Raw genomic sequence first — 115,343 nt, forward strand, 5'->3', positions numbered from 1 at the left:
TGATGAAATCGGAATACGCATCCAGCCCGTGTTCCTGATTTGGTCCAGAAATCTCTACCTCCCGACCGGGGGAAAATTGGGGAGCACATCACTTAGGCAGGATCCTATCATAAACTGGGGGAGATTATGGGGGGCAGGTCAGTAGCAATAATTTTCTGATCAGGAGAACGCCATAGCTCTCGTGCGAAAAGCTCCTTATGTTGCTCTACTTGACCATCGCTTACCTCAGAATATTCTTCTGAGGAGTAAAGCCATTGAATATTTACAAATACTGTTTTGGGAATTTCACGTTCAGTAACAATCTGCCACGGAATGTTTTTTCCTCCCAGTAGCATTTTTCGATCATCAACCTCTCGATTGTCTGAGGCTTTTTTAGATCACTGGTGTATTTGGCCTGCAGAACGACTTCCGGCAAATGCCAGTCATCGAAGCTAACGAAGAAATCGCTTATGAGCACCTGAGGCGTATCTCGAAACCTACCATGGACAACACCCAGCTCGGCAGCGATGCGAACAGTATCTTCCGTTCGCATGGGAAATTGCTCTCGAATATCGGTAGTGTTGGAAGACCAGTCCAGAATAAGAAAAACCGCCAGCTCAAGGTCCGAGAGAAGGTGGTGCATACGGCCACACGTTGAGCTTGGCAAACGATGAGATCGTCCCAAAGAAGAGACATCGCGTGTATAGATAAAGGGTTTATAGTCCGGACCGATACCCTGACCACGCCCTTCTCATATCCGCTTATCGATTTGTGCCTGGGTTAATCCCTTAAACGTTCCAGCCATCAGGCCGACTCCACAAAATTCCTTTGTGAAGCGATCATATATCAGAAACTAACAGGATGATACTTTATTACTCTCCTACACCACCCCACGGTTATCCTATCAAAGCTTATTCAACTGTCACAGATTTTGCCAGATTGCGCGGCTGGTCGACATCTGTGCCCATAAAGACAGCTGTATGGTAAGCAAGTAACTGCAACGGTATTGCATAAATCAGTGGCGCAATGATTTCCGGTAGTTGTGGCAGTTCCAATACATCTTCAGCCTGAAGGCCGGAGGCCTCGATGCCTTTACTATCGCTGAGCAATAGAATACGCCCGCCACGCGCAGCCACCTCTTGCATGTTGGAGACGGTTTTTTCGTAGATACTATCAAATGGAGCGACCACGATGACCGGCATATTTTCGTCGATCAAGGCAATTGGCCCGTGTTTTAGCTCGCCTGCCGCATAGCCCTCGGCGTGAATATAAGAGATTTCCTTAAGTTTCAGCGCGCCCTCAAGAGCCATCGGGAAACTGGTACCACGCCCCAAGAACAGGGCGTTATGCTTTTTCGCCATCCACTGGGCAAGTTTTTCGATTTTCGGCTCCAGTTTCAGCGCCTCGATGGTGAAGCCCGGCAATTGTGACAAAGCAGTGACCAATTGCTTTTCTTCACCGCTGGAGATAACACCACGTTGATGACCGGCGTAAATAGCAAGGCTGGCTAACACTGCCAACTGGCAGGTAAAGGCTTTGGAAGAAGCAACACCGATTTCAGGGCCCGCCATAGTTGGAAACACCACATCGGCTTCGCGTGCTATGGTGGATTCGGGCACATTGACCACTGCACCCACTTGCATACCCTGCTCCTTACAATAACGCAGGGAAGCCAACGTGTCGGCGGTTTCGCCCGATTGCGACACAAACAGCGCCAAGTCTCCGGCTTTGAGCGGCATTTCGCGATAGCGGAACTCGGAGGCGACATCGAGATCTACCGGTAATCTGGCATATTTTTCAAACCAGTACTTGGCCACATGTGCCGCATAACTGGCTGTACCACATGCACATAAAACCAAGCGCTCGACTTTTGTAAAGTCAAAGCTGGTTCCCTCAGGTAGTCGTGCCTGATTGGAGGTTAAATCCAGATAGTTTGTCAGCGTATGGCCGATAACCTCGGGCTGCTCGTGAATTTCTTTGGCCATGAAATGGCGGTAATTGCCCTTTTCCATCATGGTGGTGCTGACATTAGAAGTTTGGATCGGGCGGGTGACCTTTTCGCCATCCTCACGGTAAACTTGGGCGTTTTCGCGCGTGAGAACAACATAGTCACCATCTTCCAGATAACTGATTGAATCAGTAAATGGCGATAAAGCAATAGCATCGGACCCTAAGAACATCTCGCCCTTGCCATAACCGATAGCCAATGGTGAGCCGCGACGGGCACCAATCATTAAGTTATCGTGTCCCTCAAACAAAATGGCGAGAGAAAACGCGCCTTTGAGCTGCCCCAAAATGCTTTCAACAGCCCGCTGTGGCTGTTTACCATCTTTGAGAGCTAGAGAGATGAGATGAGCAACAACTTCGGTATCGGTCTCGGTTTCCAGCACACAACCGTTATTTGTGACTTGTTCGCGCAATTCTAAAAAGTTTTCAATAATACCGTTATGGACAAGAGCAACGCCTTGAGCGACATGCGGGTGTGCGTTGGCTACATTGGGTGCACCATGTGTCGCCCAACGGGTGTGGCCAATACCGCTATTGGCAAACAGAGGTTGCTTTTCCAGCAGCGCTTCCAAATTGCGTAGTTTACCCTTGGCACGTTTGCGGGTTAGGCCGTCTTTTTCCAGCGTAGCAACACCGGCTGAGTCATAACCACGGTATTCCAAACGTTTAAGTGCATCCACCAGCAAAGGTGCTACGGGGGTTTGGCCAAGAATGCCAACAATACCACACATGAAGTTCTCCTAGAAATTTCCCTATAAGTCACGCGTCGATAATAACGACTCGTACCTGCCAGCTCGCGTTTCGGGCTTATGCTTAAGCCAGTTTTTTCGTTTTAGGAAATCAAACCATATTACTTAATCTTACATAAAATAGTTTGTAAGAGCTTCTACAAACCTCTTACAAACTATTATGAAATAAAGGCTAATTCGTTTGCCTTAATTTTTGTTCTTTAGCCGTTGTAGCTGGGCTTTTAGTTTTTGACGCATTTTGGCGGCAAGACCAATTTTATTGGTCTGCATGGCGCGGGCCACCGCGAGGCTATCTTGCGGTACATTTTTGGTAATAACTGAACCGGCTGCAGTGAACGCACCGTCTTCCAGCTGCACAGGAGCCACCAACACGCTGTTGGAACCAATAAAGCAGTTGGCGCCAATATCCGTATGGTGTTTCATATAGCCGTCATAGTTGCAGGTAATGGTCCCTGCCCCAATGTTGCTTTTTTCGCCAACACGGGCATCACCAATATAAGTGAGGTGGTTGACCTTGGCACCACGTTCAACAACAGCCTTTTTGATTTCGACAAAGTTGCCAATATGCGCTCCTTCGCCAATTTGCGCACCAGGCCGCAAGCGGGCGTATGGCCCCACTGTGGCTCCACTGGCCACATGGGCCTGCTCTAGATGTGAAAACGCGCGAATAGTAGCACCGCTGGCCACGCTGACACCTGCGGCGAAAACCACATTAGGTTCGATAGTGATATCACCTTCCAGCTTGGTATCATGAGAGAAATAAACGCTGTTAGGAGCTTGGAGTGTGACACCTTCCAGCATGAAGTGCTGGCGTTGACGGTTTTGAAATACCTCTTCACAGGCAGCAAGCTGGGCGCGATTGTTAATACCCATCACCTCTTGCTCGCTGGCGGTGACAGTCGAAACCTTAAGGCCAAAGCGGTTGGCCAGCTCGACGGTATCGGTGAGATAGTATTCTTGCTGATTATTGTTGTTTTCTACCGCATCGAGCAATTTTGCCATGTGTTTTGAAGAAAACGCCAAAATGCCAGAATTACACAGTTTTACCTGCTGCTCGGCCTCTGTGGCATCTTTATGCTCGCGAATTGCGGTCAGCTGGCCATTTTCAACCAGTAGGCGGCCATAGCCCGTTGAGTCATCAGCATGAAAGCCAAGCACCACCACATCAGCGCCATTGGCGAGCTCTTGGCGCAATTTCGCCAAGCTTTGCGCGGTGATGAGCGGGGTATCGGCGGTAAGAACAAGGATATCACCCGTATGTTGCTCATAGGCTTGCCTTGCGGCCATTACGGCGTGGGCGGTACCCAAGCGCTCTGTTTGCTCATAGCACACAGCATCTGGAGTGAGTTTTTGAACCGTCTCGATAAGCTGGGGCATTTGCGGACCAACAATAACTGCCGCCTTTGCCGTACCTGCCTGTTTTACGGCTGATAAGACATGGCCCACAAGTGGTAGGCCGCCAATTTCGTGCATAACCTTTGGCTTGTCAGAGCGCATACGTGTGCCCATTCCAGCAGCCAAAACAATGGCCAAGCAGTCAGTTTGTGTCATATCTTTTTCCTTATCCGCAACAATCAAGACCACGGCAATTGGCGTAATTCAACGCAACAATGCTTGGGAGGCAAATTTGTTTGCTACCAATTTTGCACCATTTGTAGTGTTTTTTAGCTTTTAAAGCGGTAACTTAAAGCAGTTTTTGCGATAATCCCACGTTTTCTATGGGGCTGAATGCAGCAAACCCCGAGCTTCCTGTTTACCATAGGGCGGTTTTATCCTATTAATTTATTGTTAACCATAGGTTTTGGCGGATACCACCTTCCCGCTGTAATGAGGAAATCTATTTGCGCTTTGTGCCTCACCCACTCGATAAAAAAACAATAATAGCATTATTGGGTGACAACCCAATTTTAGCTTTGTGGGGTTGTGTGGCCTTCGGTTTTTTATTCATTACCATTTCTAGTTTTTTTATAGGAGAGCACGCGCAATCACCGGCACAACGCGATGAGCCTTTACGTATTGTCTCTCTGCCAGAAAGTGGTCCCATTAACGTTACAAACAGTACTCTCACGCAAAAGAATCGGCTTTCACATAATGGCACTGCCAATACACTTAATCGCGAAGTAGAAGCGCTACGTTATGCGTTGGTTCGTTTACGCTTGGATATTGAAGCTTTACAGCAACAAAACAAAGCGCTTCTCCAGAAAGTCGGGCAGTTAACAACCGGCAACCTGAAAAGCCTCGAGAATACGCAGGCTTCGTCCAGCACCTCCCAATACGAAGATGGCACTTATTCCACTGGCAACGGTGGGGAGCAAAACACGGTTTCTTTTAACGAGGCCCAACTGCAACAAAACAAAGCAGATTATACCAATCCATATTTTCCTGTAAAAGCAGCGGGAGATTTACAGCTTAGTAGCGTTAAATTAAAGCGCACACGATTTGCACTCAACCTCGGGCACTTTCGCTATCAAAGTGATTTAGAAAACTATTGGTACGAACTAAAAAAACAATACCCGGCTCTTTTTTCCCAACTGCACTTTTATCCTAAACAAATTCTACAGGGAAAGGCTGAGAGCGAGTTAATGCTTGTTGCCGGCCCTTTAGATAATGCAGCAGATGCAGCCATTTTATGTGCCCATATGGCACAAAGGCAAAAATACTGCACAGCCACCTCCTATTAATGACAGGCCCTTGAACCCTACAGAAAAACTCAATACTCGTTTTCTGAGGCAATGCTAAAGTTGCCGCGGTTCACACCACTCTCTTTTACCCCCACAAAGTAGGTATGGTATGTATTTCACGTATCTTGTTTTACTCATCATGCCAGTGTTTATGAGCTCCAATATTATTATTGGGCGCTTGGCCATTAATAGTGTGGAGCCCTTCACACTTGCTTTTTTACGGTGGCTGCTGGCTTTTTTAATTATTCTTCCCCTTGCCTTACCAAGCCTGCGCAAAGATTGGGCTGCGATCAAAGCAGCCTTTCGTCAATTGTTGGCCCTTTCATTTCTCGGAATGTGGATTTGTGGTGCAATTGTTTACTTTGGACTTAAAAACACCAGTGCAACCAATGCCACACTGATTTACTCAGGGGCTCCGGTTATCATTTTGCTTTTAGAGTGGCTTTTTCGAGGGCGCAAAATAGCACTACGTGAAATAAGTGGCATTGTGCTGGCGCTGATTGGTATCGGCCTGATTGTGGGCCGCGGTTCGTTTACTGCGCTGTTATCCCTTAAAATACAATGGGGAGATGCTGTATTGCTGGGCTGCACCATAAGCTGGGCTGCTTATTCCGTTATGGTACGGTCTAAGGTGCTACAGCCTCTAAGCAACATTAGCTTGTTTGCCATCACTGCACTGCTGGGCAGCCTTTGGCTTTTACCATTTAGCCTTGGTGAACTCGTAATCGTCGGCCACTTTCCAGCCACCCAAGACATTTGGCTGGCTATAGCCGCCATGGCGTTAATACCCTCCGTTTTGGCATTTTCCTGTTACCAGTACGGTATCTCCAAAGTTGGCGCATCAGTTGCCGGAATGTTCATGTATTTATTACCGCCCTATGGTGTGGGCATGGCGATTGTCTTGCTCGGTGAGCATCTTCAGCCCTACCATATCTATGGCTTCATACCCATTATGGCAGGGCTGTTGCTCGCAACTGTTCCGCTTTCCCTCTTCAAGAGAACGCGTGGTATAACACGTTAAGCTAGCCGAAAGTTGCCAGCTGTGGGAACTGCTCGATCAGCCAATACGAAACCTCCTGCATATAACCGGTGAGGAATGCAACACCGGTTATAATAAGGAAAATTCCCATGATCCATTCGACAACTTGCATATGACGCTTGAACTTACCCATAAACTGCATAAATGGCTTGGCAAAAAGTGCTGCAAGCATAAAGGGCACCCCAATACCCAATGAGTAACTTGCGAGCAACAAAGCTCCCTTGCCGACAGTTTCTTCAGCGCCGGCGATAAGCAAAATGGACGAAAGAATCGGGCCAATACAAGGGGTCCAGCCAAAGCCAAAAGCAAGCCCCATGATATAAGCGCCTGTCATGGTTGCCGTTTGGCCACCAAACTGGAAACGCGCTTCTTTATACAAAAATGAGAAGCGGAAGACGCCTAAAAAATGTAGCCCCATAAGGATGATAAAAGCGCCGCCAATTTGTGCAAGCACGGTTGAATAGGCGAGCAGAAAGCTACCGATGAATGAAGCGGTCGCACCGAGCGCGATAAAAACAGTCGAGAAGCCCAATACGAAAAAGACTGAGGCAATAAACACCTTGGTGTTGTTTTTGCGCTGCTTTTGATCGCGGTTCAGCTCTTCAAGCGAAACGCCAGCCATGTAGCCTAAATACGGTGGCACTAATGGCAAAACGCAAGGAGATATAAAAGATAAAATACCGCCGAAAAAAGCGCCGAATATATTCACATGTTCTAGCATCGGACCACTTCGCTGGTTGGTTGTTAGTTGAGCCTTGCCCGAGATTTAATTGCAGTTCAATTGGTTATCCGGCAGCAGGTTATTGAGAGATAAGACAATCCTCTCTTATTTTCAACATACCATTTTACGCAAGGACCTCAGCACTCATAGTGCTATATAAATAACAGATCATTATTGTGCTACCACAAAAAAGGGCCCGACAAGCGAGCCCTGAGTTGTTTAGTTTTTAAAACGGGATTTCGTCATCCATGCCGCCATCAAGGCCTCCGGATTGACCGCCACCAAAGCCTCCGCCTTGATTGCCACTTTGACTTCCTCCGCCCTGGTTACCGCCACCAAAGCCACCGCCCTGGTTACCACCACCATAACCGCCGCCGGACTGACCTCCACTAAAGTCGTTACCGCCGCCATATCCACCACCTTGGCCGCCGCCTTCACCGCGACCATCCAGCATTGTCAGTGTGGAGTTGAACCCTTGCAGAACAATTTCAGTAGAGTAACGGTCTTGGCCAGACTGGTCTTGCCATTTACGGGTTTGGATTTGGCCTTCAATATAAACTTTTGAACCTTTGCGCAGGTACTGCTCGGCCACTTTGGCCAATCCCTCATTGAAAACCACCACACGGTGCCATTCGGTACGCTCGCGGCGTTCGCCAGTTGCTCGATCGCGCCAGCTTTCCGAGGTCGCAATACGCAAGTTAACAATAGGGCGGCCGTCTTGCGTGCGACGTACTTCAGGGTCTGCGCCCAGATTACCAACTAAAATCACTTTATTAACGCTACCGGCCATATTTAACTCCATGGATTAAGCTGCGAGGCAGGTGCAATGGTAAGCTCACTCGCCCGCGCTTTGATTTTTGTGAACCCTATGGGCAGTGCTCATTAGATGCAATCCCTAAGACACTTTGGTTTTTATTGATCGTCTCTTGTCCACACACACGTAACCATTAAGCCTCAGCCACCTTGGCCGCGCCACGCTTCCAGTGGAATTACAAGCGGTGGTTTACCGTTATCGTCCGGCCAATTATCGACAACATATTTTTTCCCTGTAGCTATTTCTTCAATAGCTGCAGATGCATGTGGATAGCGCAAGTCAAGAAAGAAGCCACGCGACACCGGTTCGACAACACGGTGGTGAACGAACCAGCCTTGCTGGGTGGCGTATAGCAGAACCGAGGTGGTATTCGCAGTCTCATCAATACAATCCATTTGTCCACGCACACCGCCATTTTGCATATCGAGCCCGCCGCGATCATTTGCCGAACCGACTTTTGTGGCAACCAGGACTTCATGCCAAGCGATGAGTTTTTTGATGGCTGCCCGTTCTTGTTCCGGTGTTTTATCGCTTTGTCGCAATAAGGCGATGGCCTTTTTGTGTGCCGTTGGCGATAGGAATGTCTTGGTACGATATTTGCAACCATAGCCATGACAAATATAGATTTTATTTTTTACCGGTATCAGCCCCCCCATACGCTGATACCAGCTTGAAATGTTTTTTTGCTCTAGCGAGGCTCCATTGGCGCTTAAAACAGTTAAACAAATACCTAAAAAAGAAAGTGTAAGTAACTGCAATATAGTGGTTTTTCTTGCTGTTTGCGGCTTGTGATATAATTGAATAATCATGATATCTCTGGTTCAATAAATAAAGCTACTGCGTGTTTTCATGGTTAAAGGGCAATAACAGAATTGCAAGTGAGTGCCACCCACGTTAATCAGGGAGCAAATATAAAGATAGGATCGAAACAATCCTTTAACGTAGCGCAGCCTAGCGCGTTAATTGAGTTTCGACATAACGCTGGGCGATAAGCTCACAACTGGATGTTTAATGAAAAAGCAACGAGTTCAAATCATTGGCGGCGGCCTAGCCGGTAGCGAAGCAGCATGGCAACTAGCGCAGCGTGGTATTGAAGTGGTGCTGCATGAAATGCGCCCACACCGTAAAACAGATGCCCATAAAAGCGACGGATTGGCCGAGCTGGTTTGCTCGAACTCTTTTCGTTCCGATGATGCAGAAAATAACGCGGTTGGCTTGCTGCATGCCGAGTTACGCCATGCAGGCTCTTTGATAATGCAGGCTGCCGATGCCAATCAGGTTCCTGCCGGCGGCGCTCTGGCCGTTGACCGTGACGGCTTTTCGGCTCATGTGCAAGCAGCCCTCGAAGCGCACGAACTCATTGAAATTCGCCGCGGCGAGATTACTGCGTTGCCAAGTAGTGAAGATGGCCCGGTGATTGTGGCTAGTGGCCCGCTAACATCACCTGCCCTTGGTGAAGCCATTCTTGAGGCAACCGGCGAAGACGCATTGGCATTTTTTGACGCAATTGCACCGATTATTCATCGCGAGTCGATTGATATGGACAAGGCGTGGTATCAATCACGCTATGACAAGGTTGGCCCCGGCGGCACTGGCAAAGACTACATCAACTGCCCGCTAGACAAAGAGCAGTACGAGGCGTTTATTACAGCCTTGATTGAAGGCGATAAAACCGACTTTAAAGAATGGGAGAAAAACACCCCCTACTTTGACGGTTGCTTACCAATTGAGGTGATGGCGGAACGGGGCCGCGAGACCTTGCGACATGGCCCGATGAAGCCGATGGGGCTGACCAATGCCCATAAACCGGATGAAAAAGCCTATGCGGTGGTGCAGCTGCGCCAAGATAACGCCTTGGGCACGCTTTATAATATGGTCGGTTTCCAGACCAAGCTGAAATACGGCGCTCAGACCGAGATTTTCAAAATGATCCCCGGTCTTGAGAATGCCCAGTTCGCACGGCTTGGCGGTTTGCACCGCAATACGTTTTTGAATTCGCCGCAGGTTTTGGATGGTCAGTTGCGCTTGAAGAAGCAGCCGCATTTGCGCTTTGCCGGTCAAATTACCGGTTGCGAGGGCTATGTGGAATCCACCGCGATTGGCGCAATGGTGGGTATTATGACCGCCTACGAGCTGAGCGGACGCAGCCTTGAAACACCACCTATGACGAGTGCTTGCGGCGCGCTCATCAACCACATTACCGGCGGGCACTTGGCCGATGAAAATAATGGCGGGCCAAAATCATTCCAGCCCATGAACATCAACTTCGGCTTGCTGCCACCACTGGAAGAGCTGCCAAAGAGCGAGGACGGCAAGCGCTTACGCGGCAAAGAGAAAACCCGCGCCAAGAAACGTGCCATGGCATTGCGCGGCCTGAACGACTTCAAAAGCTGGTTTGATGCTTTAAGCTAACTCGCTAACCGTTTTTGGGTGCCCAGGCAACCGCCTGAGCACCCTTTCATCTACGCAACTACTCGTATTTTGATTGTCTTCTAAATATCTTGGTTTTAATCGAAGTTTTTTGTTCTTCTTATCATCCGGCAAACCGCATCTGAGTGTTCTACTTGAACCGCTTACTCTGCTCTGGAAGCATAGGCATGGCAGGTACATCTCGTTATCTGCCAAGTTAGCTAGGGAAAGAGTAGTCATGACCCCAAAAATACACAGAAGTTCCGCTGTTCTCTTAATGGCATTATTCTCTTTGGTTGTGCTGATTGCACCAACTGTATCCAGTAAGGCAAATGAATCTTTACCGCTTTCTGTGTTGAGCACAGAAGGTGAAAACACCGCTAACTATAGCGTGTTTGATGGTACCTTGGTTGATGGCAACCTAGTGATTGCAGGACTTGATATTTGCCGCGGCATTAACCCGAAAATCAAAGGCGCGTGCACATTCCCGACTGGTGATGTCGCCAATGATGTGACGTGCTGGACATGCTGCGCACAACATAACGGCTATAAGTGGAATGCCTACGACGCTGGCACTTATTGCAATAAATAAACATGGTGCCGACATTTCAATAATTTATTGGAATGTCGGCTCTATTTTAATGAAGCCCCGCGATACAGCAGGAGAAGCCGCCGGAGTTTACTAGGTTCGGCCTTCGGTAAAATCCTGTTTTCCCCAATAGAAAAAGGGGATCCTTTTTTCCAGTTTTTAAGCTGATGCTTAACCAGCCCTAACCCTGCAAAAACAGGATAAATTTGTTTTGGCGCAAGCCTTGCTGCCTCTCTGGCAAGAGCATCATGCTTTGTTATAATCCCGATCATTACTTGCAAAAGTGCATCCACTTGCGGAGAAAACCTATTGGCAAACAATTCCGATTGGTTAACTTGATGCTGTTGCAGCAGGCTTTGCGGGATAAAAAGCTGCGATCGACTATTGGTATATGGCAGTGCTTTAAGCAATCCGCATCCAGCATATGCCACACCGGCATGACCACAAAGATCGGCAAGCGCCGGTGCGTCCTCAAGTGATAACCTTGATGATTTTAGAGCAATCATGGCAGCGAGCTGGAAAAGATGCGAACAGGTTTCGCCACAATACCCTTCAAAGCTAGCCAGATCGGGCATGGGATCGTTGTATAAGTCAAATCGCCGGGCCTCGATGAGGTTTAACAGGGGCTCCAGCGGCAAGCGATAGTCGGCAATGGTTGTTAAAAGGGCCGCTGCGACGGGGTTTGCAGTAACGTCGCCATGGCCACTTCCTTGCAAGGCATCCACCCACCATTGCAAACGGATCTCTCCGGGCATCGGTTCTTGTACGAATGAGCGAATGCGCGCAATTTCACAGTTAAAAGCATAAAGGGCAAATAATGGCGGCTGCATGGCTTGCGGTGCCATAAGAGTAGCTGCATAGCGATCCCAATCGTGTTGTTTTAACAGATCGGCGCAGTAACGGGTTGCCTCTTCCATGGGAGAGCCTGCCTTTAGTTGTCTTTGAAAATTGGCTTTATTCAACTGCTATAAACGCGGCAGCAATAGCGCGTTTTTCAGCGAGCAGCACATTATAGGTACGTACGGCCGCCCCGGTAGACATGCTATCGACCATAATGCCATGCTGGCGAAATTTTGCTTTTCGCTCTTCTGGAAATGGCAGCAAATGGGGCCCTGACCCGATAAGTAAGACTTCTATTTGCGGGGCATCTATGAACACCCTATCGAAGTCTTTGGCTGTTATGTCGCTAAAGCGCTTCGGATCCCAGCCATGCAATCCACTAGGAAGACATAGAAGCGAGCCGCGATGAGACATACCGGCAAAACGAAAGCCATTGTCGCCATAGGCGTCTATTTGCACCTGCTCGGGCAAATGGGCATCAAAACGTATTTCCGGTTTACCGCGACCCGCCATATTATTTATTCCTAAGCCTTTTTAGGTTCATCATCACGATTACTGTTGAATACGCTGGTTCGCAAACCCAACAGTATCAACAGGGGTGCAGCCAAGAAAATGGAGGAATAAGTCCCCACCACAACACCAACAATCATGGCCAAAACGAAAGACTGAATAACCTCGCCACCAAAGAAGTACAAGGCAAGCAACGCTAGAAGGGTTGTTGCTGATGTCATGGTCGTACGAGACAGGGTTTCGTTTATGGATAAATCCAAAAGCTCTTCCAGCTGCATTTTCTTATATCGACGCAGGTTTTCGCGTATACGATCATAAACCACAACGGTATCGTTGAGCGAGTACCCGATAATCGTCAAAACCGCTGCAATGCTCGACAATGAAAAGTCCAGTTGAAACAGCGAGAAAAATCCGATGGTAAACACGATATCGTTAAATGTGGTAATGATCGCACCGGCAGCAAACTGCCACTCGAAACGAAACCAGATATAAAACAATATCATCACCAGCGATATGGCAACGGCAAGAAAGCCTTTTGTTGCCAGCTCACCGGAGACGCGCGGGCCAACAACTTCTGTGCGGCGGAACTCGTAGTTTTGGCCAAGTGCTTCACGCACTTTACTTACAACCACTTGCGAGGATTGTTCGTGTCCTTCTTGGCTTTCAATTCGGATCAGAACTTCTTCCGGTTCGCCGAATTCCTGCACCTGCACATCGCCCAGCTTCAACCCGCTTAAGGTTGTCCGCACTTGCGCAAGGTTAGCTGGCCCTTGCATAGAACGCAATTCAAGCAGCGTGCCGCCTTTAAAGTCGATACCAAAATTGAGACCAACCATAAAGAACAGGGCAAGCGAAGCAATCGCAACAGCGCCTGAGAGTGGAAAAGAAATTTTCCGCCAGCGCATAAACTGGATTTTGGTGACTTCTGGTACCAATCTTAACAGTTTCATATGTATTTACTCCACTTAGATTGGCAGTTTGGATGGACGACGTCTGCGAACCCAGATGGAAATCAACAGGCGTGAAACCGTAAACGCAGAGAACACTGTGGTAAACAAACCCACCATAAGTGTGACCGCAAATCCTTTTACCGGGCCTGAGCCAATGGCAAACAGAACAACTGCGGCAATCAAGGTGGTGATGTTAGCATCCAAAATGGTGCCAAGCGCACGTTGATAACCGGCGTCTATTGCGCCAATTGCCGAGCGGCCCGAGCGGGCTTCTTCACGAATACGTTCAAAAATCAGCACGTTGGCATCTACCGCCATACCAACTGTCAACACAATACCGGCAATACCAGGTAGTGTAAGCGTAGCTTGCAATGTGGTCAGGACACCGAACAATAGCAGGATGTTAACGGCCAGCGCCGTGTTGGCAATGGCACCAAAGCTACCGTAGGCAAGGACCATGAAGAGGATAACCAGCAGTCCGCCCAAGAGCGAAGCAATCTTACCCGATTCAATAGAGTCTTGGCCAAGACCCGGCCCTACGGAACGCTCTTCCATCACATTCAACTTGGCAGGCAGTGCACCGGCACGCAGCAGAACAGCAAGGTTATTGGCAGATTCTAGCGTAAAGTTACCGGAAATTTGCCCAGAACCACCAGTAATCAGCTCACTGATCACCGGCGCAGAAATTACCGTGTTATCAAGCACGATGGCAAATGGCCGTCCGGTATTCTTGCGGGTGACATTGGCAAAGGTACGTGCACCCGATGTGTTGAAGCGGAAGTTCACCACCGGTTCATTGGTGCGCTGATCAAAAGAAGCCTGTGCATCTTGCAGCTCTTCACCGCCGAGTAAGGCCGTTTCTTCCACCACATAAACTGTTTGACCATCGACATCAGGTACAAGCATGGTGCCAGCAGGTGCGCGTGCAGTTTTGGCCTGTGCCGAACTCATTTGATCGTCTACCAAGTGGAATGTCATCTGAGCGGTTTGACCGATAACATTTTTCAGCCGCTGTGGATCACTTTCCCCGGGTGCTTCCACAAGAATACGGTCGGCCCCTTGCTGCTGAATGCTGGGTTCAGTCGTGCCCAGTTCATCCACGCGTCGGCGGATCACTTCGATTGATTGCGCAACAACGCCTTTCAAACGTTGCTCAAGCCCTTCATCAGTAAACGTCAGGCGTAACAAGCCTTCTTTTTCTGTTAAGGCAAACTCGTTAACAGGGGTGCCGCCAAAGCCGCCAGATAGCGGATTAACCAGCCCTTGCAGTCGTTTTTGTGCTTCCTCAATACGCGCCGCATCGCGGATGCGAACTTGAACACCGTCGCCATGAACTCCAAGGCCGGTATAGCCAATGCGCGGTTTTTCACGCAGCGCACTACGTACCGATCCCACCAACTGGCGGTATTGCTGTGTCTTATAATCTTCACGATCCACTTCATAGAGCAAGTATGCCCCGCCTTGTAGATCAAGACCAAGTACGACCTGGTTTTGTGGAAGAAAATCCGGCCAGCTTTTCAGCGTCGCAGAGGAAAAGAAATTGGGAAGTGTTGCCAATAGGCCGCCAACAACGACCATTGCAATGGTGACAATCTTCCAACGCGAAAAATATAGCATAACGGAAAATCCGGAACTGGCCAGACCGCCCTGCCCGAAATCGGTTAGCGATCTGGTGATATGACATCAGGAAACGGTTTATTCACCGTCTTTTGCAGGCTCACCTTTGGCGCGTACTTCCTGAATCATCGGCCGGGCGATACGTGCACGCACGCCATCTGCAATTTCGACCTGGACTTCATGATCGTCAACGACCTTGGTAACTTTTGCAATCAAGCCACCATTCGTGACGATTGTATCACCACGACGCACATTGGTGATCATTTCCTGATGCGCTTTTTGACGCTGGCGTTGCGGACGGATGATCAGGAAGTACATGATGACGAAAATCAGTACAAATGGTACCAAAGACATGAACATGTCTGGTGTACCACCAGCAGCGGCCTGAGCATAGGCAGGTGTTACAAACATACGTTTCTCCTTGAGTGCCAAGCACCTTGACACTTTTTTAGTATAGAGATGAGGATATGGTCCTTATCTCAACGAAATAAAAGGTTTGTAAGGACATTACAAGTCAAGAACCGCTTTTCAAGCTGCTATGGGCATTCGTTTGTTATCATTTGCGGCTTTAGCTGGCACTTGGAAAAGCCCCTATAAGTCTTGGTTGTTGTTTTATAAGCCAATAAAAAGCGATAAAACTGTTTTTAAAGATAAACAATAAATAGAAATTGAACTTCCAGGATTGAGTGGAGCATGAACGTGCATAACAACGACACTCTGGCGGCATTAAATGCAATTGAAGCCAGAATTGGACAGTTAACCGATATTGTGGCGCGCTTAACGCCTCAATTGCCCCTAGAAACCAACTGGGCGGCGAGTGACGCCTTCACCTTTGATGCTGATCTTAAGCAGGCGCTACCAATCCGAAAGGTCAACCGTGTTGATTTAAATGTGTTATGCGCCATAGACTATAATAAACAACAACTATTGGATAACACATTGCGCTTTGCCAATGGTTATGCGGCCAACAATGCCCTTTTATGGGGGGCAAAAGGCATGGGGAAATCCTCGCTTGTGAAAGCTGTACATGCGCATGTTAATAGAATCACAACAGAAGAAAACAACAAATACCCTTTAAAACTCGTTGAAATTCACCGAGAAGACATTAGTGCACTACCCTATTTGCTTTCCTTGATACGCCAGAGCGACCAACGTTTCATCGTTTATTGTGATGACTTATCATTTGATGATGGCGATAGCACCTACAAGAGCTTAAAAAGTGCCTTGGATGGCGGGCTAGAGGGGCGACCGGAAAACACACTATTTTACGCCAGCTCAAACCGCCGCCATTTGTTGCCGCGCCAAATGATGGAGAATGAGCGCTCAACGGCAATAAATCCGGCTGATTCTGTGAATGAAAAGCTGTCTCTTGCTGATAGGTTTGGCTTGTGGCTCGGTTTTCATAACTGCACGCAGGATGAATACCTTGATATTATCAAGTCCTATCTCGATTTTTATGGGTTTAAGATCCGCATTGAGGATGTGCGGCAAGAAGCTCTGGCATGGGCAACAACCCGCGGCGCCCGTTCAGGTCGTGTGGCCTACCAATTCCTTCAGGATTTGGCAGGACGACACAAACGATCACTGTAAACTACCAGGGCGTATATAAAGAACGCAATCGATTAGGAAGTCGGCAAATGTAAGAGCGGGTCAACCGGCAAGTTGTCTTTCCGCAATTCGAAATGCAATTGCGGCTGGCTTACTGAGCCGGTCGCACCGGAGGCGGCAATCACCTGCCCGCGGTTGACTTTATCGCCACGCTTCACACCCAGTGTTTTATTATGTGCATAGGCAGAAACCCAGCCACCTGCATGACGAATAAGAATTAAATTCCCAAAACCCTTCAGCTCATTACCGGCATAAACAACCGTTCCATCTTCGACCGATTTAATATCGGTCCCTTCTGGTACAGCCAAGTTAATTCCATCATTGCGCTTTCCACCCGGTTTTTGCCCGAAGTCAGAAATTATACGCCCACGCACCGGCCAACGGAAGAATTTCGTTGAGCCGCTTGCGGTATTATCCGTAGTTGTAGGCTGCGTCGGTGTTACAGCAGCCACTTGTTGCTCTTGCGGTTGCTTTTGCACAGCTGGTGCTGGTTGCTGCGCGACAACTTGTTGTTGCTGCGGAGCGACTTGCGCGGATGAACTTGAACCCGCACTTGTTGGAACTTGGCGCACAGGTTGATGCTGTCCACTTTGCGTAGATTGCATAACGGGCTGTGTTGTCACGGGCTGGTTATAAACAGATTGGTTTTGTGACACAGCCGCAACCTGCTGATTTTGGGGAGCAGGTTGCACATTTTGTGCATATTGAGCGCTCGCTTGCGGCAAACTCGTAGTATGAGAAGATTGCTGTAGCTGCGCCGCTGTTGCTGTAGCATAACCTGTAGAGGCTGTTGCCCCCAGCGCATTTACTTTTGCTTGCGGCAACACCTTAGGAGTTGCCGAGACAAAGGCACTCCCCGAACCTTGTGTCATAGATGCACTGGCATACTGCCTAAAACGTGGTTTTGCTTTGGGATAACCCTTTGCATAATAAGGCGCGGGTACCTGCCCCGTTGTTGGTGTGTGGTCATAAGTATTTGCCTGAGCCGGGTAAACTTGTTGCTCATACGGCGCACTTGGTTGCACATTGGGACCACTGTTCACAACAGGCTGTTGTAAACCGGAGGGATAACGCGTCACCGGTTCCGGGATATTTTGCTGGTATACCGGCTGCACCTGTGCCGCAGGTTGATAAGCGGGATTGCTTGGTTGCAGACCACCACCAACATTTGCCGGTGGTAAATGTGGCGGCTTGAACTGGTAGGCCGAGGCATATTGCGAGGCTTGCGGCGCACCGGAACCGGCAACTTGATTAACGGGTTGAATAGAACTGGTGGTTGCAGCCTGAGCCGTTTGGGCTGGTTGCGGCGGCAAATATTGTGGCCGCATTGGTTGTTGGCCAACTTGAACAGGTGCTGGAGTGTTTTCATACTCTGACGCATCAAAACGGGAATACTGCGAACTACAGCCAGCAAGACCAGTTGCCAGCACCAACGCAGAAATTAATTTTTTTTGGCTATTACGCGCACTGACATGAACCATAAACATGATTGCCCTATTTTTTATAGAAAGGCCCATGACTAATTTAGTCGCGCGAGGGTTGATAAAGCCTTAATACCGGCTCATAAAACAAACTCAAAAAAGATATTTTACGTATACATCTAACGTAGAGAGACGCGATTATTTCTCGTGTATTTTTTATAAATCAAGGCTCTCATTCAACAAAAAAATGCGCTCAATCATTAGATCTAACGTGCTTTTGGCCTGAGCTATAACAATGTGTAGTGATAGCATTTATAAGTACAATTATAACTTCACTGCAACACCCGGCGTTAATGGAAAAAAGCGAAACTGGCCATAACAGACCTCTCTTTTTTCTCTACCGGCCCAATCGTATACCATTAAATTACAAGGATCACCTTTACTTGAAGAAATAGGTGCAACCAATTTCCCGCCCGGAGAAAGACAATTAAATAGGAATGAAGGAACTTTGGTCACCGATCCAGTTAGAACGATTCGGTCGTAAGATGCTTCGGCCCCGAACTCGTCAAACTCACTATCGTTCAACACCAGTCCATCCCCGTGCACAAGCTCGATATTATCAATCTTCAAAGCCTCAAAGCGATCTTGTGCAAGTGCAACCAGCGTTTTATAGCGCTCAACAGACACCACGGATTGGCACAGATGTGCCAGTATCGCACTCATGTAACCGGTGCCGGTTCCAATTTCCATAACACGGTGTTTCTCATTCAAATCAAGTAGAGTTATTAAACGTCCTATCATCGTTGGAGATGTGCTCATTTGCCCACACTCGATAGGAAACAAACGATCTTCATATCCATGGGTTTGATAGAGAGCACCTAAAAATACCCGCCTTGGAACGCTTTCTATAGCTTTGAGAACGCGATGATCCATTATGCCACAATTACGCAGCATCATAATAAATCCCGCCCGTTTGGCGATATCGGCATCATTCGCAATTGCGAGTGATGCCATTTCATCCTTTGTTCCCATATAACACCCGAGAGCGAGACTGCATGCGTCAATCCATAGGCTTTCAACCTATGGCAATACCTTAACCATCATTACTTGTATTCATTGCGATAAGAACAAGCAACTCACATATGACGACTACTCATTGCGCTGCTTGACGCTCAAGAGCCTTCGCGAATATGATTTTCAAGGGAGATCATCAACTCATTGGCGGTCAAATTAAGGTGTAACGGTGTGAGTGTGATATAGCCGGCCTCGATACTATCAATATCTGTCCCCTGCACTCTTGGAACTTCACCGTTGCTAAATGCCAGCCAGTAATAAGGATTACCGCGGCCATCATGGCGGCTATCTATATACATGGAATCTGTCATACGCTTGCCTTGACGCACCACATCAACGCCCTTTACCTGAGCTGGATCACAGCTTGGGAAATTAACATTGAGCAGCATATCCTCGGGCAGTTGATAGGAAATCAACTTCTTCAGTAGCTCTGGAGCATGTTTTTCCGCCACGCGATAATCCGGGCCGGTCTGACTATTAAAATTATAGTGCTGTGACAATGCGATAGACGGAACTCCCAACATTGTCCCTTCCATTGCAGCAGCTATGGTGCCTGAATAAGTAACATCATCGGCAATATTACAGCCGCGGTTTATCCCTGAGAGAATAAGATCGGGCGCTTTATCGAGCACATGACGTATGGCCATGATAACACAATCTGTCGGGGTGCCGTTGACTGCAAAGTGGCGATTATCAATTTCACGCAGCCTGAGCGGATTATTTAAGGAAAGTGAGTGTGCCACACCGCTTTGATCCGTTTCTGGAGCAACAACCCAAACATCATCACTCAAAGTGCGAGCGATCTTTTCCAAGCTACGAATACCTTCAGCATGAATGCCGTCGTCATTAGATATTAAAATACGCATTTATAAACCTAACTATTTATCTTCCTGTTATTTTTAAAGGCATCTACTCATCAGGCGCAGGCTATCACACCTCAAATAATTAGCGAAAGTGTTATACAAATACAAAAGGCGCGACTTTTATGTTCGCGCCTCTTTTATCGTTTCAGCAACTAAACGGAGATGAGCTCCTGCCCATTCATATAGGGTCTCAGTGCGGGGGGAACCGTTATCGAACCATCGCTATTTTGATAGTTTTCCAACACAGCGATAAGACAACGCCCCACAGCAACACCCGAACCATTGAGTGTATGCACAAATTTGAGTTGCTTTTCACCCGGCACCCGATAGCGGGCATTCATACGACGCCCCTGGAAGTCGCCACATACCGAACAAGATGAAATCTCGCGATAAGCGTTTTGCCCTGGTAACCAAACTTCAATATCGTAGGTTTTGCGAGCACCAAATCCCATATCACCAGCGCATAAGGTCATAACACGGTAATGCAAACCAAGCTTTTGCAAGACCTTTTCAGCGCATTCACGCATACGCTCCAATTCAGCAAGAGAGCTATTCTCGTCGGTAATGGAAACCAATTCACACTTTTCGAACTGGTGTTGTCGCAACATACCGCGCACATCTCGTCCTGCTGACCCTGCCTCCGAGCGGAAACAATACGTAAGACCGGTAACGCGAAGCGGTAAGCTTTCTGCATCCAGCGTTTCACCAGCAACCATATTAGTCAACGGCACTTCGGCTGTTGGGATCATCCACAGACCATCTGTGGTCTTGAATTGGTCCTCGGAAAACTTCGGCAGCTGACCAGTACCGTAAAGCGCTTCATCACGCACAAGTAGAGGTGGAGAGACCTCAAGATAACCATGTTCTTGTGTGTGTAGATCCACCATAAATTGACCCAAAGCCCGTTCTAAACGAGCAATTTGCCCTTTAAGAAGCACAAAGCGCGAACCGGAAAGCTTGGCAGCACCTTCAAAGTCCATACCTTGCAAAGCTTCGCCAAGTTCGAAGTGTTCTTTAGGTTCAAAATCGATTTCCGGCTTTTCTCCAAAGGTATGCAGAAGAACATTGCCTTCCTCATCCAGTCCTTCGGGTACATCATCAAGCGGGATGTTTGGTATTACACACAATGCTTCTTCAAGAGCAGCATTGAGACGACGGCTTTCATCCTCCCCCTCATGAATAAAGTTCTTTATGTCTGAAACTTCTTTCATCAGGGCTTGAGCAGCGTCTTCATTGCCGCTGGCCTTGGCCTTGCCAATTTCTTTTGAAGCTGCATTACGACGGGTCTGCGCTTCTTGCAATTTTGTTGTATGCGCTCGACGCGCATCATCAAGAGCGGCCAATTGGGCGGCGCGTGGCTCTGCCCCACGCTTCGCCAGCGCTTGGTCAAAACTTTCCTGATTCTCCCGAATCCATTTAATATCAAGCATCGTTGTATCCCTGGCCGTCAGCCTAAGATTATTATTCTCGTTTATAATTGCCACAAAGTAACGGTTACGTAGGCAAAAGCAACGTTCACTTTACGTCTCTTCTGCATCTTCGCTATCGTCTTCATCGCCTTTTTCGCGCTTTTTCTCAACAAGGCGCACACAATAGATGGAGACTTCGTAGAGAAGGAGCGTCGGAAGCGCAAGACCGATTTGTGAGATAGGATCAGGGGGTGTTAATACCGCGGCTGCAGCAAAAGCCAACACAATAGCGTATTTGCGCTTACCTTTCAGGCTTTCACTTGAAACAAGCCCGGCACGGCCCAGCAAAGTTAACACAACGGGTAATTGGAAAACCAATCCAAAAGCAAATATGAGTACCATTATCAAGCTTAGGTATTCACTCACACGTGGCAGCAACTGGATTGCAGCTTTTCCAGCTCCCCCTTCTTGCTCCATTGCCAAGAAAAAACTCATAGCCATTGGCATAATGAAAAAGTACACCAATGCAGCCCCAATCACAAACAAGATGGGCGTTGCAATCAAGTAAGGGATAAAGGCCTTGCGCTCATGTTTATAAAGCCCGGGCGCAATAAACATATAGATCTGGTTGGCGATGATAGGAAAAGCGAAAAACAAAGCACCAAACAAGGCCAATTTCATTTGCGTGAAAAAGTATTCTTGTGGCGCAGTGTAGATAAGCTCAATAGTTCGCGTTGCACCAGCCGCACGTTCATAAGGCCAGATGAGGATATTAAAAACATCACTGGCAAAGATAAAACAAATGACGAAAGCAATGGCCAAAGCAATGACGGATTTCATCAAACGCGAACGCAGCTCGATTAAATGCTCGATCAAAGGCGCACGTGAATCTTCAATTTCATCGTTACTCATAAACAAATCGCCTTTAAAAACATATCCTTACAACCACCTTTTATACAGCTATTGCTCAGAATTGGTATCTTGAACTTTTTTCGTCTCAACGCTTTGAGGTAAAACCTCATCCGACTTGGCTGGCGTGGCTGCGACAGTTTCTTTCGTTGTGGTACTTTCAGCTTCAGCTGACGGGCTATCCTTTGCCGAAGAAGATATATTCTTATCCACTGTTTTCATTGTGTCTTGAAGTGCCTTCTGCTCTTGAGCAAGGCTTTCCTTCAAATCACCAAGAGGGTTGAAGTTCTGCGCGGCATCAGCTTGCTTACGCATCTCATCTATCCCGGCTTGCTTTTCGGCCTCTTTAACAGCGTCATTCAGCGTTGATTGAAAATCACCTGCGAGACGGCGCATCGTGCCAATTGCCTTGCCCAAGGTACGCAGCATACCCGGCAGTTCTTTAGGGCCGACCACAAGAATAGCAATTACTGCCACAACTAAGAGCTCTGTCCAAGCTACATCAAACATTCAACCATTACCTGCTTCCAACCAACAGCAATAGGGCAAAACTGGCGCGCATCATGCAAGCCAGTTGCCAGTTCGCTCAAGTACAAACGCTAGTTTTTTGTTGTATCTTCAGTTTTTGTTTCGGTATTTGCGTTTTGACCTGGGGCATGATCGATAACTTTTGTGGACGCATCTTTAGCAGCAGCTTCCTCGTCATCTTTAAGGCCTTTTTTAAAGCTGTTGATGCCTTTAGCTACATCACCCATCAGCTCAGAAATTTTACCGCGTCCAAAAAGAAGCACGACAACTACGGCAACAATAACAATCTGCCAGATTCCAACAGAACCCATCCACCAAACTCCTTGGTTTGCGGATCTTTTTTTCTCAAGGTTTAAGCATCCGTGATCCGCCCAGATGCTTCACCATAACTCGATGGCTTAAGAGTTTTCTTCGTTAAATACCATCATCTTGTCTCTATCAAGACAAATGTCCACTTCATCGCCCGGAAAATAGCGCATAACTTGCGGGCTGCGTATTTTTATCGGATTTTCCAGCCCATTCACTTCAACTTCAAGCAAATCATGGTCGCCTGTAAAAATCCGGGATATTATTTTAGCGCGATTTCCCCCTAAAGGCTTTGAAACTTTTAGATGATGCGGCCTTATACAAGCAATGACTTGTGAGCCTTCACGAAACCCATGAGCTGCAAACCGCCCAAACGGCGTTACGAGCTCATTATTATTTACCTTCAAGTGCAGCTCATTGAGATCAGAAAAAAACCGCGCTGCAAACAAGCAATTCGGTGAAAAGTAGATTTCTTCCGGACTGGCTAATTGCACCACTTGCCCTTGGCGCATAAGCGCTATTCTATTGGCAACCTGAAGTGCCTCTTCCGGGTCATGGGTTACAACTATCGCCGTAGCATTTTCATGCTTCAACATGTCGAGCGTTTGCCGGCGTACATGATCACGCAATCGCGAATCCAAACCAGAAAACGGCTCATCCATTAGCAACGTATGCGGTTTGGGGGCCATGGCGCGGGCCAAAGCAACCCGTTGCTGCTCACCACCACTAAGAGCGTGCGGAAAATCTTGTGCATGATGGCTCATTTGCACCATTTCCAACGCTTGCCTTGCACGCGCTAAGCCTTTTTCTCTTGGCAGGGCGCTTAAGCCAAATAGAACATTATCCAGTATGCTAAGATGTGGGAAAAGCGCATAATCTTGAAACATCAACCCCACACCGCGCTGTTCCGGCGGTTTGAAATCGTGCGCGTCAGCAACGCAAGTGCCGCCGATCAGCACCTGTCCTTTTTGCTGGTGCACAACACCCGCAGCAATGCGAAGCAAAGTCGTTTTACCGCATCCAGAATGACCGAGAAGGCACAGAACCTCACCTTGGCTTAATGAAAGGCTCACATCCTGAACCGCTGCTAAACCACCATAATGATGATGGATATGACGAAACTCCAAGTGTGCCGCACTGCTTTCATTTGCAACAACTTGTGTTTCTGGTTTCATCGCACTTCTCTTTTGTTTATTATTTTGCTTCTACTAGCAATAATAGGGAGTCTATTGTTTTATATCAATAAACTACAAGATATCTAATAAAAGTAGTCGGTGCCCAATCATTCACTATGCTTCAATAGTGCGAGTTGTGGAAATCCCATCTTTGAAGTCATCCTCTTCGCCCGCTTCCAATGGTATTTCGTCTTCGCTCAATTCATCACTATCATCTGGTGCTGGTACAAAGAAACTGGCTGGTATGGCACTATCAAGCAGCCCCGCTCCTTTCAATTCTTCCAATCCAGGTAAGTCTTTAATCGTCTCCAAGCCAAAATGGTCTAGAAACTGGAGTGTTGTACCATATGTAACCGGCCGTCCCGGTGTACGCCGGCGTCCGCGCATGCGCACCCATTGGGTCTCTAGCAATACATCCAGCGTTCCTTTAGAAGTGGAAACACCGCGTATTTCCTCAATTTCCGCTCGTGTAACTGGCTGGTGAAAGGCAATTATTGCCAATGTTTCCAAGGCTGCACGAGATAAACGGCGCTGTTCTTCTTGCTCACGCTGCATAATTGCAGCTAAATCCGGCGCAGTTCGAAAAGCATAGCGATCAGCAACTTTTACCAAGCGCACTCCGCGATGCCTATAAAATTCTTCCAATTCCTTTACAGCACGCGGTATGTCAGCTTGGCGAGGCAAACGCGCAGTTAATTCGCTCATACTCAACGGCTCGGCTGATGCAAATAAAAGTGCCTCAACCATGCGCAGTGTCTCAAAGGCCTGTTTTTTATCAGCCAACTCATGGCCTTCAATTTGTTCCGATTGCACAGCTGACACCTTACCCTATCACTTCAAGCAGGCTCGTGGTCTTGGCCAACAAGAGCACCTTCTTGTAATTGTGTTGCCTCATTGGCTTTCCCCTTTTTAGCCCTAATGTAAATAGGTGCAAAGGCTTCGCCCTGCTGGATATCAATTAGGCCTTCGCGTACCATTTCCAAACTGGCCGAAAAAGTTGAAGCTATTGCGGTTCTTCGTTGCTCTGGCTCACTTAAATAACTCATCAAATAGGATTGAACCGCCGTCCAGCCGGCGCATGAGCCAACCAACCTCTCCAAAAGGGCGCGTGCTTCAGCCAACGACCAGACAGCACGTTTTTGCATTTGTACTGACGTTACCGAGCGCCGTTGGCGCTGCGTAGCATAGGCTGTGAGCATATCAAACAAGGAAGCCGACCAAGTACTGTTTCGCTCAATAGAAATAGTTTCTGGTGCGCCTCTGGCAAACACCTCAAGCCCCAGTTTGGGTCTGTTCATAAGCTTGGCAGCCGCTTCACGCATGGCCTCAAGGCGCTGCAAGCGAAATGCCAGTGCTGCGGCAAGCTCTTCACCGCTCGGCTCTTCTCCATCATCTTGTTTGGGAATAAGCAATCTTGACTTCAAGTAGGCAAGCCACGCGGCCATGACTAGATAATCAGCGGCCAACTCCAACCGTAGCCGCCGCGCTTCACCAACAAACTCGAGATATTGCTCGGTTAAAGCCAAAATGGATATTTTAGTAATATCAACTTTTTGCGAGCGGGCCATCGTTAGCAGCAAATCCAATGGCCCTTCAAAACCATCAACATCCACGCTAAGCGTTGGTTCATTTGGCTTGCTTGAGCTTTCATCACCAAGCGATTGCTCTGCACTATCATTCTCCCAATGATCTTCCTGCAAAAACAACTCCATTACAATTGATAGAAATTAGCTCAAGCCAAGCTCATGCATAAATTGATTATACTCGCTTACAACCTCTTTCGCCAACTCATGGTTATAATTTGAAGCACTTTCAGGCGAAAGCGCAGCCATGGCACGCTCGGCACGCTGTAAACTCTCACCCTGTAGGTAGTCACAACTTGACGCAACACCATGCATTTCAAGAATATCCCCGTTGCAATGCAGCACCATATCAACACCAGCTGCCAAAACACCACAAGCTCGCTCTTGAGCAGTACCTTGCAAAGCATTCATGCTTAGATCATCACTCATCAACAAGCCCTGAAAGCCGATTTCCTTGCGAATGATCTCTTGCACCACTTTTTTGCTAAATGTTGCCGGTAACTCCGCATCCACATGTGGCAGCACCACGTGCGCCGTCATGGCAAAAGGCGCATAAGACAAATCCATAAAGGGGATAAAGTCCCTTGCACGTAGCTGGGACATACTGGCATCAATAACTGGCAATTGATGGTGGCTATCAACAAGAGCCCGACCATGGCCAGGCAAATGCTTCATGACTGGGTAAACACCCATGTGCAAGCAACCGGCCATAACCTCAGCCCCAAGGGCAGCCGCCGCTTTTGGCTCCGCACTTAATGCACGCCGACCAATTATGGGGTCTGCATCTGTTATGGGTAAATCGAGACAAGGGATGCAATTGCCATTGATACCCATTGCCTTCAATTCAACCGCAATACGAGCCGCATGCAAAAAAGCGGCCCTTTTCGCTTTTTCCCTATCAAGCTGGTACAACTCGCCCCATGTGGCAGCCGCCGGAAAATTCGGCCATTTCGGCGGTCCAAAGCGCTGCACGCGCCCACCTTCTTGATCAATGAAAACGGGGGCATCTTCCCGCTCGACCAAATGGCGGAAATCTGTAGTAAGCTGCTGAACCTGCTCGCTGCTTTCAATATTGCGTGCAAACAATATAAGCGCAAAGGGCCTATGCTGTTTAAAGAACTCGCGCTCTTGCGTAGATAACTCTACCCCTGCACACCCACTAATAAATGACTTTGCTAGCATTGTTTTTCTTAACCAAAATGTAAAAGGCCGCTATTGCGACCTTTTACAATATATCCCAACACTCATTTACACGCGTTAACGGTTACGCCGCACAAAGCAATCGCCACCAGCATTTTTCAACTGACCACAAAAATCATTGGCTTGCGCAGCGCTATTGAAAGGAATGCGCACACGATAATATATGCCCTTATCCCCCAAATCAGCGCGTACGATTGCCGGCGAGACTTGGTCCATCAACTGCGGAAAACGGCGATTGAAAGAACGGATTTCCCCTTGCGCCAACTCAACAGATCGCACCGATGAAATTTGCACTACATGCGAACCCTGCAATGAATTTACAGCGCCTGTTTGAGTTGTTTGCTGTTGAGCAGCTGGTTGCACACTTGCCACACGTTGCTCGGGGAAGCCGCTTTGCGATGTTAAATCGAGAGGTCCCTGAGTATTTTGCGAGCTAGTACTCACCGCTGCTGCGTCAGCACCAACAGGCTTACGCTGAGGCCAGGTACTTGCTGGCAATGCTGTTGGTGATGTTTCCTGTGTTGTCCCCACAGAAGCCGTTGTTAAAGCTTGCGCACTGTTGTTTTCCGGTACAGGAAGCGGCTGCGTAGTTTGAGCTGCAATGGTTTGCTGAATCTCCTGCGCATTACTGGCCACCTGTTGCACAGGCGTTGGCGTTACACCTTGTTCCATTTGAGCGCGGCGTTGGGCTTCCAATAGCTTTTCAGCCATTGTTTTCGCTGCCCCACCACTATTACTACCCGTGACAATTGTACCATCAGGGCGCACAGTAACGGTACGCACCTTTTTAGGAGCATTAACAATCAAAGGCTCACTCACAGCATTGGGTGCTGGAGGTAGTGGATCCACCTCTGCATTTTCTCTTGGCAATAACTGCTCACCTTCAGGTGCTGCATCCGATTGCGAAGGAAGTAGCAGCTGCGCCTGATTTTTGTCCTCATCCGGTTGCTTTGCAGCCATTTCCTTCATTGGCGATGGATCGGGCTCTATTACAGGAGGAACAGCAACCACGTCGCTTTCTTCGCCGCCCAGATCAAGCAAGGCAAACCCTGTCGCGCCAACAATCAGTACGGCAATCATCGCCGCACTTGCCATCAGCCCTTTACGCATACCTTTTGGGCGCGCCGTTTTATTTGCCTGCACAGATGGCTTAGCAGGTTGTGGCACAACTCCGCCACGTAACGAGGGGTCGTTTTGCTCCATTTCTTGCGCAACAGCATCAAGATCATAACCGCCAACCGGAGGCTGGCTCTGATTCTCGACAAATAAATCGTCATCTTGCGTTTCAATATGGTTCACGGCTTGCGGCCATGCCATATCGTCAATTTGACCATCCTCATGGCTTTGTGAACCTTTTTGCTGCGGCACTTCCACAGCGTCTTCTGCCTTGACTTTAACCTGTGGCGGTACAGCCGGTTTGGTTAAATCAGCAAGCAACTCTTCCAAATCGTCGCTTTGTTGCTCTGCTTGAGCCGAGGCACGAAGCTGATCCTGCTGCGGTTGCAAAGGTTGCTTAACTGGCATTTCCATAGCACGGGCATCGTGTTCAGCAGCTTCTTCGATGTGAACGGGACGGCTCTGCGGCTGCTCTTGGTGCAAACCACTTAAATCATCCTCAAGCCCAGATAAATCCGGGGTGAAGTTTTGTTGCGCCGGTGCTTTTTCGTTGCTTAATGGTTGTGGCTGCGGCAGAGGCTCAACAGGCCGCTGCATTTTCGTCGCAGAAAAGCCGCTCACGGTTGCCTGCCCGGCTGTGGGCGTTGCCCGTGACATGTAATGACGAGATTGTGCGGTATTCTCGTTTTCTGCAGGAGCCTTCACTTCTTGAGCTAGCTCTTCAGGAACCGCAAGGTTTTGCCTTACACTTTCTTCCAAGTCTTTTGCCAGCTCATCCGCAAAGCCATCTATTGGCGTGCCCGCATCTTGGCTGGGTGTTTCAATAGCACGCTCGGGCTTGGGGACTGGTGGCAAATCACTGACAAAATCTGGCTTCCCGCCCACCACCATGGGCTTATCGGCCTGCGCAATCTCATAGTGATTGGTAACTTGCGGCGTTTGTGTTTCTTCATCCAATGCGCCGCGCAACTCTGGCACAGCATGTAAAGGCGAAGCGATATGAGCGCTTTTGATGTGTGCAGCTGGCCCACGTGATGGCCGATAGTCACTCACCGCTTGGCTCAAGTCGGCAAATTGTTGATTATTTTGCGCCTCTACCACTTTTTCTGTGGATAATGCAGTTTGCGAGGTAATAGGCCGCGCATCAGCCGCCTCAGAGAACGGGTCTGCAAAAGGATCGAAGTTGACATCGGCAAAAGGATCGGCCTCGTGGCTACCAGTGCCAACATACCCGGATTGGTTGTCATAGGCCGCTTGTGGAGCCGATGCGGGAGCTGCAGCAACAACTTCACCAATACCCGTTTGAGAATCATAAGCCGCTGCTTCTTGAGCATGCGCCGCATATGGTTGCCCAACATTTCCCTGCTGCGTGTTGTCTTGATCATGCGCCGCATACCCGCCTTGGTTAAAGGCAGCTTGATCTGCTGTTTGCGGCGCGGTTTCGCCCATTAAACGGGCCAGTTCAGCCAAGGGATCATCTTCCTGTTCCCAGGAGTTTTGCAGTTCGGCTGCTTTGGCGTCATGGGCGGCTTGGACTGGCCTTTGCGTATCAGAGCTGTTTGTCATGACGATGAAATAATCCCCTGTAACAATGGTTCGCAGCCCGCCGCGAACCACTCAAATTCTACGAGTTGACCGACCCGTTAGCGCATTTCTTCCGGTGCCGCCACGCCTAGAACTGTAAGCCCTGAAGCTATGACTTGTGACACCGCATACACCATTGCGAGTCGTGCTTTAGTCAAATCTGGCGTTTTATCATTAATAAAGCGTAATTGCGGCTTTTCCTTGCCACGTGACCAGTGGCCATGCAAAGCACTTGCAAGCTCATATAGATAGAACGCCAACCGGTGTGGTTCGTGCGCTTCAGCCGCACTATCAACAATTCTTGGCCATTGTGCCATTTTGGCAATCAGCGCCTGCTCGCCCTCATCCTCAAGTAAATCAAAGTTGGCAGATGCCAAAGAATCGGCAGACAAATCTAAAGTTGCAAGTTCTTCTTTTGCTTGTCTAAGTACACTATGACAGCGCGCATGCCCGTATTGAACATAAAACACCGGATTGTCTTTTGACTGCTCAGTAACTTTTTCAAAGTCAAAGTCAAGATGCGCATCGTTTTTACGGTACAACATCATATACCTTACGGGATCTGTCCCAACTTCTTCCACAACATCACGTAGTGTAATGAAGTTCCCCGAGCGTTTAGACATTTTCACCGGTTCACCGCCACGATACAGCTTGACAAGCTGACACATGCGCACAATGACTTCCGCCTCGCCGCCAGAAATTGCTTTACCCACAGCTTCCAAACGCTTCACATAACCGGCATGGTCAGCGCCCAAAATAAAAATAAGCTGTTTAAATCCTCGCTTAAGTTTATCAGCGGCATAAGCCACATCGGCGGCAAAGTACGTATAGCTGCCATCAGACTTCACAAGAGGACGGTCAATATCATCACCGGCAATTGTGGAGCGGAACAGTGTTTGTTCCCGGTCTTCCCACCCTTCTGGCACTTCGCCTTTCGGTGGTGGCAAAGTTCCTTCATAAACCAGATCACGTGAACGAAGCTCTTTCAAGCTGGTGGCTATAGAGCCATTTTCCCCATGCATCGTTTTTTCAGAAAAGAATACGTCATGATGCACATTGAGCAACTCCAAATCCTGACGGATCATTTTCATCATGGCATCCACAGAAACCTGCTTCAAAAGGGCAAGTCTTTCCGCTTCCGGCATATCTTTGAGGCTCGGACCGTATTCTTTGGCAAGTGTTTGCCCTACAGGGATCAAATAGTCACCAGGATATAGCCCTTCAGGAATGGCGCCGATATCCTCGCCAAGTGCTTCGCGATAACGCAAATATGTGGAATTGGCGAGGACATCAATTTGTGAACCGGCGTCATTAATAAGGTATTCACGGGTTACATCATAACCGGCAAAGGCAAGCAAATTGGCAAGGGCATCACCAACAACCGCACCGCGTGTATGGCCCACGTGCATTGGTCCTGTCGGGTTTGCCGAAACATACTCAACATTGACCTTCAACCCGCCGCCAAGCTTTGAACGGCCGAACTCCCTACCCTTTTCAATGACCTCTTTTGCAATGCGTGAATAAACTTTTTGTTCAAGACGGATATTAATAAACCCGGGGCCAGCAACAGCTACCGATGCCACATCACTGTCTTCGTTCAAAGCAGCAGCAACCCGCTCGGCAATATCGCGCGGCTTCATTTTTAACGGCTTGGCAAGCAGCATGGCCACATTGGTTGCCAGATCACCGTGTGCCGGATCGCGGGGCGGCTCAACAGTAACTCGGGACAGATCAAGCTCTTGTCCTTCTGGCGCGAACTCCAATTGTGAGACAATATTTTTCACCCGTTGGGCAAATTCAGCATAGATGTTCATTCTTTTAAGCCTGAGTAATGAGAAGCCCTTTAAAACCAGCGTGAAAGCGCCAGGCACCTTTAGCGGTCTATCGCTTCAAAGCGGTTCAAAACTGTTGTACAGCGCACTAAACCAATTCGGGCGTATCGTCAAATAACCGGCGGTGTTCTTCAAGTGCAAACCGGTCTGTCATGCCGGCAATATAGTCACAAACACGGCGTGCAACCAGTGCAGCCGGTAAACCCGTTAACCCGTCTGACCAAGGTTGCGGCATCGATCTAGGGTCATTCATAAAGCTGGCAAACAAATCCCGCACAACTTTGGCAACTTGCTTGCGTACAGCCAGCACGCTTTCATTGCGATACAGATTGGCAAAAAGATAATCTTTTAGCTGCTTTTCATCAGCTGTCATTGACTGGGAGAAACCAACAACGGCATGATCGGCCATCCGGATATCAGAGGCGCTGTCAGCAGCAAGCTGGTCCAGATTTTTGATTGAACAAGCAATCACATCTTCAACCATCACCGTAATGCAGCGACGCACCAGCTCGTGGATGCGGCGGCCATCTTCCAAACCAGGATAAAGCGTATCTATTTCATCAAGTAATCTGGCCAGAAACGGAACCTGGCGCATACTTTCAAAGGTTAGCAGGCCCGCACGCAGTCCATCATCAAGGTCATGGGAATCGTAGGCAATATCATCGGCAATAGCCGCCACCTGCGCCTCAGCGCTCGGCCATGACCACAACATGAGGTCATGCTTTTTCACATAATCATAAATAGCAAAGGGCAGCCCCTTTCCGGCAAACTTTCCAAGCGGTTTGCCCTCACGATCAATCAATGGTCCATTGTGCTTAACCAACCCTTCCAGTGTTTCCCATGACAGATTAAGGCCATCGAAACGTGCATAACGCTTTTCAAGGTCTGTCACCACGCGCAGTGATTGTGCATTATGGTCAAATCCGCCAAATTCCGCCATGGATTCGGCCATCACATCCTCCCCCTCATGGCCGAAAGGCGTGTGCCCCAAGTCATGCGCTAGGGCAAGGCACTCGGCCAAATCCTCATCAAGCCGTAGGGCACGCGCTAGCGAACGTGCTACTTGCGCAACCTCGATAGTATGGGTGAGGCGCGTGCGATAATGATCCCCCTCATGATAAACAAAAACCTGAGTTTTATGTTTAAGACGGCGAAATGCCGTTGAATGGATAATACGATCACGATCACGCTGGAAAGGTGTGCGCGTGGGACTTGCCTCTTCCTTGAACAGACGATCACGCGTGGCAAACGGGTCAGAAGCATAAGGCGCGCGTGCCTGAGCGCCGTATCCTAATGTAATGGCCATCTTTAATCCCCCATGAAATGGCAAGGAGCACATCCTTGTTGCCCGATTGAACATCTATGCCAAATAACTATGATAAAGGATAGTTTTGTTTAAACATCCTGTTATGACAGGCCCCCAGACTAGTGTGCTTTTATTATAAAAAACAAGTCAAAGCTTTTAAAATAGCTTCCAAGCGCTTATATTGGGGTATGCGTACTTCATCGTAGGGCAAAAGCAAGCCTTTCCCCTTTCAAGAGCTTTGCCCAACTCAACACTTTGAAGATACGAAAATAAAAGTTATGGCCAAAGGACCCTTAAATAGATGAGCAATACTGTTACCGTGACAGAATCTGCTGCCAAACGGATAGCAACAATACTCGCCAAGGAGCCTGAGGGAAGCTTATTGCGTATAAGTGTGGAAGGTGGTGGCTGTTCCGGCTTTCAATACAAGTATGATATTGTCACCACACGCGAAGATGATGACCTACAAATTGATTGCAAAGGGCAAACATTGGTCATTGACAGCCTTTCACTGGAATTTATGCAAGGTGCTGAAGTGGATTTTGTCATGGACGTAATGGGCCAGTCATTCCAAATTAATAACCCCAATGCGGTGGCTGGTTGTGGCTGTGGCACCAGTTTTGCCGTTTAAGCATAACACGATAATAAAATTCACTAATTACATGGGTTTTTCATGAAAATTGCTAGCTGGAACATTAACGGGGTTAAGGCAAGAATTGAGACTGTTTTAACGTGGCTCAATGAGGAAAAGCCAGATATCGCCTGCTTTCAGGAAATAAAAAGCGTTGATGAAACTTTCCCGCGTGAGCCTTTTGAAGCCTTAGGTTATCATTTAGAAACCCACGGGCAAAAGGGTTTTAATGGTGTTGCCATTCTCTCACGCCTCCCGTTTGAGGAAGTTAACCGGCGCCTGCCCGGTGATGAGAGCGACGAGCAAGCTCGCTACATTGAAGGTGTTTTTGCCACAAAAAGCGGCCCGTTGCGTATTGGCTGTTTGTACCTACCCAATGGCAATCCGGTTGATAGCGAAAAATACCCCTACAAACTGCGCTGGATGGAACGTCTTGAAGCACATGCCCGCAAGCAGCTGGAGCGTGAAGAGGCGTTCTTACTGGTGGGGGACTACAATGTAATCCCGGAAGCAAGAGATGCCAAAAAGCCCGAGAGCTGGGTGAATGACGCGCTGTTTTTGCCGCAAACCCGGGAAGCATGGCACCGTTTGTTGAACTTGGGCTTTACCGAGGCTATTCGTGCAACCAATGATGCAGATGAGACCTACACATTTTGGGACTATCAAGCGGGTGCTTGGCCCAAAAACAACGGTATTCGTATAGATCACTTACTGCTTTCGGCACAGGCCAGTGACAGGATGCTAGCAACTGGTATTGACCGGCATGTGCGCGGTTGGGACAAACCTTCCGACCATGTACCTGTGTGGGTACAGCTGCGCGATTAGCCACATTACCTCCGCGATTGTGCCGAGTATAATTGCGCTCTTCATTACTCGATTTTTATTGGTTTAAATAAAAACAACAAGGTGGGAGACGAACAATGAATTGGCATGCAAATCCGGAACGTTATGAGCAGATGATATACAATCGTTGCGGTCGTAGCGGATTGAAACTTCCAGCTATTTCGCTGGGCCTTTGGCATAATTTTGGAGACGACACACCCCACATCACCAAACGCGATATGTGCCGGACAGCTTTTGATCGGGGCATCACACACTTTGACTTGGCAAACAATTATGGACCACCAGCGGGTTCTGCCGAATTGGCTTTTGGCCGTATATTACGAGAAGAGTTTGCCAGCCATCGCGATGAAGTTATTATTTCATCCAAGGCGGGTTATGATATGTGGCCAGGCCCCTACGGCGAGTGGGGCAGCAAGAAGTACTTAATTGCCAGCCTCGATCAATCTCTCCAGCGGCTTGGTGTTGACTATGTGGATGTTTTCTACTCGCATCGCTTTGACCCGGAAACACCGCTTGAAGAAACCATGGGTGCGCTCGATCAAATCGTCCGCCAAGGCAAAGCACTCTATGTGGGGATTTCCTCATACAATGCAAAACGTACCCGCGAAGCCGCGGCAATCCTTAAAGAGTTAGGCACACCCTGCCTGATCCACCAGCCAAGCTATTCGATTTTGAACCGCTGGGTGGAGGAGGATAAACTGCTCGACACTTTGGATGCACTTGGTATCGGCTCAATTGTGTTCTCCCCTTTAGCGCAGGGTATGTTGAGCCACAAGTATTTGCAGGGTATTCCGCAAAACAGTCGCGCGTCCCAAGGTAAGTCACTGCCACAAAAATTCCTATCGGAAAAGACCCTTGCCAGTATTCAGGCACTAAATGAAATAGCATTGGGGCGTGGACAAACATTAGCTCAGATGGCGATTTCTTGGGTGCTGCGCGGTGGGCGGGTTACCTCTGCCTTGATCGGTGCCAGCTCAAGCCAGCAAATTCTCGATTGCGTTGGTGCACTGGAAAATCTTGAATTCAGCACTGAGGAACTGGAGCAAATTGATCTGTATGCAGCAGATATGAGCATTAACCTTTGGGCTGAATCTGCCGAACTTTAGGCCACACGCCACTTGGGCCTACGCCTCGCTTGAGGCCAAGTAATTCCGTAGGGTTAAAAAATTTAATCAAGCTACCATCCTTACCGGGATGGTGGCTTTTTTGAGTCAAAATGATTACTGTCCTAATATATCCAAGTATTTAATCTCACTCTTTTATGGGCATATGGTGAAGCCTATGAGCTATTTGATTTACTTAATTAGCATTGCAATTATCTACAATGCACTCACTCCTTTGTTTAATCTGCGAAAAAACAGTATTCATCTAATTGTGGTCAGCACGGTGAGCTTATCACTCGCAATGATATTTCTCGCCATACTACGTTGGGACATCATCGGCGTTTGGGTTGCCAAAATTTATTTAATCGTACTTGCCCTATGTTTTTTATTGGCAGCACTCTACAAGCGGCAAACGAGAGCAAAAGAACTTGCTTGTCTGCCACAGTGGGGCAAACTTACGCTAGTGTTTTTTGTGTTTAGTACTCCTTTGTTGACGCTTTATTTTCTGCCAGCAAAGCACACTAATAGCGCCCCGAAAAGCGATGTGATAGATTTTGAATTCCCTCTGAGATGTGGTCGTTACTATGTGGTTCAAGGCGGAGCACACGCAATTTACAATCATCATCATGGTGTAAACGCACAAAGATATGCGCTTGATATCACCAAGCTTGGCGCATTTGGAACTCGAGCCTCGGGCTTAACCAGCAATCACCTACCAGACTATTATATTTATGGAGAACCGGTATTTGCCGGCTGCAAGGGAATAATTCAACATACAACAACCGGGCTTAGAGACAGTAAAATTGGCGCGTCTCTAAAAACAGACCTCCCCCCAGAAGGGAACTCTGTTGCTCTTAAATGCGGTTATGCCACGATTATATATGCCCATTTAGCAAAAAATATAAACGTAAAACAGGGGCAAAGTGTTAGCCCTGAAACTATAATGGGATATGTGGCCAATAGCGGTCGCTCCACGGAGCCGCATTTACATATTCATGCCGTAAAAGGCCAGCACCTCTCACGTCAAATGTTTCTATTCGATGCTTCCCCACTTGTTATGCTGTTTTCAGGCAAAGAATTAGCGCGAAACTCCATTATCGAGAACCATAGGCAATCAGCTTTGTGTAAAAAATTAACTCAGCAACATACACAAAAAGGCCCGGTCGAAACCGGGCCTTTTCGATAGCTTGTCTTGATGACAAAATTTATTTTTTCACAACAGCGTGACCTGCGTAACGACCCATGGCACCCAGCTCTTCCTCAATACGGATCAACTGGTTGTATTTTGCCAAACGGTCGGAACGGGACATGGAACCGGTTTTGATCTGGCCACAGTTGAAGGCAACAGCCAAGTCGGCAATTGTGTTGTCTTCTGTTTCGCCAGAACGGTGTGACATCACAGAGGTGAAGCCAGCACGGTGGGCCATTTCAACAGCTTCCATTGTTTCGGTCAAGGAACCGATTTGGTTCACTTTTACGAGAATGGAGTTTGCAAGACCTTTTTCGATGCCCATCGCCAAACGTTCGGTGTTGGTTACGAACAGATCATCACCTACCAACTGACATTTGTTGCCAATTGCCTGGTTCAGAGCTGACCAACCTTCAAAGTCGTCTTCTGCCATGCCATCTTCAATGGAGAAGATTGGGTATGCAGAAACAAGCTCTTCATAGTAGCGCGCCATTTCCTGTGGACCAAGAATACGGCTCTCGCCTTTCAGGTTGTACTTGCCATCCTCGAAGAACTCGGTAGACGCAGGGTCCAGCGCGATCATGATGTCTTTACCAGCAGAGTAACCGGCTTTTTCTACAGCGTTAACAACAAAGTCGAGCGCTTCTTTTGTAGAACCGATACCAGGTGCAAAACCACCTTCATCACCAACGTTGGTGTTGTGGCCAGCAGCGGAAAGGCCTTTTTTCAAAGTATGGAATACTTCAGAACCCATACGAACGGCTTCACGGATGGAATTTGCACCAACTGGCGCAATCATGAATTCCTGGAAGTCGATTGGGTTGTCAGCGTGCTCACCACCATTGATGATGTTCATCATTGGCACTGGCAGAGTGCGGGCACCAAAACCACCTACATAACGGTAAAGTGGCAAGCCAGCAGCTTCGGCAGATGCTTTTGCTACTGCGAGGGAAACACCAAGGATTGCGTTAGCACCAAGGCGTGCTTTGTTTTTAGTGCCGTCAAGTTCGATCATTGCCTGATCGATTTTGATTTGATCTTCAGCGTCCATGCCGCCGATTGTGTCAAAGATTTCACCGTTGACGGATTCAACAGCATCTTCAACACCTTTACCCATGAAGCGCTCGCCGCCATCACGACGTTCAACAGCTTCGTACGCACCGGTAGAAGCACCGGATGGTACTGCGGCACGGCCAAAAGAACCGTCTTCCAAAAGCACATCAACTTCTACAGTCGGGTTACCACGACTGTCGAGAATTTCGCGGCCGATAATATCGATGATAGCTGTCATCTTATGCTCCAGTGTATCAGTAGCGTTTCAGAAATTGGCTCGAAGTGCTTCTATCCCACCCGCTAGTTTCTTTAAAGAGGACAAACTGTCTGGTTTTGTCCATATGAAGAAAAACGAGCGAGAATATTGTCGCACCCGGCTATTAATACGTAAGTTTTACGTATTTTTAACAGGGCAGTTAAATATCACAGCTCAAAGCTGCTAGATTTAGCTGTCTTGTCGAACTCCTGCAACCAGCTTAAAAGCTCTTTAAGCTTGTGCAGGGGAATCATATTTGGTCCATCACTTGGTGATTTATCAGGATCATTATGCGTTTCTATGAACAACCCTGCCACACCGACGGCCACCGCTGCACGTGCCAGCACGGCAACAAACTCACGCTGACCACCTGTAGAGCCGCCCTGCCCGCCGGGCTGCTGTACGGAGTGCGTGGCATCAAACACCACCGGTGCACCAGTTGCCGCTATGGCGGGCAATGAACGCATATCGGAAACCAGCGTGTTATAGCCAAAGCTTGTACCGCGTTCACATAGCATCACATTGGGATTGCCACTCTGAGTGATTTTATTAAGTACATTAACCATGTCCCAAGGCGCAAGAAACTGCCCCTTCTTCACGTTGATCACCGCGCCGGTTTTAGCTGCAGCCACCAATAAATCGGTTTGGCGACACAAAAAAGCAGGAATTTGTAGGATATCGCAAACCTCTGCCACCGGGGCGCACTGGTGCGACTCATGCACATCGGTAATCACTGGCAAGCCGTAGGTTTCTTTAATTTCAGCAAAAACCTCAAGGCCCTTGGCCATACCAATGCCACGACCACCGGAAATACTGGTGCGGTTTGCCTTATCGAAACTGGCTTTGAAAACATAGCCAATACCAAGCGAGTCGGTGATTTCTTTTACCGCCTGTGCCATTTCCAGCGCGTGCTGGCGGCTTTCCATTTGGCAAGGTCCGGCAATTAATGAAAAAGGTTTATTATTTGCAAATGTTGCATTGCCAACACGTATTTCAGAGCGTGGTTCACTCACGAGGCAACTCTCCTTAACAACCTATAGTCAGAAAGTAGATAAGCGTATACCTCGCAAAACACAAGAAGCTGCATCAAAAGATGCAGCTTCAAAACAAATTTAATTATTCTCATCCTACCAAATGAACTGATGTTCTCGCAAATAAGCGATTATTTGCGCAACATTTTCCTCAATACTCTGCTGTTCGGTATCAAGCGTCAACTCGGGGGTCTCTGGCACTTCATAGGGGCTCGATATCCCGGTAAAGTTTTCTATTTCCCCCGCTTTTGCCTTGGCATACAAGCCTTTGGGGTCACGCTTTGCGCAAATATCAAGGGAGGTATTTACGTAGATTTCAATAAACTCTCCCTCTTCAACACGCTCTCGTGCCAGTTTTCGCTCACTGGCGAAAGGCGAGATGAATGAAACCAGCGTTATTAAGCCGGTATCAACCATAAGCTTGGAAAGCTCCCCGACCCGGCGAATATTTTCAATCCGGTCCGCTTCGTTAAAGCCAAGATCCTTGTTCAGACCATGCCGCAGGTTATCGCCGTCAAGCAAGGTTGCATGCGCCCCTAATCGGAGCAGCTCTTTATCCAATGCATTGGCAATCGTGGATTTTCCGGAGCCCGAAAGACCGGTAAACCAAAGAACACATGGCTTTTGACCTTTTTGGCTCGCCCGCTCCTGTTTGCTAACTGTAAGCTGTTGCCGATGAATATTGTTGGCCCGTCGCAAACCAAACCATACCAAACCGGCCGCTACTGTTGCGTTAGAGAGCCTATCAATCAGGATAAAACTTCCCGTATGTCGGTTCACCTCGTAAGGGTCAAAAGCAATCTCCTGCGAAAGACTCAAATTACAAAAGGCAATTTCATTTAAGCCAACACTTTTTCCTGCCAAATGCTGCGCCGAATTGACATCAACCCGATGCTTTATCTCGGTAACCGTTGCGCTAACTGTTTGTGTACCACATTTTAAAAGATACGTGCGACCAGCATAAAGCGGCGTTTCACTCATCCAGATCAAATGCGCTGCCAGTTGATCGCTGACCTCGGGACGGCTTTTTACAGAAGCCAACAAATCACCACGCGAGATGTCAATCTCGTCTTCCAGCACGATGGTGATCGCATCACCCTTGCTTGCTTCTACTAGATCACCATCCATCGTTGTCAGGCGCTTTACACGGCTTGTCTGCCCTGATTTTGCCACAACGATTTCATCACCAGGCGCAATACGTCCCCCGCTCACCGTACCGCTAAACCCGCGGAAATCAAGGTCAGGGCGGTTCACCCATTGCACCGGAAAGCGAAAGTTTTCGTGGCTTTCATCGCTTAGCTTGATCTCAACCGTTTCCAAGTGTTGCAAAAGCGTTGGCCCATCATACCAATCCATATTATTGGAACGTTGGGTAACGTTATCACCAAAGCGTGCCGATACGGGCACAACTTGCGCACTCTCAAAGTCATGAGAGGCTGCAAGAGCTGCGAACTCCTGCTTTATTTCCTCAAATATCTTGCGGTCATAGTCAACCAGGTCGAATTTATTCAAAGCTAAAACGAGGTGACGCACACCTAGCAAGGATGCAATAAATGCATGACGTCTTGTTTGCGTTAAAATCCCTTTGCGTGCGTCTACCAGCAATACGGCAAGGTCAGCCGTTGAGGCTCCTGTTGCCATATTACGGGTATACTGCTCGTGCCCTGGAGTGTCTGCAACAATGAAACGACGCTTGTCACTGGCGAAAAAGCGATAGGCTACGTCAATAGTAATCCCCTGCTCGCGCTCAGCTTCCAACCCGTCAACAAGCAGAGCAAGATCGATATCCTCCCCCACAGTGCCAAAACGCTTACTATCACTTTCCAATGAAGCGAGTTGATCTTCGAAAATAAGCTTGCTGTCATAGAGCAAGCGACCAATGAGCGTTGACTTTCCATCGTCCACACTCCCACAGGTAATAAAACGCAGTAATTGCTTGTTTTCTTGAGCAGCAACGTAGTTTTCTATCAACTGTGTGGCTGAGGCTTCTAAAGGCTTATTCATTAGAAATAGCCCTCCCGCTTCTTTTTCTCCATGGAAGCGGCTGAATCATGATCGATTAACCGGCCCTGCCGCTCGGAAGAGCGTGCGACAAGCATCTCACCCACCACTTCCTCAAGTGTGGTTGCACTGCTTTCAACAGCCCCCGTGAGCGGATAGCACCCTAATGTGCGAAACCGTACCATTTTTTCTTGTGGCACTTCACCGGGCAGCAGCGGCAAGCGGTTATCATCAACCATCAAAAGTGTGCCCGAGCGCTCGACAACTTTACGACGTTGCGCAAGGTAGAGAGAAGGCACCTCGATTTTTTCGGCCAAAATGTACTGCCAGATATCCAGCTCGGTCCAGTTGGATAGCGGGAAAGCACGAATGCTCTCACCAGGCGCTACACGCGCATTATAAAGCTGCCAAAGTTCGGGGCGCTGGTTCTTCGGATCCCAGCCATGGGTTTTTGTGCGGAAAGAAAACACCCGTTCTTTCGCCCGCGACTTTTCTTCATCACGACGCGCTCCGCCGAATGCCGCGTCATACCCGCCCAAATCAAGCGCTTGTTTAAGGGCCTCGGTTTTCATGACATGCGTATAGGTTGAGCTACCATGCTCAAATGGATTAATATTTTGTGCTTTGCCTTCTTGATTGGTATGCACAATCAAATCAAGATTGTGCTTTTTCGCCATATAATCGCGAAAGGCAATCATTTCCTTGAATTTCCAAGTGGTATCTACATGCAACACCGGAAAAGGTAGCTTAGAAGGTGCAAATGCTTTTAGGGCCAAATGCAGCATAACTGCACTGTCTTTACCAATTGAGTAAAGCATAACCGGATTGGAAAACTCGGCAACAACTTCGCGAATAATATGAATGCTTTCACTCTCAAGATGTTTGAGGTGCGAGCTTTGAGCGATACCCATAATGTAACTCCGGATTTAAGTCCCTTAGTAATTAATCCGGAGTCTATGCGTTTAAAGTTCCCCTGACGAAGCTTAGAACTCTTTGGTTAGGCCATAACGGGAAATAATTTTTTCATCGCCCACAGCAAAGAAGTATGGGTTTTCATAGGCTTTATTCTTGGTTATTTTAGCCCCTTCATACAGGAAGGGCGAACCGTCCGTTTTTACCATTGCACCACCGGCTGCAAGCAAAACCGCATGCCCGGCTGCTGTATCCCACTGCATGGTGGGGCTGAAACGTGGATAAAAATCTGCCAAGCCTTCGGCCAAGCGGCAGAATTTAAGCGACGAGCCCGTCGACTGCTTTTCACATTCGGGCATCTTGTTTAAAAGCTGTTTTGTTTTTTCGCTTAAATGCGAGCGCGAAACAAGGGCAGCAATTTTATCTAAAGGAGCACGCCGCACACGTATAGGCTCTGCTGTTGCGCCTTTAATATCTACCAATTGACGAAAGGCACCTACATTCAGTTCACCATAGTAGAGTGTTGTTAGCGCCGGCGCATACACAACTCCTTTGGTCGGTATACCGTTTTCAACCAGCGCAATATTGACTGTGAATTCACCATTACGTTTGATAAATTCTCTTGTCCCATCAAGCGGGTCGACCAAAAAATAGCGATCTGCCACATTAGGCTGAATACCAGATGCCATTGCCTCTTCAGCAATGACCGGAATTGTCGGAAAGTGATCGGCAAGATGCTTTAAAATGATTTCTTCTGCTGCTTGATCTGCAATTGTCACAGGAGAACCATCTTGTTTAATATGCTCGCTAAACCCACTGTTATAAATGGCCATTATTTTTTCACCGGCTTGCAACGAAGCCTTTTTTAGCTGTTCTATCAAGGATGCCTCACAATAGTTTTAATGATTAATGCACTATTTCCGACGACTGATTTCGTAGGAAATTAGAGAAAGCCGAATTATATGCTATACGCTGTATTTTTCATTTGGATCTAGCAATAGTATCCCAATAGTAGCTAATTTAAGAAAAATGTATCCTGTATTAGTTTATTTTCATTTGCGTTTTGCAATAAAAATGTCTTTATGTTTTTGAAACAAAAAATTTGAATTATTGGATGATTTATGTCAGGTAAAATTAAAAAAGCAGTTCTGCCAGTCGCGGGCCTAGGTACACGCTTTCTACCCGCTACAAAAGCAGTTCCCAAAGAAATGCTCACCATTGTTGACGCCCCGGTGGTCCAATACGTGGTGGATGAGGCCCGTGCAGCAGGGATTGAACACATCGTATTTGTCACCGGCCGCAACAAGCATGTGATTGAAGACCACTTTGATATTGCCTACGAGCTGGAAGAGACGCTGCGGGTTCGCAAAAAGGACGCAGCTCTAAAGGATTTACAAGCAACGCGTCCCAAAGCTGGTACCACCAGCTTCACCCGTCAACAAGAGCCTTTGGGACTGGGTCATGCGGTTTGGTGTGCCCGCGATTTAATTGGCTCCGAGCCTTTTGCAGTTCTACTGCCAGATATGTTGATGAAAGCGCCTAAAGGTTGTTTAACCCAAATGGTTGAGGCTTATAAAACCCATGGTGGTAACATCATATCGGTTGAAGAAGTGCCCATGGATCAAACCCATAACTACGGTATCATTGAACGCGGGCCTGTTGAGCAGGATGATACCTTCACCATCCACGGTATGGTTGAAAAGCCTGCCCCTGGCACGGCTCCTTCAAACCTCTATATCAACGGTCGTTATATTTTACAGCCAGAAATATTTGATTTACTACAAAAACAAGGCACTGGGGCCGGCGGTGAGATCCAGCTCACAGATGCCATGCAGCAGCTAATGCAAGAGCAGCCTTTTCGTGGGGTCGAGTTTAAAGGCACCACATATGATTGTGGCTCAAAAGCCGGCTTTTTAGCCGCAAATATTGCCTACGCGCTTGATAACGAAGAACTCGCAAAAGAAATCAGTCCTCTACTTCAAAAGTTAATGGGCTAATAGTAATAGGTACTGTAATGGAAACTGTCCTCATAACGGGAACAGCAGGCTTTATTGGTTGTGCGGTAGCAAAACGTTTTTTGCAAGAAGGCTATCATGTGGTTGGCCTTGATTGTCTCACCGACTACTACGATGTGACATTAAAACATGCACGCTTAAAGCTGCTAAGTGCCTCAAACCATTTTACTCAAGCCTGTATTCGCCTTGAGGACAGTAAAAGTGTAATGGCGCTTTTCGCCGAGCATAAGCCAAGTAAGGTGATTCACTTGGCGGCTCAAGCCGGTGTACGCTACTCACTTGAATCCCCGCAATCCTACGTGGATAGTAATGTTACCGGCTTTTTATCTATTCTCGAGGCTGCGCGAGAGCACAAACCACAACATGTTATTTTTGCTTCAACCTCTTCGGTTTTCGGGTTGGATGGGCAGATGCCGCTATCACCGCATCACGGTGGCAATCACCCGGTCTCGTTTTATGCTGCAACCAAAAAAGCCAATGAAGCCATGGCGCATTCTTATGCGCACTTGTTTTCGATACCGCTAACAGGTCTACGCTTTTTCACCGTGTATGGGCCATGGGGGCGGCCTGATATGGCCCTGTTCAAATTCACCAAAGCAATTCTTGCGGGCGAGCCGGTCCCTCTCTTCAATAACGGTGATATGGTAAGGGACTTTACTTATATTGATGATATTGTTGAAAGTATTTGGCGTCTGACACCAATGGCTCCAGAAACAAATCCGCAATGGGACAACAAAACATCTGATCCGGCCAGCAGCTCTGCTCCTTACCGCATTTGTAATATTGGCAATTCTTCTCCAGTTCAGCTTATGGACTATTTGGAAGCCATTGAACAGGCTCTGGACATGAAGGCCATAAAACAATTCCTGCCCTTCCAGCCCGGTGATGTCGCCGCCACATTTGCCGATACCTCAGATCTTGAGCAGTTGACAGGCTTCAAGCCACAAACCACTGTTAAACAAGGGGTTGCAAACTTTGTTAAATGGTATCGTGATTACTACCGTTGTTAGGTCGTATCAGGAACATTTTAAATGGCACAGTGCCTGTCTGTTATCGGGCTTGGATATGTGGGGCTACCGCTTGCCTGCGCTTTTGCGCAGGCAGGTTTTGAGGTCATCGCCTATGACAAGTCAATATCTCGCATAAAGCAACTTCGACAAGGCATTGATAAAAACACCAGTATCCCGTTGGAGGATCTGAAAGAACAAGCAATCACCTTCACAAATGATCATCAAAATCTTATCAAGGCAAATTGCCATATAATTGCTGTTCCAACACCAATCACCCCAAGCCGGCGACCCGATTTGTCCATGTTATTGGCCGCCTGCAAAACATTAGGTCAGTCGCTATCCAAAGGAGATATGGTTGTCATTGAGTCTACTGTTTATCCAGGTGTTTGCGAAGATATTGCAGCGCCAGAAATCGAAAAAGTTTCAGGCTTAAAGCTGGATCGCGATTTTGAGTTGGCCTACTCTCCAGAGCGCATCAACCCGGGAGATGACGAGCACAACCTAGCCTCAACAATAAAAATTGTTTCAGCCCGAACGCCCCTTGCTCTTGAACGCGTTAAAAATCTTTATAAAACAATTATTAAAGCAGGTTTACACGTTGCACCTAGCATACAGGTCGCTGAGGCAGCCAAAACCATCGAGAACACGCAAAGAGATCTCAACATTGCTCTCATGAACGAGCTTGCCATGCTTTTTCACCAACTCGGCCTTGATAGTGGCGATGTGTTGGCAGCCGCCCGCAGCAAGTGGAACTTTCTACCCTTTACACCCGGCTTGGTTGGCGGCCATTGTATTGGCGTCGATCCCTATTATTTATCGGAAAAAGCGCATGAAGTCGGCTTTGAACCACAACTCACATTGGCAGGGCGGCAAACCAATGAGGCGATACCTGGCTTTATTGCCGAACAGCTTATGCAACACTTGAGCAAGCAAGGTGTGCACAATCCCATAAACGCTGTTATTTTGGGAGCCACGTATAAAGCCAATGTACCGGATATACGCAACTCCAAGGCCCTTGAGCTGGCTACCGCGCTAGAAAAATATGGCGCTATTGTGCAACTGGTTGACCCACTTATTGCCAATGGTACAGAGCAAAGCCATAGCCCGCTAAAACTCACCGACCTTGAAGAATGCTACAACAACCATGCCGATCTGGTTATTCTTGCCGTCCCGCACAAGGCGTTTTATGCGGCAAGCCCATCACCGCATTCCCTATGGCCACTCGTTCAAAAAATATGCCGTCCCCAAAACGCCATCATTGCAGATATTTACCATTGCCTTGAGAGGAATAGAGCCCCAAAAGGTCAAGTACTATGGCGTTTGTAGCGCGGATCCTATAAAAAGCCCCGCATTGCGGGGCGATAAAATAGATTAAATTGTTAGCTTGAATACGGCTCCAGATCACCTCGTGCCCAGTCTTCTTTCGTTTTTTGCCGAAAATCTTCAAACTGACCGGCATCAATGGCATCGCGAATACCCTGCATCAGGTATTGATAATAGGCAAGGTTATTCCAGGTGAGCAGCATGGCGGCCAACCCCTCATTCACACGTACCAAGTGGTGCAAATACGCCCGTGAATAATTATTGGTGGCCTCACAATTGGATTGCGCATCAAGCGGGCGCGGGTCATCCGCATGGCGAGCGTTTTTCAAGTTAACCTTGCCAAAACGTGTATAGGCCAAACCGTGACGACCTGCTCTTGTGGGCATTACACAGTCGAATTGGTCAATACCACGAGCCACGCTTTCCAAAAGATCTTCAGGTGTGCCAACACCCATTAAATAGCGAGGCTTATCTACTGGCATCACCGGCGTTGTGACTTCAAGTGTTTTCAGCATAACTGCTTGCGGTTCACCAACAGCCAAGCCGCCAACGGAGTAACCCTCAAATGGCATTTGCGCCAACTGTCTGGCAGATTCAATACGCAGTTCCGCATTATCTCCCCCTTGAACGATACCATAAAGCCCCTGCCCTTTTGCTGGCCCGCCCATGCGCTCAAATTGCTCACGCGAACGCACCGCCCACCGCAAAGACAATTGCATCGCCGCTTCGATTTCTTTTTTCTCAGCTGGCAAACCAATGCACTGGTCGAGTTGCATTTGAATATCCGAACCGAGCAGACCTTGAATTTCCACGGAGCGCTCCGGGCTCATCATATGTTTCGAGCCGTCGTGATGCGAGCGGAACGTCACCCCTTCTTCGGTCATTTTTCGCAAAGAAGAGAGCGACATGACCTGAAAACCACCAGAGTCAGTCAATATCGTGTGTGGCCAGTTCATAAACTTATGCAAACCACCCAGCTTGGCCACACGCTCAGCCGTGGGGCGCAGCATCAAATGGTATGTATTACCTAAAATCACATCAGCGCCCAGTTCCCGTACCTGTTGCGGGTACATAGCCTTAACGGTGGCCTGTGTGCCGACTGGCATGAAAGCTGGTGTACGCACCACCCCGTGGGGCGTCGTTATTTCACCGCGCCGCGCCATACCGTCGGTTTTCAGCAGTTTAAACGAGAAGGGCTGTTGTTTTTGTTCTGACATGGATTAATCCTTGGGGAAGAGCAGCGAGCTGTCACCGTAGCTATAAAAGCGATAGTTATTGTCTATTGCATGCTCATAGGCACGCCGCATTTCTGGCATACCGGCAAATGCACTTACCAACATAAACAAGGTGGAACGCGGCAAGTGGAAGTTTGTCATTAAAGCATCAATTGCTTTAAACTGATAACCGGGAACAATAAAAATACTGGTCGAACCGGAAAACTCGGATATTTGTCCACTGGCCTGAGCCGAGCTTTCAAGAATGCGCAGTGAAGTGGTGCCAACCGCCACAACCTTGTTGCCGCGTTTGCGCACGGCATTCAACTGTTCTGCTGTCGCCCGCGAAATTTCGCCCCATTCATCGTGCATTTGATGGTGATTGGTATCATCCACTTTAACAGGCAAAAAAGTTCCTGCCCCCACATGTAGGGTTACAAAGTGGCGCTCAACGCCTTTTTGCGCCAGCATTTCAAATAACCGATCCGTAAAGTGCAAGCCTGCTGTGGGCGCTGCCACAGCACCTTCATGACGCGCATAAACGGTTTGATAGTCTTGCCGGTCTTGCGCATCTTCGGCGCGTTTTTGGGCGATATATGGTGGTAGTGGAATGTGACCGACCTGCGCTATGGCAGCGTCTAATTCCGCAGCTGATTTATTGAATTTGAAACGAATATCGCCGCTTGGGCTTTTTTCCATCACCTGTGCGCTTAATGTGGCTTGTTCAGCCCCGCTTTCATCAAATGCAAAAGAAACACAATCACCGACCCGAAGCTTTTTAGCGGGGCGGACAAATGCCCGCCACTCATCCACTGACGCCCGCTGATGTAAAGTGACACCAACTTTAGCGCTCACACCATCTCGTTTACGAAACCCAAGCAATTGTGCGGGAATTACTTTCGTATCATTGAACACCAAAGCATCACCAGGTTCCAGAAAACTGGCAAGTTCAAGTACATGACTATCTTGCAAAAGGGGCGTCTGGTTTGGTTTTACAACCAAGAGCTTGGATGTATCTCTTGGCGAAGTTGGCCGCAATGCAATATTTTCTGAGGGCAACTCAAAATCAAACTCGTCTACGCGCATTAGGGTACCTTGATGTGGACTGTTCCGCCACTGTGAAAGAAAAGACGCTAACAAAGGCAATAGCGTATCAACCAGAGGCAAAGGCTCATAACGCCAAACAGGCGCTAAGGTCAAGTACCACTTCGATTTACCAATGAATTTTGAAAGACTTCACTTTATTAGACCATTCTCATTGAGAGAATGGTGAGCCCGCACGGGTTCGAACCGTGGACCTACTGATTAAAAGTCAGTTGCTCTACCAGCTGAGCTACGGGCTCTTAGGCTTGGCGTTGCGCCGTTGCCTGTGAGGGGTCTTCTAAGGATTTCATCGCTTTAGCGCAAGCCCTTTTTTTTATTTTCCACACTGCATATTTTTATTGCATCCAATTGCACGTTGTGTTGGCCGCGCCTATTTAATTTGTTGGTCGCGCCCATTTGAAATCATTTTTTACAAGCAACCTCTTGCCACTTCAGCTTCTTCAATTATTTTAAGTAGAAACTAGGCCGATAATGCAGGGTTTTTAAGTGCCGATTATTTCCAAGATTTTTCTTAGAGTTTATGATGATTTGGTTGAACTGAAATTATGGCTGCTTGCAGCATTATTGCTCAGCTATCTTGGTATTTCGTATATACTGTTTTATCTGGCTGGCGAGCAGCATCTGGTTCAAGATTTTATCAGCTTTAGCTATTTTGCCATTACAACAGCATCGACTGTCGGCTATGGGGACTTGTCACCGCAAACTGCTGCAGGGCGTTTGATTGCAACCATCTGGTTTATGCCTGGTGCTTTGATTATCTTTACCGCTTTTTTGGGAAAAGTGACTTCTGACATCATTAGGGGAGTGAGGCGTATGGCGGATGGTCTTGGGGACTTTGCACATCTTAACAATAGTGTGGTGCTGATCGGATACCAAGAAGAGCACAGTATCGCGATGATCAATGATCTCATCGCAAGCGGCGTTAATACGAGTGCGATTATTATGATGGCCCGGGAAGGTGATATCTCCCTACCCAAGGGTGTGCGGTATATCCGCTCTGAGCGACTGGATGCCCTACAAGAGTTAACAAGGGCAGGCGTACATCAGGCTTCGATGGTTATTGTCTATTGCAAAAGTGATGGCGAGAGTTTCAATAGCTGCCTCGCAGTGCGTGAATTAAACCAAAGCGTGCATGTTGCGGCATATTTTGGGGACCAAGACACTGCTCGTCGTGCACGTCAGCTCGCGCAAGTAGAAGCTGTGGTTTCGAATGCATCATCGACACTCATTCGTGCGGCGCAGGATCCTGGAGCCAGTCAAGTTTTGCACGCACTAAGTTCGTTTAGCTGTAATGCAACCATTTTTTCCCTCAAAATCACTCGGGCCAATACGCCGATAAATGAAATAGAGGCACACCTGAATGCGGTTGATGCCAGCCTATTAGCGATCGGGGATGCAAGTGATAAAGAGCAGCTTTGTTTTAGGCCCTTCCCTCAATCACTTAGCACCAACCATATTGTTTATTATGTTGCTCATTCTCGCGTGAAAACTGACCGTATTTAGACCCAATATGCTAAACACGGAATATTAAAGCGCAGCCGATAATCACAAGAAATGCACCAATCCAAGCCCCTATAGCCGGTGCTTGACCCGTTCGCCACCACAGTAACGGCAATAAAATCGCCGGGCTGGTGGCTGAGAGGGTGGATACGATACCCACTTCTCCTCCTTCTAAGGCGAATAGAAGGAATGACATGCCCACACCCATACCCAAAAAGCCAGAGACGATACAAAAACCCAGGATATTTATTGTCATCGGACGTGCGAATTTGAACATTGGGCTTGGTAACGAAACAAGAAAAGAAAGGCCGATGGCCGCGATTGTGCACCTTACCAAAGCAACAGCCAACGGGTCGGCCCCCAATGACATTATCGGCTTGATTGCAAGTGAACCTATGGACTGGGAAGTGGCTGCAACCAACCCCAAACCAACTCCTATGACGAGAGGCCCCTTCACCGCTTCCCATTGGTGGAGCTGATCTTTTCTCTTACCAAAAGCAATTGCGAGTACAACACCGACAATGACCAGAAGTATGCCGGAGACTTCTTGAATGCTGAGCTTTTCACCAAACAGCAATGCACCTAGAATTACAGATATTGGTGCATTCATAGCGAAAATGATTGAAGTTCGGCGCGGCCCAAGCCTGTTTAAAGTTAAAAATAGAGCTGTATCGCCTACAAAAATACCAATGAAGCCAGAGATAAAGAGCAGTGGTAAATAGTCATAGGATAACGTTTGCCAGCTACCCGAAATGAGGGTGTAAGCTGCTAACATAACAACAACAGACCACATGCGGGCAAAGTTAAACCCTATTGCCCCTAAATGCCCCGCTGGTTTTGATGATACCAATCCTGTTATTGCCCAACATGTAGCGGCCAATACTGCCGCCCCTTCATATATTAACATTTGCATCCAACCATTAAACAATTGCTGTAAACGTGTTTAAGGACGCTTGGGTAATTTGAAAAGAAAATTCTTTATTTAAGGGCGTATTTCACCGCTTGGCATGTTTCGATTATGAAACGCAAAGGGGACGTTAACGACATATGCGCTGCTTTATAAAACACGTAGTCTCATTGTTGTTCATAGGAGTTGACCTATTTAACTGTCATTGATGGCCTCATCACCCAATTGCCTGCTTATTGTAGGCTCCTATAAAAAACGTAGGTCACTCCTTGCCTAATAGGGAAAGGATAAACGATGCTAGCCGCTATAACTTTGTATAGTAAACCCAAATGTCCCCATTGCGAGGAAGCCAAAGAGCAACTTGATCGTGCCGGCCTTCCCTATGAAACGCATAATATTGCAGATAATTTACATGATCGGGACACCAGTGTTTATCGCAGTGGTGCGGTAACAGTTCCACAAATTTTTGTGGACCAGCACCATATAAACGGCGCGGATGAACTGCGGAAAGTAGCGGAAAACCATTTACTCTCACCACTATTAAATGATGCAGAAGTTACCGATGGTTTGGCACAATTTCCCAAGAGCCTTATTCATCAAGGCGCGGAAGACTATCTGCTACGCGATGTTATTCCAGAAAGTGATGGCACACATGACGAAGACCCAGAAACCTGGCCAATTTTACACTTCTATAAAGACTTTTTTGGATTTTGGCCAAACTGTTTTTATTACCAACATCATTGGCACGAGGCCTACAAACTGTTTGTTTATTGTCACAATACCGCGGCAATAATGGGTGGAAAAAACATTCTTGGCTCACCTGTTATGATGGCAGTGATTTACTCCACATCCAAAGCCCATGGCTGCGCGTATTGCACAGTACACAGCGCATCAGTGGGCGGGGAAAAAAGTGCGCTTATTCCCGACTTGGTGGAAAAATCCAAGAACTCAATATTTTTACCCAATTCACCAATTGGTCCTTTTGAAGCGTCCTTAGCTAATTTGGCTGCAAATGCCACCCTTAACAAGGTCAACCAAGAAGATATTGAACGTATTTATGCTACGGCCTTTGAAGCGCGTGTTTCCAAAGAAAGCCCGGAAGCTAATATCACTGCTGCGGCCCTCGCCTGCTCTGCACTTGGATTTTTGAATGTTTTTAACGACTTGACTGGAGTTAAAGTTGAGGCCGAGTGGGCAAATAGCGCAGAAAAGCATGGTATTAACCCAGGGCGGCATGGGGCAAGCTATGAGCGGGCCTCTGATAACTTGAATTACGACTTACCCCAACTCACTGTAACTATGCCTGAAATGATGGCGAAATACGAAGGTATCGTTGCCGATAAAGGCAGTAGTGAAGCTTATGCGCAAGAAGAGCTTGCAATTGTTCCTTGCTGGTTAAAGCGCTGGCCTGAGCAATACAAAGCAACGCACATTTATTTTTATAGCGAAATTATGCAGCCACGTGTTCACTCCGCAATTTCCAGCGAGTTGAAACACTTAATGCTGCGTGTAAGTGCTATTGCAAAAGGACATGATGAAATCGCCGCCGATGAAGCTTATATGGCCTGGTGCCAGTCTGACAAAACCGAGACATCAGTTGAGCGATTAAAAAGATGTTATGGTGTGGCATCTGGTGAATATGACAGCGGTACTTTATTTTCTGATGAGGAAGTTGCGGCGCTTATGTTGGCGCGTCAGTCTGCTATGATACCGTTAGTAACAGTACGTCGTTTCGTGGAACCGGCAACGAAGGCATTTGATAGTACCGAGCTTATTCACCTTATCACGGTGTGCGCAATGGGTAGTCTGGTACAGCGTTTTAGTGCGATCATGAAACCACGAATGAACCCTGAAAGTGAAGAATTCTGCCGCTCCCATGAGATTAGTTGCGATAGTCTTCTTATTCGCGTTGGCCTTGCCTGAGAACATATTGGCACAGCTTTGCGGATAAGCTGTGCCATTTAATTCATGTCTAAGTTTTAGTAAATTAAAATAATAGGTGATCGTGATGACCTTGAACATCCCTCTTTTAACCGCTTGTCTAGGCTTTGCCGCTGGTATCTTTACGGTCCTTTCTTTTTTAGAAAAGCCTGTTTGGCCAATGATGCTAAACGCAAACAGTCATGCTGTTGTAAATACAGAAGTAAAGGCGGTGCATGGAATTTTAAACCGTCTCATTCGAATGCTGCCACCAACGATGATGCTTACCATGCTTGTTGTTAGTTGTCTGCTCATTGAACGCTTAATAAGCTCAGATTTCGCCAAACCTGAGATTAGCATGGCAACGCTGTTCTTTGGACAAATGATAATTGTGGTTGCTCTGTTAAAAAGCCGCATAGATGGTGTTAAAAACGTGGCTGCAGATGAGGATATCATAAAACTGCGGAAAGGACTGGGCGCGTTAACACAGCTACATCACATGGGATTAGCGGCTGCAATTAGTACCCTATGTCTGCAACTCTATTATCTTTCATAGGTATTTTCATTTTAACTCGATACCTCACGCTTCGATTTGACAACAATTGACTCAGTATATTCTTTTAGGATGTCGAGGAATGCGCGTACCGCCGGAACCGTTGAGCGTTGCGGCGGATAACATGCATAAAATGAGATTTCTTCGCCAGAGTAATCCTCTAGTATTGGTTGTAGCATTCCATGCGAAATTTGCGGAGCCGTAAAGAAATCGGGTAAGAACACGACCCCATTGCCCGCTTGGACGATGCTGGTGGCCACAACTGGGTCTTCAACCAACGCAATTGGCTTTGAGTCTAAAGTGATTGATTTTCCCTCAGCGTTAGTTAAATGCCAAATTTGTGGTGAGCTTTGTACATTTATGACAATTCTTCCCAATGCATCAACCTGTTCACCATTCATGGGGGCTTGAAAATGTTTATTAACCGGAGACGTAAATAGTTTAAAGCGCGTTGTTGTGATTTTTTTGGCGACTAAATTAGGATCATTTGGCATGCCCAGGCGCAAAACAACATCCAAGTTTTCGCTTTGAGGATTTGGACCTAAAGAGGTCACCGAAATATGAGGCTGGATTTTTGGGTATAAATCTCGCAGCCTTGCAATGACGGGCCCCACAAAAAAACGGGCACTAGTGGCGCTGGCAGCAATGCGAATGGGGCCTGCGGGCTCCTTTTTTGCGGCTCGTAAATCTTGTTCAATTTCACTGCCGAGCTCACTAATTAGGCGCGCGTTATCTAAAAGTGTTTTTCCTGTGGGTGTTAACTCAAGGCCTGAATGGGTACGATTAAACAAGACAGTTCCGCATTGATCTTCTAGCCTGACAATTGCCCGAGAAAACCGCGCTTTTGAATAACCGTAGTTTTTACAGGCTGCGCTAATACCGCCAGATGTACTGACCATATAAAACAACCGTAAATCATCAAGACTTAAGTAAGATGAAATATGCATAATGTAAACTCCAGATGACAATGTGCGAAGAAACATTAAAAATCAAACAAGACAAAGATCATTTTAGTACTTTTAAAATATTATATCAATTTACATCTTCTTTTGATAACCCGCGCCGAAATCTATCAAAGAATAATGTCGATTGAAAACTATCGTAATCATAGTCTCGATAATGACCCATTTTGAAGTACTGTAGGTTTCCTGACTTAATCTTGTTGCCTATTGAACCGGTTATTCTGGCAATAAACTTATCATTTGCCCAAATTTCAATAAGACCTGTGTTGTTCAAGCCCCCTTTAATGCGATAACGCATATCTACCCACCCTTTTGTCGGGTCTGGTAGGTCAGGGTCTGCTGAAAGGTGGATTTTGATCTCAGCATCTTGCTTGTATTCTTGCGGGTCTGCGAGAAAGGGAAACTTGCTGATATCTTGTTTCTCGATTGCCTGTTTCAATTGCGTTAGAGATAGTTTTGCCGAAACCGCATCGTCCGCTTCGGTTATTGCATCGTGCTGTTGGCGCAATCCTTGCCGCTCCAAAAGCATTAATTGCTTCAATTCATTGACAAATAGAGAAAAATCACGCTCAAAGCTACCTGAGGCTTTTGCAACTAATTGTCGTGTATCATTGTGTTGAACCGTTATATGAAAAACACCATTGTCAAATCGTTGTGCCAAAAAAGGGCTTCCACCTGACTGCTCTTTCCATTGTCCGATGACCCAGCGTGTACTTCCGGCGGGTTTGCCTTTACCTTTAATTGTAAAGCTGAATGAATACCAAACTTCATGGCCGAATTCACACCAGTTACTTGGGGCTTCCCATAGCTCGTGCTTTAAATTACCCTCTTTGTCCAGCTCGTCATGACCGGATACTTGTATTGCCAGAGCTTTCGCTCCTTCGCGAACGATTGTTTGTTCTAGTTGATAATTAACTGAACTTCCTAGTCTTTTCACATCCCAATTTCTTGCGTTTGGGAAAGTGTTGAAATCGTCTTGCAATTGCGGACAACTATTATGGGCTTGCACAACAGCAGAACCCAGTAAATAGGTTGATATAAAAACAGCTAGTATTGCGTAAGTTGCAGAAAAGTTACCAGTCAATTTACAGATCTCTAGAAGTTATCAGGACACTGACTTTCATAGTATACTAAGATATGTAAATAGTTCTTATATGATCAGCTGTAGCCGGCCTCGTGAATAAAACTCTCTGGATCTATTTCATTATGATACAATTGCTCCAAAACTGCTTTGGGCGCTTTTAATATAAGTTGACTAATTTTATAGGGAAAACCGGCCCGTACCATTGCCTGTAATTGCTTCTCCACTTTGTTTGAATCCCCCCCTTCACGCCAATTGCCAAAACCCCTTCGTTTTGCATAATAATTTGCGGCTTTTAGTTCGTCATATTGGCTCGTATCAAAGCCCTTTTGCAAAATTGTTGGCTCTACACCTTTTTGCAAAAGACTGCTTTTAATGGCTCTTTGGGATTTCCCGCGTGCCAGCCCCACGCGTATTTTGGATTGCGTATAAACAAGATCATCTAGTAGACCGTGTTGCTCGCACTGTATTGCAACCTGATCGACCAAGTGCAGATAGTCTTGAGGGTCAATTTCTTTTTTTTGACAGATTCGCTTTAATTTTCGCTCAAGCACACGCTTTAAATTGTTTTTTGAGCTCGCGTATCGCCCCAGATATGCATAGGCTGCTTTGATGAGGTAGTCGTTCGCAAATGTAGAATTCATTTCACAGTTTACCAAGGGAAGAGATCTTCCCTTGGTATATAATAGTTAACCAACAAAAGCACGTTCAACAACAAACTCACTCGGATTGTTGTTAGCCCCTTCCCTCAAGCCGGCTGCTTCCAACAGGTCTTTTGTGTCATTAATCATTTGCATTGATCCGCAAATCATTCCGCGATCAACTTCCGGGTTTAAAGGCTCTACCCCTAATTGCTTAAAGAGTTCACCGGACTTTATAAGGTCTGTGATCCGTCCTTTGCGCGGGTAGTCTTCTCTTGTTACAGAGTTGAACAAGCGCAGTTTTCCTGCAGCGACTTCCCCGATGAGTGGATCATTAATGATACCGTTGACAAGCTCTTCACCATATTTCAACTCAGCAACTTCACGGCACGTATGGGTGAGGATGACATCCTCAAATTTCTCATAGGTTTCTGGGTCGCGAATGATTGAGGCAAACGGTGCAATACCCGTACCTGTTGAAAACATATATAAGCGTTTTCCCGGCAACAATGCATCGTTAACGAGCGTTCCTGTTGGCTTCTTTTTCATAAGAATGTAATCGCCAACTTCAATTTTTTGCAGGTGTTGGGTTAACGGCCCATCTGGCACTTTAATCGAAAAGAATTCAATTTCTTCATCCCATGACGGGCTGGCAATTGAGTAGGCGCGATAAAGCGGCTTGCCATCTATCATCAACCCGATCATAACAAATTCGCCAGAGCGGAAGCGAAAGCTCGCAGGACGCGTGATACGGAACTTAAAAAGCCTGTCCGTGTAGTGGGTTACTTCAGTTACTTTTTCTGCATATACATTGGCTGGAATGGCAGCTGCCAATTCTTCACCCTTCATTACGACATTCATTGATTTGCAACTCCAAAGCCGCTTGTGTTGTTTGCTGTAACCCCTTCTACAGTAGGTAACTCCAAAAGCTAAGCTTTCTTAATTCATAAAAGCAAGACGAGATAGAATATCTTGTCAGCAACTCGGCTACTACTAGAACGATACAGGTTTTTAGAACAAGTGTAGACTTATTAGCTTGTGCTTTCATATCAGAGCAGATGCCAAAATGTCGCAGCCATGTTTCACAAAGCAAAAAAAGCATAGCAGACGTTGGAGATACAACAATACGGAGCTTGATAGCACACCATATATGATGAAACTTATGCTCATTTATAGTTATGGAATATATACATATTATTTCACTAACTAACATGCGATAGTGATTTCACACCAAATGTCCGTCCGCTGGTTAAGAAATTTGATAGTTTAAAGATGCCGGTCAACGATTTTATGCAGGGCCTTCGAGAAACGAAAACGCCGCCTCCTCGCTTTGGCAAGCCTATTTATCAATAGAAAATCCCTGAAGGAAATAGCATCCAGCAGTGACCCTATGAAGGTTCGAAAATAGAGGGATTTGGTCACAGGGAAGAAGTTATCGTTATTTTTGTGCACCCTTTTCGACAGTTATAACCAAATCAATATTAATTATACGCTGCCCCACCCTACGCAGGCACGCAAAAGTGTAACCTACGACCTCGGAACCGCGTTTTCTCCATAGTCCAAGCTCTTAGATCAGCTGGCAAAAAGCATTATCGAATAAGCAAATCATGAACAGGGAGTGGTGGCCGGGGAAGTTTAAAGCATCTTTATTTGACAATCATTGCAAAGTCATGACCTCCACCAGAGGTGGAGGTTTGAAACGCTTCGCTTGGACCACTAGAAGTGGTTTTGTTAGTCGTCAATAACTAACCTTGAACAAGTCGTTGTAGTCACTCGCCTTATCCTTCTTCTCCTGATTTTGGATATAGCGTCTAACGACCTGTTCTTGATAGCCCGTCGTTGAAACGAAGTATCCCCGCGCCCAAAAATGATATCCCTTGTAGCGCCGTTTCCTCGCATACTTATTGGCAACATAAAGAGACGTTTTGCCTTTCAAAAAACCTATTATATGTGCCACAGAGTATTTCGGTGGGATTGAGATAAGCATATGCACGTGGTCAGGCATAAGCTCTCCTTCTTCAATACGACACCCTTTTTCTAACGCTAATCTGACAAACTGGTCTTTCAGCTCCCTTCGCAACTCACCATAAAGCCGTTTTGTGCGGTATTTACTGCTAAAAACAACATGATATTTACAGTCATAAGTACTGTGTTTAAGGTGGTCTACATCCATAAAAACCTCCCTGCTTGATTATCGGGCCTCAAAATACAGCGGCCCAAGCAGGGAGGTCTCTTAACTAAATTGTAGAACTCTTCCTGTCCTCCACCGGAGGTGGAGGTTTATTTTGCCTACAATAAAAACCCCGCGCAATGCACGGGGTTTTTACAAGCAAGTATTTTGTAGAATTAATGCTGCAAAATCTGGCTCAAGAACAACTGGGTCCGCTCATGCTGCGGGTTGGTAAAGAAAGGCTCTGGCTCGTTCTGCTCAACAATTTGCCCTTGGTCCATAAAGATCACCCGGTTGGCGACCTTACGTGCAAAACCCATTTCGTGGGTCACACAAAGCATGGTCATCCCCTCTTCAGCCAATCCCACCATCACATCAAGTACTTCCTTGATCATTTCAGGATCAAGCGCAGATGTCGGCTCATCAAACAGCATAATTTTCGGATTCATACAAAGCGAGCGGGCAATAGCCACACGCTGCTGCTGACCACCAGAAAGTTGCCCGGGATACTTATTGGCCTGCTCAGGTATTTTCACCCGCTCCAAATAGTGCATGGCGATTTCCTCTGCCTGCTTCTTTGGCATTTTCCGCACCCAAATCGGGGCCAGTGTACAGTTCTCTAAAATGGTCAAGTGCGGAAACAGGTTGAAATGCTGGAAGCACATGCCCACTTCCCGGCGGATTTCGTCAATCTTTTTCAAATCAGAAGTCAGCTCAATACCATCAACGATAATCTGCCCCTTCTGATGTTCTTCCAAGCGGTTGATACAGCGGATCATAGTTGACTTACCTGAGCCGGATGGCCCGCATATAACAATCCGCTCACCGGTCATAACCTTAAGGTTGATATCGCGCAGCACGTGGAAGTCACCATACCACTTATTCATCCCCTTAATCTCGATAGCAACATCGGTATCAGAGACATGCATTTTAGAACGATCTGCCTGAACTTCGGCCATGTTCATTTCACTCATTTTTTTTACTCCGAATTTCGTGAGGGACAGCGCTCTTAGCGATGATCACCGGTACTTAGTTTGCCTTCCAGATACATGGAGTAGCGAGACATTGCAAAGCAGAATATGAAGAAAAATGCTGCAACAAATACATAAAGCTCCACAACTAGTCCATTCCAGTTTGGATCCGCCAGTATGGGTTGGATAATCCCCAATGGATCAAAAAGACCAATGATGGACACCAGGGTGGTATCTTTAAACAGTCCTATGAAAGTATTCACAATACCGGGAATGGATATTTTCAAGGCCTGCGGCAATATGATCAAGCGCATGCTCTGAAAGTAATTCAGCCCAAGTGCATCTGCCGCCTCGTATTGTCCCCTTGGCAAGGCGGCCAATCCGCCACGAATAACCTCTGCCATATAAGCACTGGCAAAAAGCGTTACCATAATAAGAACCCGTAGGATCAAATCAAAGTCCCAGCCCTTCGGAAGGAAGTAATTCAACAAGGTTGAGGCCACAAACAGCAATGTTATCAACGGCACGCCACGAATAAACTCGATAAACCCAACGCATATGGTCTTAATAAAAATCATATTCGAGTTACGCCCTAAGGCCAACATCACACCAATCGGCAGAGAGAAAGATATTCCCGTACAACCAATAATCATGGTGAGAAGAAACCCACCCATTTTATCCGAGGGTACGAATTCAAAGCCAAATAAACCACCCCAAATGAGGAGATAGGCAATGAGAGGATATATTGCCGTGAACGCCAGTAATGCACTGCGATATGGTAGTTTATATAGCACAGGAGCGATAGCCACCAGCAGCAGCAGAAAAGCCAGATTAGGGCGCCAGCGTAAGTGCTCAGGGTAAAAGCCATAGGTAAACTGCCCCGCGCGTTCACTTACCACAGCCCAACAAGCCCCGTCAGGCGAAAGGCTGCGGCACTCATCATATGAACTTGCGCTCCATACAGCTTTGGCTATTGCCCATTGATAAAGATCTGGCAGGCTGTAAACCAGCATAAAACCGGCAATTAGTGTCAGCAGCACATTCAAAGGCGATGAAAACAGATTGGCCATCACCCATCCCATCGGCCCTGTTGTTGTTACCGGTGCAGGTAGCGCCGGCTTTTCATTTTGTGCCACAAAAGCAACGTTTGTTTTATCTCCCTGCATGCTAACGCCCCCTGATCCGAACCATATGATTATATTTATTCATGGCAGCTGAAATACTCAGTGAGGTGACGAGGTAAAACGCCATCAGCAATAAGACACATTCCATAGCGCGCCCTGTTTGATTAAGCGTAATGCCACCTAAGGTGCCCGTGACGTCCATATAACCAACAGCAATGGCCAGCGATGAGTTTTTCGTCAAATTCAGGAAGTTGGAAATCATAGGTGGAATAATGATGCGTAGCGCTTGCGGTAAAACAATCAATCGCATTGTGCGCGCAGAGCGCAGCCCCAATGCATGCGCTGCTTCGCTTTGTCCTTTACTAATCGCCTGGATACCAGCGCGCACGTTTTCAGCTATAAAGGCACCCGTGTAAATAGAAAGGGCGAGCCATAGTGCGACCAAGGAAATGCGCATATGTATGCCACCCTTGTAGTTGAACCCCTTCAATTCAGGATATTCAAGCCCCAATGGCATGCCTGCTGCAAAAAAAGCAAGCAGAGCAGGAACAATCAGAATACCAAGGGAAAGCATTCCTACGGGTAGCCTTTTTCCTGTTTGCTCCTGCTGTCGTTTGGCATAGCGGCGCAACACAAAAACACCAACAACCGAAATACAAAACACAAGAAAAACCAACCAGCTTCCAGCTTCTGTTGTCACACTTGGAATATAAAAGCCACGGTTGGTGGCAACCAGAGCGCCGCCAAGCATGGGATCGCTCAATTTCGGTTTTGGCAATAAACCAATAAATACGCTATTTACGAGAAGAATTTGTAATAGTACTGGGACATTGCGGGCAACCTCCACATAAGCACTCATTATTTTGCTAATAAGCCAGTTTTTTGAAAGGCGCAGAACGCCCGCAAAAACGCCAATGACCGTAGCAGTAACACAGCCTAGAACCGCAACGAGTAAAGTATTTAAAATACCAACTAAAGCTGCTTTCCAATGTGGAGCGCGCGAAGTGTATTCAATCAGCTTTTGATTGATATCATAGGAAGCCGGTTCCCATAAAAATGAAAAATTAAAGTCTTTGCCCGCATCCCTAAGATTACTGACAATGTTTGTAACCAGAAAGCTACCAATCAGCATTACAGCAATTAAGGCTATTATTTGGAATGTATAGGAGCGATAACGGGTATCGCGCCAAAGCATACCAACTCGGAACTCTTCTGGCCCCTCGGATGTAACTACGCTCATTTCATTGCCCAATTCTTACTTATTATACAATTAGGGCGCGGTCATCCCAGTACCGCGCCCTAGTTAAAATTAGCGATATGGTTGTGCGTAGAGAAGACCGCCATCAGTCCACTGCGCGTTCAGACCACGTGCCAGACCGATTTTTGTATCCTCACCCAAGTTACGGGCAAAAATTTCACCATAGTTACCTGTGGCTTTAATCACTTGAACAACGTAGTCATTCGGCAGGCCGATTTTACTGCCAAGTTCGCCCTCAGCGCCTAGCAAACGGCGTATTTCCGGACTTGTTGCAGTCTTAGCCATTTCTTCCACATTGGCTTGTGTAATGCCTTTTTCTTCAGCCTCAACCAGTACATTCAAAGTCCAACGGGCAATATCGGCCCACTGCTCATCACCTTGGTTGACGAGTGGTCCCAAAGGCTCTTTTGAAATTATTTCAGGCAGAATGATGTGCTCATCTGGCTTATCAAACGTGGCACGGCTCGCAGCTAGGCCGGAAGCATCTGTCGTGTAAACATCACAAGCTTCAGCCAAGTAATTTTGACGTGCTTCACTATTCTTCTCAACCGGTACCGGCTCGTAGCTCATGTTATTGGCGCGAAAATAATCTGCAAGGTTAGCTTCGGTAGTAGTTCCTGTTTGAATACAAACCGTTGCTCCATCAAGCTCAAGGGCAGATTCAACACCAAGTGACTTGGGCACCATAAAACCTTGCCCATCATAATAGGAAACACCGGCAAACGAAAACTTCAAATCAACATCACGGCTGAATGTCCATGTGGTGTTACGTGAAAGTAAATCCACTTCACCAGAGGATAATGCTGTAAATCGTGTTTTACCCGTTGTTGGCGTGAACTTTACCTTCGTAGGATCGCCCAAAACAGCGGCGGCAACTGCACGGCAATAATCAACGTCAAAACCGCGATATTCGCCCTTGTCATCGATAAATGAGAAACCGGCAAGTCCCGTCGAGACTGCACAGTGTAACATACCTCTTGCCTTCACATCTTCGAGTGTCGAAGCTTGTGTCGTTGTTGCTGCGACCATCCCCAAAATGCCGACTAATGCCGCTGGAAGTATCTTTTGAGCCATTATATTAGCCTTTTCTACTAAATATCAGTCCTGACATAATTACCTAAAACAAATATCTCCTTTATCTGCCCTAGGTTAGAACCCCCCGATGGTTCTTATCAGTACAGTTATTGCATAATATAATTCGAAAAAGGTCAACAGCAAACTAGTAATTAAATAGTTTTCATATGATAAAAACTATAAAAATGCGTAGTTTTTTAGCATATGTTACATTTCTAAACATAGAAAGATTATATATTAACCAGACACCACCTAGACCATTTGGAAATAAAATTCCTTCTACATAAATATACATCATGATATATAAAAAAGTAATTTACGTTCATTAAGTAAGGATAAATATGTACCGCCCACTTTCATAAGAGAAATAGATATAATAACTTCAAAGATATTGATGAGTAATCGTGTGTGTAAGTAATTTACTTTACTGATAGGTTTTTCTTCTGATTGCACAGCATAAATACAAAAAAGGGGCAATGAATTGCCCCTAATCGGTGAAATTATTCCTAGTTGTGGAGAATTATGTCAATTATCGTCTAATAGTCTTCATTTCGACGTTTTTCACGATAGATGAGCCAGAGGTTGCGAAAATAAATCACCATGCCCAGGCCCTGACCTGCAATAAATACCGGATCTTGTCGCTTAATCGAATAGATAAGAAGTAACAAGCTTCCACCAATAGAAAAGAACCAGAAAGCAACAGGCACTATGGACTTGCCAACCCGCTCGGATGCAATCCACTGCACAACAAAGCGCATCATAAACAAAGCCTGAGCAATAAAGCCAAGAATAACCCAGTAGTCGAGCCGAACAACAAAAACTGTATGCAACCACTCAAGCAGACCGTTTAGCATTAATCGGCACCCTCACCTTTACCGGCAGTCGGACTTTGCCCACCACTTACAACAACGCTGACCTCGGGTATTTTATTTCGACGTCGGCGCAACCACCAAACGCCGTAGAGATCGAGAATGCCAATGAGAGCCCGGTCAAAAACCCCGTACTTGGAAGAACCATGCATTCGTTCTCTATCAATAACATCAACAAATATAACGCCAAACCCCTCCCTGATGACCAATGCTGGTAAAAAACGATGCCAGCTGTCAAAGTAAGGCAGGCTTAAAAAAACATCTCGCCGAACTGCTTTCAAACCACACCCACTGTCTCGGGTGTTATCCTTTAAAAGCCAACCACGTAATTTATTAGCCGCTTTTGAAGCATATCGTTTAAACAAACTGGCTTTTCGACCAAGTCTTTGCCCGGCAGCCAGCGCAACAGCGGGCCCGGCCCGCTCAAGACCATCCACTAAATTCGGGATATATGCTGGATCATTTTGGCCATCACCATCAATTGTTACAATGATGTCGCCGCGTGCCTTTAACATGCCCGTACGAACTGCACAGCTTTGACCACTTGATGTTCCATGTCGATAAACACGTAAAAACGGATTGCTACTTGCGTATTCAAGCAACACATCACCGGTACCGTCACTGGAGCCATCGTCTACAACAACGACTTCAAAAGAGCGCCCATCCAAAGCATCTTTAATTTCATCAATCAGACCCGGTAGGTTTTCCCGCTCATCTTTTGCCGGTACAACAACGCTAACTGCAAGGGCCTGCTGGACGCTTGTGTTTGCCATTTTCAAATCCTTCTCCAGTCAGCAACTCTACTTGCAAACCATTAAAAGTACTTTTATTCAACGGGCTATCTACTATTTTAGTCGATAGCCATACATCGTCCTAAGGCTTTAAAACCATCATTTATTTTGCAAAGTGCTGCGTATCACACCCTTACCAGTTAAACGGAAAAGGAAATGCCGTTTTCCCATCCACCTGGCGAGGTAAATTGAAAAAGCAGCTCCCAGCATCAGCCCGGCAATAACATCGCTCGGGTAATGGGCACCAACGATAACACGACTAAAACCAATCCAAAAACCCAATCCAGCCCACACCCAACGCAGCCGCGGCCAAAGCAACATTAAAGCAACAAACAAAGCACCCGTTGTTGTGGCATGACCACTCGGAAAACTGGTATAACTGCTCACCCATGCAAAACTATCGAAAGCAACAGGACCCAGTTCATCGAAATGGCGTGGTCTTGCGCGACCAAAATTCCACTTCAAAACAATAACCGTAAGCCCACTGAGCGCAACACTCATGAACAGATAGGCCGAAACCATAAAACTGCGAGCAACGATATATCGCCTTCTTAACCCCACTCCTTTGAAGGAGCAAGCAAGTAAAAACAAGCATAACAAACCCGATGGAACCAAGATCCAACCAGATGTTCCAAAGTCCGTTAAAAAATCAAACAGCTGATAAATTACCGGTGGCAACTGTCTGGAAAAGGGAACTGAGACCGGGTCCAAAAACACCAGTGCAAACGGTATTAACCAAACAAAATAGACCAAAAAATCTTTAGGTCGTTGCCAACTTGCAATTGGTACAACTGTGGTTTGGGCATGGTGCGCGCGTCCGTTAATACACTTAATCATATGTCCAAAATTAGCAGTAAAGCGCTCCCAATGCACCCCAAGCCATTTTACATATGACTTTTTGCCTGCATCTTGCTCACCTTGCTCTTGTTGCGCAACGCATTCGCTGGCCGTAACATGTTCTTGAGGCTCAGCTTGTTCATTCAAAACGGCGTCGCTCTCCAGATCTGGTTGCCCAGTCTTATTCTTATGATTATCATCAGATTCTTTGTTTTTCTCAGCCATCAACTTTTGCTGCGCCTTCCTGATAGAGCATCAAATCAACATCATCGCCGCCATTTATATTGAGCCCCTTTACCTGCCCAACACTATGGTATTGCAAGCCAATTTTTTGTGCCTCATCCTTAAATGACTGCCAATAAGGCCGGTCAATAACCGCAATTCGGCAAGAGCTTGGCGCTTCTTTTAAAAACTCGGCTCCGCCATGATTGGCAAGCACAGTATCTGTTCCGTTTAAAAACACTAAGCTTGGCTCATATAAACCGGATATCAGTAGTTTTGGGTGCGCACAGTTTGCGCCTTTTTCTATAGCACTGACGAGACGCGAAGAAATCCAGATTTTATCGAGAGCAGGACCGCTAAAGCCCCAGAAACCAGCCATCAACAGCAAGCTGGCAAGCATTGTCCCACCCACTGCTTTCAAAGCCTGATCTTTCACTAAATGACCTGCAGCATATAGGGCTGCGATTGCAGCCAGAACACAAAGAACAACACCTGGAGGCGAAGGCCAGTCCCCTAGATACACTGGGCCAACAATAGTTGCACTCGCTACCAGCAAAGCTGGTAGTGCCAACAGTACACCACTTGCCCAGCGCACAATTCGGTTGCTAATTTCAAATCGTTTCTCGACCAGCACATAGGCACTTAGCATTGCAAGTGCCGGCATTAGCGGCATGGTGTAATGCGGTAACTTTGTAGGCACCAACTCAAACACAAGCCACGAAGGCAGTAACCAGCACAAAGCAAAAACAACAACCTTTTGCCTACGTTCGCGCCATATTTGCGGTAGGCTCATGATCAGAAAAGGAAATAACGGCCAGAACACACCAAAACTAATTAGTAGATAAGTCAGTGGCGGTGCGCCGTGGCTTTCTTGACCCGATGCTATTTTTGCTAGGAAGTCTTTGCCCAAAGCTTCTTGAAAAAACCCCCCGTCGGTGGCGATATAAATGGCCACAAGCCAAGGCACCACGATGAATAGAGCATAAATAATACCACTAAGAGGCGCTAAAACACGCATAAAATCAATTTTGCGACGTACCGCAAATAGTCCTAACACCGTAAGCCCAACAACCATGGGGCCAACAGGGCCTTTTATCAAGGTTGCAAACCCAACCCCACTCCAGAATAAAAACGCCAACCACCAGGAACGTTTAGTATTGTCTTTTAGAAAAGCACGGGCAAGAGCACCTTGCGAGAGCATAATACAAGCGAGCATCGCCGCATCCGTTTTGGCAAGCCGCGCTTCTACGTTTAAAATAATTGTCATGGCAACCAATAAACCGCACACAAATGCGGCAGGGGCTGACATAAAACCACGAGCAACCCAATAAGCCAACAAAACCGATGCGATTGCAGCCAAGTAGGAAGGCAAGCGATATACCCATATGGGAGCATTTTGATCGTAGCCCGTTGCTTTGGCTGCGGCAACTTGTAGCCAATAAATGCCAACGGGCTTTTTGTTACGCGCCTCATCTTGAAAGCGAATGTTAACGTAGTCACCAGTTTCCAGCATTTGTTTGGAGGCTTGCGCAAAACGCGGCTCGTCCCTGTCTAGCGGCGGCACCTTCATTTGCCCACTGGCAAACAGCAGTGCACTAAAAATCAACAGTACGAGTATTGCGATATATCGATAGCCTAAAAAAGAAACCAGTCTAGGCAAAGGAGCCTTCTCGCTTGCTGGTTCGTCATCGGGCAAAACGGCATCATTAACTTGTGCAGTCACAATCTATGACCTCTCGCTAAAAGTAATTTATAGGCGTGCATTGCGTTTGAGACATGCGCCATTACTCGTTTTGATTTCGCCCCACAAAATCATATTTTACATTCGGCTATTCATAGGTGATATGTTTTTTTTTTCAACAAATCTCTCTGATTTTACCCTCATTTAGATCTGATATTGATAAAACAACTTAAATGAAAACTCTTATTGACCCCACTAGCTTACCGCATCTTTCATGACATGCAATCATGATCTTAGCGACAATAAACTTGGAACCTCGCATGCTCGCAAAACTGACACGCCAATTAACCTGGATTTCCTGTATTATGATATTTGCGACTCTCGCCGGTTGCGCCTTCTTTGTAAAAGAACAAACACTCCCACCTAAAAACTTACGCTCAGTTAAAGTAGATAGCAATCATGCATTGCAGTTAGTAAACAACTGGCGTTCAAAGCATAAATTACCACCTGTTAAGTTGGATACTCATCTCACCATTGTCTCACAGGAAATGGCAACTCATATAGCCAAGCGCGATAGCCTTGCCACGCCATTACACTCATCAAGCAGCCTACAAAAACGCACCCAAACTCCAACCTACCGTTCAAAAGCCGGTGCAGAGAATTTAGGTGCCGGTTATAAAACCCTAGAGGATGCTTTTATAGGTTGGAAAAACTCGAAGGATCACAATAAAAATCTTCTCAACCCTTATGTTACACATATGGGAATCGCCTTAACTGTGCGCGACAATGGTCGTTATCGTTATTTTTGGGTGATGACTTTGGCTGCTCCCTATCAAAGCCCTACACGAGAAATACGCATTCGCCGCCCAGGCCCTTGAGCAAACGAACAAGTCATCACAGCAGACTTTACTATAGCTAGGAAAAATAATGCATTACCCACTTCTTGAAAAATGGGATACCCCTTTTGGCATTCCCCCGTTTGCACAATTTAAAGACAACGAATATGAGCCAGCACTTATTGATGCTATGGCACTAGCCAGCGAAAATACCCTTGCGATTGCGCAGAATAAAGAGCCACCATCTTTTACAAATACAATTGAAGCACTTGAAAAGTCAGATACTATTTTGGCACAAGCCATTTCTGTCTTTTTCAATCTGACTTCGTCAAACACCAATCCGGTTCTTCAAGAAACCGAAATAGCCATTTCCCCGAAACTGGCAGAGTACACATCAAATATCCTTCTAAATGACGCTTTGTTTGAACGCATTGATATGCTGGAAAACAATAGGGAAAATCTGGGTCTTAATGAAGAACAACTCCGTGTTCTTGAGCGCTACCACACCAGCTTCAAACGAGCCGGGGCCGGTCTCCCCAAAGCCGAAAAGGCTGAAATTGCTGCAATTAACCAAGAGCTGGCCACGCTTGGTACCGAATTTGCACAAAATGTCCTTAAAGATGAGGCCGACTATGTTTTGCTGTTGGAAAATGAAAGCGATCTTGCCGGTTTACCCCCCTACCAAGTTGAGGCAGCGAGGCAAGCAGCCTTAGAGCGGGACTACAGCTCTGGCTATGCAATCACTCTTAGCCGCTCTTCCTATGAGCCTTTTTTACAAAGCTCAAGCCGACGTGATCTGCGTGAGAAGCTTTTCAAAGCTTTCGCCAGCCGCGGTGAAGGCAAGAACGAGGCAATCATTCAACGCACTCTTGAACTGCGCCAGCGTAAGGCCCAGTTACTCGGTTTCGACAATTTTGCCGCCTTTAAGCTTGACGATATGATGGCCGGCAGTGTTGAGGCGGTTATGCAACTACTTATGCAAGTGTGGCTACCCGCAAGGCAAAAGGCTCTGGAAGAAACAAACAGCCTGTTACAAGTTGCTAGCAAAGATACAGGTCAAAATGAGCTCCAACCTTGGGATTGGCGATATTATGCGGAAAAAGTACGCAAGCAGAATTACGATCTCAATGAGGATGAAATCAAGCCTTACTTACAACTTGATAATATTATTGAAGCAGCTTTCTACACGGCACATAAGTTGTTCCAGGTCAGCTTCAAACCACTTAGCGACCTAAAACTTTACCACGAAGATTGCCGGGCATTCGAAATGCTGGGTCCCGATGGTAAGCACCTAGGCGTTTTTATAGGTGATTATTTTGCTAGAACCAGCAAACGTTCCGGCGCTTGGATGAGCGACTTTCGCTCCCAACAAAAACTGGTGGGAGATATCACTCCAATCATTGTAAATGTAATGAATTTTTCAAAACCGGTTGGCGATGCACCATGCCTACTAACACTTGAAGATGCCAGAACGCTGTTTCACGAATTTGGTCACGCTCTTCACGGTCTCCTCTCACAGGTCACTTACCCGCGTATTTCCGGTACCAATGTGGCACGAGACTTCGTAGAACTTCCTTCTCAGCTCTTCGAGCACTGGTTGGAGCAACCAGAAATACTGCAAAAATTTGCCATCCATTATCAAGAGAATTCACCAATCCCAAATGAGCTGATCGATAAGATTAAAGCCGCCGAAAACTTTAACCAAGGCTTTCAAACAGTAGAATACTTGGCAACAGCCATTATTGATATGCGCTATCATCAACAAACGGACGCAGGCATTGATACGCATATTGAAGAGCAGAAAATACTAACCGAAATAGAAATGCCGGAAGCGATAATTATGCGCCACCGCCCCACTCACCTGCTGCATGCTTTTGCTGGTGACGGGTATTCCGCGGGGTATTATAGCTATCTCTGGTCGGAAGTTATGGATGCCGATGCCTTCACAGCCTTTGAAGAATCAGAAGATATTTTCCAACCCGAGCTGGCCCAAAAGCTGAAAAAATATATTTATAGCTCCGGCGGAAAATTACAACCTGAAGATGCGTATTTGCTTTTTAGGGGTAAAACACCAACACCCCACGCCTTATTAAAGGGACGCGGATTATTATAATGAGAGTAAATTCAACATGTTATTATCAAAAGATTCATTAATGGATCTCTCGATATGAGGGCATCAATCAAAAATTATTTTTTTGAAGCGCCACAATAATAACACTTAAGGTTGCAAATAATTAATAAGCTTCACGCAAGAGTTGTGCTATACGACTAAAGCGGGTGATTTATCGCCCTATTGATGCACCAAACTATAAAGGCGAGTTGACAGGTTCAACTCGCCTCTTTTTTTTTATTATATTCTGTTTTCACAGCTCATTGGGCTTTAAATATATTTGCAGGCCCCAAATACCAAGAAACAGCCACCCCACCATCATTGAACCACCACCAAATGGTGCTGCGAAATGAAATAAGCGCTCACCAGTTGAGAGCCGCGAGTATAAATCACCACAAAATAAAGCCTGCCCAACCACCAGAAATCCGGCACTCGCTTTTGCCAAAAAGCTTTGTTTACCTTTTACCATAGCTGCCATCCCCACATATAGTAGGCCATGCACAAGCATAAATTGCGAAATAAGAGCCATATACGGATCACTGTCCACATGTGCCGCCATTGCTGCACTGGCAACACCCATGAACCCACTTAATCCTGCAACTATTAATAGTAATCCTGAGAATTTCATATTTGCTCCCGATTAGTTCTCAAATATTCTTGAACTGGCTTTTCTGTGGCTCAGCCGCATCAATAATGCGCATCTGTACTTTCGCCTGGCCTTGCCATGTATCAATTGAAAGACTACCGGCCACATGCAATGGTCGCCCACGATTTGCTAGCAGCATCTTGCCAAGGTTCTGGTCTTCAGCTTTGAAAGCAATTGCCTTTAAGCTACTGCCATCATTACCGCCTAACGTCACCCGCACGTGCCCTTTACCGACGATATCGGCATACTTCACAAAAACCGACGGCATGGCGAAAACAGGTTCAGGATGATCGGCACCATATGGTCCTGCATGCTCTAAAAGTTCAATGAGCTCAACTTTTGCAGCTCCCGGTGTTAAGACCCCGTCAATTACCAATGCACGCTGAGCTAAAGCCCGCGCTACTTCCTCAGCAAGATTTTCATTAAAGTACTCAATTACTTGTGCCAGTTTATTATGGCTAAGGCTCATACCCGCAGCCATGGCATGGCCGCCTCCCTTGAGTAAAAGCCCACGATCAACCGCAGCCCGCACACAAGCACCAAGATCAACACCATTGACCGAACGCCCTGAAGCCGTGCCGACACCTTCCTTGTTAAACGCTACAGCAAAAGCCGGACGGCGATAGCGCTCTTTTAAACGCGAGGCAATCAAACCCACCACGCCCGGATGCCAACTATCTGATCCCACCACAAGCACCGCCGGCTCTCCCGCTTGAAGTTGTTGAAAGGCCTGTGCCTCCCCCTCTTCAAGCATTATAGCTTCCATGGCTTGCCGTTCTTGATTCAAGCGCTCGAGAGTAGCTGCAATATGCTCGCTCTCATTACGATCATCTCCCGCGAGGAGTCGCGCCCCCAAACCTGAATCGCCGATGCGTCCACCGGCATTGATACGTGGCCCAAGCATATATCCTAAATGATAGGGCGTTGGCTTGCCATTCACCCGCGCGATATCGGCAAGCGTTGCGAGGCCCACATTGCCTCGCTTTGCCATAACTTGCAATCCTTTCACCACATATGCGCGGTTCAGACCTTTTAATGGCACCACATCACACACAGTACCAAGCGCGACCAGATCAAGCAGTTGCATCAAATCCGGTAGAGCGCTTTGTGCAAACTCTGGCAGCTGACGAAGGGCGCGGTTTAAGGCAACCAAAAACAAAAAACTCACACCCACGGCAGCCAAGTGACCTTGACCCGATAAATCATCCTGCCGGTTCGGGTTCACCAGCGCGGCCACCTGCGGTAAGTTTTCCCCCACCTGGTGATGATCTAAAACCACCACTTCCAAGCCAAGCGTGCGTGCGTGTTCAAAAGCTTCGAATGAGGTGCTGCCACAATCTACGCTGATGAGCAACTGTGCCCCTTGCGCGTGCAACTGTGCCAATGCTGTTGGATTGGGCCCGTATCCGTCAATAATCCGGTCGGGAATATAAACGTCCACATCGACGCCAAGCATGCGAAAATAACGCTGCAGCATTGAAGAGGATGTTGCCCCATCCACATCATAATCGCCAAAAATGGCCAGCTTTTTCCCTGCTTGTAACGCGGCAACAACCACTTCGCAAGCACGGTCCATATCCACCAATAGTGATGGATCCACCATTAGGTTTTTTATGGAGGGAGCCAAAAACGCCTCGGCCTCATCCAAAGCAATCCCGCGCCCAGCTAAAACCCGGCCCACCACATCGGGCAGGCCACAACGCTGCGCAATTGCGAGTGCTTGCGCAGCCTCGTTCGTGCCTAAGCGCTCGCGCCACATGCGATCATTGGCCGAACGGTGGACCCCTAAAACAGGTCGACAGGTTTGCTCACCCTCAACACCTTGCTGGCTGGCTATATTATTATGCAACACCGCTCTGCCCTCACTATTAATGTTTCATGCAAACGAACTTGCCGTAAACACACTTGACTGGAATAGAAAATCACGAGCTTCGTGCTTAATCAATCCATTTTAAAAAGCAAGATACCTACAAAAAAACCAATAAAAAACGGGCCGATACAAAAGTAAAGGCCCGCGTTTAAGGTATCACTTAACTGATAGGTTGATATCTTATCAGCAATTAATCCAGATGAAACTTTTCAAGCTGATGGTGCTGCGCCTCGATAAAGCGCACCGTACCTGTGGTTGAACGCATCACAACCGTATGAGTGGTAATGTGATTACGGCCCAACTTTACTCCGCGCAAAAAGTTGCCATCAGTCACACCGGTTGCAGCAAAGTAAACATCGCCGCCAGCCATTTCCTCAAGTGTATACTTGCGATGAATATCATCAATACCCATGCGGCCCGCACGCTCTACCTGCTCTTCACGGGTGATAACAAGGCGGCCTTGCATTTGCCCGCCAATACAGCGCAGTGCAGCTGCGGCCAGCACACCTTCCGGAGCACCACCTGTACCAACATAAAGATCAATACCAGTCTCGTCCGGGTTGGTTGTATGAATAATACCGGCAACGTCACCATCACCAATCAAATAAATAGACGCCCCTGTAGCACGAATATCATCAATCAGTTTGGCATGACGTGGTCGGTCCAGCACACAAACAGTTACATCACTAACAGCAACGCCTTTTGCCTTGGCCACGCGCTCCAGATTCACCTCAATTGGATCATCAAGATCAATAGTACCCTGAGGATATCCCGGCCCCACAGCAATCTTAGACATATAACTGTCGGGTGCGTTAAGTAGCCCCCCCTCAGGTGCAAGCGCAATTACTGCAATAGAGTTGGGCATATTCTTGGCACAAATAGTGGTACCTTCCAGTGGATCCAGAGCAATATCCACCTTAGGTCCGGCTTTGGTGCCAACTTTCTCACCGATATAAAGCATTGGGGCTTCATCACGTTCCCCTTCACCAATAACCACCGTACCATCAATTGGTAACTGGTTCAGCTCGCGCCGCATAGCGTCAACGGCTGCTTGGTCCGCAGCTTTCTCATCTCCACGCCCGCGCAGCCTTGCAGCTGAAACAGCTGCCCTTTCGGTGACACGCGCGAGCTCCAGTGTCAGAATACGATCCAACACATCACTTGCATCCGTTTGACTAACAGCCATTATACTTCCTCGAAAACATCCATTTCGATTGGCCTGCCAAACTGGCAGCCCTATTTAAGATTTTCAATCCGCAACATTTGCGGTTGACCTGCAGTAACATTGCGAGCGGCAATTGCTTCCAAAGCTTCACGCACTGCCATCTCGGTCGTTTCGTGGGTAATCATGATAACCGGTTGCGGGCGAGCCGGATCCCCATCTAGGCTCGCTTCCTCGTTTATCCCACCCCGTCGCTGAACAATGGATTCTAACGAAATCCCTTTGTCAGCCATACATTGAGCTATGGTTGCAAATGCGCCTGGCACATCTTCAACCGCTAGCCGAATGTAATAGCCCCCTTCATGTTGACGCATTTTTGCGCGTTGATAAGGGGCAAGACCGCTCGCTTGCTCACCAAATACTGGTAGACAAACGCCACGGGCAATATCGACAATATCGCCAATAACCGAACTTGCTGTAGCATCACCTCCAGCACCTGGGCCCACAAGAACCACCTCACCGACAGCGTCAGCATCAACGGCCACACCGTTTAGCACGCCATCAACGCGTGCAATTGCCGAGGTCTTCGGTACCATGGTTGGATGCACCCGCTGCTCAATACCGCTATCGGTGCGCTGCGCAACACCAAGCAGTTTAATACGGTAGCCAAGGTTGTCTGCAGCACGAATATCGGCGGAGGTTATTGAAGTAATTCCTTCAACAAAAATATCATCGGCCGAAACTTCGCAACCAAATGCCAGCGAAGTGAGTATGGCAAGTTTATGCGCACTATCGAACCCTTCAATATCAAAGGTTGGATCGGCTTCGGCATAACCAAGGCGCTGTGCATCTGCCAAGCACTCGGCAAAAGAAAGTCCTTCACGCTCCATACGTGATAAAATATAGTTACATGTGCCGTTTAAAATACCATAGACGCGTGAAACCTCGTTGCCCGCAAGGGTTTCGCGCATGGTTTTTACGATCGGAATACCACCGGCAACCGCAGCTTCAAAATTCAGAGAAACGCCTTTTTCTTCGGCAAGCTTGGCCAATGCAACGCCGTGTTTAGCCAACAACGCTTTATTGGCAGTGACCACATGTTTGCCTGCCTCTAGCGCAGCACGAACACTTTCTTCTGCAGCACCGCTATCCCCGCCTATCAGCTCGACAAAAACATCAATGCCCTCGTCTTTGGCGAGGGCAACAGGATCATCAAACCATTGAGCATGAGAAACATCAACACCACGATCTTTACCTTTAGAACGGGCGCTTACTCCGGCAAGTACAATCGACTTGCCGGAGCGACGTTTCAATACCTCGGCTTTGCCAAGGATTATTTTTGCCAGGGAGACACCAACAGTGCCAAGGCCAGCAACGCCAATATTCAAGCTTTTACTCATCACATTCATACCAGTTGTTGCCAGCACTTGCGCCATTATTTGTCAGCAAGCGCGGCACCCTCATACTCTTCAAAAAAACGACGCACACCGCGTGCCGCCTGTCTAATACGCTGCTCGTTTTCAACCAGCCCGAACCGGACGAAACCCTCGCCATGCTCACCAAAGCCTGCACCTGGAGATAAAGCAAGTTCTGCTTTCTCAATCAACAGCTTACAAAACTCAAGAGAACCAAGGTGAGCAAATTGCTTTGGTATTGGAGCCCATGCAAACATTGAGGCCTCTGGAACCGGTATGTCCCAGCCAACACGCGCAAAAGATTCGACCAGCACATCGCGCCGCTTACGGTAAATTTCCCTTGTTTCTTCTATACAGGTATCGGGACCATTCAAGGCTGCAGTGGCCGCTACCTGTATAGGCGTAAATGCTCCGTAATCCAAGTAGGATTTAACCCGTGCTAATGCTGCAATCAACCGCTCATTACCGACAGCAAATCCCATTCGCCAGCCTGGCATGGAATATGTTTTGGAAAGCGATGTAAATTCCACAGCAACATCTTTTGCGCCTTCAACCTGTAAAACGGATGGCGGCGGTGTGTCGCCAAAGTATATTTCAGAGTAGGCCAGATCAGACAATACAAAGATTTCATGCTTGCGTGCAAACGCCACCACATCTTTATAAAAGTCCAGATCCGCACAGCATCCTGTCGGGTTTGCCGGATAGCATAGGATCACCGCGATTGGTTTTGGAACCGAATGGATCACTGCCCGCTCAAGCGCCTCAAAAAATTCAGGCCCAGTCGTTGCTGGTATTGAGCGTAATGAAGCCCCAGCCATTAAAAAACCGAAAGCATGAATAGGATAGCTTGGGTTGGGCACAAGAACCACATCACCCGGGGCAGAGATTGCCTGTGCCATGTTGGCAAAGCCCTCTTTAGAACCAAGCGTTGCAATTACTTCCGTATTCGGATCAAGCTTAACGCCAAAGCGACGCTCATAGTAACCGGCTTGTGCACGGCGCAGACCCATTATTCCCTTTGAAGCGGAATAGCGGTGTGTACGTGGGTTTTGTACCGTTTCAACCAACTTATCAACGATATGCTGTGGAGTTGGTAAATCAGGATTCCCCATCCCCATATCAATGATATCGACACCGGCCGCTCGCGCTTTGGCTTTCAAACGATCGACAGGTTCAAATACGTAAGGGGGAAGCCGTCTGATCTTGTGAAAGTCGTTCATTTCACGAGCCTCGCTTTCTGAAATCACATAATGCCTATTAATGTTATAGCGACTTGAATCGCCAAGTGCCTTGCAGGTTTAGCAGGAGAATTTCATTTTTGCATCGCCATATAGGTTAATTAGATGCTTTTTTTTCTTCATTTCTAATTCCCTGTGAAAGAACAGCATCCCTGACCTATTTTTTTACACATAAAACTAATTATATCCTCTGATAAAAGCTTAAACACCTAAGAAGCTTCTTGAAATGAGCCTTGGAAAAAGCTGAGCTGCCAAGAGATAAATGAACTTCCCTCTCTGACCATCAACCTTGACACAAAGCCAATTCAATCCTCGTCCAGTTTTGGGCTTATGACGGGTTCATTTAATAGTTAAATTGGCATATTGAAAGTCAGAATAATTATAATGTGAACGACAAGTCTTCCCGCCTAAATATCACATACATTCAACTATTCACAATAAATAAAAACTTAGTTTCATTGCGACGCCACCTAAAAATCTAAGAGATACCAATAACATATCCACAATAACGCATGCGGTAACTGCAATATTGCTCACTAACAAATAGTCTTCATTAGCGCCTATGTTAATTGATTTATTCAAATTATTTTGCAACATAGATTGAATATAAAATAATTATTTCATGTATTGAGGCAACTATGAAACATATAAATAAATATTTACATATACTAATTACCGGTCCTATTCTATTTTCCTTTTCAATAGTGCTAATTACTTTATTTACTATACTCGTATCACCAATTCTCTTATATCGTGCAATACATAGTTCTTTGCCTTCTTTAACGGATCAAACTCTTGGCCAAGAAGCAACATCAGCTACAAACATTTCGCAAACTTAATAATCACTGCTAAAATTATCAGTCATCAAACGATGCCTAAAACATGAAGTGCCAATGCACTAGTGCAAATTTGAAGGCTCTCTACAGGGGCAACTAAATACTTTGAAGTGCTACGTTCACAATTCAATGCAATCACACGACAGTAATTCACCTTCCTCTAACGAATAGAAGGCTAGCGGACATTCAGTGCGCTTTATGGCGGTTAATTTCTACATTGAGATCATCAGCTAGTTTTTTTTGTGCATCTGCAATTGCTTTCAACTCATCAACGCGGCTTTGAGAATCGTATTTGATGAGTGATCCCTTTTGCCTTGCCTTTTCATGCAGGGCTAAAAGCTGCTCTTGCTCTTGTTTTTGCTCATGATAGTTTTTAAGCGTCTTCGGATCTTGCAGTGCTAAATTTTGATTTTTTACAGCCACCTGTTGCTTTTGCTTTGAAACAAAAGCATCGCTGACATGCAAAGATGCACAACCACTAGCTAACAAACTTACACAAAGGGCTATCGTTATTCTTATTGCTTTGACCACTTAACAACTCCAATTGAATGCAACTTTTAAGTATGCTGCAAACGCAAATATCACTCCGCAAATTTGCTCTACTCTGATTATCATAGCTTAAAAGCCTGACATAATTGTTAAGGCTAATAACCCAATTAATTGATTTGCCAATTAATAATTCAACAAAGCATCTAATCTCACATTGCAATGTGTAGCGCTCTGTCAAGTGCAAATCCCACTAGCACATGGGGGTATTCAAAATCTATCTAAAACTAATTATGCTGCACAGCAACATTAATTAGTAACCACCAGCTTGTCATACTCTATAGTCACACCCTTAAAAATTCAGGATACGACATAGTGGTGACCTCTGGCACAACACCAATGTAATTCACGGGCAAAGACTTGAGGGATAACTATCCAGATGGCTCAAGATACAAATGACAATCCAACACTGCAATACCTTCTGCAAAACCCTGAGGAATTTGCAAGTAATTTAGCCAAAATTGCTGAAAGTAGCGGTAAGGCCTTAGCCGCATATTTGGAACCGCGTGAAAAGCATGAAGTTGAGACAGAAGCATCTGCCGAACTCAACGCCATGATCAAGACTCTTTCAACCGTTGCCGAATATTGGTTAAAAGACCCAAGCCGCGCCATTGAAGCTCAAGCACGTCTATGGTCTGGTTACATGTCGATCTGGAACAACACGCTTCGTGCTATGGCAGGCGAGAAAATTGACCCAGTTATTGAGGCGGACGCAAAAGACAAACGCTTCAAGGATAGTGAATGGGATGACAACAATTTTTTCAATTTCCTCAAGCAGATGTATTTGCAAACAACGCAATGGGCCCAAACTCTGGTGAGTGATGCGGAAGAAATTGATCCCCAAGTAAAAAAGCGCGCGACTTTTTACATCAACCTGATAACCAATGCCATGTCGCCCTCGAACTTCATATTCACCAACCCTGAGTTACTTCGCGAGACCATGAGTCAAAACGGCGAAAACCTTGTAAAAGGGATGGATATGCTCGCCGAGGATATAAAAAAGGGCAAGGGTGATTTAAAAATCCGCCAGACCGATATTTCCAAATTCGAAACAGGAAAGAACCTCGCGGTGACACCTGGTAAAGTTATCATGGAAAATGATATCTGCCAGCTCATACAATACGAAGCTTCGACGAAAACCGTTTACAAGCGCCCGCTCCTGATCATACCCCCATGGATCAATAAATATTATATTCTCGATCTTACTGCAGAAAAATCACTCATAAAGTGGGCTGTGGATCGCGGACATAGTGTCTTTATTGTTTCCTGGGTTAACCCGACCGAGGCCCACGCCCAAAAAACCTTCGAAGATTACATGCAACAGGGGATTTTTGCATCAATTGAAAAAGTTAAACAGGCAACTGGTGAAGACACTGTTAACGCCATGGGGTATTGCGTCGGCGGCACACTACTTGCCGCAACTCTTGCCTATATGGCGCAAACCGGGCAGGCTGACAGCATTGCAAGTGCAACGTTTTTAACAACACAAATTGATTTCGCCCACGCTGGTGACTTAAAAATATTCACCGATGAAGAACATATTGCGAATATTGAGCAAATGATGCAATCAAAGGGCTACCTAGACGGCTCTAAGCTTGCAATGACATTCAACCTCTTACGATCTGGCGATTTGGTTTGGCCTTATGTGATTAACAATTACATTCGAGGCAAAGAGCCATTTCCTTTTGATCTGCTCTACTGGAATGCGGACAGCACACGCCTTCCGGCAACCAACCATTCATTTTACTTGCGTAATTGCTACTTGAACAACACATTAGCAGAAGGAAAAATGGTTCTCGCGGGCGAACAACTCAACATTAACTCCATAAAAACTCCCTGCTATCAATTGGCAACGAGAGAAGATCATATCGCACCCGCCAAATCTGTACTTAAAGGAGCGCAGCTACTAGGTGGACCTGTTGACTTTGTATTATCAGGGTCAGGCCATATTGCAGGGGTCGTAAACCCGCCGACGAAGAAAAAGTACCAATATTGGACCAACAAGCCTGAAGCACTGCAGAAAAGTGATAGTATAGAAAAATGGCTCGAAAGCGCTGGCGAACACGAAGGCTCTTGGTGGCCCCATTGGAACAAATGGATACAAAATCACAGTCTTAACCGCATTCCTGCAAGAACAATTGGAGATAACGGCATCGATATTTTGGAGGATGCCCCCGGCTCATTTGTGAAAGTTGTATCATAGAACACAATGTGAGCTTTCATATAATACAGATAGGGCCATAAAATCATTGAGGCCCTATCTTGAACGCTAGAACCCTTGAGTTTCTATTGGAACATATACACATTCACGCCAGCGCAATGACAGGCCTTTTTAGATAGCTAACTACTTTTCCTAGTTATTTGTATAGACTTCTCTTTTCTCGAAGAATTGATTATACTTGCATTAACTTGAGCAGTTATTGCGCTTCACCATTAGTGAAAGACCCCCTTTCCAATATTGGTGCGCATAACATATTGCAATATTTATGGCATCACCGGAGGCTACCATGCCAGGCCGCGACCCCAAAGTAGTCAGTTTCGCAGGCAAGTACACCAATAAAGGCATTGGACCCACATCAACCCCGCTATCGGCTTTGCCATTATTAACTATCTGGAACCGACCGGTTAAACCCTTAGCAACAGTAGTTCGTACTCTACTCTTTCCTGTTGTTTTTGTTTTGATTTGGATGCATCAAAAATGGGGTTGGGAAGCTACAAGTGCATCTGTAGCACTTTATTTATATTTCCTTTGGTTTATTAGCCGCCTATGCCCTTGCGCAACCGGCGCGCCCAGCGCTATGGCACGCGCTGCAATTGGCCAACGTATGTGGCTTAATCGCTATGCTGTAACGATCCCGCAGAAGGATCATCAACTTGCATTGCTCACGTCTATCGTCATGGGCTCGGGCATTATAGGCGCAACAATAGGTGCTTTAGACAATGTTTTGTGGCTCAGCCTGTTGTCTACCACCTGCATCTACGCAGCACGCATTGTTCAACTCATTCTGTTTGTAAGTTTGTTTCAAAAAATGAAAAACAAGCACCCTATTTATCGCTCTTGGGCAATGACACCACAAAACGACAACCACCGCCAGCATCAACAACCAACAAAATCTCTATAGCTGTTAAAATACTTAGCGAACTGAAAGGCGCGTTATTTTTTTCGCGCCACAATAAACCGCCTTGGAGGCTGGGCCGGATAATTTCCAGTTTCTACAATTTCAAAACCCGCACGCTCGATCATCTTCTCCAACGCAGCAATCTTGTAAAAATAAACAGGCGGAGCTTTTCCAAACAACTTAAGCAAGGGCAAAATCGCCTTAATCGTCCGAAACTTCAAGTTAAGTCCCTTTTCTGGCAAGCAAATAGTTTTGCTAATTAAAAAACCACCCGGGGCCAACATGCTATGATACCGTTGTAAGTGCTCTGGTAAGCCCTTAACCAAATGCAACACATTAAACGCTAAAATCGCATTAAAGTCCTGTTTATTCTCAGCACTTAGCATGGCATCCTCCTGTACAAAATGGGCATTTATCAACCCCTTTTCAGCAGCAGTTTTTTGCGCATAACCAATCATCGCCGACGAAATGTCGGTGCCAAAGATTTCGCGTACACTCGGTGCCAGTTTATGTGCTGTCATACCGGAGCCACACCCGACTTCCAACACCTGATATTGTGGTTGCAAATAACTGCGCGTACGCTCAAGCGTGAAAATATAGGATTGCATATCTTCAATTTTCCCCGCCACATATTTAGGGGCGGCCTTATCCCAGAAAGCTTGTTGATTCATGATACGATTTCTCCTTCACAAGCTACCTAGCATAATTATTTTTGCGTATAATCTGGCAATGTTGAAGATAGTATATTCAAAATTGTATGGCTATGAGCACAAGTAACTTTGACTGGAATCACGCGAAGGCCTTTTTAGCGGTTGCACAAACCGGCACCCTCACCGCGGCTGCCGCACAGCTTAAACTCACCCAACCAACACTGGGCCGGCAAATCACCGCCTTGGAAGAAGAGCTCGGCACCGTCTTATTCGATCGTGTTGGCAAGCGCCTAATTCTCACGGATGCGGGCAAAGTCATAGCCGAACAGCTCATGCCCATGACTGAAGCCGCCCGACATGCCAGCCTATTCGCGGCAAGTCAGTCCGACACCGTAGAAGGCGTAGTGACGATAACAGCCAGCGATATTTATGCCGCCCATTTACTGCCTAAACTACTGGCAAAGCTTAAAGGAAAATCACAGAACCTTCATATTAAAATCAATGCGATCAACCATGTGGAGGATATCCGCCGCCGCGAGGCTGATATCGCCATACGCCATGTACGCCCACAAGAGCCTGAACTGTTTGCCCGCTTGATTGGTGAGCATATCGCTAATTTTTACGCGACACAAAGCTACCTTGACCATTACGGTCAGCCGCAGACTTTGGAAGACCTTCGGTACCATCAATTTGTCGGTTTTGGTGATGAAGAGCAGGTCATTTCCTACCTGCAAGAACGTGGCATCCCCATCACAGCCGAAAATTGTCGCTTTAAAACCGAAAGCGGACTAGTTGGTTTGGAACTGGCGTCGCAGGGCCTTGGCATCATCGTGATGGCAGATATAGTAGCGCTCAACCGACCGGAACTCGTCCGACTACCTCTGCCTATCGACCCCATTCGTTTCCCTACATGGCTTGTCAGCCACCGCGAGCTACAAACCAGCAAAAAAATCAGACTGGTTTTTGATTTCTTATCCGAGGCTTTAAAGGGATGAGTTCACAAACTCGGTTTTGGCTTTTTTTTAAACACTTCAAGGGTCTTAGATCGTTTCCTTAAGTAGTTAAAGTGAAGCTCGAGCACGCTCTTCTATTTTTTTAACTGGATTCAAGCGGCCAGAGTTTACATCACTGGCGAACTTCAAAAAGTTCTCAATCGGGAGCGGTTTTGATAGAATAAAACCTTGCGCTGCAGTAACGCCCAAATCACGAAGATACTTGATTTGGCTATAACTCTCGACACCCTCTGCGATAATGCCCATGCCAAGGTTATCGCCTAGCTCTACGATGATATCCACTATAGTTGCCGTATTTTCAGCACTTCCCATGGGATCGATAAACATCTTGTCGATTTTCAAGATGTCCATGCCAAGCTTTTGCAGATATGCGAGACCGCCATGGCCTGTGCCGACATCATCAAGGGCTACCCTCACACCAAGTGATTGGAACTCGCCTATTACTCGCCGTGCCTGCTCTATATCTTCAAGTGGTTGGCGCTCTGTAACCTCCACGATTAATTGATCCAGGGATATGGGAGATTCGCCATAAATACGCTTTACGTCTTTTATAATGCGCTTATCTTTGAAATGGCCTGCAAAGAGATTAATTGATATTTTCAGGTTTGGGTTACGTTCATATAACTCCCCCAAATCGATAACTGTTTGACGCATAATACGCCTTGTCATTTCAAAAATATGCCCAGAGCTTTCGGCATATGTCATGAAATAGCCCGGCGCTTTGATACTACCATCCCCCTGATACCAGCGCATGAGGACCTCACAGCCTATCAACTTGCCACTATCTATATCAATAACGGGTTGATAATAGGGTATAAACTCATCATTTGTTATTGCTTTAACAAAGTCATCTTCGGCCCCTCGTCCAGAACGCCAGGCAAAAACAAAACCAATTATTATAAGAGCTAATGCACCCACAGCACATGCCATCGCCGTTTTAGCCTTCAGTCCTCTCACGAGTATAAGAATTGCGTTTCGGTTTGTTCTTAAAATTACGGAAACCGGATATTGATTGGAGTTTCTTGTTATATTTAGCGTATCTTTGTCATTGATTAGCTGGAGATAATCGGGATGTTTTCGCGATTTCATTGAATCCTGCGTAACCCAATAACTTTCTGTACCCAACATCATGGAAACCTTCGTATTCCTAGCTAGATAACCCGCAAGGGATTCAATTTGCAGAGCCATGGGATTTATTTCGATAAACAACCGCCAATTGTTTGAAAGGCGCCAAGACACGATGGCATAATGAATACCATCCACATGCCGCTCTAAAATGCCTATGTTCACTTTCGGAGTATCTCTATCCAACTTCGGCAATAGTGTTTGCTCGCCTATAGACATAAACGGTAATGAACAAACATTGCTTCCAAATTGATCGACAACCCCAATCATGCTAAATTGCGGATTGTTACGTAAAACTTCCGCTAGTTGCGATCTTTTTTTTATTGAACAAATATTAGATGAATTATTTTCAAAGTGTTTAAGTACCGTTACCGCTTCGTTAATTAATGCTTCAGATTTACTGATATAATTTGTTGCAGCACCATCTAATTCTTCTGCAGCTCTTTCGTATGCATAATTTTCCAGAACATAATTAGCTGTGACCAAAGGTCCTAAAGCAAGTACAAGTGAAATACATACTGCCTTTAAAAATAATGTATAACGACGTGACAAGGGCTTATTCCATGGGGGTTTATGCCTAGAGCTGCTTTTATTTTGAGTGCCACCTATAGCAGTGATTCAACTAAATTTCTAATCAGTTTACAAATAAGTCGCAGGTAAACAACGACTTCTTCATCTTGTCATCCGGCAAAAGTCATACTATTGAATTAGCGAAGTAGCAGGAGTGAATAAATTGAAAGCACTATTCATTGGGCAAACCTACATTGATGTCACTTTTTTGGCTGACACGATGCCAACTGGTGATGATAAAACCATTGCCAACGATTATGCCGTGAGCTTTGGTGGCAATGCGGTAACAGCTGCTTTTGCCTGTGCCAAGCTGGGTATCGCCCCTGACTTGTTATGCACCATGGCTGATGACTGGCTTGCACGGATGTTCCGCGATATGGCGGCTAAGTACAACATTCCGATTCATAGCCGTAAAGTTCAGGAAAGCTCGCTTTCCTTTATTATGCCGAAAGATGGTAAGCGTGCGATTGTTCGTTGTCGCGATAACAACTTCCTACATCCGTTCCCTACCCTCAACCTAGACGGATGTCAGGCGCTACATATTGATGGCCACATTCCTGACGCTGCATTGCATTACGCAAAAGCTTGCCGCGAAGCAGGCATTATGACTTCGCTTGATGGCGGCGCTGTGCGCGAGAACACGGAAGAAGTGTTGAACTACATTGATGTTGCTGTAGTTTCCGACTTATTCTGTGAACAGCTTGGCCTTGGCGAAGAAGGTACACTGCAATATCTACGCGACAAGGGTGTTAAAGTTGGTGCTATCACCAAAGGTGAATATGGCGTTCTTTGGTACGAGAATTTCGGTCCAACACAACATTTGCCAGCTTTGAACATTCCTGGCAGCAAGGTACTTGATACCAACGGTGCGGGTGATACGTTCCACGGCGCTTATGTTTACGCCTATCTTGCTAATCCGACAGGCGGCTGGAAAGATCACTTTAAATTGGCACGCGCAGCTTCTGCACATGCAATTCAGCATTTGGGCAACGAAGCTTCTCTCCCGAACCAAGATGATATCCGTATTGCAATGGCAGCCTATACGGAATCGACCTTGAAACCAGAAGGTTTCTAAAAAGCTAATTAAACTACCAATTTAAAGCCCCTAGTTAACTCTAAGGGGCTTTTTTTTGTTTCTAAGTATTATCTGAGTTGCAAGTTATATTGATTTCAATCATTTTCCCATTAAATATAACAGATGTTTTATTCAAGCTTAGTTGGTTGTGACTGTTCCATTAAATTCACTAAGCATTTTAAGAGGAATTTACTCAATGAAAAAATCCCCACGTAGTGTTTCCTTGGGGCTTGTTGCGGCTGGCATATTATTCAGCACATCAGCGCTTGCCTCACCTGCCCTAGAAAGCATTGATGCGTTAAACAACTGGCTAAAAACTGCAGGGTTTGAAAAAGCAGCCTATGAGAGCGCCGAGGAAAAAGGTGATACTCTCACGCTTCAGAACTATACGCTCTCCTTGCCATTTTCTTTAAACGCGGATGGCGATAGCATCACCGGTTCTTTTAGTATTGTCTATGATAGTCTGGATCTTAAAGGTTTTGAAAAAAACACAAATAGCTATTTCGTTAAAGAAGCATTCAGCCCTCTTTCACATATGGACTTTAATTATACAGTAAGCACAAGCAAAACCATTGTAGGAAAAGACGGTAAGACAAAAACTGTTGTTACTCCTTACAGCCAAAAACTAAAATTCACCATTGAAGATACACGCACACTTGATTGGGTTTTGCCGCAATTAAGTGAAATAAAACAAGATCCTGCCAAGCCAATCAGCGGCTATATTAGCCTCGTTAACGAGTTTATGCAGGGCGGTTATAGCCTTTCGACAACCGGTAAAATCACTTCAGAGCAGTCTGACAGTCTAGGTGCTTCATCTAAAGCGACGGTTGCAACGACTAAAGTTACGAATGCCAAAGACGGTATGATCGAAGCGATCGAGTATGGTAAACAAATAAGCTCACAACTGACGCCAATTGGTGAAAGCGGCAAGACTTTACGTATTGAGGCCGAACTTGATACAGGCGGGCTCAAAAACATTAATATCCGTCCATTACTTGCTATGCTCAACGGCCAAAAGAGTGACGAAAAAACTCTGGTTTCGTCAGGAGCTTATGGCCAAATTTCCTATGAAATATTTGGTGAAAAGGGTTTCGAGACCATTGATGCTGGTAAACCGATAGCAAAGGTTATCTCAAAAGGGTCTGAGCTTCGCGATATTGAATGGTATGGCGGCAACTTCACTCAATTGTTCTCTATGGTTGACCAAGCTTATTTAGGCAATGACCCCAAAGTTGAAAATCCAGCCGATTTAATTGCGCAAATGGGTAATTTCCGGATTGGTTCAATTAAGGACAAGGGGGCTACATTCGAGGTTTTACAGCCTATTCAGTTAAATAAGAGCACCATACCAGCACTTACAGCCAAATATGATGGTATGGCGCTCGAAGAACTTACCAATACCTCCCTTGGTGCTTTCGAATTTACTGGCTTGCACGTTAATAAGGCTATGCCGGTTCCAGAAATTAATCTGGATAAATTACGCGTTGCTAACGTGAGCTGGTTACCCGTTAGTGAAATAGTTAAACTTGCCAAGGATAAAACTCTTTCAGAATCTGAAAAAGGAATGAAAATGGCGCCTGAAATCGGCGAAATTTTACTTTCTGGCATCAAGTTTGATATGGGTTTAAGTGATAAGCCAGAGTTCAGGTTAGATGAAATTCACCTCACCAATAGCAACTATGTCGGCGCTTTCCCAACCAATATGCGGCTGAAAACAGAGCACTTGGCGTATAATGCCATGTTGCTTGGAAATGCCCAAATGCGGTTGCCTTTTGGCAATATCTCGCTGCCATACCCAGTCATAAACCAGGACTTGCAAATCAAGTGGGATGAAGCAAAGCAAACTCTGGATCTCAAGAACCTGATGTTTGAAGTGGAAGATGGCATTATGGCCACAGCAAAGCTTTCCTTTGGCGGCATTCCAAAACAAATCTTTGAAGATCCTGAAAATGCACAGCTTGCCATGATGAGTGCAACGTTCAATGGCGGTGAGGTTGTTATTAAGGATGCTCAGCTAATAAAAGAGGCCTTAGAAAACGGTGCTCAAAAAGCTGGCGTCAGCCTTGATGATTATATTGAGCAACAGGGCACTATACTCACCATGCTTATGGGACCAATTTCCAAAAGTGAGTTTGCGGCCAATCTTGTAGATGCTTTCAAAACCTTTGGCAAAAATCCTAATGAGCTGGTCATTGAACTGGCTCCAGAAAAACCAGTAGCCTTAATTGCTCTGGGTGCTCTTGCTGGTATGCAACCTGAGAAATTACCTGAAGAGCTTGGCGCTTCGGTTTTTGTAAAGCAATAAGCCTTAATTGGCTTTGCACTCGCAGGCAGCCTTTGGCTGCCTGTTTTGGTGTTTGAATAGATTTTCTGATTCTTACACACGATTCTTAAAATCGCGATTCTCGTGTATCTCACACAGATTCATGACAAGCCTTTTATTCAGAAAAGTGTCAAAAAAAATTCACAGAAAAGAATTACTACTCACTGATTTAGAATACCCTCATTTTTTACCCATTTATATTGAATATTTACAGCGTTGATTCCTATGAAAAATACCTTTGCTGTCTTTGCACAGCTGCGAATCTTACCTTCAAAAAGAACAGGCTAATTGCAGCGTTATCCTCCTGTTTCAACTTGGTATTACCTACAGTGATACCGCATGGTAAGGGCACAACAAAATGGTTAACTGTCAATCAGGTATCGATGATTTTCCCCGTTGATTTAATTTTGTTAAAGATATGCATTTAGTAACCCCTCCCCCTCTTTTCCTAGAGCCTCGGAAAGGTTAACCAAGGTCCAAGCGGCAAGAGGGGCATAATGAAGGGCACAGTTCAAAAGCTGGAAACAGCAAGTGAAACACAACGCATTGTTCCACACAATGCAGAGGCAGAGCGCCAGTTGCTCGGCGCTATATTGGTTAATAACGAGACGTACTACCGTATTTCGGAGTTTTTAGAGCCTCAGCATTTTTTCCTGGAGCCACATAAGGATATCTACGAGAAGTGCGCGGCACTTATTAAGGCTGGCAAAATTGCCTCGCCGATTACATTGAAGACCTTTTTTTCTAATGATGAGAAAATAGCCGACCTCACGGCCACGCAATACCTGTTGCGCTTGGCTGCCGATGCGACCACTATCATTAATGCTATTGATTATGGCCGTACAATTTATGACTTAGCAATACGTCGCAATTTGATAACTATTGGCGAAGATATGGTCAATGTGGCCTTTGATGCCCCCATTGACTTACCGCCGAATGATCAAATTGATAGCGCTGAACGGCGACTGTACGAACTTGCCGAAAGCGGGCGTAGTGATGGCGCTTTTGTCGATTTTGGCTCAGCGCTAACACAAACCATTGAAATGGCTGCAGCAGCATATCAGCGTGATGGCGCATTATCTGGCGTTTCAACTGGGCTGCGGGACCTTGATCGCCTAATGGGCGGCCTTCAGAGCTCTGACTTGGTTGTGCTTGCCGGGCGTCCTGCCATGGGTAAAACATCGCTTGCCACCAATATTGCCTATAATATTGCCCAGTCCTATCAGGCGGAAGAACAACCAGATGGAACATTACGGACTGTAAATGGCGGTGTGGTTGGCTTTTTCTCGCTCGAAATGTCGGCAGAACAGCTCGCAACCCGTATTATCTCCGAGCAAACGGAAATATCTTCTTCCAAGATTCGGCGCGGTGACATTAACGAGGCGGATTTTGAAAAACTGGTGGCCGCTACGCAGCATATGCAACACGTGCCGTTACATGTGGACCAAACAGGTGGTATTTCCATTGCAGCACTGGTTTCAAAGGCACGGCGGTTAAAACGTCAAAAGGGGCTGGACTTGCTGGTGGTGGACTATATCCAGCTGCTGACAGGTTCCTCTAAAAACCAAGGAAACCGTGTTCAGGAGATCACCGAAATTACAACGGGATTAAAAGCGCTTGCAAAAGAGCTTAATGTGCCAATTATCGCGTTGTCCCAGCTCTCGCGTCAGGTTGAAAACCGAGACGATAAGCGGCCGCAGATGTCTGATTTGCGTGAATCTGGTTCTATCGAGCAGGATGCTGATGTGATCTTATTCGTATACCGCGAAGAGTATTACATGGGTAAAAAAGAGCCGCCCGAGGGCTCTCCCGAATATGAAACATGGCGTACAGAAATGGAGCGTCTAAGAGGACGCGCTGAGGTTATTATTGCTAAGCAGCGTCACGGACCAACCGGCATTGTTGACTTGCAATTCCAGGGCGAGTTCACACGATTCTCTGATTTGGCGGATTCTGATCACATCCCCGATAGGATCATGGAATAATCCTCAACACGCTTTTGCGAATTGTATGATAAATTGAAAATGCCGGGCGCTATGTCCGGCATTTTCGCTCGTTATTGACACCAAGCGTGTTTGATACTTATTCATGAAGTTTTCCAGCTGCGGGGTTTTGCACTCAAGCTCATGCCTAATCTCACAAATCATAATCATAAAACCGACAATCAACCCTTTGGGGTAGACGGTGCGCATGGTGCCATGTTGACGATTGATCCTCATGCGTTGGCAAACAATTACCTCACATTGAAATCTCAATTGCGTGCAAATACCCGTTGTGCTGCAGTGGTAAAGGCCAATGCTTATGGTGTTGGCTTGGAAATTGCGGCGAAGGCATTTTATGATGCTGGGGCACGCGACTTTTTTGTTGCCCTTCCCCAAGAAGGGGCCGTACTTCGTAAATTATATCAGGATGTACGCATTTTTGTTCTTGCCGGACTGTTACCGGGTATGAGCCCATTCTATAGGCAACTCAATTTGATTGCCGTACTTAACTCCATATCTGAAGTTGAAGAGCAGGCCGCATTTGCCGTAAATAATAATATAACCAAGCTTGCTGTTGCTTTGCAGTTTGATAGCGGTATGAAGCGCCTTGGTATGAGCGAAGCCGAGGCGCATATACTTTCTACTCAAAGCCATTTTCTTGAACACTTCGATTTACAGCTGGTCATGAGTCATCTCGCTTGCGCTGACATGCCCCAAGATCGCATGAACCAAACACAGTTATCCAATTTTAGGCAATTGTCTCAGCTATTCCCTAAAACACCTCATTCTCTTGCCAATTCATCGGGTATTTTTTTAGGTGCTGATTATCATTTCGACCTCGTGCGCCCCGGCATTGCCCTATACGGGGGCAACCCGACACCGGGGCTTAAAAATCCTATGCAACCTGTTGCCAGTATTCACGCGGAAGTTTTACAAATTCAACATTTGGAGGTTGGCCAAAGTGTTGGCTATGGTGCCACATGGCAGGCGCGTAAACCAACGCAGGTGGCCACTGTCTCCACGGGATACGCGGATGGTTATTTACGTTCAGCGAGCACATCAAGTCAACGTACTCGTGGACCTCTCGCCTACCTTAAGGGGAAATATGTACCGATAATCGGACGCGTTTCCATGGATGTTCTGGCCATTGATATTAGTGAATTTTCAAATGGTCATATCAAACGCGGTGATCTCGTTGAATTACTCGGCAAGCATGTTCTTGTTGATGAGCTTGCACAAGGTTGCGGAACCATTTCCTATGAAATCCTAACTGGATTAGGACAGCGGTATCAGCGTCGTACAGGACAATTGTAAGTCCCATTACAAGGTTTTCAGGATTAATTGAACCATGGCAAAAAGATCAAGCCGCTTTGTTTGTCAAACCTGCGGAGCTGTCACTTCAAAGTGGGTTGGCCGTTGTGAGTCTTGCGGTGAATGGAACTCCATTCAAGAAGAGCGGCTCGATTCTGGCGTTGGCGCCGGTCCACAAACCTCTCGTAAATCAAGGGGGCGTGTTGTTCAGCTCGTCGGACTTTCTGGCGAGAGTAAAGAAGCACCACGCATCGTTTCAGGTGTTGGAGAGCTGGACCGTGTTACGGGTGGCGGTTTTGTTAAGGGCTCGGCTATTTTAGTGGGCGGCGATCCTGGTATCGGAAAATCGACCCTGTTAACGCAAGCAAGTGCAGTACTGGCCAATCAAGACCACCGGGTTGTTTACATCTCTGGTGAAGAAGCTGTTGATCAGGTGCGTTTGCGTGCTGAAAGATTGGGACTGCGGCAAGCACCTGTCGCACTTGCCTCCGAGACAAGCGTTGAGGATATTATCGCAACGCTCGAGGATGGTGAGCGCCCTGCTCTGGTCATAGTTGACAGTATACAAACACTATGGACAGAAATGGCCGATTCGCCACCTGGCACCGTGACCCAAGTACGCGCATCAGCACAAGCCCTTGTCCGTTATGCAAAAAAAAGTGGAGCAACGGTGGTGATTGTGGGTCACGTTACAAAAGACGGACAGATAGCCGGCCCACGTGTCGTGGAACATATGGTGGATGCTGTGCTGTATTTTGAAGGGGATGGCGCTCACCAATACCGCATTTTACGTGCTGTAAAAAACCGTTTCGGTCCTACGGATGAAATCGGCGTTTTCGAAATGTCAGATAAAGGGTTGCGTGAAGTTAAGAACCCTAGCGCCATGTTTTTGCAAGAGCGGGCAACCACAACCCCGGGATCGGCTGTATTTGCCGGTGTCGAAGGCACAAGGCCAATATTGGTCGAAATCCAGGCTCTTGTTGCCCCCTCGCCTTTAGGTACGCCGCGACGGGCGGTAATCGGTTGGGATGGAGCAAGGCTTTCCATGTTGCTGGCAGTACTTGAGGCACGTTGCGGGGTACGCTTTGGTCAGCACGATGTATATTTGAATGTGGCCGGCGGGCTGCGTATTCAAGAAACCGGCGCCGACCTGGCTGTAGCTGCAGCACTCATTTCTTCTCTTAGCGGGGTCGCACTGCCCATTGATAGTGTTTATTTTGGTGAGATTAGTCTGTCTGGTGCCGTAAGGCCGGTTGCGCAAGCGGCCAGCCGGCTTAAGGAGGCACAAAAGCTCGGTTTTACCCAAGCAATAATCCCTAATGCTAACAGAAAGGATAATGTCAAAGGTTTTGCACCACTAAAGGGCATAGAAGAGCTTACAGAGCTTGTTGCATCTATTGCTTCAAGTGGACAAAATCTCGTAAATGCTTAAAAGCAGTTATGACTTGTATTGGAGACCTGTTTACTGTCCGAGTTCGCTACAAGTGAATTGGGCCTATTAAAAAAGGGGCTGTGCTGATCTATGCCGATCACGCTATTAGACGGGATACTGCTCGTCGTTATTTTACTCTCAGCCGCTCTTGCCATGGTACGTGGTTTTGTGCGGGAAGTACTTTCAATTCTGTCGTGGGTAGCTGCATTTGCTGCGGCTTACTTTTTCCGTGAGGATGCACTGCCTTACGTGCAAGACTACATTAGCGACACGACCATAGCCAATGTTGTGGCTATGGCCATTTTGTTTATTCTGGCTTTGCTTATTGTCAGCTTTATCACCATGCGTTTATCGGATGTTTTGCTTGATAGTCGTATTGGTGCGCTTGATAGAACACTTGGCTTTATTTTTGGCGCTTTTAGGGGGTATTTACTGGTTGCAGCTGGTATGGTTCTGTTTTTCTTTTTTGTTCCGGCCGAAAAAGAACCTAACTGGGTTGCCAATGCAAAGTCCCGTTACATTTTAGGTAGCACAAGAGATGCGTTTGTAAGCATTTTGCCAGACGATTTGCTTTCAGAGACCTTTGATAAATTAAAAAAAGCGCGTAACAAAGCAACAACAAATACCAGTAATGGTGCGCAAAACGAAGAAGAAGCTGGATATTCCCCTTCCGAACGTCAGGGAATTGAACAGCTCAGCGAAACTGGTGGCAGTGGAAACTAACTGCCACCCAAGAAGCCCTGTGAGAGGCTGTGACCAGTAAAGCAAAGGATTAAACGCGCTCGATTGCCGTTTTCAAATCCATGCCAATAACATTTGAGGAGTACGCCATGTCTGGCGGTGTTGTCCCTTCCACACCTGCAACGACTTTTACCCGTGATGAGCTCATGGGAGATACCTTACAAGAAGAATGTGGGGTATTTGGCATATTTGGTCACGAAGATGCTGCTGCTCTAACTGCTCTGGGGTTGCATGCACTGCAACACCGTGGCCAAGAAGCCGCCGGTATTGTGACCTACGACGGGGATCAATTTCGCTCCGAACGCCACTTAGGGCTGGTTGGCGATAATTTTTCTAATGCCGATACCATTAACGAACTTAAAGGCTCATATGCCATAGGCCATGTGCGCTATTCAACAACCGGTGCACCCGTTTTGCGTAATGTGCAGCCACTCTTTGCTGAGCTTGACGGCGGTGGTATTGCCGTTTGCCATAATGGTAATTTCACCAATGCAATGAGCTTACGCCGTCAATTGATCCGCGATGGTGCTATCTGCCAATCTACTTCAGATTCTGAAGTCGTTTTACAACTTGTCGCTAAATCACGCGAAACAAAAATCGTTGATCGTTTCATTGAGGCCATCAGCCAGATGGAAGGCGCTTACTCGCTTGTTGCGCTCACCAAAAAGAAGCTAATTGGTGCCCGCGATCCTCTTGGAATCCGTCCGCTTGTATTGGGGGATTTGAATGGTGCGCCAATTTTCGCCTCGGAAACATGTGCTCTTGACATTATTGGTGCCAAGTTCATTCGTGAAGTAGAAAATGGCGAAGTCGTTGTTTGTACTCCTGCTGGCATTGAGAGCTATTTCCCGTTCGGTAAACGCCCTGCCCGTCCTTGTATCTTTGAATACATATATTTCTCCCGTCCTGATTCTGTACTTGATGGACGTAGCGTTTATGACGTGCGCAAAGAGTTTGGCATGCAGCTGGCCCGGGAAACGCCTGTTGAAGCCGATGTTGTGGTTCCTATTCCAGATTCAGGTGTGCCTGCAGCGCTTGGCTTTTCCAACGAATCCGGAATTCCATTCGAACTTGGTATTATTCGAAACCACTATGTGGGACGGACGTTTATTGAACCAACACAGCAGATAAGAACCCTTGGTGTAAAGCTTAAACACTCTGCCAACCGGGCGCAAATTGAAGGCAAGCGCGTTGTTTTGGTGGATGATAGTTTGGTTCGCGGCACGACATCTTTAAAAATCGTGCAAATGATCCGCGATGCTGGTGCCAAGGAAGTTCATTTCCGCCTTGCATCACCTCCGATTAAATACTCCGATTATTACGGTATTGATACACCTGTTCGCGAAAAATTGCTGGCTGCTAAGTATGATTTGGAAGGGATGCGTAATTATATAAGCGCCGACAGTCTCGCCTTCCTATCTGTCGATGGTATCTATAGGGCAATGGGCTTTGATGGGCGTGACAATGAAAACCCACAGTTTACCGACCATTGCTTTACCGGGGACTATCCGACTCCGCTCACAGATTTGAGCGATGATGGTGATAACAGACAAGCACCACGCTTGGTTGAGGTGGGGTAAATGAACGAAGATAAAACACTCGAAGGGCGTATTGCACTGGTTACAGGTGCCTCACGCGGGATTGGGTATTTTTGTGCCAAAGAACTGGCGGCACGCGGCGCGCACATAATTGCTGTTGCACGTACGGCTGGTGGGCTCGAAGAGCTTGACGATGAAATTCAAAAGCTCGGCGGCTCCGCCACTTTGGTACCGCTAAATTTAACAGATTATGAGGCCATTGACCGCCTTGGCGCTGTTATTTTCGAGCGCTGGAAAAAGCTTGATATCCTGTTGGGAAATGCCGGTATTCTTGGCCCCATGTCTCCCCTAGGCCATGTGGAGCCGAAGAAGTTTGAAGAGACAATGGCCCTTAATGTGACGGCTAACTGGCGATTGATACGCTCACTCGATCCATTGCTGCGACAGTCCGATGCCGGGCGTGCAGTCTTTGTATCTTCAAGTGCCGCGCATAAGTGCAAAGCTTATTGGGGGCCGTATTCGATAACAAAAGCTGCGCTTGAGGCTTTGGTACGCACCTATGCGAACGAAAATCAGCAAACCAATGTTAACGCCATGTTGGTGAACCCGGGCCGTATGCGCACCCAAATGCGCGCGCAAGCGATGCCTGGTGAAGACCCGGAGATATTGCCGCATCCGAGCTCGATTGCAAGCTCCATTGCCGATTTGTGCTTGCCTTCTTGTGCACTAAACGGGAAGATCTACGATCATCCAACGGGGGATACTAAAACATTTATCCCCCTTATTGGATAGAATAGTGGTTTGGGCGAGTTGTGTTTTTGATTCAAAAACTCGCCCTAACTCTTTAATTTTAATGGATATTTTAGATAATAAATTGAATCAGCTTTGCGCCATTTGATCGCGCTTACTTATTTCGGTCCGGGAAGGTCGCCGTTGCTATTTCCCTAAGGCTATCATAGACCCCAGGTGCCCCTAGAATAATCCGTGGTTGTTTCTTTAAGCCAGCTTGAACATCTATAGGATCAACGAGATTTCCTGCTTCTTGGGCAATTAGTAAGCCAGCATAACAGTCCCAACAATTCATGAAGTCTTCAATATAGCCAATGAGACGTCCACTTGCAGCATAAGCCAGCATCAATCCCCCTGAGGCATTGCGAAAGAAAACACCGCCTTGTTTCATAAGGAGTTCGAGTGCAGCTAAGGTATGACGATAGTCGCCTTTTGTATGATATCCGGTGCCTACACTACCGCTTTTTAATGAAATTGACTGGGAGGCTTTGATGGGCTTTTCATTAACAAAAGCACCTTTGCCTTTTTGAGCATGAAATAATTCGTTATGGCATGGATCGTAAATCGTGCCGATTACAATTTCGTCGTCCTTAACGCACGCAATGATTACGCACCACTGCGGGATACCCGTGATAAAATTTTGCGTTCCATCAATAGGATCTATGACCCAAGTATAACCCGTTTCACTGGCTTTATTTCCTCGTTCCTCACCTACAATTCCATCTTGAGGAAACGTATTTTCAATTGCTTGGCGCACAAGGTCTTCTGTATTACGGTCTGCTTCCGAGACCATATCCTGATGGCCCTTGGCTTCTACATTTAATGTATCAAAGCGTTTGAAATACTCGAGTGCATACGCACCTGCCTGCTTTACGGTTTTACAGGCAAACTCATACCTTGTGTCTGTCATTATTCCACCTAAGTTTCAAATTGAGTTCATTGGAAATCAAATTGTTCTACTGCTTTGTTCGTCTTTATTCATTACATCAATAAACTCACAGCGCCATCAAATATGGTCTTACGATACTGATCAAACAGATATAATTGATATTACAAAGCCACTCTATTTTTAATCCACTGAACCAAAAAAGGGTGACACATGTGCCACCCTTTTTCACTAGGGTATTCCCTAATGTGCTTATATATAGCAGTTTTAACGGCGTTTTTTCGCATAGGGGTTATCGCCCTTACGATAAGAGAGGCGTACTGGAGTGCCTTTTATATCAAAGCGCTCTCGAATCCCATTGATTAGATAGCGTGTGTAGCTCTCTGGTAGCTGTTCAGGTCTTGAGCAAAAAACAACAAAGTGCGGCGGCCGCGTTTTGGGCTGGGTCATGTAGCGCAAACGTACCCTACGCCCAGAAACAGCTGGGGGCGGATGGTGCACCAGAACACCATCTAGCCAGCGGTTTAATGACGATGTCCCAACACGACGATTCCACATTTCATAGGCGCGGAATACTGCCTTCATTAGACGATCTAGACCCTGACCATGCATGCCCGAAATTGTAACAATTTCCATGCCTTTGAGTTGGTTTAAGTACCTGTCTTGACAGTCCTTTAAGCGGTCCCACATTTGCTCACGATCTTCAACCAAATCCCATTTGTTGACCGCGATTACAAGGGCGCGCCCTTCTCTTGCACATAGCTCTAATATCTGTAGATCCTGCTTTTCGAAAGCATTCGTGGCATCTAACGTTAAAACAACGACCTCGGCAAACTTAATGGCACGAAGAGCATCTGCAACAGATAGTTTTTCAAGCTTTTCTTGTACTCTGGCTTTCCTGCGAATACCTGCCGTATCAAAGACTTTGATAAAGCGGTCCTGCCATTGCCATTCTACGCTGATTGAATCGCGCGTAATACCTGCTTCGGGCCCTGTCAGCAAGCGCTCTTCACCCAACATCGAATTGATGAGTGTTGATTTACCAGCATTCGGGCGGCCGACGATCGCCATACGTAATGGTCGTTCATTGGTACCAATTTGCTCTTCGTCATCGACTTCTTCAACGTCTACATCTGATAGAGCTTCTTCTTCAGGGTTGTAGGCATCATCACAAGCTTCAATAACTGGCTGTAGCGCTGAGTATAACTCTGAAAGTCCTTCGCCATGTTCTGCAGAAAGAGCAATAGGTTCGCCAAAGCCAAGCTGGAAGGCCTCATATAAGCCGCCTTCACCTGCTTTTCCTTCGGCCTTGTTTGCACACAGTATTACAGGTGTTTCATTACGCCGTAACAAGTTTGCAAAATGCTCATCTAACGGCATAAGGCCTGCACGTGCATCAATTAGAAACAATACGGCAACAGCCTCTCTAATTGCTTCTTCTGTTTGCGCACGCATACGCCCCTCCAAAGAAGAGGCTTCTGCTTCTTCCAAGCCTGCGGTATCAACGATAGTAAAACGCAGGTCACCAAGTTTCGCTTCGCCTGAGCGGCGATCACGCGTTACGCCCGGTGAATCGTCCACCAATGCCAATCGCTTACCAACCAAACGATTAAAAAGGGTCGACTTACCAACATTGGGACGGCCAATAATGGCGACTGTAGCAGTCACACATTCACTCCTAAGGTTAGGCAGCTACTCAAAACAAAGGGAGGGCAACCCCTCCCTTTTCCTAGTCGATACTGAGGAGTTTTAGTTGAGCGCTGCTACGCTACCCTTCGCTGTCAGTACAATCAAACGACCTCCAGCTACGATTGGGCTTACGTATACTTTTTCATTTATGTTTTTTGAAGCAACCAAGTTGCCTGTTTTTGCATCAACTGCCGCAAATTTACCAGAACCTGACAGCGCAATGAGTTGCCCTTTTGCCAGTATCGGACCTGCCCAGTTGTCTGAGGTTTTGTCTTTGTTACCCGTTGGAAGCGAGGTAGTCCAGAGCACATCGCCATTTTTCAAATCCAATGCTCTAAGTTTATCATCCAACCCAACCAAAAATACACTTGATCCGGAAACAATTGGTGTATGCACCGCACCTGTGTCGACCTGCCAGAGTTTTTCACCCGTTTTTAAATCAATTGCAATTGTGCGACCTGATACGGAAGTGGCGATAACTTTATTGCCACTTATAACCGGAGATGCCGAAATGTCTGAAAGTCCTGACAAAGCGCGGGTACGGAAAGAGCGCGCGACTGAGGCAATCCATTTTGGTTCACCCTTTTTGATGTCGATGGCCATAACCTCGCCAGAAGAAAACGGAATTACCGCCGTATTTCCTTTAATCGCAGCATTTGCTGATGATAAAAGGCCAGCGCTTTCAGCAAGACCTGAATAGCTCCAAAGTTGCGAGCCATCCTTTTGGTCGTAACCTTGAACCTCGTTATCTTGCGTGACAATTATAACCACGCCATTAGCTGCGGCAGGTGCTGAACGAGGTGGAACGTCAACATCCACAGCCCAAACGATTTTCCCTGATTTATCAAGGGCAAACAACTGACGATAAGCTGTGGCAACAAAGATTTTAGAACCGGAGATAACAACGCCACCGCCAGCACTTACACCATCCTCACCTTCCGGACGCAAATCTTTTGTGAAGACCCGACCACCGGCGGTTGTCAAGGCGGTCAGCTGGCCGCTTTGCTCATAAACATATATGTTTTTACCATCAGAAACAGGTCGAGCGGCTGAGCGTAATGGCTTGGAGCTGATACCTAAACCTCCAGAACGGCTTAAATCCTTTTTCCAAGCCCATGCCCCTGAAATAGAAAGGGAAATATTGCCAGGATTATTGGTAAGCGGGCCAGCAGCTTGCACCCAAGCACCTGGCGTTGTTGCTTGGCCTATGGAAGCTGAGCGTGACTGACCTTTCGCTATTGGAGCATCATGTAAGGAAATGCGCTCTCCTTCTAAATACTCCTCTTTACCACCAAACGGGTTTAAACCAGCACATCCGGCGAGTGCTGCAGTAACCGCAATTAATGTTAAGTATCTACTTAGTTTTTTACCAGTAATCCTCGTCACGCCCTAAAGTCCTTCAGGTTTTTGAACCAATTTTCGAGTTGATCAGTTCCAGGTAAAGTCGTGCCCGGCCAACAATATCTGAAGGTGCGGTTGCATCCTCAACGACTTTCGTAAGTGTTTTTTGTGCATCTTGATATTTTTCGGCTTTATACTGAGAGAGAGCTATGACCTCTTGTGCCGAAAAATGCAATGCATTACCTGTACTTAGCTCTGAGCTTAGTTTCGTTTTCAATTCATCTGTGCTGGCGGTATCGAGCATTAAATATGCCGCTCTGATATTTGCCAATTGACGATAAACTGTAGGATAATCGCCGTTTGCTGCTATTTTATTCAGCTCGGCAATCGCATCCTCTGCTTTGCCTTCAACCGAGTACTCGGCGGCGATGCGCATTTGCGCCAGCATTGGATAGCCGCCCGTGGCATCTTGCAGTGTTTCGAGCTGTTTTCTTGCCTGTTCATGCTTGCCAGCTTGTGAAAGCTCTATGGCTTCCAAAAATGTCTGGCCAGCCTTTTCCGAGAGGCCTTGTTGCCAATAGCTGTAGCCCTTATAGCCTGCAGTTCCTAGGATAATTAGCGCGGCGGCTAAGTAAACAAAAGGCGCAAATCGTTTCCATAAGCGTGCATACTGCTCGGTTCTTACGTCTTCATCGACCTCGCGAAAAATGTCGGACATGGTTTAGCTCATTCCTGCAGAACGGTTGTTATCAAGGGCCACTCACGGTGACTGGTGGCGCGCACAATACAAGGCGATTGCAAACAAGGCAAACCTCTTATGCCACTTATTTCAACTGATTAATGGCACAATTAGGGCACCAATTCAAATTACCTAACGTCTGATTTGGTTGTATTTTAAGTTTTTCACCATTTTGATATTAATATGATACGAAAAACGTGCCAAAATTGATGCAAAACCTATCAATAACCGTTGATATGCTAATCAATCTTACAGCGCCGAAATGCCAATGAGCCATTCATGTGCTTTTAGCAGCATTGCCAAGTATAGACTCATGCCCAATAGTATCGCAGTGGCATCATTGAGGCGCATTGATGTCTTTTTTTGCCGCAGATTACTTGATCCGGCCAAAGCTGTACTTGTTTGCTTTGCATAGGTCAGTCTGGAGATAATCGCCCAGACCAAGAAACTGACGAACAAAATAATGGAATGGCTTTCGCCGTTGACCAGAAGATGCGCACTTGCCCACAGCATGATGGCATATTGGACCGGATAGCCAATTGTTTTGCGTATGTAACCTTTAAAAAAAACGGAGCATACCAACGGGAATACAGGAAGTAAAAGCGTATAAGCTAGGTGGCGTGTCCACTGAGGGGGGTAATACAAAACATCATAGTCGCTATAGCGCGCTTCAGAAAAACCATAGATAATCAACACCAGCCCGATTGTTGCCAGACCATGGAACATGCCCTTGATTTTTTTTGCACGCTTTGTTTCTGCCGGATTTGGCGAAGCACCTTTACTGCCGTCACTACTAGTGGTTTGCGCACCTATAAAAACCGGGGGCAATAAATGGCTGATGATGGTAAGGGCTATTCCAATCGTCAGGTAAAGCATTGTTTTATATCTATCCTATATCAGCGCTTTTGCGAAACCTGCTTTGGCAGGACTGTTCAACCAAAGCTCCCGAGGTTGTGCCCATTTAGCGCTGAATGGCTTTAGATAACAACTGTTATTGCAAATTATTCGCAGTAATTATTGCTTTTAATTGTGAAATGGTGCCAGCGGGCTTTTTGCAGCTCTTTGCCCTGGCACCATTATAACTACCCTACATTTTAGCAATGGACCTTACATAGCTGGCACCCCAAACAATTTTTCATGCAAATAGACGACAAACAAGACATGGATACTTAAGCCGATAAGTATGGCAAGAAAATCATTTTTTACATTGCCTTTGGCCCATTCAGTGCGCCCTGCCGCTTTATCTCTTTTATTGTTTGAAATGCGATCAATTACCGACCAAAGAAAAAAGCAGCCAAATAGCGCGATTGCCTGCGGCTCACCACCTACTATCAAATGCGCTAGTGACCACAGGGAAACGGCCAACAGCATGGGGTGGTGGGTATTTTTCTTTATATATCCTGGTAGATAGGCCGATGCGAACAATGGAAATACCGGCAACATGAGTAGCCCTGCGATAATATTGGTATAGGGGCCATGTAATGAATAAACGTGGTCAAGCGACAAATCTCTTGCCATTCCATAACCATAAACCATTGCCGCGATACCAGCCATTGCGAAGAGACCTAAAAAGCCCTTGATTTTCTCCTCACCGTATGTGTGTTTTAAATGGGCATATTGCCTGGTTGCCATGGGCAGACTGTGACTGCCGATGAATAGTATGAGCCCTAGAATAAGAAGTGCCATTTTCAACTCCCACTTTGAAAATTTAACAGCACAAGTGATAGAATTCTTATTTAGTATTTTAAACAATACTACACATTTACAAGGCTTTCGAGAGTCAAGTAAAGGCTTGACCTTTAATAACAATGACTAAAAAATATGTCAAAAAGACATGACCCTTATTCATGCAGCAAGTTACTTATTCATGTAGCAATGCAGTTTCGCCGATTTGTAAGAAGCATGAGAAGATCACTATTACTAAACATTCCTTATTTAAAAGCTGATCGCGTTTGAGCCCGATAACAGTTCAATAATCGACACTTATTCTGCCATAGGGGTTTTCGTGAAAAAGACATATAGGCTTAATAGATGGGGGCTGAGTTATTCCAGTACCTCAAAAGCTGCGGTGTTGCCCCATGATATTGGCTCACAGTTGCCGAGTTTACGCTTTATTCCTGTCTCAGGCATCTGTTGTAGCTTGTTGGCTATTTTCAGCGCCATTTGCCTATCACCGAATGTGTGACCGAACTGTGCTTTTACCGTAGGCTGTAGAAAGTGAATTGAATCGCCAAAAATTTGCTGCTCATGATGAATGAACAGCTGCGACAGGTCGAGAAATTTTTGGGAGGTGGACATGGATTCACGTACCATATGCAAATAATCATCGGGTGCACGATACGTTATTACCTTTTCCTCTTTTGGTGTTAATGATTTACCATTGGGAAACGGTTGCAATACTTGCAAGTAGGGTATTTTGCGGGCTTTTGCCAATGCTGCAAAATCAGCCACAAAAGCCTTGTAACGCGTTACATTGTGGTAAACGGTTTCTCTGTTATGTGTGGCACCTGCAGATGCTTGATAGATATAATTGGCCGAAGAATATTGGGCGTTTTCGTGGTTTTGTTGCGAGCTGAGCCATTTCCTGCCAATTACTGCGAACAAACGCGGTGTTGCCATTTTATTAAGCGTCGTCTTGCCCAGCGCTTCAACGTAATTCAAATACAAGTTTGCACCAACACCACGGTTGGCGAGATGAAAAAACGTATTGGCGGGAACAGATAGGTCCACTAGATTTTTTAGGGTAAAATGCTCATTAAATCCCTCAATTGATAGGGCCAAATCAATTTCATTGCCAAAAAGCATAAGGGCAATTTCTTGTTGCGGGTGTTTCCATGCAGCACCTGCCAAGTTTATGGTGCGAAACGTCCCCCCCTTGGGAGAAGTGAAGCAACTGTTTAAAAGCTGCTCGAAAGCTGCAGACTTGTGGCCATCAACACCGGCGAACTGATTGGCAACCGAGCCGCCAAAAATGCCGACCCTGTATATTGAAGTATCATCTCGCTCAAGTGCCCTGCCCCAAAATCCCAGCTCGTTCAGTTGCACACAATTGGATTGGATAAAGCCAAAGTATGGATGCAACTTATAGCTGGAGGCATTGGCGATACAATTAGATGTTGTTTGCGCGTGCGTGTTGTTGCTATTGTTAACCACATTATAAAAGCTCTTATTATTGCCAGAAGCGACTAAAAAAAGCCATGCCGAGACTTCAACAAGAACAAGCGCAAGAATTACTAGTAGCGACCAAAAAGCCAGCGGCTTAATCCAACTCATATTTTGCCTCGTAACTTACACGCAATTTTGGGTTTTGCTCTTTCTTTTCCAGAACAAAATCACCAATAACCAACATATCCAGCTCTGTACCCATAAAGCAGCGGAAAGCGTCTTGCGGTGTGCATACGATTGGTTCTCCGCGTACGTTGAATGATGTATTGACCACAATCGGACAGCCGGTTAACGCGAAAAAACGACTGATTAAAGCGTGATAGCGCGGGTTGGTTTGTGCGCTTACCGTTTGGATGCGAGCGCTATAATCCACATGGGTTATCGCCGGAATTTGCGAGCGCGGAACATTAAGTTTTTCAATGCCAAACAGCTGTTGCTGCTGTGATGATAGTGGAATTTGATGCTGGCGAGCAACCTGTGCGACCATGAGCATATAAGGGCTTTTTGCTTTTAAATCGAACCAGTTTTCCAGCTCCTCTTCCAGCACACTTGGCGCAAACGGGCGAAAGGACTCGCGGAATTTAACTTTTAAATTGAGCTGGCGCTGCATATTCGGGCTACGTGGATCGGCAATAATTGAGCGCGCGCCCAGCGCACGCGGGCCGAACTCCATGGCCCCGTTCATCCAGCCTATGGCTTGCCCTTTTGCCAGTGCTTGTGCTGTTTGTTCAACAACCCCTTCTGAGGTGTATTTTTGATAGGAAGCGCCACTGCTGTTTAGAGCAGCCTCTATTTCATTACTGGTGTAATTTGGTCCTAAATAGGCTCCTTGCATTTTATCTTGCGGCTGGTATGCGCCCGATGTGTTTTGCGTGCTGGGCTTTGTATGATGGCTACTCTTTAAGCGGGTGCCTTGATGTGCATGGTAGAGTGCCAGTGCCGCCCCCAGTGCGCCCCCAGCATCGCCCGCAGCGGGTTGAACCCAGATTTCTTTGAATATGCCTTTGGCTTGTAATAGGCCGTTGGCAACACAGTTAAGGGCAACACCACCGGCAAGGCAGAGATTTTCCGCGCCGGTTTTTACCTTTAAATCACTCGCCAGTTTCAAAATAACCTCTTCGCAGACCTTCTGCACCGAGGCGGCTAAATCCATTTGCTTTTGCGTGAGTTTGCTTTCTGCTGCACGTGGTGGCCCACCAAATAACCGATGGAAATGTTTGTTGGTCATAGAAAGGCCGGTGCAGTAATCGAAGTAGCGCATATTGAGGCGAAAAGAGCCATCTGCGGCGATATCTATCAGCTCCTGTTTAATAAGATCAGCATATCTTGGCGTACCATAGGGGGCCAACCCCATAACCTTGTATTCGCCGGAATTGACTTTAAACCCCGTATATTGGGTGAATGCCGAATACAGGAGACCAAGGGAGTGCGGGAACTCAATTGATTTCATTGGGGTTATGCCACTACCGGCCCCCATTGCCATGGATGTAGTGGTCCACTCGCCCACCCCGTCCAGCGTTAAAATGGCGGCTTCTTCAAAGGGAGAGGGAAAAAAAGCCGAAGCAGCATGGGATAAATGATGCTCGCTAAACATTAAGCGCTCTTGCCAATTCAACTGATCGCCAAGGCTTTGTTGTAGTGCTTTAATAATTTGCTGCTTTTGAAAGAGTTTGTCTTTTATCCAAAGTGGCAGAGCGCGGCGAAAACTGGAAAAGCCACGGGGAGCGAATGCCAAATATGTTTCTAGCAGGCGCTCAAACTTCAAAAACGGTTTATCGTAGAACACCACATAATCAATATCTTGTGGTTTTAAGCCGCTATGCGTTAAGAGCCATTGGCAGCTTTGTGCCGGGAAAGAGGCATCGTGCTTTTTACGCGTGAAACGCTCCTCCTGAACCGCAGCTATAATGTCGCCATCCGATATTAGGGCGGCAGCACTATCATGGTAATATGCCGAGATTCCGATTATATTCATGGAAACCTCTAGAACAGGGTGTAGATAAACGGTGCCACGACCGAGCCTTGAGCAATTATGAGCACACCACCCAAAAGCAGCATTATAAACACCAGAGGGGCCAACCATATTTTTTTACGTTGACGCAAGAAGGCCCATAGCTCGATTATTGTTTCCATAAGTGCCCCTAGTATTGTTTTTTGAAGAAAGCAGGGTTTTGGGCGTCAATTTCCTGGGGTTTCCAATAGGTTGCACCTGATTTGTCTGCTTTAAGGTGCAGTGCATCACGCCCAAAGCCGCGCATCACCAGTGCCATGGGGGTGAGGATGAGAAAAAAGATTACGCCCATGACAAGCGGCGAAATGACTTTGCCAATGAGCAAACCGAGCAGCATCCACGCCTTGTTCAAATGCACGAGAAAACCCGGACGCAGCAGAGCAAGCAGCATGAAAGAAAAAGCTATGAAGAGGCTGGCCGCGGCATAATGAAGAGCTTGGGCTGCGATTAAATAAAACGCTGCAAGTGTAAACACGAGCGCGAAAAACAGCCCGAAACGACGGTTGCTCGGTAGCTTTAGCATTTGTAGTTCTTGTTGCAGCATTGCCCTTACCTTATTTCCCGATAGTGGCAATGAAGCAAAATGCAGATGTTTCGTAAATCCGCCAATTATGTCACCAGGGTTTTACCCCCCTTAGTTTATGGCTGGCATTAATCATAGGGCATATAAATGTAGTGCTATTCAAAAAGAAGCGCTCCTTGCCAATTCCTGCTGAATTGGATGAAAGCAGATATCAAGGGGCTTAAATATTTCTCGCGGTGATAGAGCAGCGCATACTGGCGGTGCATATCGATATCCAGCGGCAAGGCGCAAAGGCGTCCTTGAGCGAGTAAATCCTGCACGGCCAGCTGGGAGATGCATGTAAGACCAAGACCTGCCATAACGCAGCTTAGAATTGCCTCGGAATTATTCAGCTCAAAAGCGATATGCCATTGCTCCAGGTATGGTGCCAACTTGGTTAAAAAGAACTCGCGTGTACCCGAACCGCTTTCGCGCAATACCCAATCGACATTATCAAGGTGCTGCATATGAATGGGGGCCGGAGTGGCACCGCGACAAAACCTTTGCGCTAGCGGATGCGAGGGGGCACACACAACAACCATCTGGTCTTGCCGCCATGGTATTGAAAGCAGCTCCGGCTCTTGTACCCTCCCTTCAATAAAGCCGATGTCAAGCTCAAAGCCGTTCAGCATTTCGGCAACCTCACTGCTGTTGGTGACAATAAGCGACTGGTTGGTATGGTATGTGTGCTTTCGAAAGTCCTGTATGAGGTAGGGAATGACGTGGTTGCCTGTGGTGTAACTGGCACCAATGCGCAGCCGTCCCGTTAAGGGGGCCTTTGTATCGCCGGTATTCTGGCTTGTGGTAAATAGCGTTTCTATCGCCTGGGTGCGCAGCAACAACTCATCGACCATCGGCAATAGCTTCTTGCCCTGTTCGTTCAGGCGTAAGCGGTTGTTACTGCGGTCGAACAAGCGTTGCCCTAAATGCTTTTCCAACTCACTTAAATTCATACTGACCGCTGACTTGGTGAGCAACAAGCGCTCGGCGGCCAATGTAATGGAACCTTCTTGCGCTACCACCAAAAAGCTATTGAGTTGTCTTAGGGTTATCAACGAATGCTATCCTTATTGCGCTGTAAAAACGTTTTTGACAGAATCATACAGCTAAGTTCAGATTTTCTGAACCATATATTCAATAGATTAAATTATACAGAATTAGAAAAAACAACTATTATTACCACAAAGAATGAATTCACAAAACATTTAGAGCCAAAGCTCTAGATAAAAATACTAAGAAGTTGTCATGGGAAGAAAATTATCGGAAAAAACCGCGTGGGCACCCTCGCCTATGGCCGGGTTGGCACTGGGCATTGCATCGCTTGGCTGGTCTTGGGAAAACGGAGCTGCCCTGCATGGAATGGCACAAACGGGTTGTGCTATTATTGCCAGCTGCCTGCTGCTTATTCTGGCAATAAAATACCTTTCAACCAAAGGAGCGCTGGCCAACGACATGGCGCATCCTGTGGTTGGTAGTGTGGTGCCAACATTCGCCATGGCTCTTATGGCGATATCCAACGCTGTCGGGCTGTATTGGCATACTGGTGCGGTGGCTCTATGGTTTGTCGCAATTGCCTTACATCTGTTTTTTATGGCGGTATTCTTCTACCACCGTTTCCAAAATTTCCAATTGGGCCATATGGTACCAAGCTGGTTTGTACCACCCATTGGCATTGTGGTTGCCGACGTGGCTTTTCCAGGTGGTGACTTTCTGGTTGTTGCCAATGCCATACTTGTATTCGGAATGGTTTCTTACGCGATCATGCTGCCGCTGATGATTTACCGCCTTGTGTACCTGCATGAAGTTCCTGACCCAGCCAAGCCAACCATTGCCATTATGGCGGCACCTGCGAGCCTGTGCCTGGCTGGTTACTTGAGCGTAACGGCCTCGCCTTCACCGGTTATTATCGCGTTGCTGTTCGGCATTGCCATTCTCATGACTGTTTTTATTTACCTCAGCTTTTTCAAGCTGTTGCGTTTGCCATTTTCACCGGGGTTTGCGGCCTTCACCTTCCCCATGGTTATTGGCGCGACAGCACTTTTTAAGGTCGCCAAGTGGATGATGACCCATCATGATTTAGCCGAGTTTGCCTATCAGGTACGCGGGCTGGCAATGTTGGAATTGTTCGTTGCCACCGGCATTGTGGGGTTTGTGGCCTATAAATACTTGCAGCACTTTATGCCCAGCGCAAAACCTGAGGTTAAGTCTTTGAAAGCCTCCGGATAATATATAGATTTTTCACGAAATGACCAAACACCGCAAAACATCAGGATTGCGGTGTTTGGCTTTAACCTATTAATTTGACGCGTATTTTTAGCTGAAAACCGGCATCCACTTTTCAGGAATACGCTTTATTTTGACGCGTATTCTGTCCGAAAATACGCTCTAAGGTGCACAGAAATCTTGCGCGTTATTTTTTGCGCCAATGATGGCAAGCCCCTTGGCAATGGAGACCAGCTCGTCGCCACCCGACACTTTCTCTTGCCCGAAAATCCGATTGAATTGCTGTTGCAAAGCCGGAACACGCGATGAGCCACCGGTGAGAAAGACGCGATCGACATCGCCGACACTCAAGCCTGCCTTGGTCAAGGTGGCATTCATTTCGGCCTCAATACGCTGCAAATCCTCATTGATCCAGCTGTTAAAATCGGCGCGTTTGACGTTTTGCGCGAACTTTGCCCCTAATGGGGCAAAGCGGAACACGGCGTCATCTTGTTGCGAGAGTGCCATTTTACACTTGGAAATGGCTTCATAAAGCGGATAGCCCTGCTCTTCTTCCACCAGATCAATCAGCAGCTCGAGTTTTTCCGGCTCGCTGGCGAGTTTCAAGGTACGTTTGACATCCTTGAACACATCCGAGCCCTTGAATACCGAAAGCTGGTTCCATTTGGAGAACATGGAGAAATAACTACTTGGTAACGGCAGTTCCTTATTGAATGAGCGATACGTGCCACCACGCCCCAGATGAGGCAAGACCACCTCCCACAACAGGCGGGTATCGAAGGTATCGCCGCCAATGCCGACACCGCCTTGGGCGAGCGGATCAGCCCCCAGCAGTTTACCGTTTTGATTGCGAAAGCGCATGAGAGAGAAATCGCTGGTACCACCGCCAAAGTCGGCCACCAATACGGTGGCGTCGCTTTCCAGTTGCTGGGCATAGAAAAAGGCAGCCGCAACCGGCTCGTAAACGAACATGATTTCTTCAAAACCCAGCTTGCTTAATGCGGCCGCATAACGCTGCTTGGCCAAGGCTTCATCGGGCGTAGCGCCCGCAAATTCTACCGGACGGCCAACGACAATGCGTTTGGGGAGATTTTCGCGCTGGTAACCGGCATGTATTAGTGTGCGCTCGATATAGTCTTGCAACAAATCCTCAAAGCTGAGCAGCTTACGGCTGATAAAAGTGCCCTTAAACAGCTTGGAGGCGGCGAAAGTTTTAAAGGATTGAATAAAACGGCTGTTTTCGGGATGCTCGAGAAAATGCTCGATAGCAAAGGCCCCGGCTTCCAGATGGTGAATGGCACCTTTTTCCTCGTAGCACAGGGCAGAGCGGAAATTGTCGAAACAACGCTCCCCCTTGCAATAGCGCATGGCGTTTGTTTGTCCGCTCCGGTCGGTATGCGCCATTACGGTATTGGTGGTACCAAAATCCAGCCCGATGGCACCTGAAGTCATGGCTCCGGTGGTAAATGTCATGCTACGCTCCAACACAAACAAATTAAACAATAGCCAAACCGCTGTGCAGGTATAGGAAGTGTTATGCAAGGATTTGGAAAGGGAGGAGGCTTCTAGACGATCTCGCTCTCGCAATCAAGTGGGAGCGCAGGAATTATAGGAGGCTTAATCCTAGCCGTTTGTGCTGAGTTGGTATTGCTTGAGGTTCCAGCCAATAGAGCTAGGGCTTAGAGTACCTATCGATGAAAAACCAGGCTGTAACCGGTGTGATGAAAATAAAGAAACCATTAACTAGCGGCAGGAGGGGGTGGAAGCCATGTATGGGTCCAGTAAAGAGTACGTATTCGGGCGTTTTACCGATTAAAAATAACAGATTTAAAAATAAAAGAGAGCTCATGAATATGGTAACTATGCGTCTTTGATATCGGCTCAGCACCCATATAAACTGCCTCTTATAAAGCATAATACCAAACCAACTTAACAGGCATACTATTAATAGGGGTATATAAATAATTATGACAGCCGAAAAAGGATAGAGAGTGCGACATGCGATACCAATCACTTAAAAGCCGCTCTGCAGCTCGCCGCAACCGTTAGAAACTCTTGTTAGAAACCCCCAAATACTCTCACCGCCCATAAATGCATAGCTAAATGTTGTAGCTAATATTACTTTTCCTATTGTTTGGCTAAAGAAGCAAAACAAGAGCCAAATTCCAAGTGGGGTGTAAAGTATATTTTTTAAAATCATTAACTTACCTACAAAACATAACTATCAATTTTTTAATATGTATTTTAATTTTTATAGGCCTTTCTATATATGCTAATAACGACTGGAATCCCTGTCAAGGTAATCAAAAGTCCAACGATGTACATATAGACATCTAACCAGAATACACTTCCAAAATAATAAGCGATAACATATACACTACTACCCAAAACAAACATAGTAGCATATAAAATTTAAAATGACTTGATTGTATGCTTTGTTGACCAGTTAATATACTTTATGTATTGTGATGCATTTTTTATAATAAAAGAGAAGAAGGGATAGAAATAAAAAGGAACTAAAACCAATGAAACAAAGTATAAATATATATCTACCAATGAATTGTATTTGTTAAAAATCACAAAAGCAATATAAGGAAGTGATAATATTAATGTAAATGCAAAAAGAACTAGAAATGACTTAAATGGATATTTTTCTGAAAAATTTATATACATAATATAAAAGGACATTACTTTTTTAATAAAACTGCTCATATCTCTTTCCTCAATACCCAAAACATTTGGTATCTGCCAAATACCCTTTATCATTAAGAAGCGAGCCTGAAATATATTTGCAGCAACTAATGTGATCCGTCAAGTAATTCTAGGTAATAGTTTTTTGTTAATTAGTTGTCGCACGCGCCTTATCATTACCGATACCCTTGGCTTGATACTACACGTTGTCGTCCATTCTGCTGATGTTGAGGATCGTGATGCAGCTCCTGACGTGCTCAAAGCAATCCGGTTTCGCTTCCCATGGCTACGTCATGTCTTCGCAGATGGTGGCTATGCTGGCAGCAAACCGAATAACGGCGACAGACCCATGCCTGCACGCATCCCGCAAAAGTGAACAGCGAAACTAAAGATGAAGGCACTATGATCGCGTGCTATAATTTTACAAAGATTGTCAAATATTGTAGTGTCGCGTGAGATAATGAGGTGTCGCCATGCATGTATCCTTAACGGATCGACTTGATGAATATGTCCGCGAGAAAGTGTCCTCTGGCCTTTATAACAATGCCTCCGAAGTTATTCGTGAAGCATTGCGATTGAAAATGGCTACGGATGAATCTGAAGAGTTAAAGTTGCAGTGTTTGCGCGATGCTATCGAGCCTGCATGGCAACAGGCAGAGCGTGGTGAATTTGCGGATTACTCACTTGAAAAATCACTCAACAAATTGAAGGGTAAGCCCTGATGGCGACGTTCCGGCTCACGGAATTTGCCAAGCAAGACTTTGACAACATAGGTGCATACACACTGGACATGTGGGGCTACGATCATGCTCTGCGGTATTTGACAAAACTGGATGAGACATTCGCAGCACTAGCCAAAACGCCCGCTTTGGGTAAAGACAGAGATGATTTGCGCCCCAATCTCCTGTCCTGCCCTTGTAATAAGCATGTGATTTTTTTCCGACGAGATGATCGGAACAATGTAGAGATTCTTCGTATCTTGCATGAGAGCATGGATTTTGCGCGGCATTTATAAGTTTCTTTATTAGCTAGAACTCCCTTAAACCTCCGATTGCAACAACGCTTTCGCTAGGTCCTTGCGAGTTTAGCGTTTTTTCATTGCCTGTAAGATTTCACCCTAAAGCAGTTTGTCATTTCGTAGAAGCATCAAACTGCTTTAACTTATTATTTTGACGCGTATTCTTATCCGAAAACCACTATCACTTTTCGGGAACACGCTCTAGCGGCGTCGTGCACAGTTTAGAAGGACCTATGAACTAAAAGGGGTTTTCAAAACCTCATTCTCATGGTAAAGGCCCGTGTCAACTTCTCTATACAAATTCGGCACGCTCCTCCAATCATCCTGTTGTAGCGATGATAAGGGCCGACTCATTCTCATAGAAGGGAACTTGACAATGGCAACGTTTTTCGAGCCATCCTTTGGTCAACAGGCTTTGACCTTTGATGATGTATTATTGCTTCCAGGACATTCAGAGGTGTTGCCTGCCCAGGTTGATTTGCGCACCCGTGTCACCCGCAACCTCCATTTAAACCTGCCTATCCTTTCTGCGGCTATGGATACTGTAACCGAAGCACGCCTCGCCATTGCCATGGCACAAGCTGGCGGCCTTGGTATTATCCATAAGAACCTTTCGCATGAGCGCCAAGCGGAAGAAGTGCGCCAAGTGAAGAAGTTTGAAAGCGGCATGGTGGTGAACCCGGTGGTCATTGGCCCCGATGCCACCCTGGCCGATGCTCTTAGCCTGATGAAAGCCTACAATATCTCCGGTATTCCAGTTGTCGAGAATGCCGGTAAAGGCGGTATTGTCACAGGCCGCCTTGTGGGCGTTTTGACCAACCGCGATGTACGCTTTGCCTCGCGCAAGGAGCAGTTGGTTTGCGAGCTGATGACCCGCGACGAGTTGATTACTGTTAAAGAAAACATCTCGCAAAGCGATGCCAAGCGCTTGTTGCACCAACACCGCATCGAAAAGCTGCTGGTGGTTGATGACAATTACAACTGTATTGGCCTGATTACCGTCAAGGACATCGAAAAAGCCAAACTGAACCCGAGCGCTTCTAAAGATGCGGCGGGCCGCTTGCTGGCAGGGGCTGCGACCAGTGTGGGCGAAGAAGGCCTGCAGCGCGCGGAAGCCCTTGTTGATGCCGGTGTTGATGTTTTGGTGATTGATACGGCGCATGGCCACTCACAGGGTGTGATTTCGCAAGTGGGCGAGTTTCGCAAAAAATTCCCGAATGTGGAGCTGGTTGCCGGTAACGTTGCTACCCGTGAAGCAGTAAAAGCGTTGATTGATGCCGGTGCGGATGCGGTTAAAGTGGGCATTGGGCCGGGTTCGATTTGTACCACACGTATTGTGGCCGGTGTAGGTGTGCCGCAGCTGACCGCGATTATGGAATGCGCCGACGAAGGGGCCAAACTGGATACGCCGATTATTGCCGATGGCGGTATTAAGTACTCTGGCGATATGGCCAAAGCATTTGCTGCCGGTGCCGGTTCTGCCATGGTGGGCTCGCTACTGGCGGGAACCGAAGAAAGCCCGGGCGATGTTTACCTACACAAGGGCCGTTCTTACAAAGCCTATCGCGGCATGGGCTCTGTTGGTGCCATGGCGCGCGGCTCTGCCGACCGTTATTTCCAGGCGGAAGTTACCGACAGCCTGAAGCTGGTTCCCGAAGGGATTGAAGGACAAGTGCCTTACAAAGGCCCACTTTCCAGCGTGTTGCACCAGCTGGCCGGTGGCCTGCGTGCCTCTATGGGTTATGTAGGCGGTGCGAGCCTGCCGGAGTTTGTTGAGCGGGCGCGGTTCGTGCGTATTTCCTCGGCCTCTTTCCGCGAAAGCCACGCGCATGATGTGGCGATCACCCGCGAAAGCCCGAATTACCCCAATAACGTTTGATCGTTATCACCCCTTCTGGTGAAAAGATGGACCCAAGCGCTTTTGCAAGTGCTTGGGTTTTATTTTTCGCAGTTGCACCCATAACTCGGCCTCATTTTATCTCAGGCTTTACATAACAGCCACTAGTCCTTTGCAAGATAGCTGACAGCCCAACATCAGCCCTCACAAAACTAATAGTGAAACGTCACTGGTTTAATGCAGGATAATTAGGAGCGTGAGATGCCGGACTTGTACTTTGTGCCACAAGGTGGTTGGGGACTGTTGGAAAATGGGTTTAACGGCGGGCTATACACTGAAGGTATGAGCACGTGCCGCCCGCTGGTCATTTACTCCAGCATGCAAGATAGAGCCGCTTTTATGCACTTGGACGAAGCAAAAGAGCGGCTTGAAAACGCTGAAAAAATCTTTGAATGGATCGGCAAAGGGTCTGGCCAAGTTGAATACACTATCATCACCTATAGTCCGCAAGACTTTGCATGCCTGATGATGAATGCGATTGATTACAACAGTAAAATCAAAGAAGTGCAGTTTATAGGAGCCGATACAGAGACAGCGGGGATCATTATCAAAGACGATAAACTCCTTTTTTTGAAAGGCGCAGATATGCAAGCCTATGACACCAAGAATAACGCGGCTTGGAGTAATGAGCCGTACCCACTGCTGAGCGATTTAATGGATGTTGCTCTTAAAGTCAGAAACCGCCAACTCATGATCAAAAACCTTAGCGAACAGTGCCCGGCCCTCGCCGAATTACCCGAAGCCCCATTCAAAACAGCTTCCGCAGTTTCTACATTGTCCATTCCAGCTATGGAGAACCCGTTTTTAAACGAGGCACAGATCATGTCTCAAATGCAAGAGGGCTACTTCATAACCGAATAAATCAATTCTATCATTTAGGTAGCTACCACAGTTAGCTCCTGCGATGGCCTACTTATTATCTATGTGGAATATTGCAGGAACTACACATGTTCATTTCAATGTGACACTTGCATCCAGACGCAAACATATGTAGTTCACGCTTGTGGACGATAATTTCCTTCTCGTTAACCATTTCTCCGTTTTTTTAGCACTAATATAAAATAGTTGGATAAATCAGCTAGTTTAGAAGCGAAAATATTCCGGCCGCAGTAACGTAATGTGCAATTCAGGTAATTAATATGGTCGATTGGATCGGCAACCGGCAGATGAGTCTGTTTGAAGATGAACCGACAACAGACAGCCAAAACTATTTGTCACTACGATTAATTGGTGTCGGACGCCGGTTGGAGCGCCGTGTCTCTGAATATTTGCAGGATGCGCACCAGCTCACCCTCCCCGATTGGATGGTATTAAGCGCTTTACTTGAACATACGCAAGTATCGGTGCGCGAATTGGGACCGCTTATCGGCTATGATAGTGTTGCGGTTTCACGAGCTGTGAAGCGTTTAACTCAAGCTGCGCTGGTTGAAAAAAAAGAAAACTACCGTGACCGCCGGCTGGTTATTCTTAGCCCCACCCAGTCTGGGCGCGAACTTGCGACCCGTGTGGTTGAGGATTTAGAACAGCTTGAAGTTCTGTTGCTGCGTAAGCTGGGTATTAACGAGCGCATCCGTTTCGGCCAGATGCTCGGCGATATTGATTTGCCACTGTAGCTTTTGTTGATTTTTTCCCGTTTTACTGAGAATTTTTTCAAAATAGTGCCGCATGTGGCGCTATAAACCCGTAAACTCGGGGTGAAATGTGCTTTGCGAACACATTGATGCAAAGT

At 46.7% G+C, this 115,343-nt stretch carries 101 protein-coding genes, 1 tRNA gene and 1 pseudogene; 35 read left to right on the forward strand and 68 right to left on the reverse strand.

Annotation, left to right across the window (positions count from 1 at the left end; translation table 11 throughout):
- Window positions 1-107: 107 nt before the first annotated feature.
- The 4 genes from AYK67_RS17745 to glmU all read right to left on the reverse strand — a co-directional run bounded on the left by AYK67_RS17745 (window position 108) and on the right by glmU (window position 4,286).
- Window positions 108-335, reverse strand: coding sequence for a TnsA endonuclease C-terminal domain-containing protein (locus AYK67_RS17745; RefSeq protein WP_193788918.1), 228 nt, complete (start codon window positions 333-335; stop codon window positions 108-110).
- The gene (locus AYK67_RS17290; RefSeq protein ID WP_068081603.1) at window positions 263-622 is read right to left on the reverse strand and encodes a TnsA endonuclease N-terminal domain-containing protein; all 360 of its coding nucleotides are present in this window, start codon (window positions 620-622) and stop codon (window positions 263-265) included. Before AYK67_RS17290 ends, AYK67_RS17745 begins: the two co-directional genes overlap by 73 nt.
- 268 nt (window positions 623-890) lie before the next feature.
- On the reverse strand, window positions 891-2,717 hold the full coding sequence (gene glmS, locus AYK67_RS01990) for a glutamine--fructose-6-phosphate transaminase (isomerizing) (RefSeq protein WP_068081606.1): 1,827 nt from the start codon (window positions 2,715-2,717) through the stop codon (window positions 891-893).
- A 204-nt stretch (window positions 2,718-2,921) separates the two neighbouring features.
- Window positions 2,922-4,286: a bifunctional UDP-N-acetylglucosamine diphosphorylase/glucosamine-1-phosphate N-acetyltransferase GlmU gene (gene glmU / locus AYK67_RS01995; protein WP_068082185.1), complete on the reverse strand. Its 1,365-nt coding sequence runs from the start codon at window positions 4,284-4,286 to the stop codon at window positions 2,922-2,924.
- Window positions 4,287-4,576: 290 nt separating this feature from the next.
- On the opposite strand from glmU, the gene AYK67_RS02000 reads away from it, so the two are divergent.
- Window positions 4,577-5,416 carry a coiled-coil domain-containing protein gene (locus tag AYK67_RS02000; protein ID WP_068081608.1) on the forward strand — a complete coding sequence of 280 codons (840 nt, stop codon included), beginning with the start codon at window positions 4,577-4,579 and terminating at the stop codon, window positions 5,414-5,416.
- Window positions 5,417-5,525: 109 nt separating this feature from the next.
- Entirely contained in the window at window positions 5,526-6,437 is a 912-nt protein-coding gene (locus tag AYK67_RS02005; RefSeq protein WP_082735587.1) for a DMT family transporter, read from the forward strand.
- Between the two features lies 1 nt (window position 6,438).
- Here AYK67_RS02005 and AYK67_RS02010 read toward each other — a convergent pair whose 3' ends face one another.
- From AYK67_RS02010 to AYK67_RS02020, 3 genes are all read right to left on the reverse strand, one after another.
- On the reverse strand, window positions 6,439-7,176 hold the full coding sequence (locus tag AYK67_RS02010) for a cytochrome c biogenesis CcdA family protein (protein ID WP_068081611.1): 738 nt from the start codon (window positions 7,174-7,176) through the stop codon (window positions 6,439-6,441).
- A gap of 226 nt (window positions 7,177-7,402) precedes the next feature.
- Window positions 7,403-7,966 (reverse strand): single-stranded DNA-binding protein, encoded by a 564-nt coding sequence (locus tag AYK67_RS02015; RefSeq protein WP_068081614.1) that lies wholly within the window; start codon window positions 7,964-7,966, stop codon window positions 7,403-7,405.
- A 164-nt stretch (window positions 7,967-8,130) separates the two neighbouring features.
- A complete protein-coding gene (locus AYK67_RS02020; RefSeq protein ID WP_208976194.1) occupies window positions 8,131-8,799 on the reverse strand; it encodes a hypothetical protein in 669 nt (222 codons plus the stop codon).
- Window positions 8,800-9,001: 202 nt separating this feature from the next.
- Here AYK67_RS02020 and trmFO point away from each other — a divergent pair, with 202 nt between their 5' ends.
- Complete coding sequence (gene trmFO, locus AYK67_RS02025; RefSeq protein WP_082735588.1) at window positions 9,002-10,402, forward strand: methylenetetrahydrofolate--tRNA-(uracil(54)-C(5))-methyltransferase (FADH(2)-oxidizing) TrmFO; 1,401 nt, start codon at window positions 9,002-9,004, stop codon at window positions 10,400-10,402.
- A gap of 235 nt (window positions 10,403-10,637) precedes the next feature.
- Window positions 10,638-10,991 (forward strand): hypothetical protein, encoded by a 354-nt coding sequence (locus AYK67_RS02030; protein WP_068081617.1) that lies wholly within the window; start codon window positions 10,638-10,640, stop codon window positions 10,989-10,991.
- A 41-nt stretch (window positions 10,992-11,032) separates the two neighbouring features.
- Here the strand turns inward: AYK67_RS02030 and AYK67_RS02035 are convergent, their stop codons facing one another.
- The 5 genes from AYK67_RS02035 to yajC all read right to left on the reverse strand — a co-directional run bounded on the left by AYK67_RS02035 (window position 11,033) and on the right by yajC (window position 15,316).
- A complete protein-coding gene (locus AYK67_RS02035; protein WP_068081620.1) occupies window positions 11,033-11,905 on the reverse strand; it encodes a phytoene/squalene synthase family protein in 873 nt (290 codons plus the stop codon).
- A gap of 37 nt (window positions 11,906-11,942) precedes the next feature.
- Window positions 11,943-12,341, reverse strand: a complete 399-nt coding sequence (locus AYK67_RS02040; protein WP_068081623.1) for an Mth938-like domain-containing protein — start codon at window positions 12,339-12,341, stop codon at window positions 11,943-11,945.
- An 11-nt stretch (window positions 12,342-12,352) separates the two neighbouring features.
- Window positions 12,353-13,288: a protein translocase subunit SecF gene (secF, locus tag AYK67_RS17530; protein ID WP_068081625.1), complete on the reverse strand. Its 936-nt coding sequence runs from the start codon at window positions 13,286-13,288 to the stop codon at window positions 12,353-12,355.
- A 15-nt stretch (window positions 13,289-13,303) separates the two neighbouring features.
- Window positions 13,304-14,905 carry a protein translocase subunit SecD gene (gene secD / locus AYK67_RS17535; RefSeq protein ID WP_068081628.1) on the reverse strand — a complete coding sequence of 534 codons (1,602 nt, stop codon included), beginning with the start codon at window positions 14,903-14,905 and terminating at the stop codon, window positions 13,304-13,306.
- Window positions 14,906-14,983: 78 nt separating this feature from the next.
- Window positions 14,984-15,316: a preprotein translocase subunit YajC gene (gene yajC, locus AYK67_RS02055; RefSeq protein WP_068081631.1), complete on the reverse strand. Its 333-nt coding sequence runs from the start codon at window positions 15,314-15,316 to the stop codon at window positions 14,984-14,986.
- Between the two features lie 282 nt (window positions 15,317-15,598).
- On the opposite strand from yajC, the gene AYK67_RS02060 reads away from it, so the two are divergent.
- The gene (locus AYK67_RS02060) at window positions 15,599-16,495 is read left to right on the forward strand and encodes an ATP-binding protein (RefSeq protein ID WP_068081634.1); all 897 of its coding nucleotides are present in this window, start codon (window positions 15,599-15,601) and stop codon (window positions 16,493-16,495) included.
- 32 nt (window positions 16,496-16,527) lie between these two features.
- On the opposite strand, the gene AYK67_RS17540 is transcribed toward AYK67_RS02060, so the two are convergent.
- The 14 genes from AYK67_RS17540 to AYK67_RS02130 all read right to left on the reverse strand — a co-directional run bounded on the left by AYK67_RS17540 (window position 16,528) and on the right by AYK67_RS02130 (window position 32,819).
- Complete coding sequence (locus tag AYK67_RS17540) at window positions 16,528-18,000, reverse strand: murein hydrolase activator EnvC family protein (protein ID WP_068081637.1); 1,473 nt, start codon at window positions 17,998-18,000, stop codon at window positions 16,528-16,530.
- Window positions 18,001-18,258: 258 nt separating this feature from the next.
- The gene (locus AYK67_RS02070) at window positions 18,259-18,948 is read right to left on the reverse strand and encodes a protein-L-isoaspartate O-methyltransferase family protein (protein ID WP_206597488.1); all 690 of its coding nucleotides are present in this window, start codon (window positions 18,946-18,948) and stop codon (window positions 18,259-18,261) included.
- Between the two features lie 158 nt (window positions 18,949-19,106).
- A complete protein-coding gene (surE, locus tag AYK67_RS02075; protein WP_068081643.1) occupies window positions 19,107-19,874 on the reverse strand; it encodes a 5'/3'-nucleotidase SurE in 768 nt (255 codons plus the stop codon).
- A gap of 149 nt (window positions 19,875-20,023) precedes the next feature.
- On the reverse strand, window positions 20,024-21,301 hold the full coding sequence (serS, locus tag AYK67_RS02080; RefSeq protein WP_068081646.1) for a serine--tRNA ligase: 1,278 nt from the start codon (window positions 21,299-21,301) through the stop codon (window positions 20,024-20,026).
- Window positions 21,302-21,391: 90 nt separating this feature from the next.
- Complete coding sequence (gene tatC / locus AYK67_RS02085) at window positions 21,392-22,192, reverse strand: twin-arginine translocase subunit TatC (RefSeq protein WP_068081649.1); 801 nt, start codon at window positions 22,190-22,192, stop codon at window positions 21,392-21,394.
- A gap of 48 nt (window positions 22,193-22,240) precedes the next feature.
- On the reverse strand, window positions 22,241-22,699 hold the full coding sequence (gene tatB / locus AYK67_RS02090; protein WP_082735589.1) for a Sec-independent protein translocase protein TatB: 459 nt from the start codon (window positions 22,697-22,699) through the stop codon (window positions 22,241-22,243).
- Between the two features lie 89 nt (window positions 22,700-22,788).
- On the reverse strand, window positions 22,789-23,028 hold the full coding sequence (locus AYK67_RS02095) for a twin-arginine translocase TatA/TatE family subunit (protein WP_068081654.1): 240 nt from the start codon (window positions 23,026-23,028) through the stop codon (window positions 22,789-22,791).
- Between the two features lie 87 nt (window positions 23,029-23,115).
- Entirely contained in the window at window positions 23,116-24,198 is a 1,083-nt protein-coding gene (locus AYK67_RS02100) for an ABC transporter ATP-binding protein (protein WP_068081656.1), read from the reverse strand.
- Window positions 24,199-24,312: 114 nt separating this feature from the next.
- On the reverse strand, window positions 24,313-24,945 hold the full coding sequence (gene scpB, locus AYK67_RS02105) for an SMC-Scp complex subunit ScpB (protein WP_082735607.1): 633 nt from the start codon (window positions 24,943-24,945) through the stop codon (window positions 24,313-24,315).
- A gap of 89 nt (window positions 24,946-25,034) precedes the next feature.
- A complete protein-coding gene (locus AYK67_RS02110; protein ID WP_420800592.1) occupies window positions 25,035-25,898 on the reverse strand; it encodes a segregation and condensation protein A in 864 nt (287 codons plus the stop codon).
- Between the two features lie 27 nt (window positions 25,899-25,925).
- Window positions 25,926-26,963 (reverse strand): beta-N-acetylhexosaminidase, encoded by a 1,038-nt coding sequence (gene nagZ / locus AYK67_RS02115; RefSeq protein ID WP_068081662.1) that lies wholly within the window; start codon window positions 26,961-26,963, stop codon window positions 25,926-25,928.
- Between the two features lie 75 nt (window positions 26,964-27,038).
- The gene (locus AYK67_RS02120) at window positions 27,039-29,663 is read right to left on the reverse strand and encodes an SPOR domain-containing protein (RefSeq protein ID WP_068081664.1); all 2,625 of its coding nucleotides are present in this window, start codon (window positions 29,661-29,663) and stop codon (window positions 27,039-27,041) included.
- A 77-nt stretch (window positions 29,664-29,740) separates the two neighbouring features.
- Window positions 29,741-31,495, reverse strand: a complete 1,755-nt coding sequence (gene argS / locus AYK67_RS02125; protein ID WP_068081667.1) for an arginine--tRNA ligase — start codon at window positions 31,493-31,495, stop codon at window positions 29,741-29,743.
- A gap of 106 nt (window positions 31,496-31,601) precedes the next feature.
- The gene (locus tag AYK67_RS02130) at window positions 31,602-32,819 is read right to left on the reverse strand and encodes a deoxyguanosinetriphosphate triphosphohydrolase (protein ID WP_068081670.1); all 1,218 of its coding nucleotides are present in this window, start codon (window positions 32,817-32,819) and stop codon (window positions 31,602-31,604) included.
- Window positions 32,820-33,120: 301 nt separating this feature from the next.
- On the opposite strand from AYK67_RS02130, the gene AYK67_RS02135 reads away from it, so the two are divergent.
- The 4 genes from AYK67_RS02135 (at window position 33,121) to AYK67_RS02150 (ending at window position 36,582) form a co-directional block, all read left to right on the forward strand.
- On the forward strand, window positions 33,121-33,450 hold the full coding sequence (locus AYK67_RS02135) for a HesB/IscA family protein (protein WP_068081673.1): 330 nt from the start codon (window positions 33,121-33,123) through the stop codon (window positions 33,448-33,450).
- 42 nt (window positions 33,451-33,492) lie between these two features.
- Window positions 33,493-34,275, forward strand: coding sequence for an exodeoxyribonuclease III (gene xth / locus AYK67_RS02140; RefSeq protein ID WP_068081676.1), 783 nt, complete (start codon window positions 33,493-33,495; stop codon window positions 34,273-34,275).
- A 95-nt stretch (window positions 34,276-34,370) separates the two neighbouring features.
- A complete protein-coding gene (mgrA, locus tag AYK67_RS02145) occupies window positions 34,371-35,399 on the forward strand; it encodes an L-glyceraldehyde 3-phosphate reductase (protein WP_068081679.1) in 1,029 nt (342 codons plus the stop codon).
- A gap of 175 nt (window positions 35,400-35,574) precedes the next feature.
- Window positions 35,575-36,582 carry a M23 family metallopeptidase gene (locus tag AYK67_RS02150; protein ID WP_068081682.1) on the forward strand — a complete coding sequence of 336 codons (1,008 nt, stop codon included), beginning with the start codon at window positions 35,575-35,577 and terminating at the stop codon, window positions 36,580-36,582.
- A gap of 19 nt (window positions 36,583-36,601) precedes the next feature.
- Here AYK67_RS02150 and eno read toward each other — a convergent pair whose 3' ends face one another.
- From eno to cysQ, 5 genes are all read right to left on the reverse strand, one after another.
- Window positions 36,602-37,876, reverse strand: a complete 1,275-nt coding sequence (eno, locus tag AYK67_RS02155; RefSeq protein ID WP_068081685.1) for a phosphopyruvate hydratase — start codon at window positions 37,874-37,876, stop codon at window positions 36,602-36,604.
- 185 nt (window positions 37,877-38,061) lie between these two features.
- Entirely contained in the window at window positions 38,062-38,907 is an 846-nt protein-coding gene (kdsA, locus tag AYK67_RS02160) for a 3-deoxy-8-phosphooctulonate synthase (protein ID WP_068081688.1), read from the reverse strand.
- Between the two features lie 114 nt (window positions 38,908-39,021).
- Entirely contained in the window at window positions 39,022-40,929 is a 1,908-nt protein-coding gene (gene cysN, locus AYK67_RS02165) for a sulfate adenylyltransferase subunit CysN (RefSeq protein WP_068081692.1), read from the reverse strand.
- Window positions 40,929-41,837, reverse strand: coding sequence for a sulfate adenylyltransferase subunit CysD (gene cysD / locus AYK67_RS02170; protein ID WP_068081695.1), 909 nt, complete (start codon window positions 41,835-41,837; stop codon window positions 40,929-40,931). The genes cysN and cysD overlap by 1 nt, the downstream gene beginning before the upstream one ends.
- A 72-nt stretch (window positions 41,838-41,909) precedes the next feature.
- Complete coding sequence (cysQ, locus tag AYK67_RS02175) at window positions 41,910-42,719, reverse strand: 3'(2'),5'-bisphosphate nucleotidase CysQ (RefSeq protein WP_068081697.1); 810 nt, start codon at window positions 42,717-42,719, stop codon at window positions 41,910-41,912.
- Window positions 42,720-42,959: 240 nt separating this feature from the next.
- Here cysQ and galU point away from each other — a divergent pair, with 240 nt between their 5' ends.
- Genes galU through AYK67_RS02190 form a run of 3 tightly spaced genes read left to right on the forward strand, consistent with a single transcriptional unit; the run spans window position 42,960 to window position 46,189 of the window.
- On the forward strand, window positions 42,960-43,835 hold the full coding sequence (gene galU, locus AYK67_RS02180) for a UTP--glucose-1-phosphate uridylyltransferase GalU (RefSeq protein ID WP_068081704.1): 876 nt from the start codon (window positions 42,960-42,962) through the stop codon (window positions 43,833-43,835).
- 17 nt (window positions 43,836-43,852) lie between these two features.
- Complete coding sequence (locus AYK67_RS02185; protein ID WP_068081707.1) at window positions 43,853-44,863, forward strand: NAD-dependent epimerase; 1,011 nt, start codon at window positions 43,853-43,855, stop codon at window positions 44,861-44,863.
- Window positions 44,864-44,884: 21 nt separating this feature from the next.
- Window positions 44,885-46,189 (forward strand): nucleotide sugar dehydrogenase, encoded by a 1,305-nt coding sequence (locus AYK67_RS02190; protein ID WP_068081710.1) that lies wholly within the window; start codon window positions 44,885-44,887, stop codon window positions 46,187-46,189.
- A gap of 53 nt (window positions 46,190-46,242) precedes the next feature.
- On the opposite strand, the gene tgt is transcribed toward AYK67_RS02190, so the two are convergent.
- From tgt to AYK67_RS02205, 3 genes are all read right to left on the reverse strand, one after another.
- A complete protein-coding gene (gene tgt, locus AYK67_RS02195; RefSeq protein ID WP_068081713.1) occupies window positions 46,243-47,403 on the reverse strand; it encodes a tRNA guanosine(34) transglycosylase Tgt in 1,161 nt (386 codons plus the stop codon).
- Between the two features lie 3 nt (window positions 47,404-47,406).
- Window positions 47,407-48,486 (reverse strand): tRNA preQ1(34) S-adenosylmethionine ribosyltransferase-isomerase QueA, encoded by a 1,080-nt coding sequence (queA, locus tag AYK67_RS02200; RefSeq protein ID WP_068081716.1) that lies wholly within the window; start codon window positions 48,484-48,486, stop codon window positions 47,407-47,409.
- 181 nt (window positions 48,487-48,667) lie between these two features.
- Window positions 48,668-48,743 (reverse strand) — tRNA-Lys (locus AYK67_RS02205).
- 247 nt (window positions 48,744-48,990) lie between these two features.
- On the opposite strand from AYK67_RS02205, the gene AYK67_RS02210 reads away from it, so the two are divergent.
- A complete protein-coding gene (locus AYK67_RS02210; protein WP_068081717.1) occupies window positions 48,991-50,007 on the forward strand; it encodes a potassium channel family protein in 1,017 nt (338 codons plus the stop codon).
- 10 nt (window positions 50,008-50,017) lie between these two features.
- On the opposite strand, the gene AYK67_RS02215 is transcribed toward AYK67_RS02210, so the two are convergent.
- A complete protein-coding gene (locus AYK67_RS02215) occupies window positions 50,018-50,911 on the reverse strand; it encodes a DMT family transporter (protein WP_068081718.1) in 894 nt (297 codons plus the stop codon).
- A gap of 294 nt (window positions 50,912-51,205) precedes the next feature.
- Here AYK67_RS02215 and AYK67_RS02220 point away from each other — a divergent pair, with 294 nt between their 5' ends.
- Both AYK67_RS02220 and AYK67_RS02225 read left to right on the forward strand, forming a co-directional pair.
- Window positions 51,206-52,834, forward strand: a complete 1,629-nt coding sequence (locus tag AYK67_RS02220; RefSeq protein WP_068081721.1) for a glutaredoxin family protein — start codon at window positions 51,206-51,208, stop codon at window positions 52,832-52,834.
- Window positions 52,835-52,919: 85 nt separating this feature from the next.
- Window positions 52,920-53,387 (forward strand): hypothetical protein, encoded by a 468-nt coding sequence (locus AYK67_RS02225; protein WP_068081723.1) that lies wholly within the window; start codon window positions 52,920-52,922, stop codon window positions 53,385-53,387.
- Between the two features lie 11 nt (window positions 53,388-53,398).
- Here the strand turns inward: AYK67_RS02225 and AYK67_RS02230 are convergent, their stop codons facing one another.
- From AYK67_RS02230 to AYK67_RS02290, 13 genes are all read right to left on the reverse strand, one after another.
- Complete coding sequence (locus AYK67_RS02230) at window positions 53,399-54,367, reverse strand: LysR substrate-binding domain-containing protein (RefSeq protein WP_082735592.1); 969 nt, start codon at window positions 54,365-54,367, stop codon at window positions 53,399-53,401.
- 49 nt (window positions 54,368-54,416) lie between these two features.
- Window positions 54,417-55,430, reverse strand: coding sequence for a heparin lyase I family protein (locus AYK67_RS02235; protein ID WP_068081728.1), 1,014 nt, complete (start codon window positions 55,428-55,430; stop codon window positions 54,417-54,419).
- 74 nt (window positions 55,431-55,504) lie between these two features.
- The gene (locus tag AYK67_RS02240; RefSeq protein WP_068081731.1) at window positions 55,505-56,071 is read right to left on the reverse strand and encodes a regulatory protein RecX; all 567 of its coding nucleotides are present in this window, start codon (window positions 56,069-56,071) and stop codon (window positions 55,505-55,507) included.
- A gap of 45 nt (window positions 56,072-56,116) precedes the next feature.
- On the reverse strand, window positions 56,117-56,917 hold the full coding sequence (locus AYK67_RS02245; protein ID WP_420800593.1) for a ferredoxin--NADP reductase: 801 nt from the start codon (window positions 56,915-56,917) through the stop codon (window positions 56,117-56,119).
- 889 nt (window positions 56,918-57,806) lie between these two features.
- On the reverse strand, window positions 57,807-58,241 hold the full coding sequence (gene tnpA, locus AYK67_RS02250; protein WP_068081736.1) for an IS200/IS605 family transposase: 435 nt from the start codon (window positions 58,239-58,241) through the stop codon (window positions 57,807-57,809).
- A gap of 173 nt (window positions 58,242-58,414) precedes the next feature.
- The gene (locus AYK67_RS02255; protein ID WP_068081738.1) at window positions 58,415-59,212 is read right to left on the reverse strand and encodes an amino acid ABC transporter ATP-binding protein; all 798 of its coding nucleotides are present in this window, start codon (window positions 59,210-59,212) and stop codon (window positions 58,415-58,417) included.
- A gap of 35 nt (window positions 59,213-59,247) precedes the next feature.
- Window positions 59,248-60,375, reverse strand: coding sequence for an amino acid ABC transporter permease (locus tag AYK67_RS02260; protein ID WP_068081742.1), 1,128 nt, complete (start codon window positions 60,373-60,375; stop codon window positions 59,248-59,250).
- Window position 60,376: 1 nt separating this feature from the next.
- Complete coding sequence (locus AYK67_RS02265; RefSeq protein WP_068081745.1) at window positions 60,377-61,573, reverse strand: amino acid ABC transporter permease; 1,197 nt, start codon at window positions 61,571-61,573, stop codon at window positions 60,377-60,379.
- A 69-nt stretch (window positions 61,574-61,642) separates the two neighbouring features.
- Window positions 61,643-62,665: an amino acid ABC transporter substrate-binding protein gene (locus AYK67_RS02270; RefSeq protein WP_068081747.1), complete on the reverse strand. Its 1,023-nt coding sequence runs from the start codon at window positions 62,663-62,665 to the stop codon at window positions 61,643-61,645.
- 536 nt (window positions 62,666-63,201) lie between these two features.
- Window positions 63,202-63,519 carry a lipid-A-disaccharide synthase N-terminal domain-containing protein gene (locus AYK67_RS02275; protein WP_068081750.1) on the reverse strand — a complete coding sequence of 106 codons (318 nt, stop codon included), beginning with the start codon at window positions 63,517-63,519 and terminating at the stop codon, window positions 63,202-63,204.
- The gene (locus AYK67_RS02280) at window positions 63,519-64,307 is read right to left on the reverse strand and encodes a glycosyltransferase family 2 protein (protein ID WP_068081751.1); all 789 of its coding nucleotides are present in this window, start codon (window positions 64,305-64,307) and stop codon (window positions 63,519-63,521) included. Before AYK67_RS02280 ends, AYK67_RS02275 begins: the two co-directional genes overlap by 1 nt.
- Window positions 64,308-64,424: 117 nt before the next feature.
- Complete coding sequence (locus AYK67_RS02285; protein ID WP_068081755.1) at window positions 64,425-65,387, reverse strand: phosphatase PAP2 family protein; 963 nt, start codon at window positions 65,385-65,387, stop codon at window positions 64,425-64,427.
- Window positions 65,380-67,107, reverse strand: a complete 1,728-nt coding sequence (locus AYK67_RS02290; protein WP_208976195.1) for an ArnT family glycosyltransferase — start codon at window positions 67,105-67,107, stop codon at window positions 65,380-65,382. The genes AYK67_RS02285 and AYK67_RS02290 overlap by 8 nt, the downstream gene beginning before the upstream one ends.
- Window positions 67,108-67,385: 278 nt before the next feature.
- On the opposite strand from AYK67_RS02290, the gene AYK67_RS02295 reads away from it, so the two are divergent.
- Together AYK67_RS02295 and AYK67_RS02300 are read left to right on the forward strand one after the other, a co-directional pair.
- On the forward strand, window positions 67,386-67,943 hold the full coding sequence (locus tag AYK67_RS02295) for a CAP domain-containing protein (RefSeq protein ID WP_068081760.1): 558 nt from the start codon (window positions 67,386-67,388) through the stop codon (window positions 67,941-67,943).
- A gap of 49 nt (window positions 67,944-67,992) precedes the next feature.
- Window positions 67,993-70,014 (forward strand): M3 family metallopeptidase, encoded by a 2,022-nt coding sequence (locus AYK67_RS02300; protein WP_068081763.1) that lies wholly within the window; start codon window positions 67,993-67,995, stop codon window positions 70,012-70,014.
- Window positions 70,015-70,264: 250 nt separating this feature from the next.
- Here the strand turns inward: AYK67_RS02300 and AYK67_RS02305 are convergent, their stop codons facing one another.
- The 6 genes from AYK67_RS02305 to AYK67_RS02330 all read right to left on the reverse strand — a co-directional run bounded on the left by AYK67_RS02305 (window position 70,265) and on the right by AYK67_RS02330 (window position 77,709).
- A complete protein-coding gene (locus AYK67_RS02305; protein ID WP_082735594.1) occupies window positions 70,265-70,639 on the reverse strand; it encodes a DUF423 domain-containing protein in 375 nt (124 codons plus the stop codon).
- Between the two features lie 19 nt (window positions 70,640-70,658).
- Window positions 70,659-72,416 carry a single-stranded-DNA-specific exonuclease RecJ gene (gene recJ / locus AYK67_RS02310; RefSeq protein WP_082735609.1) on the reverse strand — a complete coding sequence of 586 codons (1,758 nt, stop codon included), beginning with the start codon at window positions 72,414-72,416 and terminating at the stop codon, window positions 70,659-70,661.
- A gap of 301 nt (window positions 72,417-72,717) precedes the next feature.
- Window positions 72,718-73,713: a class II fructose-bisphosphatase gene (gene glpX, locus AYK67_RS02315; RefSeq protein ID WP_068081771.1), complete on the reverse strand. Its 996-nt coding sequence runs from the start codon at window positions 73,711-73,713 to the stop codon at window positions 72,718-72,720.
- A 50-nt stretch (window positions 73,714-73,763) separates the two neighbouring features.
- Complete coding sequence (locus AYK67_RS02320; RefSeq protein ID WP_068082206.1) at window positions 73,764-75,089, reverse strand: homoserine dehydrogenase; 1,326 nt, start codon at window positions 75,087-75,089, stop codon at window positions 73,764-73,766.
- A 35-nt stretch (window positions 75,090-75,124) separates the two neighbouring features.
- Window positions 75,125-76,324: an LL-diaminopimelate aminotransferase gene (locus tag AYK67_RS02325; protein WP_068082208.1), complete on the reverse strand. Its 1,200-nt coding sequence runs from the start codon at window positions 76,322-76,324 to the stop codon at window positions 75,125-75,127.
- 1,040 nt (window positions 76,325-77,364) lie between these two features.
- Entirely contained in the window at window positions 77,365-77,709 is a 345-nt protein-coding gene (locus tag AYK67_RS02330) for a hypothetical protein (protein WP_068081776.1), read from the reverse strand.
- Window positions 77,710-78,103: 394 nt separating this feature from the next.
- On the opposite strand from AYK67_RS02330, the gene phaC reads away from it, so the two are divergent.
- Together phaC and AYK67_RS02340 are read left to right on the forward strand one after the other, a co-directional pair.
- A complete protein-coding gene (gene phaC, locus AYK67_RS02335; protein WP_068081780.1) occupies window positions 78,104-79,927 on the forward strand; it encodes a class I poly(R)-hydroxyalkanoic acid synthase in 1,824 nt (607 codons plus the stop codon).
- A gap of 304 nt (window positions 79,928-80,231) precedes the next feature.
- Window positions 80,232-80,846: a DUF6653 family protein gene (locus tag AYK67_RS02340; RefSeq protein WP_162265069.1), complete on the forward strand. Its 615-nt coding sequence runs from the start codon at window positions 80,232-80,234 to the stop codon at window positions 80,844-80,846.
- A gap of 32 nt (window positions 80,847-80,878) precedes the next feature.
- Here the strand turns inward: AYK67_RS02340 and AYK67_RS02345 are convergent, their stop codons facing one another.
- Window positions 80,879-81,514: a class I SAM-dependent methyltransferase gene (locus tag AYK67_RS02345; protein ID WP_068081786.1), complete on the reverse strand. Its 636-nt coding sequence runs from the start codon at window positions 81,512-81,514 to the stop codon at window positions 80,879-80,881.
- A gap of 92 nt (window positions 81,515-81,606) precedes the next feature.
- On the opposite strand from AYK67_RS02345, the gene AYK67_RS02350 reads away from it, so the two are divergent.
- The gene (locus AYK67_RS02350) at window positions 81,607-82,488 is read left to right on the forward strand and encodes a LysR family transcriptional regulator (RefSeq protein WP_082735610.1); all 882 of its coding nucleotides are present in this window, start codon (window positions 81,607-81,609) and stop codon (window positions 82,486-82,488) included.
- 66 nt (window positions 82,489-82,554) lie between these two features.
- Here the strand turns inward: AYK67_RS02350 and AYK67_RS02355 are convergent, their stop codons facing one another.
- Window positions 82,555-84,183: an EAL domain-containing protein gene (locus tag AYK67_RS02355; protein ID WP_068081791.1), complete on the reverse strand. Its 1,629-nt coding sequence runs from the start codon at window positions 84,181-84,183 to the stop codon at window positions 82,555-82,557.
- Between the two features lie 181 nt (window positions 84,184-84,364).
- Here AYK67_RS02355 and AYK67_RS02360 point away from each other — a divergent pair, with 181 nt between their 5' ends.
- The 8 genes from AYK67_RS02360 (at window position 84,365) to AYK67_RS02395 (ending at window position 95,395) form a co-directional block, all read left to right on the forward strand.
- Window positions 84,365-85,276: a sugar kinase gene (locus AYK67_RS02360; protein WP_068081794.1), complete on the forward strand. Its 912-nt coding sequence runs from the start codon at window positions 84,365-84,367 to the stop codon at window positions 85,274-85,276.
- A 196-nt stretch (window positions 85,277-85,472) separates the two neighbouring features.
- Window positions 85,473-87,581 (forward strand): hypothetical protein, encoded by a 2,109-nt coding sequence (locus tag AYK67_RS02365; RefSeq protein ID WP_068081797.1) that lies wholly within the window; start codon window positions 85,473-85,475, stop codon window positions 87,579-87,581.
- Window positions 87,582-88,096: 515 nt separating this feature from the next.
- Entirely contained in the window at window positions 88,097-89,584 is a 1,488-nt protein-coding gene (locus AYK67_RS02370) for a replicative DNA helicase (RefSeq protein WP_068081800.1), read from the forward strand.
- 141 nt (window positions 89,585-89,725) lie between these two features.
- Window positions 89,726-90,895, forward strand: coding sequence for an alanine racemase (alr, locus tag AYK67_RS02375; protein ID WP_156453024.1), 1,170 nt, complete (start codon window positions 89,726-89,728; stop codon window positions 90,893-90,895).
- A 34-nt stretch (window positions 90,896-90,929) separates the two neighbouring features.
- Window positions 90,930-92,324: a DNA repair protein RadA gene (radA, locus tag AYK67_RS02380; protein ID WP_068081806.1), complete on the forward strand. Its 1,395-nt coding sequence runs from the start codon at window positions 90,930-90,932 to the stop codon at window positions 92,322-92,324.
- Window positions 92,325-92,414: 90 nt separating this feature from the next.
- A complete protein-coding gene (locus AYK67_RS02385; protein ID WP_068081809.1) occupies window positions 92,415-93,047 on the forward strand; it encodes a CvpA family protein in 633 nt (210 codons plus the stop codon).
- Window positions 93,048-93,154: 107 nt separating this feature from the next.
- The gene (purF, locus tag AYK67_RS02390) at window positions 93,155-94,645 is read left to right on the forward strand and encodes an amidophosphoribosyltransferase (protein WP_068081811.1); all 1,491 of its coding nucleotides are present in this window, start codon (window positions 93,155-93,157) and stop codon (window positions 94,643-94,645) included.
- On the forward strand, window positions 94,646-95,395 hold the full coding sequence (locus tag AYK67_RS02395; protein ID WP_068081813.1) for an SDR family NAD(P)-dependent oxidoreductase: 750 nt from the start codon (window positions 94,646-94,648) through the stop codon (window positions 95,393-95,395).
- Between the two features lie 112 nt (window positions 95,396-95,507).
- Here AYK67_RS02395 and AYK67_RS02400 read toward each other — a convergent pair whose 3' ends face one another.
- The 11 genes from AYK67_RS02400 to AYK67_RS02445 all read right to left on the reverse strand — a co-directional run bounded on the left by AYK67_RS02400 (window position 95,508) and on the right by AYK67_RS02445 (window position 106,840).
- The gene (locus AYK67_RS02400) at window positions 95,508-96,302 is read right to left on the reverse strand and encodes an inositol monophosphatase family protein (RefSeq protein ID WP_068081816.1); all 795 of its coding nucleotides are present in this window, start codon (window positions 96,300-96,302) and stop codon (window positions 95,508-95,510) included.
- Window positions 96,303-96,545: 243 nt separating this feature from the next.
- Window positions 96,546-97,946 (reverse strand): ribosome biogenesis GTPase Der, encoded by a 1,401-nt coding sequence (der, locus tag AYK67_RS02405; RefSeq protein WP_068081819.1) that lies wholly within the window; start codon window positions 97,944-97,946, stop codon window positions 96,546-96,548.
- Window positions 97,947-98,027: 81 nt separating this feature from the next.
- Window positions 98,028-99,353 carry an outer membrane protein assembly factor BamB family protein gene (locus AYK67_RS02410; protein WP_156453025.1) on the reverse strand — a complete coding sequence of 442 codons (1,326 nt, stop codon included), beginning with the start codon at window positions 99,351-99,353 and terminating at the stop codon, window positions 98,028-98,030.
- A gap of 13 nt (window positions 99,354-99,366) precedes the next feature.
- Window positions 99,367-100,026, reverse strand: a complete 660-nt coding sequence (locus tag AYK67_RS02415; protein WP_068081822.1) for a DUF2659 family protein — start codon at window positions 100,024-100,026, stop codon at window positions 99,367-99,369.
- Between the two features lie 270 nt (window positions 100,027-100,296).
- Window positions 100,297-100,923 carry an NnrU family protein gene (locus AYK67_RS02420; protein ID WP_068081825.1) on the reverse strand — a complete coding sequence of 209 codons (627 nt, stop codon included), beginning with the start codon at window positions 100,921-100,923 and terminating at the stop codon, window positions 100,297-100,299.
- Window positions 100,924-101,154: 231 nt separating this feature from the next.
- Window positions 101,155-101,733, reverse strand: a complete 579-nt coding sequence (locus tag AYK67_RS02425; protein WP_068081828.1) for an NnrU family protein — start codon at window positions 101,731-101,733, stop codon at window positions 101,155-101,157.
- A gap of 357 nt (window positions 101,734-102,090) precedes the next feature.
- Window positions 102,091-103,320, reverse strand: a complete 1,230-nt coding sequence (locus AYK67_RS02430; protein WP_068081829.1) for a hypothetical protein — start codon at window positions 103,318-103,320, stop codon at window positions 102,091-102,093.
- On the reverse strand, window positions 103,307-105,187 hold the full coding sequence (locus AYK67_RS02435) for a carbamoyltransferase family protein (RefSeq protein WP_068081830.1): 1,881 nt from the start codon (window positions 105,185-105,187) through the stop codon (window positions 103,307-103,309). Before AYK67_RS02435 ends, AYK67_RS02430 begins: the two co-directional genes overlap by 14 nt.
- Window positions 105,188-105,195: 8 nt before the next feature.
- A complete protein-coding gene (locus AYK67_RS17250) occupies window positions 105,196-105,345 on the reverse strand; it encodes a DUF5989 family protein (protein ID WP_173645092.1) in 150 nt (49 codons plus the stop codon).
- An 8-nt stretch (window positions 105,346-105,353) separates the two neighbouring features.
- Window positions 105,354-105,767: an SxtJ family membrane protein gene (locus AYK67_RS02440; protein WP_068081836.1), complete on the reverse strand. Its 414-nt coding sequence runs from the start codon at window positions 105,765-105,767 to the stop codon at window positions 105,354-105,356.
- Between the two features lie 134 nt (window positions 105,768-105,901).
- Window positions 105,902-106,840, reverse strand: coding sequence for a LysR family transcriptional regulator (locus tag AYK67_RS02445; protein WP_068081839.1), 939 nt, complete (start codon window positions 106,838-106,840; stop codon window positions 105,902-105,904).
- A gap of 190 nt (window positions 106,841-107,030) precedes the next feature.
- Between AYK67_RS02445 and AYK67_RS02450 the strand changes: the two genes are divergently transcribed.
- Window positions 107,031-108,011, forward strand: coding sequence for a TDT family transporter (locus AYK67_RS02450; RefSeq protein ID WP_068081842.1), 981 nt, complete (start codon window positions 107,031-107,033; stop codon window positions 108,009-108,011).
- 159 nt (window positions 108,012-108,170) lie between these two features.
- Here AYK67_RS02450 and AYK67_RS02455 read toward each other — a convergent pair whose 3' ends face one another.
- Entirely contained in the window at window positions 108,171-109,481 is a 1,311-nt protein-coding gene (locus tag AYK67_RS02455; protein ID WP_244266864.1) for an Hsp70 family protein, read from the reverse strand.
- 1,369 nt (window positions 109,482-110,850) lie between these two features.
- Here AYK67_RS02455 and AYK67_RS16830 point away from each other — a divergent pair.
- From AYK67_RS16830 to AYK67_RS02500, 6 genes and pseudogenes are all read left to right on the forward strand, one after another.
- Window positions 110,851-111,027 (forward strand): annotated as a pseudogene (locus AYK67_RS16830) (transposase); the annotation flags it as partial.
- Between the two features lie 145 nt (window positions 111,028-111,172).
- Window positions 111,173-111,421, forward strand: coding sequence for a type II toxin-antitoxin system ParD family antitoxin (locus AYK67_RS02480; protein WP_068081854.1), 249 nt, complete (start codon window positions 111,173-111,175; stop codon window positions 111,419-111,421).
- Window positions 111,421-111,714, forward strand: coding sequence for a type II toxin-antitoxin system RelE/ParE family toxin (locus tag AYK67_RS02485; protein ID WP_068081859.1), 294 nt, complete (start codon window positions 111,421-111,423; stop codon window positions 111,712-111,714). The genes AYK67_RS02480 and AYK67_RS02485 overlap by 1 nt, the downstream gene beginning before the upstream one ends.
- 379 nt (window positions 111,715-112,093) lie before the next feature.
- Window positions 112,094-113,596, forward strand: a complete 1,503-nt coding sequence (gene guaB, locus AYK67_RS02490) for an IMP dehydrogenase (protein WP_068081863.1) — start codon at window positions 112,094-112,096, stop codon at window positions 113,594-113,596.
- Window positions 113,597-113,815: 219 nt separating this feature from the next.
- Complete coding sequence (locus AYK67_RS02495; protein ID WP_068081866.1) at window positions 113,816-114,475, forward strand: hypothetical protein; 660 nt, start codon at window positions 113,816-113,818, stop codon at window positions 114,473-114,475.
- A 278-nt stretch (window positions 114,476-114,753) separates the two neighbouring features.
- On the forward strand, window positions 114,754-115,227 hold the full coding sequence (locus AYK67_RS02500) for a MarR family winged helix-turn-helix transcriptional regulator (protein ID WP_068081868.1): 474 nt from the start codon (window positions 114,754-114,756) through the stop codon (window positions 115,225-115,227).
- Window positions 115,228-115,343: the final 116 nt, after the last annotated feature.

It is taken from the genome of Polycladidibacter stylochi (assembly GCF_001562055.1).
GTDB classification, from domain to species: Bacteria; Pseudomonadota; Alphaproteobacteria; order Rhizobiales; family Stappiaceae; genus Pseudovibrio; species Pseudovibrio stylochi.

Coding starts and splice junctions, on each gene's coding strand:
- AYK67_RS17745 (WP_193788918.1), bottom strand. CDS start 335: ATGCTACTGGGAGGAAAAAACATTCCGTGGCAGATTGTTACTGAACGT.
- AYK67_RS17290 (WP_068081603.1), bottom strand. CDS start 622: ATGCACCACCTTCTCTCGGACCTTGAGCTGGCGGTTTTTCTTATTCTG.
- glmS (WP_068081606.1), bottom strand. CDS start 2,717: ATGTGTGGTATTGTTGGCATTCTTGGCCAAACCCCCGTAGCACCTTTG.
- glmU (WP_068082185.1), bottom strand. CDS start 4,286: ATGACACAAACTGACTGCTTGGCCATTGTTTTGGCTGCTGGAATGGGC.
- AYK67_RS02005 (WP_082735587.1), top strand. CDS start 5,526: ATGTATTTCACGTATCTTGTTTTACTCATCATGCCAGTGTTTATGAGC.
- AYK67_RS02010 (WP_068081611.1), bottom strand. CDS start 7,176: ATGCTAGAACATGTGAATATATTCGGCGCTTTTTTCGGCGGTATTTTA.
- AYK67_RS02015 (WP_068081614.1), bottom strand. CDS start 7,966: ATGGCCGGTAGCGTTAATAAAGTGATTTTAGTTGGTAATCTGGGCGCA.
- AYK67_RS02020 (WP_208976194.1), bottom strand. CDS start 8,799: ATGATTATTCAATTATATCACAAGCCGCAAACAGCAAGAAAAACCACT.
- trmFO (WP_082735588.1), top strand. CDS start 9,002: ATGAAAAAGCAACGAGTTCAAATCATTGGCGGCGGCCTAGCCGGTAGC.
- AYK67_RS02030 (WP_068081617.1), top strand. CDS start 10,638: ATGACCCCAAAAATACACAGAAGTTCCGCTGTTCTCTTAATGGCATTA.
- AYK67_RS02035 (WP_068081620.1), bottom strand. CDS start 11,905: ATGGAAGAGGCAACCCGTTACTGCGCCGATCTGTTAAAACAACACGAT.
- AYK67_RS02040 (WP_068081623.1), bottom strand. CDS start 12,341: ATGGCGGGTCGCGGTAAACCGGAAATACGTTTTGATGCCCATTTGCCC.
- secF (WP_068081625.1), bottom strand. CDS start 13,288: ATGAAACTGTTAAGATTGGTACCAGAAGTCACCAAAATCCAGTTTATG.
- secD (WP_068081628.1), bottom strand. CDS start 14,905: ATGCTATATTTTTCGCGTTGGAAGATTGTCACCATTGCAATGGTCGTT.
- yajC (WP_068081631.1), bottom strand. CDS start 15,316: ATGTTTGTAACACCTGCCTATGCTCAGGCCGCTGCTGGTGGTACACCA.
- AYK67_RS02060 (WP_068081634.1), top strand. CDS start 15,599: ATGAACGTGCATAACAACGACACTCTGGCGGCATTAAATGCAATTGAA.
- AYK67_RS17540 (WP_068081637.1), bottom strand. CDS start 18,000: ATGTTTATGGTTCATGTCAGTGCGCGTAATAGCCAAAAAAAATTAATT.
- AYK67_RS02070 (WP_206597488.1), bottom strand. CDS start 18,948: ATGGCATCACTCGCAATTGCGAATGATGCCGATATCGCCAAACGGGCG.
- surE (WP_068081643.1), bottom strand. CDS start 19,874: ATGCGTATTTTAATATCTAATGACGACGGCATTCATGCTGAAGGTATT.
- serS (WP_068081646.1), bottom strand. CDS start 21,301: ATGCTTGATATTAAATGGATTCGGGAGAATCAGGAAAGTTTTGACCAA.
- tatC (WP_068081649.1), bottom strand. CDS start 22,192: ATGAGTAACGATGAAATTGAAGATTCACGTGCGCCTTTGATCGAGCAT.
- tatB (WP_082735589.1), bottom strand. CDS start 22,699: ATGTTTGATGTAGCTTGGACAGAGCTCTTAGTTGTGGCAGTAATTGCT.
- AYK67_RS02095 (WP_068081654.1), bottom strand. CDS start 23,028: ATGGGTTCTGTTGGAATCTGGCAGATTGTTATTGTTGCCGTAGTTGTC.
- AYK67_RS02100 (WP_068081656.1), bottom strand. CDS start 24,198: ATGAAACCAGAAACACAAGTTGTTGCAAATGAAAGCAGTGCGGCACAC.
- scpB (WP_082735607.1), bottom strand. CDS start 24,945: ATGGTTGAGGCACTTTTATTTGCATCAGCCGAGCCGTTGAGTATGAGC.
- nagZ (WP_068081662.1), bottom strand. CDS start 26,963: ATGCTAGCAAAGTCATTTATTAGTGGGTGTGCAGGGGTAGAGTTATCT.
- AYK67_RS02120 (WP_068081664.1), bottom strand. CDS start 29,663: ATGACAAACAGCTCTGATACGCAAAGGCCAGTCCAAGCCGCCCATGAC.
- argS (WP_068081667.1), bottom strand. CDS start 31,495: ATGAACATCTATGCTGAATTTGCCCAACGGGTGAAAAATATTGTCTCA.
- AYK67_RS02130 (WP_068081670.1), bottom strand. CDS start 32,819: ATGGCCATTACATTAGGATACGGCGCTCAGGCACGCGCGCCTTATGCT.
- AYK67_RS02135 (WP_068081673.1), top strand. CDS start 33,121: ATGAGCAATACTGTTACCGTGACAGAATCTGCTGCCAAACGGATAGCA.
- xth (WP_068081676.1), top strand. CDS start 33,493: ATGAAAATTGCTAGCTGGAACATTAACGGGGTTAAGGCAAGAATTGAG.
- mgrA (WP_068081679.1), top strand. CDS start 34,371: ATGAATTGGCATGCAAATCCGGAACGTTATGAGCAGATGATATACAAT.
- AYK67_RS02150 (WP_068081682.1), top strand. CDS start 35,575: ATGAGCTATTTGATTTACTTAATTAGCATTGCAATTATCTACAATGCA.
- eno (WP_068081685.1), bottom strand. CDS start 37,876: ATGACAGCTATCATCGATATTATCGGCCGCGAAATTCTCGACAGTCGT.
- cysN (WP_068081692.1), bottom strand. CDS start 40,929: ATGAATAAGCCTTTAGAAGCCTCAGCCACACAGTTGATAGAAAACTAC.
- cysD (WP_068081695.1), bottom strand. CDS start 41,837: ATGGGTATCGCTCAAAGCTCGCACCTCAAACATCTTGAGAGTGAAAGC.
- galU (WP_068081704.1), top strand. CDS start 42,960: ATGTCAGGTAAAATTAAAAAAGCAGTTCTGCCAGTCGCGGGCCTAGGT.
- AYK67_RS02185 (WP_068081707.1), top strand. CDS start 43,853: ATGGAAACTGTCCTCATAACGGGAACAGCAGGCTTTATTGGTTGTGCG.
- AYK67_RS02190 (WP_068081710.1), top strand. CDS start 44,885: ATGGCACAGTGCCTGTCTGTTATCGGGCTTGGATATGTGGGGCTACCG.
- tgt (WP_068081713.1), bottom strand. CDS start 47,403: ATGTCAGAACAAAAACAACAGCCCTTCTCGTTTAAACTGCTGAAAACC.
- queA (WP_068081716.1), bottom strand. CDS start 48,486: ATGCGCGTAGACGAGTTTGATTTTGAGTTGCCCTCAGAAAATATTGCA.
- AYK67_RS02215 (WP_068081718.1), bottom strand. CDS start 50,911: ATGTTAATATATGAAGGGGCGGCAGTATTGGCCGCTACATGTTGGGCA.
- AYK67_RS02220 (WP_068081721.1), top strand. CDS start 51,206: ATGCTAGCCGCTATAACTTTGTATAGTAAACCCAAATGTCCCCATTGC.
- AYK67_RS02225 (WP_068081723.1), top strand. CDS start 52,920: ATGACCTTGAACATCCCTCTTTTAACCGCTTGTCTAGGCTTTGCCGCT.
- AYK67_RS02230 (WP_082735592.1), bottom strand. CDS start 54,367: ATGTTTCTTCGCACATTGTCATCTGGAGTTTACATTATGCATATTTCA.
- AYK67_RS02240 (WP_068081731.1), bottom strand. CDS start 56,071: ATGAATTCTACATTTGCGAACGACTACCTCATCAAAGCAGCCTATGCA.
- AYK67_RS02245 (WP_420800593.1), bottom strand. CDS start 56,917: ATGAAGGGTGAAGAATTGGCAGCTGCCATTCCAGCCAATGTATATGCA.
- tnpA (WP_068081736.1), bottom strand. CDS start 58,241: ATGGATGTAGACCACCTTAAACACAGTACTTATGACTGTAAATATCAT.
- AYK67_RS02255 (WP_068081738.1), bottom strand. CDS start 59,212: ATGAGTGAAATGAACATGGCCGAAGTTCAGGCAGATCGTTCTAAAATG.
- AYK67_RS02260 (WP_068081742.1), bottom strand. CDS start 60,375: ATGCAGGGAGATAAAACAAACGTTGCTTTTGTGGCACAAAATGAAAAG.
- AYK67_RS02265 (WP_068081745.1), bottom strand. CDS start 61,573: ATGAGCGTAGTTACATCCGAGGGGCCAGAAGAGTTCCGAGTTGGTATG.
- AYK67_RS02270 (WP_068081747.1), bottom strand. CDS start 62,665: ATGGCTCAAAAGATACTTCCAGCGGCATTAGTCGGCATTTTGGGGATG.
- AYK67_RS02275 (WP_068081750.1), bottom strand. CDS start 63,519: ATGCTAAACGGTCTGCTTGAGTGGTTGCATACAGTTTTTGTTGTTCGG.
- AYK67_RS02280 (WP_068081751.1), bottom strand. CDS start 64,307: ATGGCAAACACAAGCGTCCAGCAGGCCCTTGCAGTTAGCGTTGTTGTA.
- AYK67_RS02285 (WP_068081755.1), bottom strand. CDS start 65,387: ATGGCTGAGAAAAACAAAGAATCTGATGATAATCATAAGAATAAGACT.
- AYK67_RS02295 (WP_068081760.1), top strand. CDS start 67,386: ATGCTCGCAAAACTGACACGCCAATTAACCTGGATTTCCTGTATTATG.
- AYK67_RS02300 (WP_068081763.1), top strand. CDS start 67,993: ATGCATTACCCACTTCTTGAAAAATGGGATACCCCTTTTGGCATTCCC.
- AYK67_RS02305 (WP_082735594.1), bottom strand. CDS start 70,639: ATGAAATTCTCAGGATTACTATTAATAGTTGCAGGATTAAGTGGGTTC.
- recJ (WP_082735609.1), bottom strand. CDS start 72,416: ATGTGGCGCGAGCGCTTAGGCACGAACGAGGCTGCGCAAGCACTCGCA.
- glpX (WP_068081771.1), bottom strand. CDS start 73,713: ATGGCTGTTAGTCAAACGGATGCAAGTGATGTGTTGGATCGTATTCTG.
- AYK67_RS02320 (WP_068082206.1), bottom strand. CDS start 75,089: ATGAGTAAAAGCTTGAATATTGGCGTTGCTGGCCTTGGCACTGTTGGT.
- AYK67_RS02325 (WP_068082208.1), bottom strand. CDS start 76,324: ATGAACGACTTTCACAAGATCAGACGGCTTCCCCCTTACGTATTTGAA.
- phaC (WP_068081780.1), top strand. CDS start 78,104: ATGGCTCAAGATACAAATGACAATCCAACACTGCAATACCTTCTGCAA.
- AYK67_RS02340 (WP_162265069.1), top strand. CDS start 80,232: ATGCCAGGCCGCGACCCCAAAGTAGTCAGTTTCGCAGGCAAGTACACC.
- AYK67_RS02345 (WP_068081786.1), bottom strand. CDS start 81,514: ATGAATCAACAAGCTTTCTGGGATAAGGCCGCCCCTAAATATGTGGCG.
- AYK67_RS02350 (WP_082735610.1), top strand. CDS start 81,607: ATGAGCACAAGTAACTTTGACTGGAATCACGCGAAGGCCTTTTTAGCG.
- AYK67_RS02365 (WP_068081797.1), top strand. CDS start 85,473: ATGAAAAAATCCCCACGTAGTGTTTCCTTGGGGCTTGTTGCGGCTGGC.
- AYK67_RS02370 (WP_068081800.1), top strand. CDS start 88,097: ATGAAGGGCACAGTTCAAAAGCTGGAAACAGCAAGTGAAACACAACGC.
- alr (WP_156453024.1), top strand. CDS start 89,726: ATGCCTAATCTCACAAATCATAATCATAAAACCGACAATCAACCCTTT.
- radA (WP_068081806.1), top strand. CDS start 90,930: ATGGCAAAAAGATCAAGCCGCTTTGTTTGTCAAACCTGCGGAGCTGTC.
- AYK67_RS02385 (WP_068081809.1), top strand. CDS start 92,415: ATGCCGATCACGCTATTAGACGGGATACTGCTCGTCGTTATTTTACTC.
- purF (WP_068081811.1), top strand. CDS start 93,155: ATGTCTGGCGGTGTTGTCCCTTCCACACCTGCAACGACTTTTACCCGT.
- AYK67_RS02395 (WP_068081813.1), top strand. CDS start 94,646: ATGAACGAAGATAAAACACTCGAAGGGCGTATTGCACTGGTTACAGGT.
- AYK67_RS02400 (WP_068081816.1), bottom strand. CDS start 96,302: ATGACAGACACAAGGTATGAGTTTGCCTGTAAAACCGTAAAGCAGGCA.
- AYK67_RS02415 (WP_068081822.1), bottom strand. CDS start 100,026: ATGTCCGACATTTTTCGCGAGGTCGATGAAGACGTAAGAACCGAGCAG.
- AYK67_RS02420 (WP_068081825.1), bottom strand. CDS start 100,923: ATGCTTTACCTGACGATTGGAATAGCCCTTACCATCATCAGCCATTTA.
- AYK67_RS02425 (WP_068081828.1), bottom strand. CDS start 101,733: ATGGCACTTCTTATTCTAGGGCTCATACTATTCATCGGCAGTCACAGT.
- AYK67_RS02430 (WP_068081829.1), bottom strand. CDS start 103,320: ATGAGTTGGATTAAGCCGCTGGCTTTTTGGTCGCTACTAGTAATTCTT.
- AYK67_RS02435 (WP_068081830.1), bottom strand. CDS start 105,187: ATGAATATAATCGGAATCTCGGCATATTACCATGATAGTGCTGCCGCC.
- AYK67_RS17250 (WP_173645092.1), bottom strand. CDS start 105,345: ATGGAAACAATAATCGAGCTATGGGCCTTCTTGCGTCAACGTAAAAAA.
- AYK67_RS02440 (WP_068081836.1), bottom strand. CDS start 105,767: ATGCTGCAACAAGAACTACAAATGCTAAAGCTACCGAGCAACCGTCGT.
- AYK67_RS02450 (WP_068081842.1), top strand. CDS start 107,031: ATGGGAAGAAAATTATCGGAAAAAACCGCGTGGGCACCCTCGCCTATG.
- AYK67_RS02455 (WP_244266864.1), bottom strand. CDS start 109,481: ATGACATTTACCACCGGAGCCATGACTTCAGGTGCCATCGGGCTGGAT.
- AYK67_RS02480 (WP_068081854.1), top strand. CDS start 111,173: ATGCATGTATCCTTAACGGATCGACTTGATGAATATGTCCGCGAGAAA.
- AYK67_RS02485 (WP_068081859.1), top strand. CDS start 111,421: ATGGCGACGTTCCGGCTCACGGAATTTGCCAAGCAAGACTTTGACAAC.
- guaB (WP_068081863.1), top strand. CDS start 112,094: ATGGCAACGTTTTTCGAGCCATCCTTTGGTCAACAGGCTTTGACCTTT.
- AYK67_RS02495 (WP_068081866.1), top strand. CDS start 113,816: ATGCCGGACTTGTACTTTGTGCCACAAGGTGGTTGGGGACTGTTGGAA.
- AYK67_RS02500 (WP_068081868.1), top strand. CDS start 114,754: ATGGTCGATTGGATCGGCAACCGGCAGATGAGTCTGTTTGAAGATGAA.